We start from the raw sequence: 112,613 nt of genomic DNA, 5'->3' as shown, positions 1-112,613 counted from the left end.
ACGGGCGATCCCCTGATGTCCCGGGAGCCCGCGCCTTCGCCCTGGTGGTCGCCGCAGCGGCACGCCGACATCAGGCCGTTCCTGCTCGCCCGGGCCGCCATCATCCGCGCGCTGCGGGCCTGGTTCGACGAGCAGGGCTTTATCGAGGTCGAGACCGGCATCCTGCAGGTGTCGCCGGGCAACGAGACCCATCTGCACGCGCCGGGCACCGACCTGACGAGGCCGGACGGAACCCGCCATCGGCGGTATTTCCGAACGTCGCCGGAATTCGCCTGCAAGAAGCTGCTGGCGGCCGGCGAGCGGCGGATCTTCGAATTTGCCCGCGTGTTCCGCGACCGCGAGCGCGGCGACCTGCATCTGCCGGAATTCACGATGCTGGAATGGTATCGGGCGGAGGCACCCTACGATGCGATCATGGCCGACACGGTCGTGGTGATCGCGCACGCGGCCCAGGCGACCGGAATCCGGCAGTTCGCCTTTCGCGGCCGCAGCGCCGATCCCTTCGCAGAGCCCGAGCTGCTGACGGTTGCCGGCGCGTTCGAGCGCCATGCAGGCATCGACCTGCTGGCGACCATCCGCGACGGCGCGGGCGACCGTGCGGCGCTGGCGCAGGCCGCCGCTGGCAAGATCCGAATCAGCGACGACGACACCTGGTCTGACCTGTTCAGCAAGGTACTGGTCGAGCATGTCGAGCCGCATCTCGGGCAGGGACGCCTCACCGTGCTATATGAATATCCGGCGCCGGAGGCCGCGCTGGCGCGGGTGGCGGCGGACCAGCGCGTAGCCGAACGGTTCGAGGTCTATGGCTGCGGCGTCGAGCTCGCCAATGGCTTTGGCGAGCTCACCGACGCCGCCGAGCAGCGGCGCCGCTTCGAGCAGGAGATGGCCGAGAAGGAGCGGCGCTATGGCGAGCGCTATCCGCTCGACGAGGACTTCCTCGCCGCCGTGGCCGCGATGCCGCAGGCGAGCGGCGTGGCGCTTGGCTTCGACCGCCTGGTGATGCTGGCGGCCGGCGCCACGAGGATCGACCAGGTGGTATGGACGCCGCCGGCAGGTGAGCGATGAACAGGGTCGAACGTCCGACGACATTGCGCAGCGCCGAGGATCTCGTCGCGCAGGGATTGGCTGACGCGGCGGACCAGCCGGCGCTGGCGCGCGTGGCGCAGCGCTATGCGGTGGCGGTGACGACGCATCTCGCCGACCTGATCGACGTTGACGATCCGAATGATCCGATCGCGCGCCAGTTCGTGCCCAGCATGGACGAGCTGAAGGCCGCGCCCGGCGAGCGCGGCGATCCGATCGGCGACGACGCGCATGCGCCGGTGCCCGGCATCGTGCACCGCTATCCCGATCGCGTGCTGCTCAAGCTCGTGCATGTCTGCGCGGTGTATTGCCGTTTCTGTTTCCGCCGCGAGATGGTCGGGCCCGGCAAGGACAACGCGCTGTCGGAGGAGGCCTATCGCGCGGCGCTGGACTACATCCGCGCACATGACGAGGTCTGGGAGGTGATCCTCACCGGCGGCGATCCGCTGATGCTGTCGCCGCGGCGGCTGAAGGAGATCATGGCCGATCTCGCCGGCATCGATCACGTCAGGATCATCCGTATCCACACCCGTTTGCCGGTCGCCGATCCCCAGCGCATCACGCCGGCGCTGGTCGAGGCGCTGAAAGTGCCGGGCGCCGCGACCTGGGTCGCGCTGCACGCCAATCATCCGCGCGAGCTCAGCCCTGCGGTTCAGGCGGCCTGCGCGCGGCTGATCGATGCCGGCATTCCCATGGTCAGCCAGTCGGTGCTGCTGCGCGGCGTCAATGACGATGCGGCGACCCTGGAGGCGCTGATGCGCGCCTTCGTCGAGATTCGCATCAAGCCGTATTACCTGCACCATGGCGACCTCGCGCCGGGCACGGCGCATCTGCGGACCACGCTGGCGCAAGGTCAGGCCCTGATCCGAACGCTGCGCGGCCGGGTGTCCGGCCTGTGCCAGCCCGACTACGTGCTCGACATTCCCGGCGGCTACGGCAAGGCGCCGGTGGGGCCGCAATACCTCACTGCCGATGAAACTGTTGAGCAGGATCATGCGGCAGGTGCGCAAACGCGCTATCGTGTGATTGACTATTGCGGCGAGGCGCACCTCTATCCGCCCGCCGCGGGATGAAGTGTCCTGCCGATTCCGCTGACACGGAGGAGCAACATGAAGAGACTTGCGATCGCGATGGGGCTCCTGATGGTCGTGACTGATGGCATCGCGCTGGCGCAGAGCGGCAGCGGCTCATCCGCCGGCACCGGATCGAAGAGCGGCATGCCGCCGCAGGCGCCGGTCGGTCACCGCCAGGTCCGCCCGAGCGATTTGCCCAAGGCCGAGCAGGCCGAAGAAAATTCATTCAGCGGCATGACCAAGGAAGACCGCGAACTCGATCGCAAGATCAAGGGCATCTGCCGCGGCTGCTGAGCGCAACCTGCGGCGCGCCCGACGCGCGCCGCTCATCGGTCGTGAGTGCTACGCCGAGCGCTCACGCGGGGAGTTGCGCTGCGCCGCACGCCGGGCGGCGACGGCTTCGGCGAGCTGCTCCAGCACCTCCACCGTCGTGTCCCAGCCGATACAGCCGTCGGTGATGCTCTGGCCGTAGGTCAGCGCCACGCCCGGCTTCACGTCCTGCCGACCCGCCACGAGATGGCTCTCGATCATCACGCCCATGATGCGCTGCTCGCCTGCGGCAAGCTGGCGTCCGACGTCGGCGGCGACCAGCGGCTGGTTCTCCGGCTTCTTGCTCGAATTGGCGTGGCTGGTGTCGATCATCAGCCGCGCCGGCAGTCCGGACTTGATCAGCTCGGCCGAGGCCTGCTCGACATGGGCGGCGTCGTAATTGGGGCCGCTGCCGCCGCGCAGGATGATGTGGCAGTCCTCGTTACCGGTGGTCGCCGCGATGCCCGAGCGGCCGCCCTTGGTCACCGCCATGAAATGATGCGGATGAGCGGCCGATTTCACCGCGTCGGCGGCGATGCGGATGTTGCCGTCGGTGCCGTTCTTGAAGCCGACCGGGCACGACAGGCCTGAGGCCAGCTCGCGGTGGATCTGGCTCTCGGTGGTGCGCGCGCCGATCGCGGCCCAGGCCACGAGGTCCGCGATGTATTGCGGCGTCGTCATGTCGAGGAATTCGCATCCCGCCGGCAGGCCGAGATTGTTGACGGCGGACAGCACGCTGCGCGCGAGCCGCAGGCCCTTGTTGATGTCGAAGGAATTGTCCAGGCCGGGATCGTTGATCAGGCCTTTCCAGCCAACGGTGGTGCGCGGCTTCTCGAAATAGACCCGCATCACGATTTCGAGGCGGTCGGCGAGGCGCTCGCGCAAGGTGGCGAGACGGCCGGCGTAGTCGATCGCCGCGTCGGGATCGTGGATGGAGCAGGGGCCGATGATGACCAGCAGGCGGTCGTCGCTGCCGGTCAGGATGGCGTGGATCGCGTTGCGCGCCGCCATCACCACTCGGGTCGCGGTCAGGGTGCGGGGGATTTCACCCATCACCTCCGCCGGCAGGCTCAATTCCTTGATTTCCTTGATACGAAGATCGTCTGTGGTGCTCAGCATGGCGGGCTCCTGGGTGTCTTGATGGGCACCTGCCGGCAATAAAAAAGCCGCCAGGTTCTGGCGGCTCGTTCGGATATCTTGCTGCAATGTGTCAGATTGAGCGCGATCCTCCCGCCGCCAGCGAGCTGTCGTAGCTAAAGTACCAATAGAAGCTGGTGGCGGCGTTGATCATGGCCATCCTATAGCGGCCGCGCGGCCGCTTGTCATCCCGAAAATCGAGCCCCCCGGCGTCAGCCGTTGCGCGCGGCGAGCGCCATGCCGATCATCGACAGCCCGCCGAACAGCAGGTTGATGCCGACCAGCAGACCGATGGCCCACATCGCCGTGCCCGGTAGCCCCGAAATGATGATGCCGGCGATCGCGATGTCGACCACGCCCGAGATTGCCAGCCACGACCAGCGCCCGGACAGCTCGCGGCGGTGCTCCAGCGCATACATGATGGTGGCGACGCCCTCGGCGAGGAAATAGACGCCGATCACGATGGTCAGCGTTACCGTCCCTTGAACCGGCTGCGCCACCAGAATGATTCCGGCGATGATGGCGAGAACCGCCGACAACAGCGACCACCAGAAGCCCGGCATGCCGCGGGCCCAGAAGGTGAGCGCGAGCCCCGTGATGCCCGAGATCAGGAACATCCAGCCGAGGAAGATCGTGACCGCAAGGCTTGCCAGCGGGGTGAGGATCATCGCAAGCAGGCCGAGCACGGCGAGCAGGATGCCCTCGATCAGGAAGGCCTTCCAATGCGTGCGCACGGCTGCGCCCATTTGCGACCTCATGCGCTCGAGCTCGGGCGGAATCGTATCCTGCGGAAGGGTCATGATCGTCACTCCGGGCAAGGTCACGGGCTGGATGCCGCGTCCGCCTTCCCACGCAGATGGTGAGGAACGACGGCCGGGACAAGCGCGTGATGCGCGTTTCGTTGCTCTGATGGCGCGGCGGGGCCGGGATTATGCCGTCGTCCGCATCCGGTTGCGGCCGAAAACATAGATCGTCGTCGTGACAATCAGAAGGGCCATCCCGACGATGATCGCGGTGAGGCCCAGCGGAACCAGAACGCCGGCGACGTTGCGGTCGGGGTTGAGCAGCCAATGCCGAATCGAGGTCAGCACGAATCCCAGCCCGACGAAGCCGGCGGCGCCGCCGAGCAGCAGCAGCGCCCACATCCTGCGCAGCTGGCTCAGTCTTGCTCGCGCCACCTCGGTGCGGGGCGTGTGGTGATGGGCGACCCGGCGCACCAGTCGAACGGCCAGGCCGATCGAGGAGAACCCGATCAGCACGCTGACGCCGCCGAGCCAGAGGCGCGCGGCGGTGTCGAGCGTCGACGCCCGCTGCAGCAACAGCAATGGATAGTCGAAGGCCGCATGCAGCATCACGGGAGCGGCCAGCACCAGCGCCCAGCTCGACAGCCGTGCCCCTTCGCGATTGTGGCGGTTGGCGCCGAGCGCCGTACTGGTGCGGGCGATCGCGAGATAGGCACCGGCAATGATGCCGAGCGCGCCGTGAAACGGCACGGTGAGCACGCTGCGCAGCACCGCCAGCGAGCGCCACATCTCGGCATGCTGGACGAGGTAAGCGAGATTTTCATAGGCAGCAAAGCCGAGGCCTACGGCCGCGCCATAGAACACCGTGTCCATGGCGTTGCCGACCTGCCGGCGCCGCGACCATAGCGCGGCGATCACCGCGACCTTGGCGAGCTCTTCCGGCAAGGCGACGCCGAACAGGGCCCGGACCGCCTGGGCGATCCAGGGATTCTCCAATGTCAGCCCGACATGCTGGAACGGCATCCTGACAATGCCGAGCAGCAGCACGCTGGCTGCCCCGAGCAGGAAGGCGGTCCAGATCTTGAGCGGGGGGCCTGAATTGTCACCGGCGGCGACCACCAGCCAGAGGATCAGCAGCGCGGGAGCGATCGCCGCGGTACCGATCACGGTCGCGAGGGCTTCGAGCAGGTTCATTTGCGATGGCAAGTAAGCCATGGTCTCCGATCATCCAATGCGGCGGAGCCGAACCGGCCCTCCACCGCCCGCGCGGGGGTGGATTTGACATCGGTCCGTGGCCGCACGGCAAGATCTACATGTCGGCAGAATGAGCCGCCCTTCAAGGGAAAGAACCGCGCGCCCTGGCGCTCGATTGGGGAGAGACCGCCGCAGGGCCGAGTGCAGCCGCGGTCGGCTGCCGCCCGGCTGGCCTCAACGGGGCCGGGAGGTTCTCGGCGCCGTCGCCTCGCCGCCGCGCACCGGGGCCTCCTGGCGCGGCTCGACCGGGGTCCAGGCGTCGGTGCGGGAGGTAGTTGGCGCCTGGGCGGTCGTCGGCGTTTCCACGCAGCTCAAGCGCGGCGTCGGGTCGGCCACACGCCGGCATTCCAGACCTTCAGCGAGAGCGGCCTGACTGATCGCACACGCAACCAGAACAATCGAAAGAACTCTCATGGTGCCCCTCGGAGCAGGCGTGGGTCGCCCGTGATGCAGGCTCGACTCGGTCGTGCCGTTCGATGATGCCCAGCTTGGTCGCAAAAGCGTGCAAATATTTGACCATTCCCGCCGTCATTCAAAAGATTCTTCCGAAATTCACGCGTGCATTCCATGAGTTGCAAGCGATGCGAGCGTTTTCCGCTGATGCAAATGCGAAGCCGTTCGCTCCGTTGCGGCGCCAAGGCTCGGCGGCTGGCGCCGAACCGCTATTTGCCCCCAGCTTGCTCGGCATGGGCGGCCGGGCGGGCTTGATGTGGCGAAGGGATCATGGTCGGTTGCCGCGATGAATTCGCCGCCTTGGTCAGCTTCCGACAGAGCCCGTGGTCCACGCTATCGCCGTGGCTGGGTCGACGACGCCGTGGCGGCCATCGAGGCCGACCAGTGCCGGACCGCCGACACGCACTTGATCCGGCTGATCGTGCCCGCGCTCGCGGGCATCGACATCTACCTGAAGGACGAGTCGACCCATCCGACCGGGAGCCTCAAGCATCGGCTGGCCCGATCGCTGTTTCTCTACGCGTTGTGCAACGGCCACATCCGCGAAGGCACGCCCGTGGTCGAGGCCTCCTCCGGGTCGACAGCGGTATCGGAAGCCTATTTCGCGCAGATGATCGGCGTGCCGTTCTACGCGGTAATGCCGCGCACCACCTCGGCGGAGAAGATCGCCGCGATCACGCATTACGGCGGCAACTGCCATCTCATCGATGACGGCCGGTTTCTCTATGCCGAGGCGGCTGCGCTCGCGAGCCGGCTCGGCGGCCATTACATGGACCAGTTCACGTTCGCCGAACGTGCCACCGATTGGCGTGGCAACAACAACATCGCCGAGTCGATCTTCAACCAGCTGCAGGGCGAGCGCTGCCCGCTGCCGGAATGGATCGTGATGGGCGCGGGCACCGGCGGCACGTCGGCGACGATCGGCCGCTATCTGTGCTACCGCCGCCACCCGACGCGGCTGTGCGTCGCCGATGTCGAGCATTCCGCGTTCTTTGACGCCTTCTGCAACGGCGACAGCGCCCGGACGTGCGAACGGCCGTCGCTGATCGAGGGCGTCGGCCGTCCGCGCTGCGAGCCATCCTTCGTGCCGGGGGTCGTGGATCGCATGATGAAGGTGCCGGATGCCGCCTCGGTCGCGGCGATGAACGTGCTGACGCGGCGGCTGCGCCGGCCGGTCGGCGGCTCGACCGGGACCAATTTCCTGGCGCTGTGCCGGCTGGCGGCCGAGATGCGGCAGGATGGACAGAGCGGCTCACTGGTCACGCTGATCTGCGATTCCGGGGAGCGCTATCGCCAAACCTATTACGAGCCGCAATGGCTCTCCGCGCGCGGTCTCGACCCCGCGCCGTACGAGGCAGCTCTGTCTGCCTTCCTCGACACCGGTGCGCCGCTGCGGCTCGAGGTTGCCGATGCGGAGAACCCGCTGCGCGCCTGAACGCCTCCCGGGGGGCGTCGCGGACCGCGGCGAGCGGCATCCGGAGGCCCGGCATCGTGCGCGATCCCTGATCTGGATCAACGAAGGACGCGCCGGATTGCGCTTTGGTCCGACCCCGAACAGGCCTCCAAGGGCGCGCCGGAACGCAGGTTCGGGACGCGGGCAGGGGAAGGACGGATCAGGTGATGAACTACGACAGCTATTTCGAGCGTGCCCTCGACCAGTTGCACCAGGAACGGCGCTATCGCGTCTTCGCCGATCTGGAGCGCCTCGCCGGCCGTTTCCCCCGCGCAATCTGGCATTCGCCGGAGGGGCCGAAGGACGTCGTGATCTGGTGCTCCAATGACTATCTCGGCATGGGCCAGCATCCGAAGGTGATCGGCGCCATGGTCGATGTCGCCGCGCGCATGGGCACCGGCGCCGGCGGCACCCGCAACATCGCCGGCACCAACCATCCGCTGATCGAGCTCGAGCGCGAGCTTGCCGATCTCCACGGCAAGGAAGCGGCGCTGGTGTTCACCTCGGGCTACGTCTCCAACGAGACGGGCATCTCGACCATCGCAAAACTGCTGCCGAACTGCCTGCTACTGTCGGACGCGCTCAACCACAATTCGATGATCGAGGGCGTCCGCAAGGCCGGGAGCGAGAAGCAGGTCTGGCGGCATAACGACCTCGCCCATCTCGAGGAGCTGCTGCGGGCGGCCGATCCCGACCGTCCCAAGCTGATCGTCTGCGAGAGCCTGTATTCGATGGATGGGGATGTCGCGCCCCTGCACCGGATCTGCGATCTCGCCGAGCGTTATGGCGCGCTCACTTACGTCGACGAGGTCCATGCGGTCGGCATGTACGGCCCGCGCGGCGGCGGCATCGCCGAGCGCGACGGCGCGATGGCCCGCATCGACATCCTCGAAGGCACGCTCGCCAAGGCCTATGGCTGCCTCGGTGGCTACATCGCCGCCAATGCCAATCTGATCGACGCCGTCCGCTCCTATGCGCCGGGCTTCATCTTCACCACCGCCTTGCCGCCGCCGGTCTGCGCCGCCGCGACCGCCGCGATCCGCCACCTCAAGACCTCGCAGTGGGAACGTGACCGGCACCAGGATCGGGCGGCCCGACTCAAGGCCGTGCTGAACGCCTCCGGGCTGCCGGTCATGCCGTCCGACACCCACATCGTGCCGGTGCATGTCGGCGATCCCGAGAAGTGCAAGACGGCGTCCGACCTGCTCTTGTCTGAGCACGGCATCTACATCCAGCCGATCAACTATCCGACCGTGCCGCGCGGCCTGGAGCGGCTGCGGATCACGCCATCGCCCTACCATGATGACGGCCTGATCGACGCCCTGGCCGAGGCGCTGGTCGACGTCTGGGACCGGCTCGGCCTTGCGCGGGCGCCGCAGGCGCTGGCCGCGGAGTGAGCCCGTCCCGCTGACCTGTCACATCGGCCAGTCAGTTTGATCTGCCGCAATGCCGCCCGCGCTCGCGCGGGCGTAGTCTTTTGTGTTCAGGGAAAATGCCGGTTCGGCAGGGCCCGGCCGGCGCACAGGCGAGGGCGGCCATGGCTAGGATCATCGAAGCGCTGCTGCAGGAGCACGAGAATCTCGAGAAGCTTCTGTCGGTGCTCGAGCACGAGTTGGAGCTGTTTGATCACAATCGGCGGCCGGACTACGACATCCTGCAAAGCATCATCGCCTATTTCGAGGACTATCCGCAGCGCTGTCATCATCCCAAGGAGGAGATGATCTTCGACAAGCTGCGCGAGCGCGACCCTGCCGCGGCCGCAGCCTATGGCGACGTCGACGACGAGCACGAGACCGAGGCGCGGCGGCTGCGCGGCTTTGCCGACGCCGTGAACGCGGTGCTGTCGGACCAGGAGATCCTGCGCGAAAGCTTTCATGCCGCCGTGCACCAGTTCATCGACAGCCAGCGCGAGCATCTGCGCAAGGAGGAGACCCTGCTGTTTCCCGCGGCGCTGCGCACCCTGAGCGCGGAGGACTGGGCCGATATCGATGCCCGCATGTCCGACCGCAAGGACCCGCTGTTCGACGGCGACGTCGCCGAGAAGTTCCACAATCTCGAGCGGACCATCCTGCGCTGGGAACAGGAGGCGGAGCAGGCGCGCGCCACCGCCGGCTGATGGCGTTTTGCCCAATTGCGCCCCGTGGCTGGTGGACTATAGTTCCAGCCGGGGCAGGCACTCTTTCGCGGAGCTGGCTATGGCCGCTTTGAACACTGGGCTCGATCCGGTCCGAGGTTCGTCGAATGCAGGGGGAGGGGCAGACGCGGCCCGGACGCCTGCGCAGGTCCCGATGGCGCAGCAGAGTGCCTTTGGCAGCCACGGCTACGACATGTATCCCCAGGAGCTCGTCCGGCTGTCGGGCTGCCAGGAGCAGGCGCTGCGCCGTGAGACGAAGCGCACCTTGCAACTGAGCTGACGGACTTGTCCGATCTCGCCGCTCGATGGTCCTCGCGCTGCTTCATGGCCGGAACGCAAACCCGGGATCATGGTTGTAGAGCTCAGGATCGTGGTTATTCCGGTATACGTGCGTTAACCTGTCATTAACCAGATCGCGCGACCCTGTTCGCATATTCCCCAGGAATGCGACGGAACCGGACGGCCGGAGCCGGCAGTCGCGACAAGAGGCCGGCGGCGTAACGCCCGCCGGCCTTTTTGCGTGGGCGGGTCAGCTGGAATTGACACCGCACCCTTGCGTCAGTTGCGCCGCGCCAGCGAGCGCAGGAACCCCTGATATTCCTCATTCAATTCCATATCGACCGCGGGCGCGAGCCTCAGCAGGACATTGGCGATGAACGCCTGGTCGTTTCGCGGCTCCTCCAGCACCTCGCGCAGCACCGGGACGTTGTCCTCGATGTGATGCAGAAAGGCGACGCCTTTCTCCGCCGTCTCGGTCCAGCGCGCCCGCGTCCATTTCGCCAGAGGATACATGATCTCGTGGACGAAGTTCGACTTGCGCGCCTTCTCGAAGAAGCGCAGTCCGGCGCTCCAATATTCCTTGGCGCGCAGTGGCGGTGGCGGCAGATCGCCCGTCAGCATCTTCTTGCCGGCCTGGCCGACGAAATCGTCGAGCGTGGTCGGTGCATCGATCGTGGCGCGAAAGTGCCACAGCGCGAACGAGCCGGGAAAATCCTTGCCCATGCCATCGAGCAAGGCGGTCTCGACCTTGTCGACCGCGGCCTTGTCGCCCTTCAGCGACGCCGTCATCGCGAAGGCGAACAGCGCGTCGTTGCCGACCTCGTGGACGCCGCCGTTCTGCAATTGCGCCGCCGACAATGCGGGTGTCTTGCCGTCTGCAGGCACCGTGGCCTCGCCGGCGCGCTGCGCCTTGATGAAGGCGGTGATCTCGAGCCAGCCCATGAGGTTGGCGATGAAGGCGTCGGGATCGACATGCACGATGGCGAGATTGAGCGGCTCCTTGCGTGTTCTCAGCTCGGTCATGTCGGTCATGTCGCACTCCGCCGCAACTCGCCGCCGAGCGGTCTGTCGCCTTTGCGACACGTCGGCTCGTTCGACCAGATCTGCAGGGCAGGCAGCAAGAAGGGTGCCACGGTCTTGTCGGGCTCGCGGGTACAGTGCGGTCCGCGGAACGAGTTTTGCTCGTGGTCCTTCGATTGCGATGGTCGCAATGGAGCACGAGGCCAGCGAATGTTCACCCGCGTCTGCAAGGCCGACACCATCGACGAAGGCGGCATGCGCCTCGTCATCGCCGACGCCCAGCTCATCATCCTTGCCTGGCCCGACGATGGCGAGCTCAAGGCGTTCCAGGGCGTCTGCCCGCACACGGCGGCGCCGATGGAGGAGGCCGGCTTCGACGGCCGCGTCCTCAGTTGCCCCGTGCACAATTGGACGTGGGATGCTTTCACCGGTACGCCGCTCCACCCGCCGGAGAGCGCGCTGGCGCAATATCCGGTCAAGGTCGAGGAGGGCGTGGTCTACATCGACACGGACGGCATCTCCCCGCTGTTTGCGGCGCGTTGAGCATGGCCGGAGGAGGCGCGGAAAGACCGCCGAGGGGTGGCTTGCCCGGCCGGCGAAACGCCTCTATACGTTCGGCGCGCGGCACGGAATCACCGTCGGTGGTTCAGCCGACCTCGCAGGTCACCGCCTCAAGCGACTGATTTGCTGAAGGTTTTACCGAAACGTGCAAGCGGCGATGGCACCGGGGCCTCGTGCCCTCTGGCATCGTGCGTATTGCTCCCTTCGTCTATCGGTTAGGACGCCACCCTTTCACGGTGGAGAGAGCGGTTCGATTCCGCTAGGGAGCGCCACTCCGCGCCGGCTTTCCTTACCCATCCCCCGATCTTGAAATCCACGGTCCGCGTCGAGATGCGGTCGGCGCGAGGTCTGCGCTCATGCACCGCAGGCGAGTACGTGGTCCGGTCAACCGTCCATTAGGGTCCTTGCCGTACTGCAGCGGGCGAAGCAGGAGCAGGATGATGGCCGCGCCCAAGAAGCGGGAAGCCCGCAAATCGATGAAGCAGCCGGCGTGGATCACGCTGGATGGCGGGTTCGCCGTGCGCCATTGCCTGGTTCAGGACATTTCCAGCGCCGGCGCCAAGCTGACCCTGCAGGACGCGGCGGCGCTGCCGGCGACCATCCGGCTCGCCTTCGCGCGCGACGCAAGAACGGGCCGCCAGTGCCAGGTGGTGTGGCGCCGCGGCGCCTCGGTCGGCGTCAAGTTCATCGGCAAGTAGACGTCGTTGTCGCATCCCTGCGGCAGACGCGCTAACAAGCGGCATGTGTCGATCTCTCATCCTGGGCGCCATCGCGGCGCTGGCCGCCGTGACCGTGGCAACCGCCGGCTCGCCGGGATCATCGCTTCTTGCGCCATCGCTTCCCGCGCCGAAGGCGGCTGGACCCAACAAGGCTGCACCCCGTTCAGGCGCCGCCAGCAACAATCCCTGCGCGTCCTACGGTGCCAACTTCGTACGCGTCGAGGGAACCGATACCTGCGTGAAGGTTGGCGGGGCCTTGCGCGTCGAGATGGGCACGTCGGCCAGCCGCTGAGGTGCTCACGACAGCGGCAGCGCGATGTGGCGGATGAAGGCCCGGCGTCGCGCGATCTCCCCGTACCAGCGCGCGAGACTCGGCAGCTCCGGCTTGACGACACCTTCAACTCCGAACCAGCGCCGGGCATAGGCGCCGAGCGCGATGTCGGCGAGCGTGAAGCGCTCGGCCTCGACATGGCTGCGCGTGGCCAGATGCGTGTCGAGGATGCGCCACATCGCCGCGGCGTCGTCGGCCGCCTTCTGCAAGGCGGCCATGTCGCGCTGCTCCGGCGGCGTTCGCACCAATCCCCAGAACAGCGGACGCTCGATCGGCTGCACCGTCGACAGCGTCCAGTCCAGCCAGCGCTCCACCGCGGCGCGGTGCCGCGGCGTCGTTGGATAAAGCGGCGTGCCATCGCCATGGGCGAGGCAGAGATAGCGCATGATCGCGTTGCTCTCCCACAGCACGAAATCGCCCTCGACCAGCGTCGGGATGCGGCCGTTCGGATTCATCGCGAGATAGTCCGCTTCGTTGTTGCGGCCGAACTGCATGCCCGCGTCGATACGGTCATAAGCGACATCGAGCTCGGCGAGACACCACAGCACCTTCTGCACGTTCACCGAATTGGGGCGGCCCCAGATCGTCAGTCTGTCGTCGGCGGACACGTCCGGCTCCTGTCTGGGCGAGCGGCATTGCTAGCGCATGTTACGCAAAAAGCCCCGCTCGAAGCGGGGCTTTTCCGTCGAACGCGTCGTTCGCGGCGATCAGTGGCCGAAGAACAGCCACAGCAGAATGATCACCGGAATCGGCACGCCCAACAACCACAGTAGAATTCCTCGACCCATCTCGGCCTCCTCGAATCCTCTCCATCAATCGGAGCGACAACGCGAGGATGGCCTCGATGTTCCGGCAGGTGGACGAGTGCGAACGGCTCACCAATGTCCGGTGTTCGGCATCGACAGCCAGGGCTCGGCCGGCGCCTTCGGCTCGCCCTTCTGCAACAGCTCGATCGAGTGCAGATCGGGCGAGCGGATGAAGGCCATGTTGCCGTCGCGCGGCGGCCGGTTGATGGTAATGCCGAGCTTCATCAGCCGGTCGCAGGTGGCGTAGATGTCGTCGACCTCATAGGCGAGATGGCCGAAGAAGCGGTCCTCGCCATAGCTCTCCTCGTCCCAATTGTAGGTGAGCTCGACCAGCGGGGCGCCGCGCGTCGACGGCAGGCTCTTCAGCAGGTGTTCATCTTCGGGTGCGCAGAGAAACATCAGTGTGAAGCGACCCTTGTCGTTGTCGATCCGGCGCACCTCCTTGAGGCCGAGCGCATCGGAATAGAATTTGAGCGCGGCGTCGAGATTGCGCACGCGCAGCATGGTGTGGAGATAACGCATCGTTTCTTCTCTCCCTGAACTCGAAGCGGGTGGTCAACGGCCGCCTGCTGACGCCGATCCATAGCAGCAATTCGTGCGCCCGTGTATCGAGCCTGATGCTGCGGCGATGCCGGCTCGCGCGGATGTGCAGTGCGCGCGGCGACGCATTCGACGGGGCTGCGCGGTGTTGCGAGAGCCTCTCCGTATGCCAGCGAATCGCTGTTTTGGCGGTGATTCGGGGCAGGGATGAACGGGCGCGATGCGACCGCATGCAGGGATTTCAGCGTGTTTCGCCTGCAATGTGAGGCCAAAATCACGCAGGACCATCGAAAATGCCTGGAAATATAGGGGAAAATGAATCGCATGCTCCGTTCGATCGCCATCGCAGCTTGACTTCTGCGCGCTCCGTTGGAATTTTGGCGCCGCTGTGGGTGCTTCGGGGCCCCTTGAAATGCAGGAGAATCCCGAAAAATCGCGGGGTGATACGCCACCAGACGACTGAAGTCCCGGCTGTGCAATGCAGCCAGAAAGCCCCGACCAGTCTGCGCAGCAATGCGCTGATAGCCGCGCAGTCGTCACGTCATTCACCGGTACCAATCACAAGGAGATACGATGGCTACCCAACTTTCCAAGTCGCAGCTGATCGAGAAGATTGCGACCTCGACCGAGCTGTCCAAGCGCGACGTCAAGAACGTCATGGAGACGCTCACCGACGTCGGCCACAAGGAGCTGAAGAAGAACGGCGTGTTCCTGGTGCCGGGCTTCGCCAAGTTCGTCGTGGTCAAGAAACCCGCCGTGAAGGCGCGCAAGGGCACCAACCCCTTCACCGGCGAAGAGATGATGTTCAAGGCCAAGCCGGCCCGCAAGATCGTGCGCGCGCGCCCGGTCAAGGCCGCCAAGGACGCGGTTGCCTGATCTGACCGTCAGTCACGGTCGTAATCACGTCAGAGGCCCCCTGAGAAGGGGGCCTCTTTCGTTGCGGAATGTGTAGGCTGCAGCGGGCCTGAGTGTTGCGTTCGCCGAAGCGCCGCCGGCGCGGATCGCGAAGTCTCGCGCGGGGAGAGCGGAAAACGACAGCAGCGCCAGCGCGACGGAATATCTTCGTCGCGTGGCGCCACCCTCGAACACTGGGCCCTGAAATCCCCAGTACTGATCTGTCTCGGTGTGCCGCAGGAAGGTTCAAGGGCTTTTCCGGGAAGTTTGACCGGCCAGTGCGGCCTCCGCCCGAGCGGGCAGCGTCGTCGCGCGCGCTGGGGACAAGCTGGTGGATATTGCGCAGCAAGCCGTTGATCCGGGAGCCAAAAGACACAGGCTGGGAGCTGTGGACAGGCGTTGGATCGATTGTGGATGAGCCTCCGGCGTGATCGCCACGCGGCTCGGCGTCAGTCGCGGTCCAGATCCGCTCCGTCTTCCGTACCGGCCGCCTCGGTCCCGGGATGAAGGAACGCAAGCACGACGAAGCCGCCATAGCCGATGATGTTGAATAGAAGTTCCAGCCAGGATGCCATCGCGGACTCCCCCTAGAGGGGTGAACGCATGACTAGCGTTACCGTTCCGCCGCGCGCGGGGGCGACTAGCCTGCAACCAATTCCCCCGCATCTGCGTTGTTTGGACGCATCGGAATTGGAGGACAACGATCATGAGAAAGGCATTGGCAGTTCTGGCGACCGCGGGTGCCGTCGCCGTCACCGCATTGGCGGCACCCGCGCCGGCACAGGCGCGCGGTCTTGGTCCGGGTCTCGCATTCGGCCTCGCGGCGGGCGCGCTGACCGCCGGCGCGATCGCGGCGTCGCATCCCTATTATTATGGTCCGGGCTACGACTACTATGACTACGGCCCGCGTTACGTCTACGCGCCCGGCCCGTATGCCTATTACGGCGGACCGTACTATCATCGCTACCACCACTGGCGTCATCACTGGTAGACGTCAGTCGTGAGAAGGAGAGCCCGGATGGCGAAAGCCTCCGGGCTCTCGTTTCATCCCTGCTATTCCGCGGCCTCGCCGCGCTGCGCCTTCTTCCACGCCGAGCGGGCATATTCCTCGCGTTCGCGCGCGAACTTCTCCTGGGTCGACTTGAACCGTGCAATCCTTGCGGTGATGTCGGCGCGCTCCTTCGCGCGGCGGTCGTCCTGCGTCTCGTTCTGCCTCACGGATCCTCTCTGCTCCGGTTGCTATCCGGCGAGCCTCGCCGTGAGACGCGTGACAAACTTCCTGGCGAATCGCTGGCGCGATGTGGATGTCCGATTGAGGCGTGATTGCGGACGCACGGTCCGGCTGCAGGCGGCCCGCGCGTTTTGCCGGGGACAGACCGCGGGAGGCGAGCGGCGCCAACGTCTTCAGGTAGACACGGAACAATCCGACTCGTTTTGCTTGTGGCCGCGTCGTTCACGGCCGGTTCCGGTGGATACGGAGTGGCACGACGACGCAGCCGGGCCGGACACGCTTGGAGGCGGGAGCCAGCTTGCCGTGCTATGAAGGGAGGACAATGATGATGCGAGGTCTCATGGTTCGGGGCAGCCGCTGATGATTGCATCCGATCTGCACGACGGGGTGAATCGCCTGGGAGACATGATCGCTGCGGCGCGTGCGATCGTGCCCTTCACCGGCGCTGGACTATCGACCGAGACGGGCATTCCGGATTTCCGTTCTCCCGGCGGTCTATGGACGCGCAACCGGCCGATCCATTTCGACGAATTCGTCGCTAGCCAGGAGGCGCGGGACGAGGCTTGGCGGCGGCGCTTCGCGATGCAGGAGACGTTTGCCGCGGCGCGGCCCGGCCGCGGCCACCTGGCGCTTTCGTCGCTCTACCGTGCGGGGAAAATTCCGGCCGTCATCACTCAGAACATCGACAACCTGCACCAGGACTCCGGTTTCGCCCCGGATCACGTCATCGAACTGCACGGCAACATCACCTACGCGCGATGCATCGGATGCGGGCAGCGCTATGAGCTCAACTGGGTACGCGAGCGCTTCGAGGCCGACGGTGCCGCGCCGGATTGTCCCGAATGCGCGGAGCCGGTGAAGACGGCGACGGTATCCTTTGGTCAGTCGATGCCCGAGCATGAAATGCAGCGTGCCACCGAACTCGCGCAGCACTGCGATCTGTTCGTCGCGATCGGCTCATCGCTGGTTGTGTGGCCGGCCGCGGGCTTTCCATTGATGGCAAAGCGGGCTGGCGCGCAACTCGTGATCATCAACCGGGAACCGACCGATCAGGACGACGTTGCAGACCTTGTTATCCACCACGACATCGGCGAAGTACTCGGATCGTTCGTCCGTAATTGAACGGAAATTGATGCATTTTTGTCGGCATCTCTGTTCATATGCCTCACTGAAACCGATTTTTATCTATGCGCGGCACGAGGGAATGTTATCTTTGATTCGAGAGATTCGCGTGACTCATCGTGGGTATAGGTGGTGAGCGCGTGTATGAGGGCGCCGTTGCAGGGGTGGCGGCTCACAATTCATATGTGAGGTCCGGGGTTATGGGGTCGGACGGATTTGAGTCCAAGAAGCTTGGGATGCCGGTCGTTGGTGTATCGACACCAACCCGGCTCGGGGCGGAATATCAAACCGGCGTCGCGCGCGACTCGGCAATCGATGCGATGACCGGTCTTGGCGAGAACCTCGTCGAAATCAGCGGTGTCATCAAATGGTTCGACGCCTCGAAGGGATACGGTTTCATCGTTCCCGACAATGGCTGGCCGGACGTGCTGCTGCACGTCACGGTGCTCAGGCGCGACGGCTACCAGACCGCCTATGAAGGTGCTCGCCTGGTGGTGGAGTGCGTGCAGCGCTCCAAGGGCTACCAGGCGTTCCGCATCGTCTCGATGGACGAGTCGACGGCGATCCATCCGGCGCAGATGCTGCCGCCGCGGACCCATGTGACGGTGACGCCGACCAGCGGGCTGGAGCGAGCCCAGGTCAAGTGGTTCAACCGGCTGCGCGGCTTTGGCTTCGTGACCTGCGGGGAAGGGAGCCCGGACATTTTCGTCCACATGGAGACCCTGCGCCGCTACGGCATGACCGAGCTGCGCCCCGGCCAATGGGTGCTGGTCCGCTACGGGCCCGGCTCCAAGGGCATGATGGCGGCCGAGATCCACCCCGAGACGGGCTCGCCGGCATTGTCCTCGCACTGAGCGGATGCTTCCTGCGACCACGGTATTTGACGGCCCCCGGAACGGCGCTTCCTGGGGCCGTTTTCATGTCGGCCCCTCTTCACGGACCGGGCCGCGGTCTTGCTGCGGAGGCCGCGACCGTGTAGTGACGGGTCCTCTAGGACAATGGTCCTTGAGAACATCGGGGTATAGCGCAGCCTGGTAGCGCGGCAGTTTTGGGTACTGCAGGTCGTTGGTTCGAATCCAGCTGCCCCGACCATCTCCGCAGCGGCGCGGCTTTCTCGGGCGAGGCCTGATAGCTGGCGCGATACTCACGATAGCGAGAAAGATTTCGGCCAGGCCGCCAGCGGTCAATCCGCCGAGCGAGCGCGGCTGGGCCGATAAAAAAATTCGGATGCTCCCGCAGCGGCAAAACCCGGGAGCATCCGAAGTGTGCGGGTGAATCCGGGGAAGGAACATCCGCTGGTCGTCAGCATCCTCTGAATCGAAATCTCGCGTCTTTGCGCTAAATCAAATCAGGCGCAGGAGGCCCTCGGCCGTGCCCGAGGTCGCGGCGGGCGGATCAGCGCGCCAGCTCGTCCTGCGCCAGCCGGCCGTCGATGATGTGCACGCGCCGGTGCATCTGAGCGGCGAGGTTGAGATCGTGCGTGACCGCGACGACGGTCTTGCCGCGCAGCGTGACGAGATCGCGCAGGATGCCGAACACCTGCGCGGTCGCGGCGGTGTCGAGGCTGCCGGTCGGCTCATCGGCGAGGATCACCGGCGGATCGTTGGCGAGCGCGCGCGCCACCGCCACGCGCTGCCGCTGGCCGCCGGACAATTTGTCCGGCGTCTTGCGCAGATGATCGGCGAGGCCGAGCGACGCCAGCAGCTCCTCGGCGCGCTGGGTGACGGCGCGCGGCGACAGCCGGGCCAGCGCGCGCATCGGCAGCGCGACGTTCTCGGTGATCGAGAATTCCGGCAGCAGGAAATGAAACTGGAAGACGAAGCCGAGCCGCGACAGCCGCACCTCGGCGCGCTCATCCTCGTTCATGCCCGTCGTCGAGCGGCCGTCGATCAGCACGTCCCCCTGGCTCGGCAGGTCGAGCAGGCCAAGCAGATAGAGCAGGGAGGATTTTCCCGAGCCCGACGGTCCGGTGATGGCGATGAGCTCGCGCGGATGGATCACGAGATCGATGTCGGCGACCAGCGTCACCGGCACCTCGCCGGGCAGCACCTTGGTCACTTGCCGCGCCTCGATCAGGGGCGGGCTCACGTCGCGCCCCGGATGATGTCGACCGGATGCAACCGCGCCGCGGCCCGGGCCGGAAAGTAGCCGGCGACGGCGCTGGAGACCAGCGCGACCGCGCCCGCCAGCAGATAGTGCTTCAGCGAATACAGCACGGGCAGATGATTGTAGTCGGAGAACGGCGTCTTGAACTCGAGCGAGGCGAGCCCGCGGGTAAGCAGGTAGCCGAGCGCCCAGCCGAGGGCGGCACCGGTGAGGCCGATGAACAGCGCCTCGACGATGAAGATGGCGCGGACCGTGCGGTCGCGGAAGCCGAGCGACTTGAGGATGGCGATGTCGCGGGTCTTCTCGTGGGTGATGGTCGAGATGATGTTGTAGGTGCCGAAGCTCGCGACCAGCAGGATGGCGCCGACGATGGTGTACATCAGCACGTTGCGCAGCGTGATCGCCGCCAGCAGATCCTCCTGCGCCTCCTGCCAGGAGACCGCCTTGTAGCCGGTCTGCTCGCCGATGCGCTCGCTGATCAGGCGCGCCTGCATCGGATCGTTGGTGCGGACGCGGATCTCGTTGATGATCCCGGTCTGGCGCTCCAGGATCTGCGCGGTGCGCAGCAGCACGTAGCCGGTGGTCTCGTCGGTGCCGCGGAAGCCGGAATGGAAGGTGCCGGCGACGGTCGCGTTCATGCTGATGCCCTGGGCCGAGGCGAGCGTGATGTTGGAGTTCACTCGCGCGCCGATCTTGGCCGCGAGCCGGTCGCCGAGCAGGATCGCGTGCGAGGACCGGTACAGCGAATTGAGATTGCCCTGCCGCATGTGGCTCGGCAGCGTCGAGACTTGGCCCTCCGTGCGCGGATCGATGCCGATGATCGCGACCGTCAGGTTGCGGCCGGCGAAGCGCAGCACGGCCTTTGACTGCACCGACGCCGTCAGCGCGCCCGGCACCCAGCCCTGCAGCGAGGCAATGGTGGCCATCGGGTTCTTGATGCCGGGGCGGCGGACGTTCGGGGTCAACCGGTGGAATTCGGCCGCCGCATAGACCTGGTCGGCCGGCTGGCGGGTCGGCTGGCGCAGCTCGTCGGTGATCGAAATGTGCGGCAGCGCGTCGACCAGCGTGCGGATGAAGTCGTCCTGGGAGCCCTCCATCATCGCCGCCATCATCACCGAAAACGCCACGCCGGTCATGACGCCGGCGATCGCGACCAGCGTCTGCCGGGCGCGATGGCGCACATGGGTCCAGGCGATGGTCAGGACGAGGCTCATGGCGCGGACGTCTCGGGCTCGATCACGCGGATCCGCTCGCCGTCCTTGATGTCGGCGGTCGCGGGCGCCGCGACCAGCTCGCCTTCGCGGGCGCCGTCGAGGATCTCGACCGCCGCGGAGCCGCGGATGCCGATCCGCACCGCGCGCCGATGCACACGGCCGCCTTCGATCACCATGAGGCTGTTGTTGACGACGGCATTGGCCGGCGCGAGCAGCGTGTCGGCCGTCTCGCGGCTGACGATGTTGGCCTCGACGCTCATGCCGACGCGCAGCGGCGTGTTGTCGGGCAAGCCGATCCGCACGCGGAACGTCTTCGCCACGGGATCGCCCGCCGGCGTGATCTGCTTCACCGTCCCGGGCAGCGCCTGGTTGCCGAACGCATCGGCGCGCAGCAGCGCCTTCTGGCCGACCTGGACACGGGGGATGTCCTCTTCGTTGACGTCGGCGACGACCCAGAGCGGCTTCTCCAGGCCGACGCGGTAGAGGATGGTGCCGGGATCGACCATGTCGCCGACCTCGCCGTCCTCCTTGAGGACGACGCCGTCCATCGGCGCCACCAGCTTGAAGTAGTCGAGGCGCTGGGTCTGGGCCGCGATCTGGGCGCGGATGCGGGCGAGATCGCTTTCGGAGCGCTGGTACGCTTGCGAGGTGGCCGCGCCGCGCGCCAGTAGCTGCGTCTGCCGCTCGAATTCGAGGCGCTGGAATTCCTCCTGTGCGCGCAGATCGTTCAAGGTGGCCAGCGCCTCCTTGTCGTCGAGCCGCGCCAGCACGTCGCCGGCCTTGACCAGCTTGCCCTCGCAGCGGCAGCGCTCGACGATGCGGCCGCGAACCAGCGGCGTGCTCCGCGACCACGTCTCCGGCTCCACCGCGCCGGTTGCATAGACGATCTCGGCCGCCGTGCCGCGAGTGATGCGGGCGGTCGCGATGAGCGGTCCACGCATCCACCATACGGCAAACCCAGCCAGTGCGCCGAACAGCAGGATGATCGAGAGCAGGCCGCGCCACGGAAAACGACGCCGGCCGCGATCGATGGCCGGCGTGGCAGCAATGGCATTGGATTGGTCCGGCGTCAGCATGTCCATGATCGAACGGACCCTGCGACGGGAGAAAGGCTATACTTAGCCCGCAGTGCCAGTCGCCACGCGGGGCGGAGCCATCTTGAAGTGCTGTTTGGCATAGGCGACGATCTGGCGATCGGTCGGGTGATCGGCAACCTCGACGCCGACGATGCGCTTTCCGACCGCAGGATGCTTCTCGTGCAGGTACTTGGCAAGCTCGGTCTTGGCGCTGGCCGGACCGATGATCAGGATCTCGCCGGCGTCATCGAGCGCGTGCGCGACCTCCTCGAGGAAATTCTTGTCGGGCGCCGCGTGGCCGCTGCCGATCTCGTTGGCCTTGTGGTGCAGATGCTTGGTCTGCAGGTGTGGATGCAGCGTCAGCTCGTCGGCACCGGTCAGTCCGATATGGAACACCTTGGCCTCGCTGTGATCGAGCCACACGACGGCATGGAAATGAGTCGGCATGTTCTGGTCCTTGTCAGCAAATCGCCGCGTGGCGGCCTTGTGCGTTCGCCAGGGAACGCGCGCCGCGGAAGGCGGCACCCTTTGTGATGCAAACCTTAGCGAGCCCGATCGTGGCCGGCTTGATGCAGGTCAACGGACGCGGGAACCCACCCCCGCGCCCCTGATGTGCGGGGTTTACTTCGGCGCAGGCGGCTTCGGCAGCGGCTTGTCCTGCCGCTTCGACCAGGAGATGTAGTAGGCCACGGTGGTCATGATCGCGATGCCTGCCGCGCTGACGAGGATCTGCGCCAGCAGCGAACCTGAGCTCAGCATCAGGGTGAAGTGGCCGATGAAGGACAGGAACACGCCGACGCAGAACACCGCCAGCGACTGTTGGCCGCAGACGACGAGGGGATCGAGCGCCTTCCACTCCAGGCCCGGCCATTCCTTCGGCACGAAACGGATGACCAAAATGACGATCACCACGAAATGCAGGAAGCGGTACGGCGCGAGATTGGTCTTGTCGTTGGGATTGAAGGCCGAATAGAGCCAGTTCGGAAACATCGATCCGAGCTCAGGGAAGCGGCCGGCCATCGTCATGACCAGTGCGAGCACCATGTAGGCGATGCAGAAATAGAGCGTGGCCGGCGCCATGATGATGCCCATCGAGCGGCGGGCGCCGCCGAGCGCGCACCATGAGCCGAACACGAACAGCACCTGCCAGCAATACGGATTGAAGTACCAGGTGCCGGCCGGGTAGGCCGCAAAATTCCAACCCATCTGCCGCGCCACGAGCCAGAGCACGATCGAGGCGATCATGGTCAGGTCGGGCTGGCGCAGCATCATCCACAGCACCGGCGGGAAGAAGCCCATCAGCACGATGTAGAGCGGCAGCACGTCGAGATTGACCGGCTTGAACTTCAGGATCAGCCCCTGGGCCAGCGTATCGCTGGCGTGGTCGACGAGGCCCGCGACGTTGAACTCGTCGATGATCTCGGAGACGCCGAAGCGCGTCGCCAGATAGCTGATGGCCACAATATAAATCACGAACAGCACGATGTGGGCGACGTAGAGCTGCCACACCCGCTTGAACAGCCGGGTGGCGCCGACGATGAAGCCGCGGTCGATCATCATGCGCGCATAGACGAACGAGGCGGTATAGCCGGAGATGAAGACGAACAGGTCGGCGGCGTCGCTGAAGCCGTAATTCCGCGTGGTGATCCAGTTCACCACATTGTCCGGGATGTGATCGAGAAAGATCGCCCAGTTGGCGATTCCGCGAAACAGGTCGAGCCGAAGGTCGCGCCCTCGCTCGGGCAGCGTGGCATTGATTTTCATGGCCGCTTCAACGCACTGTTTTGAATGGAAAACGTCGGGGGGCAGAGGCGCCGTGGCAGTCGACCGAGATTGTCACGGGACGGCAGAATGACTATACGGAGCACGATAAACGGTCATGTCCAGGATGGGAATCACCGTTCCGTGCTGAAGCTTGCCTGTAACCCATCCCGGCCGTTTCCGCCAAACGCATGACGACCGCAGCTTCCAGGGGCTCTACCAGCCATGACCGCACGCATTTTCAAGCCCGCCAAGAACGCGATGCAATCGGGCAAGGCCAAGACCCGGGACTGGCAGTTGGATTATGAGCCGGAGCAGCCGCGTTCGGTCGAGCCGCTGATGGGCTGGACATCCTCTTCGGACATGAAGCAGCAGGTCACCTTGCGCTTCGACACCAAGGACGAGGCGATCGCCTATTGCGAACGCAAGGGCATTCCCTATGAGGTGATCGAGCCGAAGGAGCCGGTGAAGCGGCAGATCGCCTATGCCGACAATTTCTCGTTCCGCCGCGGCGAGCCCTGGACGCATTGAGGGGCCGACACGGCCATCATCCGTTCAGCAGCCCGCCGGGGATGGGCAGCGGCGCGTCCTTGGACAGGCCAAGCACCGGGAAGCTCCTGATGGCCCGGACGCCGGGCAGGGCGGCGAACTGGCGGAGCTGGCGGCTCATGCCTTCGACCCCGGTCGACACGCATTTCAGCAGAAAATCCGCATCTCCCGACAGCCGCCAGCATTGCTGGACCCAGGGCAACGGTACGATCGCGGCCTCGAACGCCTCCAGCGCCGTCTGGTGCTGGCTGTCGAGCTGAATCGACACGAACGCTACCACCTCATAGCCCAGCGACCGCTCGTCGATGCTGGCGCGGATGGACTTGATCACGCCGCTATTGCGCAGCGTCCGCACGCGGCGCAGGCAGTTCGGATGCGAGATCCCCACCCGGCCGGCGAGCTCGTTGATGCGGATCCGGCCATCGGCCTGGAGCTCCGCCAGGATCCTGCGATCGATCGCGTCGAGCTCCGGGCTGCCAGCCATCGGCGCGGCCCGTTCAGCCGGTTGGGTGATCAGGCCGGCCGCCGCCGGCCTGCGCAGGCCCGGCGGTGCGCGGCATGACGCCGGAGAGGACGAGCTTCTCATGGGCCGCGATGATCGTCTCCTTGCTGAGCCGGCCGCCCGGACGGTACCAGCTGCACAGCCCGGTCAAGAGCGCGATGATGGCAAAGGTCGCGACCTGGATGTCGTCGACGTCGAACACGCCTTGCGCCACACCGTCGCTGAGGATGTCGGCCAGCCGGCGCTCATAGGCGCCGCGCAGCGCTACCACCGCCTCATAGTTGCGGGGCTCGAGACTGCGCAGCTCCGAGTTGGCGATGAAGACCTCGCGCTTTCGGGTCATGTGATAGCCGACGTGGAAGGCGACGAACGCCCTGAGACGTTCGACCGGACCCTGGGTGTCGCGCAGCGCCTGTTCGAGCTCGCGCAGGAGGTCGTTGATGTGGTCCTGGATCAGCTCCGCCAGCAGCTCCTGTTTGGTGCTGATGTGATTGTAGAGCGAGCCTGGCTGGATGCCGACCTCGGCGGCGAGCTGGCGCAGGCTCATGGCCTCATAGCCATGCTGGAAGATCAGCCGCAGGCCGGCCTTGCGGATCGCCTCCATCGTCGTCGGACCATGTGACCCGATCGTGCGCGCCATCTCGTCCTCGCTGGACCGTCCCGGTGCCGATCGCGGCGGATCCGCCACGGTAGGGGGTCCCGTAGTGAAGTCTGAAAATTCCGTGGTCTCAAGCAAATGCTGCTCGCCCCGGACCCTACAACAATCCGCTTGAGAATAGAATTTAAAAACGTATGATCGTTTAATTCGAGAAGGACGGATGGCCGCAAACCGGGCCGCCGGCGGGCAGGGAGGACAGCATGCGGGCAAAGATGGTACACCCGGGCTCGCAGCGGCCTGGACGGCCGCGACCGCTCTGACGCGTGCTCCCACGGCTTCCCCCTCCAGCCTCGCAACGAAGACGCCGGTCATGACGCTTCATTCCACGATCGATCCATCGTCCTCCGATTTCGCCCGTAATGCCGACGCCATGCGCGGGCTGGTCGCCGACCTCAGAACAAAGCTGGCGCAGGTCGCCGAGGGCGGCGGCGAAGCCTCGCGCAACCGGCACCTGTCGCGCGGCAAGATGCTGGCGCGCCAGCGCGTCGACCTGCTGCTCGACCCCGGAACGGCGTTCCTCGAACTGTCGCCATTGGCCGCACATGGGCTCTATGGCGGCGACGTCCACTCGGCCAGCATCGTCACCGGCATCGGCCGCATTGCCGGCCGTGAATGCGTCGTCGTCGCCAACGACGCCACCATCAAGGGCGGCACCTACTACCCGATGACGGTGAAGAAGCATCTGCGTGCCCAGGACATCGCCCGGCAGAACAATCTACCCTGCGTCTACATGGTCGACTCGGGTGGTGCGTTCCTGCCGCTGCAGGACGAGATCTTCCCCGACGAGCGGCATTTCGGCCGCATCTTCTACAACCAGGCGCAGATGTCGGCGGCCGGCATTCCGCAGATCGCGATCGTGATGGGCTCGTGCACGGCGGGCGGCGCCTATGTGCCGGCGATGTCGGACGAGAGCATCATCGTGCGCAACCAGGGCACAATTTTTCTGGGCGGCCCGCCGCTGGTGAAGGCGGCAACCGGCGAGGTCGTCAGCGCCGAGGAGCTGGGCGGCGCCGACGTGCATTCGCGGCAGTCGGGCGTCACCGACCACTATGCGCAGAACGACGCGCACGCGATCGGCATCGCACGGCGCATCGTCGGCACGCTGAAGCCGCCGGGCGCACGCAGCGCGCTGAACATGCGCGAGGTGCGCGAGCCGCGCTATGCGGCGGAAGAGATCTACGGCGTCGTGCCGGTCGACGGCCGTAAGCCGTTCGACGTGCGCGACATCATCGCGCGGGTGGTCGACGGCTCGGAGTTCGACGAGTTCAAGAAGCTCTACGGCCAGACGCTGGTGTGCGGCTTCGCGCATATCTGGGGCCATCCGGTCGGCATCATCGCCAACAACGGCATCCTGTTCAGCGAGAGCTCGCTGAAGGGGGCGCACTTCATCGAGCTGTGCTGCCAGCGCAACATCCCGCTGGTGTTCCTGCAGAACATCACCGGCTTCATGGTCGGCAAGAAATACGAGGCCGGGGGCATCGCACGCGACGGCGCCAAGCTGGTCACGGCGGTCGCGACCGCCGCGGTGCCGAAGTTTACCGTCGTGATCGGCGGCTCCTATGGCGCCGGAAACTACGGCATGTGCGGCCGCGCCTATGCGCCGCGCTTCCTCTGGATGTGGCCGAATGCGCGCATCTCGGTAATGGGCGGCGAGCAGGCGGCGATGGTGCTGAGCCAGGTCCGCCGCGATGGCATCGAGGCCAAGGGCGAGAGCTGGCCCACGGAGGAGGAAGAGAAATTCCGTAGCCCCATCCGTGCGCAATACGAGGCCCAGGGCAATCCCTACTACGCGACGGCGCGGCTGTGGGACGACGGGGTGATCGATCCCGCCGATACCCGCCTCGTGCTTGGCCTCGGATTGTCTGCCGCCGCCAATGCCCCGGTCGAGCCGACCAAATTCGGCCTGTTCAGGATGTGATCATGGTTCGTCCCGGATTGTATCGTCGTTTCCGCAAGCTCCTGATCGCCAACCGCGGCGAGATCGCCGTGCGCGTCATCCGCACGGCACGCGCGATGGGATTGAAGACTGTCGCGGTCTACTCTGAGGCGGATCGAAACGCGCTGCATGTCGCGCTCGCCGACGAGGCGGTGCTGCTCGGCCCCGCACGCGCCCGCGATTCCTATCTCAACATCGAGCGCTTGATCGAGGCTGCAAGGCAGACAGGCGCCGAGGCGGTTCATCCCGGCTATGGCTTCCTGTCCGAGAGCGCCGAATTCGCGCAGACCTGTCTCGACGCGGGCCTGGTGTTCATCGGGCCGACGGCCGCGATGATCACCGCGATGGGCTCCAAGTCCGGCTCCAAATTCCTGATGGAGCAGGCCGGCGTGCCGCTGGTGCCCGGCTATCACGGCGAGGCGCAGGACGAGGCGACGCTCGCCAATGAAGCCGCGCGGATCGGCTTTCCCGTTCTGATCAAGGCCTCCGCCGGTGGCGGCGGCCGCGGCATGCGCGTGGTCAATGCAGCCGGCGATCTCGCTGATGCCGTCACCAGCGCCAAGCGCGAGGCCAAGGCGGCGTTTGGCGACGACCGTGTGCTGATCGAGAAATTCGTCCAGAACCCGCGCCACATCGAGGTGCAGATCATCGGCGACAGCCACGGCAATCTGGTGTCGCTGTTCGAGCGCGAATGCACCTTGCAGCGTCGGCACCAGAAGGTGGTCGAGGAGGCGCCGTCGCCGACGCTGACGCCGGAGCAGCGGGAGACGGTTTGCGCGGCGGCGAGGCGCGCGGCGGGCGCGGTGAACTATGTCGGCGCCGGCACCATCGAGTTCGTCTCCGACGGCCGCGACGTGTTCTTCATCGAGATGAATACACGCCTGCAGGTCGAGCATCCCGTCACCGAGTTGATCACCGGCGTCGATCTCGTCGAATGGCAGTTGCGCGTCGCCTTCGGCGAAGAGCTGCCGCTGACGCAGGACCAGATCCGGTTGCATGGTCATGCCATTGAGGCCCGCGTCTACGCGGAAAATCCCGCCAAGAACTTCATGCCCTCAGTCGGCACGATCAAGACCTGGCGGCTTCCTGCTGAAACCGGCGGCCTGCGCATCGATGCCGGCTATCGCGAGGGCGATGCGGTCTCGCCCTATTACGACGCGATGCTCGCCAAGATGATTGCCTGGGCGCCGACCCGCGAGGTCGCGATCGAGCGGCTCAACCGCGGCCTGGAGGACACCGACGTCCGCGGCATCGTCAGCAACATCCCGTTCCTGTCGGCGCTGCTGACGCATCCCGACGTCGTGGCGAACGCGATCGACACCGGTTTCATCGAGCGCCATCTGACGCATCTGACCCAGTCAGGGGCGGTGGCCGGCGACGTCGAGCTCTGTGCCGCCGTCGCGGCCATTCTCATCGACGAGCAGACCGTGGCCGTGAAGGAGCAGGGATCGCCGTGGCGCGCATCCGGTTGGATGCCGGTGGGACTGCGGCAGCGCATGTTCTCGTTCCGCCAGGGCGCCGGAGCGGAGTCGCGGACGGTGACGCTGGCCTATGGTCCGGGCGTGCAGCGCCTGTCGATCGAGGGCCGCGAGAGCTCGTTCTCGGTCACTCCGACCGACGACGGCGGCTTCGACCTTGTGCGCGACGGCGTCAAATCCCATGTGGTGGCCGTCATCGAGGGCCACGAGCTGTACCTGCGAACCCGCAACGGCCGTTTCGATCTGCATTGGATCGATCCGTTCGGCGGTGACGACGAGGAGCAGGCCGGCGAGGACAAGATCGTGGCGCCGTTGCCGGGGACCGTGGTGGCGCTGCTCGCGCAGGAAGGTGCGGTCCTGGAGAAGGGCGCGGCGATCCTGACGCTCGAAGTCATGAAGATGGAGCAGACCCTGCGGGCGCCGTTCGCAGGCCGGCTCAAGGCGATCAAGTGCAAGGTCGGCGACATCGTGCAGGAAGGCGTCGAACTGGCGGACCTCGAACCGTCCGCCTGATCCTCGAACCCGAAGAGGTCGGCATGAGCGAAAGCGTGCGCATCATCGAAATGGGCCCGCGGGACGGCCTGCAGAACGAGAAGATGCCGATCAGCGTGGCCGATCGCATCGCCTTTGTCCGTGCGCTGGTGGACGCAGGGCTGACCATGGTCGAGGTCGGCGCCTTCGTCTCGCCCAAGGCAATCCCGCAGATGGTGGGATCGGACGAGGTGATGCGCAGCGTCGCCGCGTTGCCCGGCGAATTCCACGTGCTGGTGCCGAACGTGAAGGGCTATGAGGCGGCGCGCGCCGCGGGCGCCAAGGTGATCTCGGTCTTCACCGCGGCCTCCGAGAGCTTCTCCCGCGCCAACATCAATTGCTCGATCGAAGAGTCGCTGGAGCGCTTCAAGCCGGTGATCGCCCACGCCAAGGCCGACGGCATCCGGGTGCGCGGCTACGTCTCCTGCGCGCTGGGTTGCCCCTATGAAGGCGAGATCAGGCCGCAGGCCGTCGCCAATGTCGCCAAGGCGCTGTGGGACCTCGGCTGCTACGAGATATCGCTGGGCGATACGATCGGCGTCGGCACGCCGCTCAAGGCCAGGCAGATGCTGCGCGCTGTCTGCGACGACGTGCCGGTGACGCATCTGGCGATGCATTTCCACGACACCTACGGCCAGGCGCTGGCCAATCTCTATGCGGGCATGGAGGAGGGCGTCCGCGTCATCGATGCCGCGGCCGGCGGCCTCGGCGGCTGCCCATTCGCGCCGGGCGCGACCGGCAACGTCGCGACCGAGGACGTCGTCTACATGCTCGAAGGCATGGGCATCCGCACCGGCGTCGACATGACGAAACTGCTGGCCGCCACCAACGAAATCAGCCGGCTGCTCGGCCGGCCACCGGTCAGCCGTGTTGCAGCGGCACTGAATGCGAAGATGAGGCGAGTAGCGAATGGCGAATAGGGAAGGCCCATTCGCTATATCCCCTATTCGCCACTCCCCATTCGCCATTCGCCGCCGCGTCAGCGGCTCAGATCCGGCCCCATCACGAGATCCGGCAGCGCCGTCGAGATCTGCGGCACGAAGCAGAGCAGCAGCACGGCGGCCATCATCAGCAGCACGAACGGCAGCGTGCCCCAGATCACCTCCCGCAGCGGGATGTCCGGCGCGACGTTTCTGATGACGAAGATGTTGAGACCCACCGGCGGATGGATCAGGCCCATCTCCATGACGATCGTCATCACCACGCCGAACCAGATGATGTCGAAGTTCGCCGCGCGCAGCGGCGGCAGGATGATCGGCGCCGTCATCAGGATGATCGACACCGGCGGCAGGAAGAAGCCGAGCACGACCACCATCAGCAGGATCGCGGCGAGCAGCTCCCAGCGCGGCAGATGCATCGCGACGATGTATTCCGCCACCGACTGCGAGATGTGCAGGTAGCTCATCACGTAGGAGTACAAGAGCGACATGCCGATGATCAGCATCAGCATGGTCGACTCGCGCAGCGTCGCCTTCATGATCGGCGCGAGGTCGGTCGGGCTCCAGACCCGGTAGATGATCGCAATCAGCACCAGCGCCAGGATGCCGCCGAGACCTGCCGTCTCCGACGGCGTGGCCAGCCCGCCATAGAGCGCAACCATGACGCCGGTCAGCAGCAGCACGAACGGGATCACGCGGGGCAGCACGGAGAAGCGCTGCGCCATCGTGTATTCGTCCTTGATCAGGATGTCCGACCAGGTGCCCGACTTCTCATAGACCGTTTTTGCGCGCGCGTATTCCTGGCGGAAGCGCACGACGGCATAGACGCCGAACAGCGTGACCAGCAGCAATCCGGGGCCGATGCCGGCCAGGAACAGCCGTCCCAGCGATTTCTCCGCGGCGATCGCGAACAGGATCATCGTGATCGACGGCGGCAGCAGGATGCCGAGCGTGCCGCCGGCGGCGATGATGCCGGCTGCGAAGCCGCCGGAATAGCCGCGCTTGCGCATCTCGGGAATGCCGGCCGAGCCGATCGCCGAGCAGGTCGCGGGCGACGATCCCGCCATTGCCGCGAACAGCGCGCAGGCGAACACGTTGGCGACGCCCAATCCGCCGGGCACGCGATGCAGCCAGGCATGCAGAGCAGAATAGAGATCCTGTCCGGCGCGGGAACGGCCGATCGCGGCACCCTTGAGGATGAACAGCGGGATCGACAGCAGCGTGATCGACGCCATCTCCTCGTAGACGTTCTGCGTGACGGTATCGAGCGACGCGGCCGGCATGTAGATGGCCATGAATACGACGGCGACGGCGCCGAGCGCGAACGCGATCGGCATGCCCGCGAACATCGCAAACAGGGTCGAGAGTCCGTAGGCAACCCCAATTCCGAACACGCTCATCGACGCGCTCCGGTCAGCGGGGCCACGATCTGCAGCAGCATCTGCAGGCACAGCAGGGTCATCCCGGCGGCCATCAGGCCGTAAGGAATCGCCAGCGGCGGCGACCACATCGAATTCGAGACCTGGCCATCGACCCAGGCCTCGTGTGTCAGGGTCCAGGATTTCCAGGTGAAGAAGGCACAAAACAAGAAGCTCGCGACGTCGACCAGCCAGAGCCTGATCTTGTTGGCGAGCGGAGACATCAACCCAACGAAGGCTTCGATGCTGACGTGGCCGCGATGCTCCTGCACATAGGCCGCAGTCATGAAGGTGGCGCCGACGAGCAAGAATACGGCGGCTTCGTCCTGCCAGTAGTTGGCGGCCTTGAACAGTGCACGGCCCGCCACGCTGTAGCTCAGGATGACGCAGGCCGCGACCAGTGCAAACGCGGCCAGAACGACGATGATGCGATTGAGTAGCGAGACAACACGCTGGAGCGGCGCCAGCGGTCCGCTGGCGCCGATGGCTGTCGTGGCCTCGGTATCGATAACGGGCGCGTGCATCAATCAGGCCGCGACGTCGGAGGCGAGCTTGAGGAGCTTGGCGCAGTTCGCAGACTTGCCGCCATAGTCCTTCCAGGCCGTGTCACGGGCAATGTCGCGCCATTTGTTGACGGTCCCGACATCGAGTTCCACAACCTTGGCGCCCGCCTTTTCGTAGACTTTTGCAACTTCGATGTCGTCGTCCTGCGCGCCCTTGCGCCCGAACGCCTCCATCTCAGCGCCAACCGCGAGGAGGATGTCCTGCTGGTTCTTCGGCAGCTTGTCGAACGAGGCCTTGGACATCATCAGCGGCTCGAGCATGAACCAGTACGACGCCTTGGCTCCGGAGGTGAGGGCCTTCGACACCTCTTCCAGGCGGAACGAGATCAGGCTGGTCGACGAGGTGATGCCGGCATCGCAGGCACCGGTCTGCATCGCGGTGTAGATTTCGTTCGATGGAACCGACAGCACCGAGGCGCCGGCCGTCTGCAGCACCATGTCCATCTCGCGCGAGCCGCCGCGCACCTTCATGCCCTTGGCATCGTCGGGTGTCACCAGCGGCCGCGATCGGCTGGCGACCCCGCCCGCCTGCCAGACCCAGGTCAGCAGGATGATGCCCTTGTCGGCCAGGAAATCGCTCAGCGTCTTGCCGACCGGCTCGTTCTTCCAGCGCATGCCCTGGTCGTAGGTCGTAACGAGCCCGGGCATCAGCGCGATGTTGGTCTCGGGAACTTCGCCGCCGGCATAGGGCATCGGATAGAGGCTGATGTCGAGCGCGCCCTTCCGCATGGCCGAGAACTGCGCGACGGTCTTGATCAGCGAGGAGTTCGGATAGATCTCGGTCGCGATCTCGCCGCCGGAGCGCTTCGCAACCTCCTCCGAGAACACCCGGCAGAGCCGGTCGCGGAAATCGCCCTTGTCGATGGTGCCGCCGGGAAACTGGTGGGAGATCTTCAGCGTCGTTGCCGCGTGGGCCGTACCGGTTCCAAAACGCAGAATGGCCGGCGCAGCGAGCGCGGATGCGATGACATGACGGCGTGATAGCATGAGATTTCCCCTGGACAACTTTTGGTTGGGTTCCCGACCCCGGTTCGTTGGCGTGACTTATACCAGCCAATTTGCCGGACTTACCTCTAGCCGAACTAGACAGTTCGTTCGAGGCCAAATGCATGGGAAGCGACATAATGCTGCGGCGCACGTGCCGGCCTGTGAATCCCTTGCGCGGGTTGTACTAACATGGCTTTGCCGGGCAAAATTGTGTCGTTGATTCCAGAAGAGGGCGCATTCGAGTCAAATTTGATCGAACAATGATTCTCGTCCGCGCTCGTAACAATCGCCTTCATCGGAACGTCGATGTCCAAGAACGGCGCGTCCGTCGCCGTCGAACCCGTCATACGAAGGAGCGATCATCATGACCAATCGTAGCCGCCTCATCCTCGGAATCTCCGCTGCCGCACTCGCGTTCAACGTGGCCGTCGCGCCGACGGCATTCGCGGAGGACAAGATGAGCAAGGACGATGGGATGAAAAAGGGCGCGATGTCCCACGACGGCATGAAGAAGGACTCGATGGCGAAGGACGCCATGAAGAAGGACGATGCCATGTCCAAGGACGGGATGAAGAAGGACGACGGCATGATGAAGAAGAACTGACGCGTCTCGCACGTCATCGTGCGATGGGACGACCGTATCAGTCCCATCGCCGATGAATGAGGAATCGCAGCGATGCCGGCTGCGACGACACGCAGGTCTCGTGGTGGCAGCGTCGCTGCTTACTTCTTCTTTCCACGGGCCTTGCGCGCGGCATAGCGCGCATCGCGCTTCGCCTTCTGCTCGGCTTCCATCTCGGCCAGGCGGGCGGCTTGTTCTTCCGCCTCGCGCGCAAGCCGGGCACTCTCGGCGGCCTTGGCCTCTTCCTCGAGACGCTTCTGCTCGGCCTTGGCGGCCTCGCGCTCCAATCGCTGCTGCTCGCGGCGGGCGGCGGCGGCTTCGCGCTCCTGCCGTCGCTTCACGACTTCGGGATCGTCCGGTCCCGGCTGCGATTTGAACTTCTGCACGATGCTCTGGCGGGCCTGCTGTGCGGCCTTCTGCCGATCGGCAAATCCAGGTTCCTTGAATCCTCTCATGGAGACGTCGTCACTTCGCTAGTTGGGTGTTCGGTCAGGGGCTGCACGCGCCGCCAGGCAATTCTTCCACGATGTCGTGAACACGAGCGGAGGCCGACGCGAGCCCGTGTGTATAGGATCGCATGCGTCGATGACAAATGCTTTATCGCCGCTCCTCCACATCCGACCTGCCCGGCGCTTGCATGGCGTTCGCCGGAGGCTATGTAAGCAGCCCCGTCGCTGACGCAGGTCGGCGGGCTGTGAGTCGCTTCACGCCTCGCGGCACCAGCGCACCGCCCGGGTGCGACATCCAACGGAGTTGACCGGCATGACCTCTGTTCGCCGTGGGCGCATGGCGCTCGGCCTCGCGCTCGTCGCTCTCGTGGTCAGCGCATGCGTGATGACCGCGGTCCTCGCCCGCCCGAGGCCCGTTTCGGCCGGTGTGCTGGGTTCCGAATGGGAATGCGGGCAGCTGTTCTGGGTGACGAGCTGCACGCGGATCGAGTCGATCTCGCCGGCATCGCGCCAGCAGCAGCAGCAACCGCACGGTGAGGCCGCTGGCCTGCGGGCCGCCTAGGGCACCGATGAGTACGCAGGGGCCGGATAACGGGCGACGCGGCGCCGTGGCGGGACTCGTGTTCGCGGCGGTCGTGGTGGCCTTCGGCTTGTGGTTGGCCCGCAGCCTGACCTCCGCAAGCCGGATGCAGGATTGTCTGATGTCGGGACGAACCAACTGCAACGTGATCGTGCCCGACCGGTGACCGCCGATCAGCTCGAACCGGACCGGCAAGACCGCGCAAGCGAGGTTGCACGATCGGAGCGGCGAATCAGCGTGCGTCTCGGTTAACCTGACGCGGCAGGCTGACTTGGCCGCAAAATAGTCGGGATTTTACCCGTTTGTCGCGCAAATTATGGTGTGTCCGGACCGTACACGCGGAAGCCGGCGAGCCGGAGTCATCAGTCCGCATCGCACCCCGCCCTGTGCGGCAACCAACGCAGACGGCGGGCGATCAAAGGGGTAGGGGAGAATGACGTTGTCCAACCAGAGCACACGGTGGCTGCCCGCGATCGCAATCCTGACCGCGGTCGCGATCCCCGCCCAAGCCGGGGCGCAAACCCAGGACCAGGCTGGTCCTGGCGCCGGGCATTCGCCCCAGGCCCGCTCGCCGGGTGTCATCCGCCAAGCGCCAGCCCAGGGTGGGCAACCGGGCGGCCAGCCCCATGTCCCGATTCCGCGGCAAGCCGGCCCCATGGCCGGCCAGCCGCAGGGAGCACAGCCGGCCGCACCGCCGCGGGCTGCCGTTGCCCCCCAGGGACGTCCGCCGGGAGCCAGCCATGGCTACGCCGCAGGCCCGGGTCCGGCGGCGATCGGGCCGGGACCGGATGCGCGTTATGCGCACGGCAGGGTCGCCGTGCGCGACTATGGTGGGCAGCCTTATCGCGGCCGGATCGGCTGGGAAGGTGGCCGCTGGCGGCACGAGGTTCACAACGGCCGTCCGGGCTGGTGGTGGGACGTCGGTGGCGTCTGGTACTATTATCCCGAGCCCATGGAAGGGCCGCCGACCTACGTGTCGGAGGACTATGCTGACGATGTGGTCTATGCACCGTCGGCGGCCTACGAGGCGCCCCCGCCGGTCGCCTACGAACCGGCGCCGCCGCCTCCGGCCGAAGTCGATCCGGGCGCCAGCGCGCTCGGGGGCGCGATCATCGGCGGGGTGCTCGGCGGCATCCTCACCGGCAAGGCGGGCGGTGCCGCGGCGGGCGCCGTGCTCGGTGGTGCCACCGGCGCTATCGCCGGCGCAACGGCTGCGGCGCGACCGGGCTATTATCTGTCGCAGGGCAATTGCTACTATCGCTATCCGTCGGGAGAGTATGTCGCGGTCGATCCGCGCTCCTGCTACTGAGCCACTGCTGACGGGGCGGAGCGCTGCGGTTGAGCCTGCTCGGCGGACGCGCGGGTCCTGGCCGAATCTCCGCAAAGCTCCGGAGCAGGAGTGGGAGCGAATCTTGATAGACTCCACTTCATTGTTCGAGAGGTGAGAGCTTCGGGGCCATGACCAAGGCGTCCAAGCTGGTTGCCGCCAAGGGCGGAAGGGTTCTCCTGGTCCGACGCCGGGCCGACGGACGCTGGATGTTTCCGGGCGGCCGCAAACGCGCGCAGGAAACGGCGAAGGATTGCCTGAAGCGCGAGATCAAGGAGGAGCTTCCGAAGCTCAAGCTCGGCCGCCTGCGGCTGTGGAAGGAAGTCACCGCCAAGAATAAGCGGTCGGGCCGCAAGATGAGCGACGCCATCTTCATCGCCAAGCATGCCAAAGGGCGCCTGGAGATCGGAGACAAGAAGGAGATCGACCGCGCGGTGTGGCAGAAGCCCTACGGACTCAGCCTGACGCCGACGTCGCGCTACATCCGCGACCAGCTGTTTCCACGAAAGTCGGACTGAACCATCGTATGCTGGGAACATCCCGGCCGCTTGGGCGTTATCTGCCCATGCCTTACGATAGCACAGACAGACAGCCTCGCGTCCTCACGCCGGAGGAGCGTCGGGCGCGTGACGCCACCCGCAGGGCTGATGCCGAGCAGGCCATGCGCGATCACGAGGCGGCCCAGCGGGCCTTTTACGCCAACCGCGAGCGGCTCAGGGCCGAGCGTCTCGCGCGGGAGGCCGCAACCAAGTCGGACTGATGGGAGCTCCGGTCAGCTCGCCTGGCGGCTCCGGAATGCGTTCGCCATCCGCAGGAATGCTTGATCAAGCAGTGCATACATGTCGCCGGTGATGTCGCAATCGAACATCGCGCGGCGCATGCATGTCATCCACTCGTCGCGCTCGGCGTCGCCGATCGGATACGGACGGTGCGCCGACATGATGCAGCGATGCTCGGCCCGCTCGAAATAGAGCGCCGGCCCGCCGAGCCATCCGCTGAGAAATTCGAACAGCAACTGCTTGATCGGACCAAGATCGGCGTCGTGCATCGCCCGGATGCGGCTGGCGCCGGGCTCTTGGTCCATGATGGTGTAAAAGCGCTCCGCCAGACGGCGCACGCCAGCCTCGCCGCCCACGAGCTCGTAGGGCGTCGCTTCGATCACAACTGCTTCTGCTTCGTTGGCTGAATTCGCTGCCGTCATCGCATCTCGTTTCCGCTCGTCCCTCTGCAGCCAACAAGCGGCAGAGGTATGGCGCCTTGATCTGGATCAAGCGGGAAAACGAGCGAGCGTTCGGGCTAGCGAATGCTGGCTTTGACGCGGCGCTGCCGGTCGGTGTCGGCGGCGATCTGGCGCAGCGTCTGTCGGAGCAAAGCGAGGTCGACCGGCTTGGAGAACGGCGGATAGACGTTGAGGCCGAGGATCTTGCCGGCGCGGACCGTGACGTCCCGGGTCTGATCGTCGGAGCCGCTGATGATCAGCACCGGCGTGCGGGATTTGATGTCCGCCAACAGCTGCAACACCTCCGTGCCGGAGCGCTCGCCCAGATTCAGGTCGAGCGTGATGCATTCGAAGCTGCGCCGGCGCAGCACGTTCATCGCGCCGTCGACCGAGTTCACGCCGGTCGTCGCAAAGCCCGCCTGCACGGCGATCTTGCGCAGGATCGACAGATGAACGTCGGCATCTTCGATCACGAGAAGTTCGTTGAGCATGGTCCCCGCGCGGCTGTGTGTCGGCTTCTGATGGACCGGCGGAGCTTAAGAGGGGGTTTCTGATTTCCTCGTAAACATCCAGTCCCGTAGAACAACGGGAGGATCAGCTGCACGCTATCCACCATTGCCGGCGCGGCTCAGAACGGCCGCCGGCCCGGCATCGCGTTGGAGGAGCCCGGCAGATTGGTCGTCGGCGCCGAAGCGGGCGGTGGCGAGCGGCCGCTCGATTGGCGCCAGTGCTGGACGTGCAGGAGGATCCCGGCCACCAACAGCGGCGCGACGGCGGCCACCGCCAGCAGCGGCGACAGCGGCTTGGGGGTGATCATCTCCATCGTCATCTCGCAGACCATCCAGATGGCTGCGGACGCCAGCACGAAGTCGCGGGAGGGGATGCGAAGCCAGTACAGGAAGCCGGTGATGATCGCGGCCGGCGCAATGATCGGTCCGATCATGTAGAAGTTCAGCTCGGGCGGCGTCACGGCGTCGAGGACCATCGATGCCAGCAGCCACAGACTGAGGAACATCACAGCGCCGTCGACGTATCTCATGGCCAATCTCCGCCGCGACATTTTGGCGCAATCTTTGTCCGGTTTATGGCTGTTCCGTCAAGGGCCATGGCGTCCCAGCCGATTTGCAGCCCGTTTTGGCGGATTTTCGCCCGCCATCCCGGCCGCCGACCAGCTCCTTGTTCCATTGCCGGCCCATGCTCAATCCGCCGAGAAGCCGAACGGAACCGACGACGTCCGGAAATCGTCCGGCAGGATCTCGCGCCCGATCGGCGGCGCCGAGCGTGCCGCGCATTTCGGCCGGTGGCAGACTCGGCAGGCGACGCCGATCGGCGTCGGCGCGTTGGCATCAGGCCCGTGGCCGTCGCGGGTGTAGATCAACTGGCCCGCATGCTCGGCGGCGCAGCCGACCGCAATCGCCCGCTCGACGCGGACGGCGCCGTAGGAGCCGCCGCCGGCGGTCACCGTGCGCGCGATCGAGAAGAAGCGGCGGCCGTCCGGCAGCTCCAGCCATTGCGTCACGATCTGGCGCGGCGTCTTGAAGATGCCGTGCACCGACCACAGCGGGCAGGCGCCGCCGTGGCGCGCGAACGGGAAGCCGGCGCCGTCGAGCAGCTTCGAGACGTTGCCGGCGGGATCGACGCGGATCAGGAAGAACGGAATCCGCTCGGCGCCCGGCTTCTGCAGGGTCGTGACGCGATGCGCCGTCTGCTCGAAGCTGGTGCCGAACTGCCGCGCCAGCGCCTCGAGATCATAGGCCCTCGCATCGACGGCCTTCGCGAAGATCGAATAGGGCATGATGATCGCAGCCGCCGCGTAGGCCGCGAGCGCGCGCCGCGCCAAGAGCTCGGCGGTCTTGCTCGCGAACTTGCCGTCCTCCAGCGCTGCGCCGATCTCGGTATCGAGCTCGAGATAAGCGAGCTGCCGGGCGAGCTCGAATTTCAGGCTCGCGCTGTCCAGCGAGTCCTCGATCAGCAATTGCCGCCGGTGCAGGTCGAGCCGCCGCAGCGAGCCGAGCATGACGTTCGGCGGCATGTAGCGGACCTGGAGATTGTGCCGCGCGCGAAAGCGCTCGATGAAGCCGGCCGGCCCCGCCGAGACCTGCGGGGACCCGGTCGGCGGCCCCTGGAAGATGGCCTGGGCGAGGCGCTCGGCGGCATCGTCGAGCTGGGCAAAGTTGTTGCGGCGGGCGGCGAGGAAGCGGCGGACGTCGGCAACAGGATCGTTGGCATCGAAACCGTCATTTCCCGGCCGCGGCGCTGTGCCGGCCAGCGCCGGCGCGCGCTGCTCGGCCAGCGCGAGCTGCTCCTCGCGATACGCCGTGTAGAGGCGCAGGAAGGCTTCGGTCATGCCGGGATAGCTGACCGCGAGGTCGGAAATCTCCAGCGCGGGGATGTCGATGTCGGAGAACATCGGGTCCTTCAGGACCGACTGCATCCGCGCGGTGTGATCGGCACCGCCGTCGCCGGCCAGATCGGCCAGGTCGATCTTGTAGGTCCGGGCGAGGCGCAGCAGCATGTCGGCCGTCACCGGCCTCTGGTTCCGCTCCAAAAGCGCCACGTAAGGCGCTGAGATTTCGAGGTCCGCGGCCATGTCGGCCTGGGTCAGGCCGAGCTCGCGCCTGAGGCGGCGCAGGCGCGGGCCCATGAAGATCGATCGTGCCGTGGCGGTGGTCATGGCCAAATCCCGGTCTTGTAATCTCCTTACAGCTATACACGAGATGTTTGTAAAGTGTGACAAGTTTTCCGCGCAATGTCTGGTCCGCCGTCCCAGCGTGCTTACAACAGGTCCCAGGTTGTCCTTAACCAAGGGATCACGGACATGAATTTCCAACCGCGTGGATTGAGCGATCAGGCCATCCAGGGGCCGGCGTCCTATCAGGCCGAAGTCGAGGCGGCGCGTGCGCTGCTCGAGACCCAGCCGACCTGGAACGGCGTCACCGCCGAGGCCGTGGCGCGCATGCGCCTGCAGAACCGCTTCCGGACCGGCCTCGACGTCGCCCGCTACACCGCCGCGGTGATGCGCGCCGACATGGCCGCCTATGATGAGGACAGCACCAAGTACACGCAGTCGCTGGGCTGCTGGCACGGCTTCATCGCGCAGCAGAAGCTGATCTCGATCAAGAAGCATTTCGGCAAGACCGATCGCCGCTACCTCTATCTCTCGGGCTGGATGATCGCGGCGCTGCGCTCCGAGTTCGGCCCGCTGCCGGACCAGTCGATGCACGAGAAGACCTCGGTGCCCGCGCTGATCGAGGAGCTCTACACCTTCCTGCGCCAGGCCGACTCGCGCGAGCTCAATGATCTGTTCCGCACGCTGGACGCAGCCCGCAAGGCCGGCGACAAGGCGAAGGAGACCGAGATCATCGCCAAGATCGACGGCTTCCAGACCCACGTCGTCCCTGTCATCGCCGACATCGATGCCGGCTTCGGCAATGCGGAAGCGACCTATCTGCTCGCCAAGAAGATGATCGAGGCGGGCGCCTGCGCGCTGCAGATCGAGAACCAAGTCTCCGACGAGAAGCAGTGCGGCCACCAGGACGGCAAGGTCACCGTGCCGCATGACGTCTTCCTGGCCAAGATCCGCGCCTGCCGCCACGCCTTCCTGGAGCTCGGCGTCGAGGACGGCATCATCGTCACCCGCACCGACTCGCTCGGCGCCGGCCTGACGCAGCAGATCGCCTTCTCTAGCCAGCCCGGCGATCTCGGCGACCAGTATAACAGCTTCCTCGACTGCGAGGAGGTGACGCCTGCGAACGCCCGCAACGGCGACGTCATCATCAACCGCGACGGCAAGATGCTGCGGCCGAAGCGGCTGCCCTCCAACCTCTACCAGTTCCGTCCCGGCACCGGTGAGGACCGCTGCGTGCTCGACTGCATCACCTCGCTGCAGAACGGCGCCGACCTCCTGTGGATCGAGACCGAGAAGCCGCATATCGAGCAGATCGCCAAGATGGTCGACCGCATCCGCAAGGTGATCCCGAACGCCAAACTCGCCTACAACAACTCGCCGTCGTTCAACTGGACCCTCAACTTCCGTTGGCAGGTCTATGACGCGATGAAGGAGGCGGGCCAGGACGTCAGCAGGTACAACCGCGCCGAGCTGATGAAGGCGGAGTACGACGACACTCCGCTGGCGAAGGAAGCCGACGAGCGCATCCGCACCTTCCAGGCGGATTCGGCCAAGCGCGCCGGCATCTTCCACCACCTCATCACGCTGCCGACCTACCACACGGCCGCGCTCTCGACCGACAACCTCGCCCGCGAGTACTTTGGCGAGCAGGGCATGCTGGGCTACGTCAAGAACGTCCAGCGCGCCGAGATCCGCCAGGGCATCGCCTGCGTCAAGCACCAGAACATGGCCGGCTCCGACATCGGCGACGACCACAAGGAGTACTTTGCTGGCGACAAGGCGCTGAAGGCCGGCGGCGCGCACAACACGATGAACCAGTTCGGCTGATACAGTCCTGCTGAATTGTTGAACTAACACGACCCGTCTGGAGTGGCACCGCTCCGGGCGGGTTTTGTTTTTGCGCAGGCTTTCCAAGGCGCAACTCGATACTCCCATCATAAGCGCGCTACTCGTGGTCAACGTGCAGCGGCGGCCTCGGACCCCCACCCCTCATGGTGAGGAGCGCCGCCCTTGCGGCGCGTCTCGAACCATGAGGCCACAGCGCGGGCCTCGCCCTTCGAGACGCCCGCCTGCGGCGGGCTCCTCAGGGTGAGGAGCGAAGGTCGTATTCCCGTCGCCATGAGCCGTCAGCCCCCCTTGATCGGCCGCCCTCACCGCTCGCTCAGCGCCAGCCGCGCGCCGAGCAAGGCGAAGCCGCCGGCGAACGCCCGGCGCAGCCACGCCATCACCCGGGGGCGGCTGACGACGCGATCGCGCACCGCTGAGGCGAACAGCCCGTAGACAACGAACACCGCGAACGTCATCGCCATGAACGTGGCCGACAGCTCGAGCATGGCGGCGAGCGGATGCACTTCGTCCGCGGCGATGAACTGCGGCAGGAAGGCGAGGAAGAAGATCGACAGCTTGGGATTGAGGATGTTGATCAGAAACCCGGTCAGCACCACTCGCCCGGCCGAGCGCGCTGCGTCCTTCGCGTCATCCTTGGCCTCCACCGAGAGCGCGCCACGCTCCCCGAGCGTCTGCCAGGCCATGTACAAGAGATACACAACGCCACACCATTTCAGCGCGGCGAAGGCCAGCGCGCTGGTGTGCAGCACGGCGGCAAGGCCAACGATCGCGGCGAGCATCGCCGGGATGATGCCGAGCGTGCAGCCGAACGCCGCGGCGACGCTCATCCGCGACCCCTTCGTCAGCGCCACCGCCAGCGTGTAGAGCACGCCGGTGCCGGGCGAGGCCACCACGATCAGCGAGGTCAAGAGGAAGGCGTAGGACATCGGGAAAGCTCCTTGGGCGAGACGAGGCGCATCAGCCCGCAAGGCGCGGCAGCAGCCTCAGCGCGTCGCCGCGCTCGATCTCGGCGGGCTGCTGATCGCTGAACACGGGTGACGCCACGATGTCAGGGAGCCTTCGCCATTTCAACCGGCTCGGGCGCCCGATGCGGCCGCCGCATCGCCTCGAGGTGAGGACCAGCGGCGTCGGCCTCGCCGCAGCCGGCGAGCATGACCGCGCCGATCGTGAGCCGTGGGCTCGTGCCGCAATGCGACGGCCAGGCGATGATGGCGGCGATGTTGCCGAGGAGGAGAACGGCGAGCAGGACGAGCATGGCCCGCCGTCCTGTTGGCGTGGGTGACGACATCGGGGCTTCCTCACGATACGGTTGACGCGATCGCGGCTGCACCGCGAGGAGCGCCATCGGTTCGATCGCGTGCGGCCACAGATGCGAACACACGCCGCGTCAGCGGCGCTTTTGCGCAGGTCTGATGTCGTCATGTAAGATCTTGTTGCTGTTCGTGCGCGCGCTCCCGGCAGCCGGTGATTGAAAGCCGCGTGCGTCCGCACCGCGGGGATGCAACGGGCGACGGCGCTCAGTCCCGCCGCATGACGACCGATCGGCCTGATCATCTGAACCTCATCACGTTGCAGGGGGGCGGGGCAGGGGACGTGTTCGACCGTCATCGCGACGCCTTGCGCGCCCGAGCTGTGCCGGTCGTCTCGCCCCCATGAAACAGAGGGCGCGGGGAATGCCGGGTGAGGGCCTCACCCATGGCCCGCCTGCAGAAGAAAAAGCAGGCGGCAGTCACCACAGGTTCAGCCGGATCAACCCGGCATTCCCCGCGCGATGGTCTTCACGGTAGAGTCGAGGAAGGGCGCGGTGGCTTGGGCCATTCGGCAACGCCCCGTTTCCCTTCCCCGCTCATCGAACCGGACGTGCGCGTTTCGCGCATCCGGCTCCCGGGCAAGCTCTCATGCCTTCGCCCACGGCAGGTTACGCGTCGACTTCGGCAGCCGTACCAGCCCCAACGTCTCGTAGAGGTACCGGTCGGGGAAGCGATTGTACCCCTGGCCTTGAACCCGATGCTTTTCGCATAACCACTGGCGCAGCCGATGGATGGCATGGGCATCGACCGCCCTGTAGGCCGGTGAGACCGGCCCGAGACGGAAGTAGTTCGCCCATCCGGTGAGCTTGGCATTGAGCCGCTTCACCACCTTCTCGGTTGATAACAACGTCCTGTGCCGGCCCGTCTCGTTCCTGATCGCATCGCAGATTCGCTTGATGCTCTTCTTCGATGGCTTCGAGTTGAGGTGGGCCTTCCCGGTCTTGTGGGAGTAGCACCGTCCGAACGTGTAGCCCAGGAAGTCGAACCGCTCTTCCGGCAGGTGGCAGATTCGTGTCTTGTCCTCGTTGACCGCCAGTTGCAGTTTCTTGATGACCTCTCGCATCGTCTGCATGGCGATGTCGGCCGTACCCTTGCAGCAGATCACCAAGTCGTCGGCATAGTTGACCATGACGGCCTTCAGCCGCCGCCGCGCGCCCGATTGTCTCCACCACAACACCAGCCGTCGCATGTACAGGTTCGCCAGCAGCGGGGAGATCGGAGAGCCCTGCGGGATGCCGCGGTGCTCGTCCCGATTCCACGTGGTCCGACGCTTGCGCCCGCGATCGTCCGTCTCCTCGACCGGCGCCTCGATCCACATCTTGATCAGATGCAGCATGTGCCGGTCGGAGATCCGGCGCGCCACTGATTTCATCAGCGGTCCGTGCGGTATCTCGTCGAAGTAGCCACGCAGGTCCGCGTCGACGACGGCCGTGTACCCCAGATTGAGCAGGCGGTTCACGGTCTCCACCGCGTCCAGCGCAGTCTTGCCGGCGCGGTACGCATATTGCTCGGGCTCCAGATCGGCTTCGAAGATGGGCTCGAGCACCAGCATCGCCGCCGTCTGAACCACCCGGTCGCGTATCGTCGCGATCCCCAGAGGTCGCATTTTCTTGCTGTTCGGCTTCGGAATGTAGACCCGTCTGACCGCTTGCGGCCGATACGTCTTGTTCCTGAGCTCTTCCGCCAGTTCTCCGAGCCACGGATTCCAGCCATTGTCGACATCCGGGTTCTTGTGATCCGCGGACGACGCACCTTGGCCTCCATACGCCTCGATGGCCTCGAACGTCTGACCGTCCACACCAGCCGCGCCGCCATTGGCTTTGCATCTGGCATAGGCGAAGCTCAGAACATCCGCCCGAGACACCTTGTCGTACAGAAGATAGAACCTGAACCCGGGTTCTGCCTTCGCTTTCGCATGTAACGCAGTCTGCAGCTTCCGGACACTTGGTGGAGTTTCGAGGTGACCCAATCTCCCCTCCCGCGCCACTTTCTACATTGGCCTGAACGAGGGCTCCTTCCCTCCACCGGCATTACCCGGCTTCCCCGGTACTACGAGCCCATCCGACTCCCCGCCGCGCCCGGCCTGACCTTCACAGGCCTCCGGTTGGTCTCTCGCTCGACCGCGCGATGGGGTCTCCCGTGTTGCTTCGGTTCTCGTTGTGGACGTGCCGTCGTCACTACCCCGGTGGAGCCGCTGGGTGCGCGTGTCGCTCTCTTCCCCAGCGATGTCAGCTTTCCCTGTAATAAGGCCAGGTCAGCCTCCACATCGAGCTTTTCGAGGCCTGCTCAACGTTCACTCGTGTTACAGCCCGCCCACTCGCCAAGTCACCTCGTGACCCTCTCCACCGGAGGCTTCAGCCGGGTCGTTACCTCGCCGACTGCTCCGATTGCTACCGGCTGGAACGACATTTGCCGGAAGGGACTTTCACCCTCTCAAGAACCGCGCCTTTCCACGGCGCACCTTATACGCGATCTCCCCGGTGTCCGGCTTGATAGCCACCGTCGCCCTCGGGGATCATCACCCCCAGGACTTGGCGCCAGCTTCGGGGCGCCAGGACCACGCGATTTCACGTCCGCAAGGAGTCGTTCGTCCGCGCGCCTCAAGCACGCTGCGACCCGCCTGCGGCCACCGCATCCCGCGCCCAACGTCCGTGACGATCGCGATCCGCCCCTCTCGAGGAGCACGGGATAGGGACAGTCAATCATGAATTTCGGAAAAATGGAAGATGAATATTTTTCAGAAGCGGACTGGACAGGGGTGATCGTGTTGAGCGGCCTGATGAAATAAGTTTGTCCGCGCATCCTCACAGCACATGTTGCTGGAAAGCGCAGCGCCGTCGCGCCATGATCCCGAAATGCCCACCGGTCACTGCAACCTGCGCGGGTGCTGAACGCGTCGCCCTGGCATTGATCGCGAGGAAGGTTGTGGCGGAGCAACCGCGTCATGTTGATGACCCTGAATTCCCGCCGCTGGCGATCGTCTGACACATGACCACCGACGCATTTGATGCTGGGGGACGACAGCGACTGTGTCCTGTCCGCAACGTCATCGGTTTTTGATAGTCGCTCTATTCCCCCTAAGGTTGCGGCTATTGTTCCCCAGATCGGCCCCTGCTACCGCTAGTCAACAACAGTAGGGGTGCTGTGGGGGCTCAAATGGACTATTTGCGTTGGATGGCCACCTGGCTGGCCATCCTTGGAGGGGCGTGTCTTGGCGGGTGTGCTGCGCCGCTTGCGGTCAACAATGTGACCGACATCAGGTCCAGCACGGGCAGCCGAGGAATCGACGTCTACGAGCCGAAGCGCCGAACCGACGCAAGCGTGCCCGAGTTCGCGGGTGACCAGCTTGTGGAAGTGCGGACGTTTCACAATCCCGGCGGAGGAGGCGAGGTCGAGATGGCCGGGGCCTCCTGCTCACTGGAAGCCACCGGTTTCACCGCAACCATGACGAGCCCCGCAAAGGTGCGCGTGCCGCTCTATCGCGGACAGTCGAGCACGCTTGCCGTGACCTGCCAAAAGCCAGGCTATCAGAAGCGGATGATCACGGTCGCGCCCTTCGATGCGACGCGCCAGGCTCGTCTGGCGAGCGGCGTCAATGGCGGGATCCTTGGTGCGGTGATCGTGGCAGGCATCGATGCCGCCGCCGACAACACGAAGAACGACTGGCGTTATCCCGTCGCGAAGGTCGTGCTGGAGGCCGATCCCTCCGGCAGGTGAGGGACGGTTCTTTCGTTATTGGCGGTTACGGCAGTTGCGGTGACGCGCATGAAACTGGCTGCGCGGGAACCCTGCACGGCGCTGTGTGCATCTCCCGCCACGATCGATGGAGCAGGCTTCCGTGCAGATCCTCTCGGACGCATTGGGCTTTGATGTAGGAGAAGCTCGGGAGCTTCTTAGACAAGGTGAAGAGGAAACGGCTGTCTCCTATCTAGAGCAGTTCATAGCAAAGGGCTCTATTTTGGCCATGATCGAGATGGCGGAGTATCTGCAAGACAAGGGAGACAACTCTTCCAGTTTGCACTGGATGGAAAAGGCCGAACGGGCAATCGGACCCGGGGACTTCGATTCGCTTCTCTATCTTTCGGGAGCTCTTCGGCGCGGACTTGGAGCCGGGACTGCCAAGGAGCGCTATTTTCGAGCCTTCGACTTGAAGGAGCGAGTGGCAGAAGCGGGTCATCTGGCGGCCATTCGGGAAATGATAGTAAACTACGCTCATGGCCTAAATGGTGCTGCAAAGGATCCAGAACGGGCTATCTATTGGGTGAGGAAAGCTGCTGCGCTCAATGACGAAAAGGCGAAGCAAATTCTTCGAGACGAAGGGCTCTGATAGCGCGTAACCCGGAAAAGGTCCGTAGGGCGGATCGTGATCCGCCGTGAGCTATCGCCAAATTTTGGTGACGGACGGGCCGGTCAGGCGGCGGCGGTTACGAGCTGACGGTCAGTCGGTTTGGCGATGACCTCGATCCCGTCGTTGAATGTCACACCGAGAACGAGTTTTGGCAACTGGTTGTAGCCATCGAGGCGGCGCCAGCTTTTCTGCGCGCCCTCAGCTGCAACAGGGCTTGTTCGTTGCCGCTGATGTTCTTGTCAGATGCTGTTCCTGTGACATGATCGGTGCGTGGCTGGGAGGATCAGACAATGACACTTGCTGATGCCCAACAATGGGCCAAAGTGGCACCGCTTGCCACGACGTTCATCGCGTTCGTTGGTGTCGCCATCGCGTGGCGGCAGTTCCACCTCAACCGGAAGAACCAACGCGAGACCACGGCCAAAGCTACGTTCCGCGAGTTCTTGAAGCTTTGTGTCCAGCATCCAAAGTTGGCCTATGGAAAGCCGCCCGATCGCGAGACGGAAGAATACGAGTGGTTTGTTGCGAGCTTTCTTTACGCCGCAGAGGAGCTCCTCGAATATGATGGTGAAGAATGGGGCACGAACCTTAGGCTTCATCTCTCGTATCACGCGGAATTCTTGCGAACGGACAAGCGATTCCGGGAAGAGGACTTTCCGGCTTATAGTCCCGCCCTGCAGCAGTTCATCCGGGACAACATCGACGGATTCTGAAAGCGGCATCGTTGGGGGCTCGCGTTGTACGCCAACATCGCTCTGTACCACCGGGCTGAAATACGCCGATCGCAGTCTTGGGCCCTTCGTGAGGGCTATCGACATTCAACTAAAGGCGACGTCATGCGCGGCATCAACGATGAGCACATAATTCGGATCAGGATTACGGTGACGCTGCATAAAATATGATGCGTAAGAAGCTTCCTCCGCTTCGTAGTGCTTCAGCACGCTTGATGATCGAGCTCACTGCGCTTCCCGAGAGGTTACCGTCAGGCGTGGATGCCCTCTCGAGGGGGGCAAATTTACGAGTGGACAATTTACGAGTGGATAATGCATAGTTATCCTTCCTGACTCAAAGAGCGGGGGATGCCAATGTATGATCTCAACCACAAGCGATCTGAGGTCAGGTTCGCTGGCGTTCTGCGCATCTTGGCGGTATAGGCTATTATAGAAATGGCCCGCTCGAAGTGGATGCCCGGCCATTGTTTGCAACAGTGCGCTCAATGCAGGCGATCGAAATTACGATCAATTAAGGCGCCGTGATCCAAGCGCCGCCACGGTGATTTGACTTTAGCCTCGGGCGAATGCGCTCAAGCTTTCCGTCATCTGCATTCCACCTCTGAGGTTGTAGGAATCTCCGCCGGTGAGTTGAGGTGCGGCCATCTCAACATTCCATACAAATGAGAATGAGCCATCTTCTCTCTCTTCTCTCAAAAAGAAAATTGCACGAGGCCAATGTTTGTATTTGTAGCCGTTCCAAGCTGAAAGCATGCGCGCCACGATCGCCTCTGCTTCCTTAGCCTTTGCAGGCAGCCGGATTGGTCGATCTAACAGGTCTTCTAATAACAGCGACACAAACACATTCCAATTCGTGAAGGAATCCGCCACGTCGGTTACAGCGCCGCACGTAATCAGAAATATGATCATCTCGTGCCTCAGCTCTGCTAAGCTGAGACAACGGCTGATACCGGTCACTAATCCGTCCGAGTTCTCCCAATGTTTGCGAATAGCATCGTTCACCAGTTCGAGGATCTTCGAGCCGAGCGGTTTTCGATCAATTGCTCCATGAACGAACCAGTCGCAATAAAGGGAAAGATGCGGAAATTGGAGCGCCGATCTATCATGCTCAAGAACCAAGCGTGAGAGGCGAAGGACTTCTAAAACCTCCGATCTGTGACAGTTTCGATTCGCCATACTGCGTGTATGGTCCTTGAGACGAGTTGCAGGGTTGTAACCGTTCATTGCCGACCTCCTGCAAGATTAGAACTGTTACGGCATCACGTGGACAGCTCTCAATTGGCCGGTGCGACGATCGCGATGAACCGTAGAACGCTCCTGATCAACTTGACGATCCAATGATGCCCTTGCGCTGCAAGTCGTCAAAGATGGCCGCGACGGAACTTGACGCGTTTGCGCCATCGCCGACGAACAGAAGGCCGCCGGCGTTGACCTGACCATTTCCAACCCAGAGGTTTCGTCCGGTGCTTGCCTCAAGAAGCCGCGCCGTGAACGTGGTCTGACGCTTGTAGCGGTAGGTCGGCGTCGCGGTGGCAACCACCGTGCCTGATGACGTCCCATTCATGGATATGGTCGACGTGTTGCCGAAAGTGTTGACGGTACCGATCGAGCTCGATGTTCCGGTGTATTGGCCCGACAAGATCGTCCCGGCGTATTGTTGCTGCACACCGCTATCGCCCACGCTGATGACGAGGACGCCTTCAATCGCGTCACGCGCGAGTCCCTGCTGAACCTCGGCATTGGTGTAGGTCCGTGTCGGTGGGAACAGCATCAGCGCGTCGTCAGCGACGACGCCGCGTTTCCGCGCCTCCTCGGCGATGTTGGTTTGAATGCTCGTGACGAGCGGACCGGGTCCAGAGACGTAAGCGACCATGCGGCCGATCGGCTTCGCCGGCAATTGTCGGTCGGCATATCCCTGCATCGATGTCGTGATGCAGCCCGACAAGGCAATGGCCGCCAATGGAATCGCGACGACTGTTCTTGCCCAATTCATCGAAGCGCCCCGGCAATAAATCAAAGACTGCAACGCTCGATTGTGCCTTGGATTGGCCGAACAAGCCAGTCGGCATGTGGACAACCTTACGCCGTCGTCATCCCAAAAAACCGCATCACGGTGGCGGTGCACAAAAATGGAGCTATGCGGCGCCACTTCCGACGCACAGCCCCTGACGCCGATGGTGGCTTGATGATCAGGCCTTGTCCTGTGGGAAGCGCGAGAATAGTGACGCCATGCTGAGAGGCCCAAGCGTCGAATGCACGCTTCTGGGCCTCGTAGCGAACGAAACCATAATCGTCGAGCAGAACCGGGGCGCCTGGCTGCAGCTTGCTCCAGAAGTGGTCGATGGCCGCGATCTCGGGCGTGACATTGTTCATGTCGATCGACAGATATGCGACGGCATTGATGTCGACGGTCGACAGGCTCGATGGGACACTGCCACGAATGATTTCGACGTTCTTGTATTCGGAGAAGTTGCGAACGGCATCCTCATAGATGTCGGTCTTGTACATCTCTCTGAAGTAGCCGAGGTTGCCGCTTGCGACCTCATCATCGGTGACGAGGCGCTCGTCGACACCGGTAAACGTATCAAATAGAAAAAATTGACGTTGGAGGTTGTTCCAGTCGAGATAGTGCATGATTGAAGAGCTGAGCATGCCGCGACATACGCCGCATTCGACGAAATCGCCGCCAAGGCTGACGCCGATGCTGGCGCACCAGAGCGCAACATGCGTCCGCCAGAAATAGCGAGGCTCATAGCCCTCGGCGGCGGCGCCACGTTCGTAGGCGGCGACGAAGCGGGGATCCCGCATGAAGTCATGGTTGTGCACGATCGCGGGATCGGTTCGCAATCCCGCGTAGTCGTATACGGGTGTGTAGAGCCGGGGGCCGGCAACGTCCGGAGTCGAGGGCTCGCTCGTGTTGGTGCCGTCGTTCGCTCCGGCCAGTTGCAGCTTGAGCTTGATGAGCTCGGTCGACATCTCACGAAGCGCCAAACTCTCGCGCTGCAGGTTCTGGAGATAGCTGGCCGATACCGTCTCCGTCGGTTCGCTGGCTTGCGAATCCGTTCGGACTTGATCCTCACCTTCGTTGCCCAATCGCGTGGGATCGAGTTCGACGGCGTCGTTCGGTCCTGCCTCGTTGTCCTGCTCGCTTGCATGTCCATTGCGGGCCGACGAGACCAGCTGATGGAGCGTCGATTGGCGAATGAGTTGGAAGCCGACGCCGTTGAGCAACCGGTTGATCACGGCGCCATAGCTTGCAGACATGCTGGCTCCACTGGCGCGAACGCCTTGCCAAAAAGGCCTTACCGGAATTCGATAAAAATGACTTGCGATACCGTTGGTTGTCGACCTTAGCACCCTGGTTGCGCAGACTGCAATTCTGGCAGACGTGGAGGTGCGGACATGATCGAGCTGACGCGCGAGAGCGGACGCGCGGCGCGTCTGACCGCGTGATTCGGCAGCTTCTTCGTTACATCGCCTGGATGGAAGAGAACATGGAGACGTCTCGCCAGGTTCGTACGAGCATCGTAGCCAAGGAAATGACTGAGGATCCAAAGCCGCGTGAGGATCGAGGGCGTTCGACTCATCGAATATGAAATCGAGTTCCGATCGAGACCCATTCAGGCCGCCGCTTACGGGCGATCTAGAGCGTGATGTTTTTTGCCGGAATCAGGATTCCCGAGTCGGTGAACTTCTGATTCAGATTCCATGCTGGAGCCGGAGGCCAGCACGGATGACACGGCCCTATTCGGAAGACATTCGCGAACGCGCTCTGGCGCGCGCGGATGCAGGCGAGACGGTCCGCTCGATAGCGCAGGCGCTTCGGATCAGCCCGTCCTGCATCAGCAAGTGGAAGAACCTCAGACAGCAGACTGGAGGCGTCGCGCCGGGAAAAATCGGTGGCCACAAGAAGCGGACATTATCCGGGGCCCATGCCGAATGGCTTCGCAAACGTATCCGTTCCGGTCCATTCACCTTGCGCAAGTTAACAGCTGAGCTGGCCGAGCGTGGCATCAGGACTGATGTGCGGGCCGTGTGGACCTTCGTCCACGCCGAAGGCCTGAGCTTCAAAAAAAACGATGCGGGCGGCGGAGCAGGATCGTCCTGATATCGCTCGTAAACGAGCGCGCTGGAAAGCTCACCAAGGCAAGATCGATGTGTCTCGCCTGGTCTTTATCGATGAGACCTGGATCAAGACCAATATGGCCCCGCTGCGTGGTTGGGGACCATGCGGGCAGCGGCTTGAGGCATCTGTGCCGTTTGGTCACTGGAAGACGATGACATTTATCGCAGCACTGCGCTGCGATCGGATCTCGGCACCCTGGGTCATCGATGGCCCGATCAACGGCGAACTCTTCGCCCTCTATGTCGAGAAGGAGCTGGCTCCAACCTTGGTCAAGGGAGATGCCGTGATCCTCGACAATCTCGGAAGCCACAAAGGAAGAAGAGCTCGCGACCTCATCCGTGCAAGAGGAGCGCACCTGCTCTTCTTGCCTCCCTACAGTCCCGACCTCAATCCGATCGAGCAGGTCTTCGCCAAACTCAAGCACCTGATGCGAGATGCAGAACCTCGCACCATCGAAGCGACTTGGCGAAAAGCTGGAGATCTCCTCGATCTCTTCTCGGAAAAGGAGTGCGCCAACTATCTCAGAAACTCAGGATATGTTTCCGTATAAAAACAGCATGCTCTAGGCCACGCATCGTCTTACCGATGTTCCGACGTGGCCAAGGGAGGCGTCTGCCAGGCTGACTATTCGATCGTTCGGGATCTTGGTGAGCGCGCCGGGACTCGAACCCGGGACCCCATGATTAAAAGTCACGTGCTCTACCGGCTGAGCTACGCGCTCGCTTCCAAGAAGCGGTGCGACGGCAGGGCCGTCACTGTCCGGATCGTCGGCAGGTACCCATCGGAACGCTTGCGGCGTGGCCGTGGTTCACTGCGGCATGAGATCGGGGCGGCAAAAAACCCCGACCTTGGGCCGCATGCTGTCGTGGGCGCTGTGTAGGGGGTGGGTCCGTTCCGGTCAATAGGGCGGGCGGGGGAAACCACGGGAGATCGACGATCGTTTCGGGCGCGGCGATGACGGGGCCGTCGCCCGCCATGAGCCGCCGTGATGAGCCGCCGCCGGCGCTCGACAGAGCGACGGCGACATGCGGGGTCTCACGGGCCGTCGCGATGACCCCGGATGTCGCTGCCGCCTGCGCCCTTCGGGCCCAGGCGTCCGCTCATCCGGGCTACGCGGCCTACGCTTCTGCAGGCCTCGCTCGGCGTTACACCTTATCTGCCGCCTTCGTTGCCGCCGCGCTCAGCGGCGCCGGTTGCATCCCGGGCCCCGCCAGCTCTGGCACCCAGACCGGGCGCAGGCCGATCAGCTCGGCGGTGCGGACGGTGGCGTGGCGCCAGAACTCGAAGGAGTTGATGCGGGACATCTCCAGCAGCGCGATGGCGACCGCTGAGAGGAACGGCAGGCTCTCCAGGATCAGGACGGCGGCGAAGATGTAGAGCTCGGTGATGGCGAGCGTGTTGGTCACGATCAGGATGGTGGCGCCGATCAGGAGCAGGGCGCCGATCACGGCCTCCCAGAACGCCTGGAACTCGATCGACATCCGCGACAGGCCGCCCTTGGAGGTGCGGGCGAACGCCAGGTGCTCGGTGATCAGGCCCTGCGCCACGGCGCGGCTGACCGTCCACTGCACGCTCATAGCCGCGACCATCGCGCCCAGCATCTGCCACGGCTTCACCGCCACCCGCAGCCGGTAGAGGATCAGGAAGTGAGCGAGCGAGACCACGAAGGCGGCGAGGATCGGGATGGTCAGGATCTTGTCGGGAATGGCGATGCCGGCGAAGGCAACGATCGGCGTCCAGATCAGGTTGAGGATCGCGACCACGACGCCGAGGCTCTCGGCACCGAGCCAGTTGAGCCAGCCGAGCGAGAACTCGCGCTTCTGGTCCGAGGTCAGCCGGCTGTGGCCGGGCAGGAAGCGGCGCCAGTGCTTCTTGACGATCTGGAAGCCGCCATAGGCCCAGCGATGGCGCTGCTTCTTGAACGCCTCGTAGGTGTCGGGCAGGAGGCCCTGGCCGTAGCGGGTGTTGGTGTAGTGGGTCTGCCAGCCGAGCTCCTGGATCGCGAGGCCGAGATCGGTGTCCTCGCAGATCGTATCGCTCGACCAGCCGCCGGCCATGTCCATCGCCGCGCGCCGGATCAGGCACATCGTGCCGTGCACGATGATCGCGTTCTCCTCGTTGCGCTGGACCATGCCGATGTCGAAGAACCCGGCATATTCGCCATTCATGATGTAGTGCATCAGCGACAGATCCTCGTCGCGATGCTCCTGCGGCGCCTGCACCAGGCCGACGGCGGGGTCGGCGAAGGCCGGCACGAGGTCGGAGAGCCAGTCCGGCGTCACGACATAGTCGGCGTCGATGATGCCGATGATCTCGGCGTCGACGGCGGTGCGCTCCATCGCGATGCGCAAGGCGCCGGCCTTGAAGCCCTTGACCTTCTCGGCGTTGATGAACTTGAAGCGCTCGCCGAGCATGCGGCAGTGATCCTGGATCGGCTGCCAGAACGCCGGGTCGGGCGTGTTGTTGATGATGCAGACGACCTCGTAGTTCGGGTAGTCGAGCCGCGCCAGCGCATCCAGCGTCTGCTTCATCATGTCGACCGGCTCGAAATAGGCCGGCACGTGGATCGAGACCTTCGGGCAATAGCCCTCCGGCATGGCGGCGCGGTCGCGCGCGGCCTTGTCGCGGGTCAGCAGACGGCGCGGCTCGCGGCCGAAGGCGATCGCGGCGATCTCCTCGATGCGGGCCATCGCAATGAGGATCAAAGGAACCAAGAGGATCAGGCCGAGGGTCAGCGCGAAGGTCGAGCCCCAGACGAAATAATGCACGTTCCAATAGGCGAAGACGTTGGAGACCCAGGCACCGACGCCATGTGCCGTGATGGCGAGCATCATGGCCTGCAGCACGGTCGGCTGGCGCAGCCGCACGATCGGCAGCGACAGCAGCACGCCGACCAGCAGCGCGATGGCCGCGAGCTGCCAATAGTCGGGATTCACGATCGGGCCGGTCCAGGCGAATTTCGCCTCGCGCGCGGCATTCAGGACGCCCCAATACGGGCCGACGCCGCCTTCGAAATATTTCCAGGGCTGATCGATGGCCTCGACGATGTTGTATTCCATGCCGATCGAGGCGGCCTGGGCGAGAAAATTGCGCAGCACCTTCGCCTGCCGGAGCGGGCCCGGCACGGCGGGGCCGCGGTTGTCGCCGCTGCGGCTGTAGCCCTGGCTCGGCCAGCCGAACTCGGCGATCATGATGCGCTTGCCGGGGAACTGCTTCTTTAGAAGCTGATAGCGATCCACCGCCTGATCGACCGCCTGGTCGTCGGTGAAGAATTCCCAATAGGGCAGCACGTGCGCGGCGATGAAGTCGACATTGGCCGCGAGCTCGGGGTTGTCGCGCCAACTGTTCCAGACGTCGCCGGTGGTAACGGGCACGTTGACCGACTTCTTCACGCGCTTGATCTTCTCGATCAGCTCATCGACCTTCTGGGTCGCCGTGAGGATGGTCTCGTTGCCGACCACGATGCCGATGACGTTGCTGTTGCGGCGGGCGAGGGTGATGGCCGACTGGATCTCGCGCTCGTTGCGGTCCGGATCCTTGTCGATCCAGGCGCCGAGCATCACCTTCAGTCCGGCCTCCGCGGCCAGCGGCGGCACGATCTCGAGGCCGCCGGTAGAAGAGTAAAGCCGGATGGCCCGCGTCATCGTGGCGAGCTTCTTCATGTCGGCGCGGATGCGTTCCGGCGAGGCCACGGTGTTGGCGCCGGGGGCTCCGGTTCCTTCATGCGGATCGTAGGAAACGCTCTGCAGCAGGCCGGTGAAATTGGGGGCCTCCTGCTTGTCCTGCAGCAGTCCCCAGAGGGCGGCGTGCACAGCGGTGACGAGGAGCAGGACGGCGACGACGGCACGCATTGGAGGGGCAACCATTCCTAGGATCAAGTCAGCGGCGAAGCGGAGCGGTCGATCGCCGTTCCATCTCGGGTATGCGATGCTACCGGGAGCACGTTCACGCGTGACGTTTGACGACGAACGACGAAGGCGGTCATTCTCACGCCGTCACAGCCGAAGGCCGCGACATCATATGCCATCCCAACAGAGCCCAATGATGCTGAACGGTGCCTGAACCGGGGCGAGGCTCAAGCGCGCGTCGACGACCTCGATCGTATCCTGCCACGTGATCGGAGCGCTGTCATGCGCACGCCACGCATGGGGGGCGGTCGCCGGGATCGTGCGTCCTGCCTGCCTCAGGCGCCGGTCACTTCGCCGGAGGCTGCGCGGGCGAGGGCGAAGCCTGGGGGGCGGGCTGCTGCGTCGGCGCTGGAGACGCCTGCGCGGCCGGCGTCGCTGCCGGGCTCGAGGCTGGGCCCGGCGCAGGCGCCGCAGCCACCTGCGGCTTCGCGTCCGGATTGATCCAGCAGGTATGGACGTGGTTGTTCAGCGAGTTCGGCACCTTCGGATCGATCTGCGGGATGAATCGCGTCAGGCAGCGGAAGGCGGCCTGAACGTGGCCACCGGGGCAGCCGAACCGGTCATAGAGATCGAGGTGGCGGAACGCGGTATCGAGGTCGTCGTTGTACATCAGCTGGACGACGCGGCGGCCGAGCCAGACGCATTCGGGATTGCCGGCCGGGCCGCCACTGAGCGCCTGGGACGCTTCGGTGAATTCGTCGGCCTTGCGCTGGTTGTCCCTCGACACGTCGGCCGGATTGGCCGCCTGCGGCTTTTGGTCCTGGGGATGGTCGCTGCCGCTCTGGGCGAGCGCGCCGGGCGCGCCGATGAGGAGCATGAGGCCCAGAGCCGCGGACAGGCGCGAAACCGAAAACTTGGACTTGAGCACGCGTCGACCCATAAATTCCCCGATTGTTGCCTTCGTGCCGTCCCCTGACGGACGCAGTGGTGATGCCGATCAAATCGGCCCCGATTGCGGCGGGAGATTGATTCCGACTGTCGCGGAGCGTTCCTGACGGGCGCTTGCGCAGGGCCGAGAAACCTGGTTGCGACGGCCGGGGTCAACCGGGATTCCCAATGACCGGAATCTCGGAATTTGTCCAGCAACGTACCAACTTTCTCGCGTCATCGTAAAAGGGTGATTTGGAGCGGGTCCGCCAAGAGTGCCGGAGGGCTCGGCCGATCGCCTACTTGGCAGATCGCCGCCGACCGGGTAATCGACACCACCCTGCCTGGAGACACGGAACTGAAATCCCTTCCTACGCCGCTGGCGCTTCTGCTCATATCCTTGGGTGTCATCGCCGCCGCGTGGTGGTGGCTGGCCCAGCCGATCACGCTCGCGCGCGCGCCGATCGAGCTCGATTCGAAGCTGCAGTGCGTGTCCTATGCGCCGTTCCGCGGCCAGCAGAGCCCGCTGGATCCGACCACCCATATCGACGCCGAGCAGATCGAGCAGGACCTGGTGCAGCTCGCCAAGATCTCCGAATGCGTGCGCACCTATTCGATCGAGAACGGCCTCGACCAGGTGCCGGGAATCGCATCCCGGGTCGGCATCAAGGTGATCCAGGGCATCTGGCTCGGCTCCAACAAGCTGAAGAACGAGCAGCAGATCGCGATCGCGGTCGACCTGATCAAGCGCTATCCGAAGGTGATCACGGCGGTCGTGGTCGGCAACGAGGTGCTGCTGCGCGGTGAGATGACGACCGCCGATCTCGCTGCGACCATCCGCAGCGTCAAGGCCCAGGTCCAGGTCCCCGTGACCTATGCCGACGTCTGGGAGTTCTGGCTGCGCAACCGCGAGCTCTACGACATCGTCGACTTCGTCACGGTTCATATCCTTCCGTATTGGGAGGACATGCCGGTGCGCGCGAAATTCGCCGCCTCCCATGTCGACGCCATCCGCCAGCAGGTCGGCATCGCCTTTCCGGGCAAGGAGATTCTGATCGGCGAGACCGGCTGGCCGAGCGAGGGGCGGATGCGCGAGGGCGCGCTGCCGTCGCGCGCCAACCAGGCGCGGGTGGTATCGGAGATCCTCAGCCTCGCCAAGCGCGAGAACTTCCGCGTCAACCTGATCGAGGCTTATGACCAGCCGTGGAAGCGCAAGCTCGAAGGCACGGTCGGCGGCTATTGGGGCCTGATCAGCGATGACCAGCGCGCGCTGAAATATCCGCCGGGCGAGCCCGTCAGCAACTATCCGCTGTGGAAGCTGCAGATGGGCGGCGGCATGATCCTGTCGTTCGTGGTGTTCCTGGCCGGGTGGCTGACGGTGCGGCGCCGGCCCTGGCCGCCGCACGTTTCGGCCTGGATCGGGGTCGGGTTCTCCGCGACGACAGCGGGCGTGCTGTTCGGCATGGCCGCGGACAAGATGTTCTATGAGAGCCTCGGTGTCGGCGGCTGGCTGCATTGGGGGGCGCTGCTCGCTGCCGGCGTCCTGGCGCCCATCCTCAGCGCCAACGCGGCGATGGCCGGGCGGCCGTTGCCGACCTTTCTCGACCTGCTCGGACCGAATGACGGCCGCAAGCAGTTGAAGATCACCTACCTGCTGGGTCTGGTCCTGGTCGTGACGGTGCTGATCGCGGCCGAGACGGCGCTCGGCTTCGTATTCGACCCGCGCTACCGCGATTTCCCGTTCGCGAGCCTGACCATGGCGGTGGTGCCGTTCGCGATGCTGCTCGGCAATCGTCCGGCGCAGGGCGCGCGCCCGATCGCCGAGGCCAGCTTCGCCGGCCTGCTCGCGATCTCCTCGGTCTACGTGATCTACAACGAGGGCCGCGACAACTGGCAGGCGATGTGGACCTGCGCGATGTATCTGCTGCTGGCGTTCACGCTGTGGCGGGCGCGGGCCGCGCAAAGCCGAGGATGAGCAGGCCGATCGCCAGCCCCGACAGCACGATGTTGTAGAGCACGATGCCGAGGCCGGCGGCGATCAGCCCGCCGGTCAACAGCACGATCGACGGCCGCATCACGTGCAGCACTGCAATCACCAGCGCGGTGGCGCCGAATACCGAATTCTTGAACAGCGTGGTCGCGACCGCCCGGCTCTTGCAGGCCAGCGTCTGCAGGCCCGCATCGCAGGCCAGCGCGACGCTCGACAGCTCGATCGCGAGATAGCGCAGATAGAGGGCATAGCCGACGGTGACGAAGCCTATGATCAGGAGCCATTGCACCTGATAGGGCGAGAGGCGGAACGGGGTCTTTTTCATGCGCGGGACTATGCTGCGGAAAGGATCGTCGGACAAGCCGCAAAGCCGGTTCGCGGACTGCTTTCACAATCCGTCCCAACCGGCTTTGGCCGCACGATGATTTGAGGCTCAGGAGCGGCGGAAGAACGACGACAGCGCCGACGGTTGCTCGGGCTTGGGCGCCTCTGCCGGCGGCGGCGCCGGTGCTGCTGTTGTGGGCGGCGGCTCCTCGCGCTTGCCGTGGCGCTGCTGCTGGGCCTGCGGCTGAAACGTGCGCCGGCGCTGCACCGGCTTCTGGGCGGTAGCCGCGGGAGCGCCCGGCTTGGCCGCCTCGGCCCCCTCCGGCTCCTCGCGGACTGCGAGGCGCTGGCCGTCATAGACGGTGGTCTCGCAAGCGCGCCGGCTCTCGGCGAGCACCGCGCAGATCTTCGCCGCCGTGGCCGCGTCGCCCAATGGGCCGGCGCCGAGTCGCAGCTGCATGCCCGGACCGCTCCGGCCTTCCTTCAGGATGATGATCGGCCTGAGCGAGGCGAGGTCGGCATGGGTCTTCACGAGATCCCGCCACAGCGCCCGCAATCCTCCGAGCGAGCTGGCCGCGCCGAGATCGACTGCGAATTCGGTCTTCTGGACCGCCGTGACCGTGACGTCCGTGCTGTCATTGCCCTTGGCGGCGGCCTCTGCGGGCTCAGCCTTTGCGAGCTTGTCGGTCTCGGCCGGCTTGCCGGCCGGGTCCGGTGCGCCACCAGGCGGCTGGGAACCGGTCGCCGCGACGGCGGGTGCAGGCGGGGTCGGCGACAGAGCGGCGGAGACGGACGATGACGAAGCACCCGACAGCCCGGCCGACATCGGCCTGGACTGCTCCTGTTTCGTCTTGTCGGCGCTCGCGGCAGCCGCTGGGGAACCGGGCTGAGCCGGATTGATTCCGGCGGCCCCGTTGGGAATCGGCATGAACGGCGACGCGTTCGCGTAGGCCGGCAAGGGGCTGGACGCCGCGGAACTCGACGGGGCCGCCACCGGGGCCTGGGACTCCACGGCCGCGATCTGCGGCGCGGGTGCGGCCTTGCTGCCGGGAGCGGGATTGGCGGTCGCCTGGGCGCTCTGCTTGGCCAGCGCGCCGGTCACCGAGTCCAATCCCTGCTCGAGCACGGTCACGCGCGCGTACAGCCGGTCGCGATCGGTGTTGAGCGTCTCGATGGCCGCGCCGAGCTGGCGCGCCTCGCCTTGCGTCTCGCGGGCCAGCGACTGCAGCAATTGTGCCTGGCGCGACAGATCGGCCGCGGAAACACGGTCCTGCCGCCATCCCTGTGCGGCCTGATTGGTGAAAACGGCCAGGCCGACGGCGCCGACGGCGCCAGCCCCCCACCAGCCGAGCCGCCACAGCGCGCGGCGATCGAGCTCGTTCTCGTCGGCAAACAGTCCGGACAGAGTCGCCCCCGTCTTCTCAGCTCCGTTCGTGCCGGCGGATTTGCGGGAGTCCTTAGCCATGAACCTGCCTTAATCGAATCACGAAGCGAACATTAACAGGAAAACCACCAGGGGCTTCAGCGGGTGCGGTTTGCCCCGCGCAGAAAACGCATTATGACAGCGCGACCTATGCGCTCCCTTCATCCCAGGTGTTTCATGACCGCTCGATCCAGTCTGACCATCGTGCTTGCGGCAGGCGAGGGCACGCGGATGCGCACGAGCGTCCCCAAGGTGCTGCATCCCATCGCCGGCGAATCATTGCTCGCGCACGTCCTGGCGGCGGCGCCGCAAGGCGATGGCGCCAGCATCGCCGTGGTGGTGGGGCCAGGGCACGAAGCGGTCGAGAAGGAAGCCAAGCGCCTGCGGCCCGACGCGGATATCTTCGTTCAGCGCGAGCGGCTGGGGACGGCGCATGCGGTGCTGGCGGCGCGGCAGGCGATCGCGCGCGGCGCAGACGATCTGCTGGTCGCATTCGGCGACACGCCGCTGATCACGGCCGAGACGTTCGCGCGCCTGCGGTCAGCGCTCGCGGAAGGCGCAGCGCTCGCCGTGCTCGGCTTCCGCGCCGCCGATCCGACCGGCTATGGACGCCTTCTGCTCGACGGATCGAAGCTGGTCGCGATCCGCGAGCAGGCCGATGCAAGCGAAGCGGAGCGGGCGATCACGCTGTGCAATGCCGGGGTGATGGCGATGGACGGCCGTCGCGCGCTCGCGATCCTCGACAGGATCGGCAATGCCAACAGCAAGGGCGAGTACTATCTGGTCGATGCGGTGGCGATCGCGCGCGAGCAGCGGCTCGAGGCGGTCGTGATCGAGACCTCCGAGGACGAGGTGCGCGGCGTCAATACCAAGGCGCAGCTCGCCGAAGCCGAGGCGGTGATGCAGAACCGGCTGCGCCGCGCGGCGATGGATGCAGGCGTGACGCTGGTCGCGCCGGAGACCGTCTACCTCGCTGCGGATACCACGTTCGGCAAGGACGTGACCATCGAGCCGTTCGTCGTGATCGGCCCCGGCGTGTCGATCGGCGACGGCGCGGTGGTGCATTCGTTTTCGCACATCGTGCAGTCCAAGCTCGGCCGGAACAGCCTGCTCGGGCCGTTCGCGCGGCTGCGGCCCGGTACGACACTCGGAGACGGCGCCAAGATCGGCAATTTCGTCGAGGCCAAGGCCGCGGTGCTGGAGGCGGGCGTGAAGGTCAATCACCTGTCCTATATCGGCGACGCCCATGTTGGGGCCAATGCCAATATCGGTGCCGGCACCATCACCTGCAACTATGACGGCTTCAACAAGCACAAGACCAATATCGGCGAGGGCGCTTTCATCGGCACCAACACCTCGCTGGTGGCGCCGATCACCATCGGCGCCCGCGCCTATATCGGCTCTGGCTCGGTGATCACGCGCGACGTTCCCGATGATGCGCTGGCGCTCGAGCGGAGCCCGCAGACGACGCGTGAGGGCGCCGCGGCGCGCTTCCGGAATGCCAAGCAACGCCACAAGAAGTGAGCTGAGAAATCAGCTTTCGTCGTCCTGGAACTCAGCGAACATCGCACGTGTCAAACGCCACCCGCGGCGGGTGGCGTGCTTGACGGGCTCGTTGGCGCGATGTTTGATCGGCATCGGCTTGAGCTCGTTGCTCAAGGCCGGCGGCGGCCAGTGCGCCAGATGGCTTCCGGAGGTCGGATGCGACAGGCTCAGCGGGCTGGCGCCTTTGGGATCAGTTGGGCGGCGGCTATAGGTCATGGCGTCCTCTCCGACGCGACAGTCTCTGCGCGAAAGCGTTGACCGGGCGTTAAGTGCGCTCCGAACCGGACCTCCGCATCAAACCGGAGTTGCATGCAGGCCCTCGGTTAGGGCTCCCACTTAACCCTGTCGCAATCCGCAATAATTATTGAATCCTGAAAGCGCGCGGTTTTCGTTAAGACAATGCCACGCTTTTGAATCTTTCTCGACGATTTGGGGACTAGCGCTGATGTGCGGAATCATCGGGATCCTGGGACGCGGGCCGGTTGCCGAGCATCTCGTCGATTCCTTGAAACGTCTCGAATATCGCGGCTACGATTCCGCGGGCGTTGCCACGCTCGAGGGCGATCATTTGGACCGGCGGCGCGCCGAGGGCAAGCTCAAGAACCTGCAGAAGCGGCTCGAGCAGCATCCGCTGAAGGGGCACGCCGGCATCGGTCACACGCGCTGGGCGACCCACGGCAAGCCGACCGAGAGCAACGCGCATCCGCATGCGACTGACAACGTTGCCGTGGTACATAACGGCATCATCGAGAATTTTCGCGAACTACGGGCCGAGCTCGAAAAGCAGGGCGCCAGGTTCGCGTCGGAAACGGACACCGAGACCGTCGTCCATCTGGTCAACTCCTATTTGCTGAAAGGCCATTCGCCGCAGCAGGCCGTGGCTGCGTCGCTGCCGCAATTGAAGGGCGCGTTCGCGCTGGCCTTCCTGTTCAAGGGTCATGGCAACCTCCTGATCGGTGCGCGCAAGGGCTCGCCGCTCGCGATGGGCTACGGCGACGGTGAAATGTTCCTCGGCTCGGATGCGATCGCGCTGGCGCCGTTCACCGACACGATCAGCTATCTCGATGACGGCGACTGGGTCGAGATCACTCGCGACTCCGGCATCATCCACGACGCCTCGGGCGCGGTGGTGAAGCGCGACGTGTTGAAATCCGGCGCGTCGTCGTTCCTGGTCGACAAGGCCAACTATCGCCACTTCATGGCCAAGGAGATCCACGAGCAGCCGGAGGTCGTCGGCCATACGCTGGCGCGCTATGTCGACATGGGCACCGAGCGCGTAGTGCTGCCGGCGCGGCTGCCGTTCGACTTCAAGGACATTCAGCGCATCTCGATCACCGCCTGCGGCACCGCGAGCTACGCCGGCTTCGTCGCCAAGTACTGGTTCGAGCGCTTCGCGCGCGTGCCGGTCGAACTCGACGTCGCCTCGGAGTTCCGCTATCGCGAGGCGCCGCTGCGCCAGGGCGATCTCGCCATCTTCATCTCGCAATCCGGCGAGACTGCCGACACCCTGGCGGCGCTGCGCTATGCGAAGTCGCAAGGCGTGCACACGCTCTCCGTCGTCAACGTGCCGACCTCGACGATTGCGCGCGAGAGCGAGATCGTGATGCCGACGCTCGCCGGCCCGGAGATCGGCGTTGCCTCGACCAAGGCCTTCACCTGCCAGTTGATGGTGCTCGCGGCGCTCGCGATCGCGGCAGGTCGCGGCCGCGGCGAGCTCTCCGAAGCCGACGAGACCAAGCTGGTGCATGGCCTGGTCGAGGTGCCTCGCCTGATCGCGGCGGCGTTGACGACCGAGCCGCAGATCGAGAAGCTCGCCCGCGAGATCGCGAAGTCGAAGGACGTGCTCTATCTCGGCCGCGGCACCTCCTATCCGCTGGCGCTGGAAGGCGCGCTGAAGCTGAAGGAGATCTCCTACATCCACGCCGAGGGGTACGCCGCCGGCGAGCTCAAGCATGGGCCGATCGCGCTGATCGACGAGACCATGCCGGTCGTCGTCATCGCGCCCTATGATCGCGTGTTCGAGAAGACGGTGTCGAACATGCAGGAGGTCGCCGCGCGCGGCGGCAAGATCATCCTGATGACCGACGCCAAGGGAGCCGAGGAGGCGACCGTGGACTCGCTGGTGACGATCACCATGCCGGATATGGCCGCGACGTTCACGCCGATCGTCTACGCCATCCCGGTGCAGCTGTTGGCCTACCACACCGCCGTGGTGATGGGGACCGACGTCGACCAGCCGCGCAACCTCGCCAAGTCGGTCACGGTGGAATAGGCAAACGTCCGGCCCGGCGGATCGGTCGGTTCGCTTGATCACGGGGATCGGGATGACCCTCAACACCTGGCTGCTGTTCTTCGTCACGTCCGTGGGGATCTCCCTGACGCCAGGCCCGAACGGCCTGCTCGCCTTGACGCACGGGGCGCTGCACGGCGGACGCAGGACGCTGTTCACGATCGCGGGCGGCCTGATCGGCTTCATCCTCGTCATCGCGCTGTGCATGTTCGGCATCGGTGCGCTGGTGCAGTCGTCGATCACCTGGCTCGTGGTCCTAAAATGGGTGGGCGGGCTCTATCTCGCATGGCTCGGGGTCAAGTTGTGGCTCGCGCCGCCGGTGGGCGTCGATCTGGCCGACCAAGCCGTGACGGCCAGAGGACACGCGCTGTTCCGCCAGGGTTTCCTGACCGCGGCGACCAACCCGAAATGCCTGCTGTTCTTCAGCGCGCTGCTGCCGCAGTTCATCGATCCCGATCGCAGCCTGGCGGTGCAGTTCGCCGTCGTGGCCGTCACCTATACGGTGACCGAGTTCGTCACCGAATACGCCATCGCCAGCGCGGCGGCCCAGGTTCGCCCCTGGCTCGCGCGGGTTGGGCGGCGCTTCAACCAGGTCTGCGGCGGCATCTTCGTGGCGGTCGGGCTGGCCTTGCCGCTGCGCAGCGCCTAGGGCGCCGCGTTCGGCCGTCCGCGTCGCAACTCGCCGCCACGGACCTGAAGCACCTTCCGCCTGAAATGGGTGTCCGGCTGCCGGGCCACAGGTCAGCGGCAAAGCGCGCATGTGTCGGAAAGAGGGCCTTTGCCCTTCAAAAATCTGCTAAGACCCTTAGCTGAGATTTGATCCGACCCGGAAGTTCGCATGAGTTCCCGCGACGACCTGCCGCCAGAGACCGATCCCTTGGCCGATGCTCCGGCCGAGACGCCCCACCATGGGCTGATGTTCCGGTTTCGCAACTATTTCCTGACCGGCCTCGTCGTAGCCGGACCCGTCGCCATCACGCTCTACATCACGTGGTGGTTCGTGACCTGGGTGGACGGGCTGGTCCGGCCGTTCGTGCCTCTGGTCTATCGTCCGGAAACCTATCTGCCGTTCGGCGTGCCCGGCTCCGGCCTGATCGTGGCCGTGATCGGACTGACGCTGCTCGGCTTCCTGACGGCCAACCTGATCGGCCGCACCCTGGTCGACCTCGGCGAGCGGCTGCTCGGCCGCATCCCGGCGGTGCGGGCGATCTATCGCGGCCTCAAGCAGGTGTTCGAGACGCTGTTCTCGGGCAAGGGCTCGAGCCTGCGCCGTGTCGGCCTGGTCGAGTTTCCGTCGCCGGGCATGTGGTCGATCGTCCTGATCTCGCAGCCGCCGAGCACGGAGATTGCGAGCCGCCTGCCCGGTGACGACGAGCAGATCTCGGTGTTCTTGCCGTGCGCGCCGAACCCCACCACGGGCTTCTTCTTCTATTTGCCGCGGAGCAAGATCATCGAGGTCGACATGAGCGCCGAGGACGCTGCGACGTTGATCATGTCATGCGGCGTGGTGCAGCCGGGATCCGACCAGCAGAAAAAGGTCGCGGCGCTGGCCAACATGGCCAACACCGCGCGCCTCGCCAACGCACCCGCGCAGCCATCGCCGCATCGCGAGCCGGAGCCGGCCAAGGCGGACTAGGCTGAAAGGCCGACTGGCGCGAAAGGCTAGCCACTGCGGAAGAGCTAGGCCGCATCCTGCGGAACGAACACGCGCAGGCGATGCCCGTCCGGATCGAGCGCGACGAACGTCGTTCCGAAATCCATCCGCGTCGGCGCCTGCGCGATCGAGAGTCCGCGCGCCTTCCAGTCGTCGTGCAGCCTCTGGACCTCGCCGGCATCGCCGACCGCGAACGCGACCTCGGCGAAGCCTGCTGCGCCCGTCGCTGTCGGCTCGACCGTGTGCCGCGACCACAAGCCCAGCATGACCCCCTCGCGCAGCGCCAGCATGGCGAACGTCGGCGATTGTTCGATCACGGGCCGGCCGAGCAGATCCGCATAGAAGGCCGCGCTCCTCGGCGGGTTGTCGACGTAGAGGATCAGAAAATTGAAGTCGGGCATCGTCGTTTCTCCGGTGGCGGCGCCGTCTGCAGCGCTTCAGCCACACGACTAGCCGAGCCCTCTGCCAGATTCTGTCAGCAGCCTTCGTGAGCATGGTCGCTGGCGGTCCGGTCCGCCCAGCGGGCAAACGTGCGCATCGCGGCGCTTTGCACTGCATGATGATGCGGGGAAAGCACAGCCACGGATGTCGTCGTTCCTACAACCAGCGGGCGGTGGTGTTTCGAATGGTCACCATGGAAACATCGGGCAAACAAAAGTAAGGCGTTGGGGAGGCGCGTAGGATGCCTGTGAGTAGGACGACATTGTTGTGCGCGGTCGCGCTGTCCGCGGCGTCCCTGCAACTGACGGGGCCGGCAGCAGCCCAGACCACCTATACGCGCATTCAGGCATTTGGCGACAGCTACGCCGACACGGGCAATCTCTGGACCTTCACCGGCGGCGCCGGCAAGCTGCCGCTCTATCCCACCGGCCGCTTCAGCGGCGGCACGAATTTCGTCGACACGACCTCGGCGCTGCTCGGCATTCCCCAGCTCAACTACGCGATCGGCGGCGCCATGGCCGGCAACACCAACGTGGTGGCGCCCGGCATTCCCGGCTTCTTCCAGGAATGGAGCGGACTGACGGGCTTCTCCGGCAGGATCTCGTCGACCGACCTGGTCGAAATCTCGGTCGGCGGCAACGATGCGCGGGCCTATTACCGCGCCGGCGGCTCGCTCGCTGGAGCGCCGACGGCCGCGGCCGTCACGGCCCAGCAGGCCATGGCCGGCATCAACGCGCTGGTCGGGGACGGCGCGCGCAGCATCGTGTTCACGGCCGGCGATGTCAGCACCTTGCCGGAGGCCGTTGGCAACGCCAATGCTCCGGCCGGCAAGGCCTACAGCACGACCTATAACAGCCTGATGCAGCAGTCGCTCGCTGGCGTCGCGCGTTCGGGCGTACGTGTCGAGTATGTCGACACCGGACTGGTGGGGACGCTGATCCAGGCCAATCCACAGCGCTATGGCTTCACCAATGTCGGCGCCTGTCCGGTGGCGTGCATCGGCAATCCGGCGCTGCAGAACCAGTATCTGTTCTATGTCGACGGCGTGCACCTGACCTCGCACGGCTTCGAGGTGCTGGGCCAGTACATCGTCAACCGCCTCAACGCGCCGCTGACCTTCGCGCCGCAGGGCGAGGTGGCCTCGATCACGGCGATGGGGTTTGCCTCGACGCTGTTCGGCAAGCTGGATCAGTTCCGCGAGACCACCGGCTTCGCGCCGTCGACGATGAATTCCTTTGCCGCCGTGACGAAGGCGCCTTACGCCAAGTCCCCTTACGCCAAGTCCCCTTACGCCAAGTCCCCTTACACCAAGGCGCCGCCGCTGGCGCCGGTCAGCCCATGGTCGTTCTACATGCAGGGCAATGGCGGCGTGAGCGACCGCCAGGGCAGCGCCGCCTCGAACGGCTTCAATCTCGACAGCATCGGCGGCACAATTGGCGTCGAGTACCGGCTGTCGGCGAACGCCATGATCGGTACCGCCTTCGACTATTCCAATCCGAAGGCGAGGCTGTTCAACAGCGCCGGCACCACGGATGCCAACTCCTATCAGTTCGGCCTCTACGGCGCCTGGGCCAGCAGCAACCTGTTTGCCGAGGGCCTGGCGACGATCGGCCGTCAGGACTATCACAACACGCGGCCGGGCGTGGTCGACACCATCACCTCCAGTCCCGGCGGCACCACCTTCGTCGCGGCCGGCAAGGCCGGTTACCTGTTCGATGCAGGCACGGCGAAGCTCGGACCGATCGGCGGGCTGACCTATGCCCGCGCCCGTGTCGACGGCTACACCGAGACCGGCGATCCTGCGCTGACGCTCGCGGTCGGCTCGCAGACCGCCGAGACCCTGATCGGCAGCGTCGGCGTGCAGCTGCGCACGCCGTTCCAGGTGCAGGGCAACGTCATCAATCCGTACCTGAACCTGACCCTCGATGACGACATCATCGGCAACGGCCGCCTGATTCAGTACAACGCGACCTCGGCGCCCGTCATCGTCAACAACTGGACGGTTCCGAACGGCACCTCGCACAACGTCTACGGCCGGGTGAGCGCCGGCGTCGTGGCGCCGTTCTGGAGCAATGTGGCGCTGACGGTGAATGTGTCGCGCACGATCGGACGCACGGGGGGAGACGATTTCTTCGGCAGCGGAGGCTTGAAGATCGCGTTCTGAGGGTCTGCCGCGGCAGCCAGCGTTCTCGGGGGCTCTGAGGGGGCGCTGGCGTTGCGGCCAAGGCGAGGGCAGCCCGGAAGGGCTGCCCTTCGTTTTCGTGCCTTCAGTTTTGTCATGGGGTGGGCATAGTTTTAGAGACCATCGTTGGAATCGGAGCGTCATCATGCCTCCCAGCATTGCCGTCATCGCGCCCGGCGCCATGGGCAGCGCCATCGCCGCCCGTCTCGTGGAGCACGGCTGCAAGGTTCTGACTTCGCTCGAGGAGCGCAGCGCGGCGACGCGGGCGAGGGCGGCCGCATCCGGCATGGTCGGCGCCAGCGACGCCGAGATCGCCAATGCCGACATTATCCTGTCGATCGTGCCGCCGGGCGAAGCTGTGGCGCTGGCGGAGCAACTCGCGACGGTCATCAACCGGAATTCGAAGAAGCCCATCATCGTCGACTGCAACGCCGTCAACGTCGACACCATCCGGACCATCGAGGACATCGTGCTGTCCTCGGGCGCGCGCCTGGTCGATGCCGCCATCATCGGTCTGCCGCCGAAGCCGGGCACGAAGGGACCGGCGTTGTATGTGAGCGGCGAGGCGGCCGTTGATGTCGCCGCGCTGGGCCAACTCGGGCTCGATCTGCGCCGGATCGAAGGGCCGATCGGCGCGGCTTCGGCGCTGAAGATGTCCTATGCGGGCATCAACAAGGGCCTGACGGGGCTCGGCGCCGCGATGGTGCTGGCCGCCACCCGCGCCGGCGCCGCCGACGCGCTGCGCGACGAGTTGGCGCTGAGCCTGCCGCACGTCCAGGCTCGGCTTGCCAATGCGCTGCCGGACATGCTGCCGAAGGCCTATCGCTGGGTCGCCGAAATGCGCGAGATCGCGGGCTTCCTGGGTGATGACCATCCGGCCGCGCTGATCTACGAAGGCTTCGCCCGTCTGTTCGAGCACATCGCGACGGACGTGCAGGGCGAGGGCACCGATGCGGCGCAGCTGGTGGCGTTCGCCGAGAGCTGCAAGGTGAATAAGCCGGCGTCATAGACTCGTAGGGCGGGCAAAGGCGCACCGCGCAACGCGCGGTGTGACGTGCCCACCGTTGTTCTTTACGACCATCGACATGGTGGGCACGCGCCGCCTTTGGCGTCGCTTTGCCCACCCTACGACATGTCAGCCCGCCGTCAGCAGCGGGATCGCCTCGTCGCGTTCGTAGAGATAGAGCAGGCAGCGCAGCGCGTCGCTGCGCGGGCCCTTCAGCTTCGGGTCTTCCTTGAGGATCCGCAGCGCCTCGTCGCGCGCCTGGGTGATCAGTTGGGCATGCACCTCGGGACGGGCGATGCGATAGCCGGGCAGGCCACTCTGGCGGATGCCGAGCACGTCGCCTTCGCCGCGCAGCTTGAGGTCCTCCTCGGCGATCCGAAAACCGTCGGTGGTCTCGCGGATCACGGCGAGCCGCGCCTTCGACATCTGCCCCAGCGGCTCGTGATAGAGCAGGATGCAGGTCGAGGCCTCCGAGCCGCGGCCGATGCGGCCGCGCAACTGGTGCAGCTGGGCGAGGCCGAAGCGCTCGGCATTCTCGATCACCATGATGCTGGCGGCCGGCACGTCGACGCCGACCTCGACCACGGTGGTCGCAACCAGCAGCCGCAGCTCATGGGCCGCGAACCGGCCCATGACGTCGTCCTTCTCGCTGCCCTTCATCTTGCCGTGGACGAGGCCGACCTTGGCACCGAAGCGCTCGCGCAGGCTCTCGAAGCGATCCGTCGCATTGGTGAGATGATCGATGCCCTCGGCCTCGGATTCCTCGACCAGCGGGCAGATCCAGTACACCAGCTTGCCGGCATCGAGCGCGCGCCCCACCGCGTCGATGACCTCGCCGAGCCTGGTGTCGGCGACCGCACGGGTGTCGATCGGCTGCCGGCCGGCCGGCTTCTCGCGCAGCTCGGAGATGTCCATGTCGCCGAAATAGGTCAGCACGAGGGTGCGCGGGATTGGCGTCGCCGACAGCACGAGCACGTCGACGGCCTCGCCCTTCGAGGTCAGCGCCAGCCGCTCGCGCACACCGAAGCGATGCTGCTCGTCGACGATGGCGAGCGCCAGCGACTTGAAGACCACGTCGTCCTGGATCAGCGCGTGGGTGCCGACCAGCAGGTCGATTTCGCCGGCCTCCAGACGTGCAAGAATGTCGCGACGCTCCTTGCCTTTCTCGCGCCCCGTGAGAATTGCCACGTTCATCCCAGCGCGCTCGGCGAGCGGCGTGATGGTCTTGGCATGCTGGCGCGCCAGAATCTCGGTCGGCGCCATCAGCGCCGCCTGCTTGCCGGCCTCGGCGACGGCGGCCGCCGCCAGCAGCGCCACCACCGTCTTGCCGGAACCGACATCGCCCTGCAGCAGCCGCAGCATCCGTACCGGCTTTTCGAGATCGGCGGCGATCGCTTCGATCGCCCGGGCTTGCGAGTTCGTCAGCGCGTACGGCAGGGCATCGATGATCTTGCGGCGCAGACGACCGTCGCCGGCATGACGGTTGCCCGCAGGACGGCGCAGTTGCGCCCGCACCAGCGCCAGCGCCAATTGGCCGGCCAGCAATTCGTCGAACGCGAGCCGCGACCAGAACCGGTTTTCCGGCAGGATGTCCGTCAGCTCCTGCGGCACATGCACCCGCGTCAGCGCCTCCTTCAAGGGCGGGAAGCCGCAGCGGCTGAGCACCTCCGGACTGATCCATTCCGGCAGCTCGGGCAGCTTGGTCAGCGCCGCGGCGATCGCGCGCCGCAACGATCCGAGTGCGAGGCCTTCCGTCAGCGGATAGACCGGATCGATGCCGGAGAGTTTTGCAAACCCCGCTTCATCCAGGATGCGGTCGGGGTGCACGATCTGCGGCACGCCGTCATACATCTGCACGGTGCCGGAGACGTAGCGCTTGGCGCCAACCGGCAGCACCTTCTCGATGTAGTCGCCCTTGGGACGGAAGAAGGTCAGCACGACGTCGCCAGTCTCGTCGCTGGCGTAAACGAGGTACGGCGCGCGGGCGTTGCGCGAGGGGCGGTGGCGATCGACCGTGACTTCGAGCGTCACCATGGTTCCGGCCTCGGCGTCGCGCACCTTGGGCCGGTTGCGGCGGTCGATCACACTGGCCGGCAGATGCAGGAGCAGGTCGACCAGGCGAGGCGTCTCGCTGCAGCCGAGCAGGTAGCGCAGCAGCTTGTCCTGCTTCGGCCCGACACCCGACAGGGTGGTGACCGGCGCGAACAGGGGATTGAGAACGCTTGGGCGCATGGACCGAACACTTAAAGCGGTTTGAGAGCCGGAATAGCCGCGAATGCCAAGACATCCACGTCTTTTTCTCAGGTTTCAGGTGCCGGGCATGCCGGTTCTGCAGCCTGGGAGGGCTGACAGGAGCGCTGCGTGCCGCTATATCGAACCGCGCCCGGCACCGTCCGGGCTTTTGGCGTTGTCCTGCAGGAATATCGCGATGACCGGAACGACCCGATCGAGCCAAGGCCTAGACGACCGTCGCAAGCGGCTCCTGTTCCGCTGCTGGCATCGCGGCACCCGTGAGATGGACCTGATCCTCGGCCGCTTCGCCGATGCCGAGATCGGGAGCCTCTCCGAGAGCGAGCTGGCCGAGCTCGAACAGCTTCTGGAAGTTCCGGACCCGGATTTCTATGCCGCGGTGACCGGCGCCCGGCCGCTGCCGCCGGAGCAGACACCGGCATTGTTCGAGCGCATCAAGGCGTTCCGCGCGGTGGACGCCGATTGATGAAGAGCCCGGTCAAGTCGCCAGCCGAGCATCTCGCGCCGGGGCGCGCGCTGACGCTCGCCAATGTCGCCGAGGGCGCCGAAGGCCTGGTCGTCTCCGATCTCGCGCGGGCGGTCGCGGCCAAGCCGAAGCCGCCGGCGGTCAGCCTCGCCGTGGTCTGTCGCGACGGCAATCGGATGCAGCAGCTGGCGCGGGCGCTCGACTTCTTCGCGCCGGACCTGCCGGTGATGCAGTTCCCGGCCTGGGACTGCCAGCCTTACGATCGCGTCTCGCCGCATGGCGGTATCCTGGCCCAGCGCGTCACCACTCTGGCGCGGTTGTCGCGCCTCGCCGGCAGCGACAAGCCGCTGATCGTGCTGACCACCGTCAACGCCATCGTGCAGCGCGTGCCGGCGCGCGACACCATGGCCGGGCAGGCGCTGTCGGTCGCGCCCGGCCATGTCGTGCCGATGGACTCCGTCGTCGCCTGGCTCGAGCATAACGGCTATCACCGCTCGTCGACCGTGCGCGAGAGCGGCGAATATGCCGTGCGCGGCGGCATTCTCGACCTGTTTCCCGCCGGCCTCGACCAGCCGGTGCGCTTCGACTTTTTCGGCGACAGCCTGGAATCGATCCGCACCTTCGACGCCGAGACGCAGCGCACCTTGCTCGACATGCGCTCGCTCGACCTTGTGCCGGTGTCGGAATTCCAGCTCGTCACCGACACCATCCGCCGCTTCCGCATGGGCTATGTCGCCGAGTTCGGCGCGCCGGAGCGCGATGACGCGCTGTACGAGGCCGTCAGCGAAGGCCGCCGCTATCCCGGCATGGAGCACTGGCTGCCGCTGTTCCACGACAAGATGGAGACATTGTTCGACTATCTGCCGAACACGCCCATCGTGATCGAGCCGCAGGGCGAGGATGCCGCGCGCGAGCGCTTCAAGCAGATTATCGACTATTACGACGCGCGCCGCGAGGCGATGGAGCATCCCGGCGGCGGTGCGATCTACAAGCCTTTGACGGTTGACCGGCTGTATCTGACGTCGTCGGAGTGGGCTGAACGGCTCGCCGCCGTCCCGCTGGCGCGGGTGACGCCATTCGCGGTGCCGGAGAGCACCGGCGTCGTCGACATCGGCGCGCGGCAGGGCCGCAATTTCGCGCCCGAGCGCAACGATTCCGCCGTCAACGTGTTCGAGGCAGTTGTCGCCCACGTGCAGGCATTACAATCGGTGCGCAAGAAGGTCGTGATCGCGCTGTGGAGCGAAGGCTCGCGCGACCGCATGGCCAGCATGCTGAAGGACCACAAGCTGATCCACGTCACCAGCGTCAACACCTGGCGCGTGGTGCAGGCGACGCCGCGCAACGAGACCATGCTCGCGGTGCTCGGCCTGGAGACCGGCTTCGAGACCGACCAGATCGCCGTCATCTCCGAGCAGGACATTCTCGGCGACCGCCTGGTGCGGCCGCGCCGGGCGAGCCGCAAGCTCGACAACTTCATCTCGGAGGTGACGAGCCTCGCGATCGGCGACATCGTGGTCCATGTCGATCACGGCATCGGCCGTTTCGTCGGGCTGCAGACGCTCGAGGTCGCCGGCGCGCCGCATGATTGTCTCGAACTGCGCTATGCCGGCGAGACCAAGCTGTATCTGCCGGTCGAGAACATCGAGCTGTTGTCGCGCTACGGCTCCGACCAGACCAATGTCGAGCTCGACAAGCTCGGCGGCTCCGGCTGGCAGACGCGCAAGGCCAAGCTGAAGAACCGCATCCGCGAGATGGCCGGCGAGCTGATCAAGATCGCCGCCGAGCGCATGCTGCACGAGGCACCGAAGCTGCCGGTGCAGGCTGGCCTCTATGACGAGTTCTGCGCCCGCTTCCCCTATGACGAGACCGAGGACCAGCTCGCCGCGATCCAGGCGACGCTCGCCGATCTCGAAGCGGGACGTCCGATGGACCGGCTGGTCTGCGGCGACGTCGGCTTCGGCAAGACCGAGGTGGCGCTACGCGCCGCCTTTGCCGTCGCGCTCGACGGCAAGCAGGTCGCAGTCGTCGTGCCGACCACGCTGCTCGCGCGCCAGCATGCAAAGACTTTCGCTGAGCGCTTCAAGGGCTTTCCGGTCAACGTCGCGCAGGCCTCGCGTCTCGTCTCGACCAAGGAACTCAATCAGGTCAAGAAGGGCCTCGCCGACGGCTCGGTCGACATCGTCGTCGGCACCCACGCGCTGCTCGGCAAGGCGATCAAGTTCCGCGATCTCGGCCTCGTCATCGTCGACGAGGAGCAGCATTTCGGCGTCAGCCACAAGGAGCGGCTGAAGCAGCTGCGCGCCGAGGTGCATGTGCTGACCCTGTCGGCGACGCCGATCCCGCGCACCTTGCAGCTCGCACTCACCGGCGTGCGCGAGCTGTCGATCATCGCCTCGCCGCCAGTCGATCGTCTCGCCGTTCGCACCTTCGTCGCGCCGCACGACCCCGTGATGATCCGCGAGGCCCTGCTGCGTGAGCGCTATCGCGGCGGTCAGGCGTTCTACGTCGTGCCGCGCATCGACGATCTCGCCGAGGTCAAGGAGTTCCTCGACAAGACCGTGCCGGAGATGAAGGTCGCCGTCGCGCACGGCCAGATGGCGCCGACCGTGATCGAGGACATCATCGGGGCGTTCTACGACGGCAAGTTCGACATCCTGCTGTCGACCACGATCGTCGAATCCGGCCTCGACATTCCCCGCGCCAACACGCTGATCGTGCACCGTGCCGACATGTTCGGCCTTGCCCAGCTCTATCAGCTGCGCGGCCGCGTCGGCCGCTCCAAGCTGCGCGCTTATGCGCTGTTCACCCTGCCGTCGACGCACAAGATCAGCCCACTGGCCGAAAAGCGCCTGGGCGTGCTGCAGTCGCTGGAGACGCTGGGGGCCGGCTTCCAGCTCGCCAGCCACGACCTCGACATCCGAGGCGCCGGCAACCTCCTCGGCGACGAGCAGTCCGGCCACATCAGGGAGGTCGGCTTCGAGCTCTATCAGTCGATGCTGGAGGAGGCGATCGAGAACCTCAAGGCGGGCATCACCGAGCCGACCGTCGACCGCTGGTCGCCCCAGATCACCATCGGCATGCCCGTGCTGATCCCCGAGGACTACGTCTCCGACCTCTCGGTGCGACTGTCGCTGTACCGTCGGCTCGCCGATCTCGAGACCGACGACGAGATCGACAACTTCGCGGCCGAGCTGCGCGACCGCTTCGGCAAGCTGCCGGACGAGACGCGCTATCTGTTCAAGGTCGCCGCGATCAAGAACTACTGTCGCAGGGCCAATGTCGAGAAGGTCGATGCCGGCCCGAAGGGCGCGGTCATCGCCTTCCGCGACAACAGCTTCGCCTATCCCGATCGTCTCGTCGCCTTCATCAAGCGCCACGGCCAGGCCGCCAAGGTGCGCCCCGACATGAAGGTCGTGTTCCTGCAGGTCTGGGAGACGCCCGAGGAGCGGCTCGCCGGCACCACCGATATCCTGAAGGAACTCGCCGACCTCGCGGAGAAGAAGAAAGCGGCGTAGCAGAATGGAGCGTTAGCGAAGCATCCAGCCGAAATGCAACGCAAGGCTGGCGATCGTGAAGACTGAGACGATCGCGATCACGCTGATCCAGTCGGTCTGATCGCGAGATTGTCTGTTCTGCATCGCAACGCTCCGCTTCACAAGACGCCACACGCCCCGTCCGATGATCAGATCAGACGAGTGAGGCGAATGCGCGATCTGAAGATGTACGTGTTTGGTTGAGATCGTGGCCAAGCCGACGTTCCGTCATTGCGAGCGAAGCGGAGCAATCCAGAAGCCACGCCAGAATTCTGGATTGCTTCGTCGCTTTGCTCCTCGTGACCTGCCCCTAAGAATTTCCTCCAGAAGGATTTAGAGTCCGGCCTGACGACGGACGGACAGATGAAGCGTAAACGGTTCACGGAAGAGCAGACCATCGCGGTTTTGAAAGAGCACGAGGCCGGCGCGAAGACGGCTGATCTTGCCCGCAAGCACGGGATCTCGGAGGCGACGTTCTACAATTGGAAGACCAAGTTTGGCGGCATGGACGTGTCCAGTTCGCCCCAGGACAGCGCTTCCGTATCCTCAACATCGTCGACGACGTCACCAAGGAGAGCCTGGGAGCGATCGCTGACACCTCGATCTCGGGCCGGCGGGTGGCGCGGGAGCTGACCACTATCGTCGCCCGACGCGGCAAGCCGGGTTCGATCGTCTCGGACAACGGCACCGAGTTCACCTGCAATGCGATGCTGGCCTGGTGCAAGGACAACGCCATCGACTGGCACTTCATCGCGCCCGGCAAGCCGATCCAGAACGCCTTTGTCGAGAGCTTCAACGGCCGGATGCGCGACGAGTTCTTGAACGAAACGCTGTTCTTCGGCCTCGACGACACGCGGCGCAAGCTCGCCGCCTGGGTCACGGACTACAACGGCGAGCGGCCGCACTCTTCACTGAAATACCAGACCCCTGCGGCCTATGCCGCCAACCTCCCCGCAACGGGCGATCGGCGGCGCAACCCCGACCAGCTCCGCCAATCGCCGTTGCTGCACCCGCGCCACTCGGCTTAAAACCCAACAGGACTCTAAATGCTCCTGGATGAAACTTCGGTGGCAGGTCAGTTGCAGAACACGGCGGGCCTGCGATGCTCGCCCGTATCGGCCTCATGCGAGCGCTAGCTAAGTCCGGCTCGAACGCGTGTGCAACCTTGAGATGGTCGCACGAGTCCCTAAAGAGGATTAATGTTTCGCAGATCTTCATTAAGAAGATCAAAGGTCAGTTGTGGGGGGCGATCCAACTGCCTGGTCCAGGCATCGACGATGTCCGATCCACGATCACTATCGCCGGAGATAAATTTCCGCCGAGGCATTAGCTATGCCAGCGGTCTGGTCGCAATTGGACTGATCTATTTCGCCCTGGCAAAAGGTGGCCTTGCTCTCGCCTCTATTCATCCCAGTGCAACGCCAATTTGGCCACCGACAGGTGTCGCGCTGGCGGCGGTGCTGTTGTGGGGATATCGGACTTGGCCCGCAATTTTCACGGCGGCGGTGATCGCCAATGCGGCGACCGCCGGCTCGGTTGCCACCGCAATTGCGATTGCGACCGGTAACTCTCTTGAAGCCGTTGTTGGCGTTTACCTCATCAATCGATGGTCGAGCGGATGTAATACGTTTTCGACACCAAATTCTGTCGCGAAGTTTACCCTGATTTGCCTCGTGATCGCGACACCGATCAGCGCCACCATTGGACTGTCCAGCCTGGCAACCGCCGGGTACATCGAACGGACGAATTTCGCAAACGCCTGGGTCACATGGTGGCTGGGAGATGTGACCGGCGCGCTGGTCATTGCCCCCGTTATCGTGCTTTGGGCATCAAGCCCCTACCATGCTTTCAACCGCAAGGAATTTTTGGAGACGGTCGGCGTCCTCGCAACAGCGGCGGCTGTTGGACTCATTGCTTTCAGCCCCCTGATCGAGCAAACGCCGAGCCGAAATCCACTGGGTTTTCTTGCGATCCTGCCAATGTTGTGGGCGGCGCTGCGCCGCGGTCCACGTGACACCGCAACGGTTGCGCTGGTGCTTGCGGGGATCACGATTTGGGGGACGCTCACGGGCGGCGGCCCCTTCACGACCGTGGATCTCAACGTTTCATTCCTGCTGGTGTTGATGTTCTTGATCAGTATTACCGTTCCAAGCTTGTTACTGAGCGCCGACGTCGAGGTGCGCAAGAAAGCGGAGGAAAGTCTGCGCCACTCGCAGATGGAACTCGAACGGAAGGTTGCAGAGCGTACGCAAGAGCTGGAGCTCGCCAATGCAGCAAAATCGCGCTTTCTTGCCATGGCAAGCCATGATTTGCGGCAGCCATTACATGCACTAGGCCTGTTCGTTGCCCAGCTGCGCACGCCGCTCAAATCGGGGGAAAGGACAAAGACGATCGAGCGGATCGATGCAACGCGCAAAGAAATGGATGAAATGTTCAACTCGCTCCTGGATATTTCCAGGCTCGATGCTGGAATCCTTACACCCAAAATTACTGAATTCCCAATCGCGCGCCTGTTGCAAACAATTGAGACTACGTTTGATCAGGCAACGCGAGAAAAAGGCTTGCGTCTACGCGTTCGGCGAAGTGATGCCTGGGTGCGGAGCGACGCCATGCTGCTCGAACGCATACTGCTCAATCTGGTATCCAATGCTGTGCGCTATACGTTACGAGGCGGGATCATCGTCGGATGTCGTCGGCGCGGTGAAATGTTGCGTATCGAAGTATGGGATAGCGGTCCCGGCATTCCTGAGGATCAGAAGCAGAATATCTTTGGCGAGTTTTTTCAACTACCCGGCCCAGAACGGAACCGGTACGGCGGCCTGGGGCTCGGCCTGGCTATTGTCGACAGGCTTCGCGTACTTCTCAACCATCAAGTCGACTTAGCTTCGACCGTGGGCCGAGGTTCGCGATTCGCAATCTTGATTCCGATGGCCGATAAATGCGTCACGTCCACTGAGCCCGTCGACACACCTCGCCCCGCAGTCGTTGCGGTCGAAGGCAAGGTAATTCTTGTTATTGCCGATGCTCCAATTGTGCGAGAGGAGACGGGCGGATTGCTTGGCAAATGGGGATACTCCGTCCTTACCGCCGGATCCGACGAAGCTGCGCTTATCCGACTGGCTGAGCGCCAGCAACGCCTCGATCTTATAATCTCGGATTATCATCTTGCGAGCGGAAAGACCGGGATCCGAGCAGTTGAACAAATTAGTGCGGCGTTTGGCTCATCAATTCCAGCTATCCTCACCAGCGGCGATACGGCACCCGAACCATTACGTGACGCTAAGGATAGAGGGTACATTTTGCTGCACAAACCTGTCGACCCAATGCGGCTCCGCGCTGTCATGCAAGAGTTCTTGAGGGATCAAGACGATAGGAGAGACACCGGGGCGGCGTTATGAATCAGATTTCGGCGACAATTCCCAGCCCATTTTTCCGACTTTTATTACTGCCTCGGTGCGACTCGTTACATTGAGTGCCTTGAGAACGACCGTGATGTGGTTCTTCACTGTCGGCACGGCCATATCGAGGGTCTTGGCAATGATCTTGTTGCTTTTTCCCTTCATCAGGAGCGCAAGCACTTCAATCTGCCGATCGGTCAACCCGAGACCCTTGGGAGAGTCGCGCGCCGCTAGCTTATTTGTAAGCCGCGGAGACGTTGGTTCCTCAAGAATCTCCGAGGGAATGTAAATGCCGCCAGAAAACACCAACTTGATGGCGTTGAGCATGACCTCACGTTCGGTCGTTTTCGGGATGAAACCCAGAGCGCCAAGTTTGAAAGCGCGCTTGACTGTATCTTGTTCATCCGAGGACGAGAGCATGACGATAGCAATGGTCGCATAGCGGTCACGCAGTTCGCGGAGGACAGAGAAGCCATCTCGATCAGGCAAATTGATATCAAGCAAAATGAGGCTGATGTCAGGATGTTCCTCGACTATGTGCACTGCCTCACGGCCGTTCGAAGCTTCAAAAATGACGGAGTCTCGCTTCAGTTGTTTCACGACAGCGTGCAACGCCTCGCGGATTAACGCATGATCGTCGACAATAAGAACTTTCATAAAAGCTCTCCGTCATCTCATTGCACGGAGATCCAACTTAAAAAATATACACCCACCTTCGGGTCTTTGGCGAGGAAGAAGCTGGCGGAAGACTGGCTCCCGATACCGTCCATCCACCATCATCCTTGGCCCAACCAGCGGTTCGCCGCCGGGCACTCAAGGCAGGAGCCGAATGCCGTTGTGTGGTGTAATTGTAATCAACTCACGGTAGGAGCGCGAGTACGGACCACGAAAGTCGTGGGACTCAGAGTCTCCTTCGCCTGTAGGCAAAGGTGATTGATGCCGAGATCTGTACGGTACCTTGATCATAGGACCTAGGAACCTCTCTCTGTGGACCTCCGGCTGATTTACGCGCTGTGCCGTTTGAACGATGATCGTCAAACTCACGCGCCAGCAGGTTCTACCAAGCGCCGCCATATGATCGTTATCGTAATAGCGTTCGTGGCGGGGTCGGCGTGAAGCAGATCTAGATTGCGGCGTTGTCACGATCCGGCAGCGCGGCGGTGCAAATTCGGTCCCTCTTGAAGCGTACTCGTACGCCGGACGGGCAATCAGATGCATGATCGAACTGCCGACCTGAAGCCATCGGTAGGCGCGTTGCCGGAGCTGAAAGGCTACGGCCGCGATTTGCGCATTGATGCCTGCCGCGGCATCGCGCTCTGGTGCATCTTTCTTGATCATGTCCCCAACAACATCGGGAGCTGGCTGACGCTGCGGAACTACGGCTTCAGCGATGCCGCGGAAGTGTTCATGTTCGTGTCGGGCGTAACCTGCACGTTGGCCTACGGCAAGGCATGGCGCTGCGGGGGCTGGACCGGCGTGATCGGCCGGACGCTGTGGCGAAGCTGGGATATTTATGTCGCATTTCTGCTGCTCACGCTCGCCTGCGCCATCATGGTTCACCTCGCAGGCGGCGGCCATCTTGCCGACGAGAGCAATACGCGCATTCTGTTGGAACAGCCGGGCGTGACGCTCGCGCACGCGGCGATCCTGCAATACTGCCCCGTCAACACCGACGTCTTGCCGCTCTTCGTGCTTTATCACCTTTTGTTCGCGCCGCTGCTGTGGCTGCTGCTGCGAGCGCCGAACACAACGCTCGGCGCGTCGCTGTTGCTTTACGCACTGGTGCACGTCTTCGGCTGGAGCATCCCGGCATGGCCGAACGGCCACTGGGCCTTCAATCCGCTGGCGTGGCAGCTGCTGGTCGTGCTTGGCGTGTGGTGGATGATCGAAGACAAGAGAGCCCGGCCATGGGTGACCTCACGCACCGCGCTTGTGGCTGCCGCTCTCTATCTGGTGTTCAGCCTCATCATCGCATTGAGCTGGAGCATCAAACCGCTGGAAGCGCTGGTCCCGCAGGCGCTGCTGACGCTGCTTTACCCGATGGACAAATCGAATCTCGATCCATTGCGACTGCTGCATTTCTTGGCCCTTGCGGTTTTGGTGGTATGGTTAGTGCCTCGCAATTGGCGGGGGCTGACGACGGCGATGATGCGCGGCGCCATTCTCTGTGGCCAGAATTCGCTGCCAATCTACTGCCTCGGCGTTCTGCTGACGTTCGCCAGCCGCCTGGCGCTGCTCGGCAGCTCGGAGGGGCTGACGATGCAGATCGCGCTCAGTGTTGGTGGCGTCCTGGTGATGATCGTGGCGGCGACGCTGCTGAACTTGATCAAGATCAAGCCGAGGCAGCAGCCGGACGCGAAGCCCGTCGAGCAGACAACCAGGTCTGAGCTGGTCGTCAATCTCAAGCCAGCCAAGGCGCTCGGCGTTGACATTCCGCCCACGTCGCCCGCCTCGGGCCGACGAGGTGGCCGAATAAGGATGCTGTTTGCTCCGGTGCGCGAGTCCGGCTGCGGCGCTGGTCCAGTGCCAGCAATGAGCACGCCTTCGGGCCACCAGCGAAAACTGTGGGTCAGGTCGTGAATTAGATCACAAGGACCGTGGAGCCTGCCCTTTATTCTTCCGGCCATCGTACAGAGGAGCCAAGGCCATGATTTCCCACCCAAGGACCCACAAGGGAGCGGTGCTGATCGCGGCGTGTGTGATGTTTGCCTGCGTAGCGGCATTATTGTCGGTCAACCTGACGTCACCCACTAGCGCCGCGCTCGGCGCTGACTGGCAGTGCAGCCGGCTTGCGCTCGTTATCACGACCTGCACCCATGTGCGTGCACACGAGACCGTTTCAACTGGCGTGCGCAAGCGGACCTGGTACCCGGAATCATAGCTCGGTGATACGGCGGTCTTTGAAGCGGCGTTGCCGGGCCTTTTTCTTGGTCCAGACGTTTCTTGGTCCAGACGAAGGGCTCAGATCTGACGTTATATGCTTTGATGTAGTGACCTGCCCCTAAGAATTTGCGGCCTATGCCGCCAACCTCACCGCAACGGGCGATCGGCTGCGCAACCCCGACCAGCTCCGCCAATCGCCCGTTGCTGCACCCGCGCCACTCGGCGTAAAATTCAACAGGACTCTAAATGCTCCTGGATGAAAGTTCGGTGGCAGGTCACTCGCAATGACGCCCGTGACGCAGGCAACATCGTTCTATGAAGCCGCGCGTTGCGCCTCGCCGTAGACGCGGGCCAGCAGGCTTCGGGCGGTATCGCCGGCCTGCAGCGCGGCGACGGTGACCGAAGGCTCCGTGCGCGTATCGCGCTTGCCGTGGGAGGTGTGGCGCATCACGCTGGAGAGGCGGCGCGCGATGGCGTGAGCCGAGCGCAGATCGGTCTCGGCGAACACGACGACGACCGAGCCGTTGTCCTCGTGGGTGCCGAAATCCATCCGCCGCATCAGGCGGCTGATGATGCGCGCGCCGTCATACTGCGCGCGCGGATTGACCGGATCGAACGCGAAGCGGGCGACGGCAAGGCTGCCGCCGTTCTTCTGGGTCTGGCTGACGGCGCTGGCGAAGTCGCGGGCGAACGCGTTGCGGGTGAGCAGGCCGGTCTGCGGATCGAGCATGCCGCCGGCTTCGATGGCGCGCAGCGTGCGGTTGAGGCGGGCCTCGAAGGCGTGCTGGCGGATCAAGGGCAGCGCGCTGGCCGCGATGTGCGCGGGAGCGCCGGCGATGATCTCGAGATTGGCGAGTTCCTGCAGCGGTGCCGGCTGGTTGGCGGTGACGACCACGGCGAGGTTGCGGAAGCGAGTGTCCTCGGCAAGGACGGCGAGGAACGCATCGACCACGCGCGGCGAAAAACCTTCGCCGAGCACGATCCCGTCGATGTCGCGGCTCGACAGATGCTTCGCGGCGGCTTCGATGCTCAGCGCGCCGACCACGGCCATGCGCTCGCCGAGCGCAACCGAGAGGCCGGGCAGAGAGGTGCCGCGGCCGAGCAGTAGCACGGTCGCATCATCGAGCGGATCTGTTTCCGGCAGCGCGGCGTCGGGCGTCTTCTTCTCGTCGAGACGGCGCAATACGGTGGTGTGCAGAGTGCGGACACGCAGGGCGGCGCGCAGTCGCGCCAGTAGCCGTTCGTGGTTGTCGCTGTCCTGCAGGGGAAGAGCGTGATCGGGCAGGGTTGCGTCACCCGGCGTGATTGCGATCAGCGGCACGTAGGGCTTTCGCGCGCCGATATGACGCGAGAGCGCCGCAAGCTCGGCCGCATCAGCGCCCTCCATCACGGCCACCACTGCGGCCGGCTGCACCTTGGACATCGCGCTCAGCGCATCGGTCCAGCGCGTTTCGACGGAGGGGAGAATCTGCGCCGCCGCGAGGGCAGCCGTCAGCGAAGGCCGCGTGGAAGGAGAGACGATGAGAAGCGGGCCTTGTTGGGACATCCAGGGAACTCAGGATACGCTGATGACAACGTGCGATCCTAGGTCGCTCCCGTTAACGCGGCGTCAACACTGTTCCGAACGCACCGGTTCCCCTGTCAGAGCGCGCGCCCTTCTCGCGGGCGCACCGGATCGACGACCTGGCCAACGCGGCAATATCAACCGCCCGAGCTGGCGCGATCGCGGAAGGCCTCGACCATCAGCGGATTGAGTCCGAGTTCGGCGAGCGCTTCCCGTGCGCGCGCATTGTCCATCGCGCGGCCCGCGAGGCGGTGACCGCTGAGACGGTCGGGCAGAGCGGTGAGCAGCGCGCCTTGGCCGAGCCGCCGTGACCATTCGTGCAGATCTTGCGCGAGGAAGCGGTAGCCGCCCACGGCCATCACGCCTGCCGGCGGCGCCGTGATCGAGATCGTGTCCTGGGCGCGGTCGAAACGCACGGCGTATTCGGTGTCGACGTAGTCGCGCGGCGCTGCCGGCAGCAGCGAGTCGCTTGGCGGCGGCGGTGGCGCGTAGGCGGCCAGCACGACCATGGGCCCACGCAGTCCGAGCGTGCCCTTCGGCGTCACCAGGATCTCGCCGGCGATCGACGAGCCCGGCTGTTCGCGCGGCGCGCCCTGGCGTCCCGGTTTGACCGGGCCCGGGCTGCCGTCGGCCGCGGTGCGGCGCACCGCGAACAGGCCGGCTTCGCCGAACAGATAGACATCGGTGAGCTCGATGTCGCGCGTCTTCCACGATGCGCTCGACGCGACCTGCTCGGGCGCGCGCCACAGGCCGAGCACATAGCGCAGGTTCGGCAGCCGCGCGGCGAGGTCGCCCTCGTCGAGACGCAAGGCGAGTTGGGCCGGGGCGATCAGCGTATCGCAGGCCAGCTCCGCGAGCTGCTGTTCCAGCGCATCGGCGTCGAACGGGTGATGTAGCGCAAGGGTGCCGCCGGACAACAGCCATGTCACGACCGAAGCGGCGAGACCGGCGAATGACGACGGCAGGAAGGCCGACATCATGTTCACGCCCTGCGGCAGATCGCTCTCGAGCGAGACGGCGAGCCCGCCGGCGATCAGGCTCAAATGGGTGCGCGGGACGGCGCGGAAGCCGTCGGCGGTCACGTCGAACGAGACGATCGCGGCCTTGCGGCCGTCCGGCATCATCCCGCGCGTCGAACGCGAGGGTTTTGCGATCGACTGGTCCAGCGAATACATGCCCTCCGGCAGGTCGGAGCCGAAGCCGCAGACGTGGCGGATCGAGAACGCCTCCGCCGCCGCGTTCATCGCGAGATCGGAGTGGATCACGCCGTCGATCTTCGACATCGTGACGATGGCGCGCGCGCTGGTGCGGTTCAGCGCCGCCACGAGCTCCGACTGACGCCACAGCAGCGGGAACACGGCGACCACGAGGCCGGCGCGATGCGCGGCCAGCACCGTCAGCACGAACTCGATGGTGTTGGGCAGTTGGACCGCGATCACCGAATGAGCGGGCAGGCCGGCGTCGATGAAATGCGCCGCCAGCGCAGAGATCACGCGATCGGCTTCGGCATAGGTCAGGCGCATCGGCGGCCGCCCGGCGACGCGCTGCTTGTTGATCGGATCGACCAGCGCAACCGCATCCGGCTTGCGCGCCAGGATGCGTTGAAACAACGCGTCGAGCGTCGGCGACGTATTGGCCTGATTCACCTGTTGCCCCGTACTTTCACGGACCCGGCCACGACCAATTGCCCCGATTGGTCACTTCTGTGCCGGCTCCGGCCGCTGCCACCAGCTCTCCGGGAGCGCTCCCGTCAAAGCCGTCCTCTTTGGCCGTTCTATACGATTCCACCGAGCAATCCATTCCTCGGCGGCATTGAGCACTGGAATAGCGTAGAACCCCGCCATCAGGGTACGGTCCAATGCGCGAACCGTCGAGATAAATTCCGGCCTGTCGCGGGCGCGCAACAGCGCCGCGATCATGGCGTCGATCGCAGGATCCTTGGCGCCCATGTAGTTGCGGGTTCCGGTGCGGTCGGCGGCCTCGCTGCCCCAATAGAACGCCTGCTCGTTGCCGGGAGACAGCGACTGGTCCCAGCGGTTCTGGATCATGTCGAACTCGAAGCTCAGGCGGCGCTGGTCGAACTGCACGGGATCGACGACCCTGATCGAAGCATTGATGCCGGCCCGCTTGAGACTGCCGGCGTAAGCCAGTGCAAGACGCTCCTGATCGCGCGTCGTGACCAGGATCTCGAAGGCGAGGGGGGCCCGCGTCGTCCGATGCCGCAAGACCGTCCCGTCGAAGCCATAGCCAGCCTCGTTCAGCAGATCGAGCGCCGCCTTCAGCGTTGCGCGGTCGCGGCCGGACCCGTTGGTGATCGGCAGGCGGTAGCTGCCGTCCAGGATGTCGGCGGGGATCTGCGCGGCGTACGGCTTCAACAGCTCGAGTTCGGCCGCATCGGCTGGACGTCCATAGGCCGAAAGCTCGGATCCGGCGAAATAGCCACCGCTGCGGCGGTACAGCCCGAAGAAGTAGTTGCGGTTGATCCATTCGAAATCGAACAGCAGCGTCAGCGCACGGCGCACCTTCACGTCGGCGAACACCGGCCGCCGCGTGTTGAACACCAGGAACTGCGAGGGCTGCGGCATCCCCGAGGTGAAGCTGTCGCGGATGACCTCGCCATTGCGCGCGGCCGGGAAATCGTACCCGTCGTGCCAGCGCAGCGGCTCGGTCTCGACGCGGAAGTCGTACAGCCCGCGTTTGAAGGCTTCGAACTGTCCATTGGACTCGCGGTAGTAATCGAGCCTGATCTCGTCGAAGTTCCACAATCCGCGGTTGACCGGCAGGTCGCGTCCCCAATAGTCCGGATTGCGGGTGAGGGTGACGCTGGATCCCGGCTGTACCGCCGTGACACGATACGGGCCTGACCCGAGCGGCGCGGTCATCGTCGTGTCCTCGAAGCTCGCCACGTCCGTCGCGCGCTTCGCCAGAATGGGCATCAGGCCGAGGATCAGCGGCAGCTCGCGGTCCTCGGCGCCGCCGAAATCGAACCGGATGGTCAGCGGGTCGAGCACGTCGGTCCTGGCGACCTTGCCGTAGAACTGCCGGTGGTTGGGGCGGCCGTGATCGCGCAGCAGCGCAAAGGAGAACGCGACGTCCTCGGCAAGCACCGGGCTGCCGTCGGAGAAGCGGGCACGCGGGTCGAGCCGGAAGGTGACATAGGTCCTGTTCTCGTCGGTCTCGACGGTTTTCGCCAGCAGGCCATACAGCGTGAACGGCTCGTCATTGCCGCGAGTGAGCAGGCTCTCGACCACATAGCTGCGGATTTGCTGCACCGCGATGCCGCGGACGATGAACGGGTTGAGGCTATCGAAGGTGCCGAGCAGTCCCCAGACCAGACGACCGCCCTTGGGCGCGTCGGGATTCGCGTACGCCATGTGGTCGAAGTCGGCGGGCAAGGCTGGGTGACCATGCATGGCGATCGCCGCAGTTTCTGCCGCGTTCGCCGTGGGAGTGTAGACCGCGGGCAACAATGCCAGAATCACGGCGGCCCATCTCGCGGCCGCGCTGAACATGCGCTGCAGCATCAGGATCGGGGCGCAAGCATTTGATTCGGAACAGGTCACAAGGGGCTTTTACCACAGGCTCGCCAGCGCTAGACCGCGGCTTCGACATGGTCTCGCGGCATTGATTCTTCCGCGCACCGCGTTAAGAAGGCGGGCGATTGAGTGAGGGCGGCAACGCCTGTCACTTAACCGCCTCATTTCCTGAGGAGACAGCCGCTTCAACGGCTTGGTGTGGCGCCTTTGGCGGTCTCGGGCGCTGCCGTTCAGAAAGGGTTTTCCGCAATGAATTTCCGTGACTTGGCCTCGTCGGTTGGGCCGCGTGGGCGGCTCGTCGCGCTGCTCGCGGTCACCGCGCTGGCCGTTTCCTTCGCTCCTTCGGTTGCGCAGGCTCAAGCGCCGAAGGCGAAGGCTCCGGCTGCCGCTCCCAAGGCTCCCGCTCCGGCCGCTCAGGCCCCTGCAACTCCTCCCGCCGGCGGCCAGCCTCAGGCCCAGGCTCAGCAGGAGATGCCGCAGCTGATCTACGCGCCGTGGACCAAGTTCTGCCTGAAGGGGCAGGATGCCAACGCCAAGCAGGTCTGCTTCATCGGCAAGGACGGCCGCATCGAATCCGGTCAGCCTGTGGTTGCAGCCGTCATCATCGAGCCTGAAGGCGAGCCGAAGAAGATCCTGCGCGTGACGCTGCCGCTCGGCATGCAGCTCCAGCCCGGAACCCGCATCGTCATCGACAACAACCAGTTCATGGAAGGCAAATACGTCATCTGCTTCCAGAACGGCTGCATGTCGGACTACGAAGCCACGCCTGAGTTCGTGAACAACCTGAAGAAGGGCCAGACCCTGTTTGTCCAGGCGATCAACTCGAACGGCACCGCGCTGACGCTGCCGCTGCCGCTGCAGGAAGGCAACAGCAGCTTCGCCAAAGCCTATGATGGCCCGCCGACCGACCCGAAGCAGTTCGAGGAGACCCAGAAGAAGCTGCAGGAAGAGCTGCAGAAGCGCGCCGAGGAGCAGCGCAAGAAGCTCGAGCAGACCCAGCCAGGCCAGCCGCAGGCGAAGCAGTAACGCCGGTCGGGTCCATTCCGCAAAATCAAGGGCGCTCCACTCGGAGCGCCTTTTTCGTTCTGCGAACGGATGTGAGGGGAACTTGCGCGCCGGGACCAAAGATCAAGCCTGCGCCGACGGCGCTGGGTTGAAACCCTCCGGTCGACAGGTCAGTTCATCAGCGGATTGCGCGGACGATAGCCGCCCGACTTGTCCTTGATGAAGATCTCCGCAACCTGGGAATGGCGGATCGGCTCGCCGGACTCGTCGGGAACCAGGTTCTGCTCGGAGACATAGGCGACGTATTCGGATTCCGCGTTCTCGGCCAGCAGGTGATAAAATGGCTGGTCCTTGTGCGGACGGACCTCCTCGGGAATCGACAACCACCATTCCTCAGTGTTGTTGAACTCCGGATCGATGTCAAAAATCACGCCCCGGAACGAGAACACCCGATGCCGGACGATCTGGCCGATCTGAAACTTGGCAGTTCGCGCTTTGATCATCCCAGTCGAATAGACCAGGATGGGGAGCGATGCTAGTGCCCCGCGGGCGGATTTGATCTAGACCAATCCGATTCGCGTCAAGCCGCGACGCCCCCGCATTCCAGGCCCTTCCCAGGCCCCCCAGTGGTCATCCTCCGAGCCCATGTTCGACATTCTCAACCTGGCCCTGCCTTATTTCGGCGTCGTTTTCATAGGCTTCGCCTGCGGTAAGTGGAGGAGGCTGCCCGAAGCCGGGCTCGCCTGGATGAACTTCTTCCTGCTCTACGTCTCGCTGCCCGCCTTGATGTTCAACCTCATCGCGCGCACACCGTTCACGGAGTTGAGCAACCCTCCCTTCCTGGTTGCAACGACGCTCGCCACCATGCTCACCTTCGCCCTGGCGCTCGTGCTCGGCAAGGCCATCGGGCGGCTGTCGCTGCGCGAGGCGACCATGGCCGGGCTCGCGGGTGGCTACGGCAATATCGGCTATATGGGGCCGGGGCTGGCGCTGGCCGTGCTCGGGACCAAGGCGGCGGCGCCGACCGCGCTGATCTTCTGCTGCGACAGCATCTTCCTGTTCTCGATCGTGCCGCTGCTCGTCGAACTGACCGAGCGCGACCACGCCTCGGTGGCGCACGCGCTGCGCACCGTGCTGCGCCAGATTCTGCAGAACCCGCTGATCATGGCGACGGCAGCCGGCATCCTGGCGGCCGCGTTTCAGCTGCATCCGCCGACCGTGCTCGATCGCACCCTGCAGTTCCTGCAGAACGCCGCTGCGCCGACGGCGCTGTTCGCGCTCGGCGTGACCGTGGCGCTGCGCCCGTTCGAGCGGCTGCCCTGGGAGGTGCCGGTCCTGACCGTGGTGAAGCTCGTCGTCCACCCGCTGCTGTCGTTCGGGCTGATGCTGCTGTTCGGGCCGTTCGCGCAGCCCTGGGCCGCGACTGCGGTGCTGATGGCGGCGCTGCCGCCGGCGCTCAACGTGTTCGTGATCGCGCGCCAGAATGACAGCTGGATCGAGCCGGCCTCGTCGGCGGTGCTGATCGGTACCTTCGCCTCGGTGATCACCCTGACCAGCGTGATGTGGCTGATCCAGAGTGGCCGGCTGGTGTTTCCCTGACGGTGCTCAACCGGCCCTGCGCGTGGCTCTCCATGACGGCGCCAGGCCCTCGCGCATCGCGAGCCGCCGCAGCGGGCCGATGCCGCCGATCAGGTGCATGCCGACGGCGCGCAGCGACTGCATCGGCAGGAGATCGCTGAGCAGCGAGCGGTTGGCGACGTCGATGGCGAAGGTGCGGCTCAGGATGTCGGCGCGGCGCGCCGCACCATAGCGCGCGAGCACCTGCGGCGCACCGATATCCTCGCCGGCCGCATTGGCCTTGCGCACGACATCGGCGATGTCGATGCCGTCGCGCAGGCCGAGGTTCAGTCCCTGGGCACCGATCGGCGGCACCACATGCGCGGCCTCGCCGACCAGGACGATGCGGTTTTGCGCGTAGCGCAGGGGCCGCTCGATCGCGAGCGGAAACACATGGCGGCCCGGCTCGACGCGAACGCGGCCGAAGATCGAATGCGACTGCCGCTCGGCCGCTGCCGACAGGGCATCGTCGTCGAGCGCGAACAGCCGGTCGGCCTCCTTCGGGGCTGCGACCCAGACGACGCTGGAGCGGTCGCCCGGCAGCGGCACGAACACACAAGGTCCCTGCGGCGTGTGGAATTCCGTCGACACGTTGTGATGCGGCCGCGCATGGGTGATGTTGAAGGTCAGCGCCGACTGTTGCAGCGTGCGCCGGCTCACGCCGATACCGGCGGCCTCGCGGCACAGCGAATGCCGGCCATCGGCGCCGATCACGAGCCGCGCCGTCAGCACGCGGCCCGATGCGCTGGTGACGGTCACCGCATCGGCATCGCTGCGGACGCTTTCCGCATCCTCGGCGATCCGCACCAGGCCGTCGATCTCGCCGGCGCGTTGTTCCAGCGCCTCGACCAGGACGGCATTGGCGATGTTGTAGCCGAACACGTCGAGACCGATCTCGTCGGCGACGAAGCGCACCTCCGGGGCCCGGATCAGCCGGCCGGTATCGTCGACCAGCCGCATCGCCTTCAGGCCGGCGGCGCGGTCACGGCACGATGACCAGACGCCGATCTCGTCGAGGAAATCGACCGAGCCGCCGAGCAGGGCGGTGGTGCGGTTGTCTGCATACGGGGCCTTGCGGGCCACGAGCGCCGTCCGCGCCCCGGTCTGCGACAAGGCAACGGCGGCGGCGAGCCCGGCGGGCCCGCCGCCGACGACGATGACGTCAAAGCTGGCGTCTGTGTTGCTCATGCGGGAACATTTGACGTTCCTGCGGGGCTTTTTCAAGAGTATTGCGTGAGCCTGCGCGGCGCATCGCCGCAACGGCGGATATGCAATTGGCTCCGATTCCTGATAGCACTGGCGCCGCATGGATCAGTTGAGACCAGAGAGCAGGGTGGCCGCAACGCCCGCCCATCGCGCCGCGGCGTTCTCGGTGCACGTCTTCACCGCGCTCGGTGCGGGCGTCGCGCTCCTCGCGCTGCTCGAGGCCGTGCGCGAGCATTGGACAGCGATGTTCTGGTGGCTCGGCGTCGCGCTCGTCATCGACGGCATCGACGGGCCGCTGGCGCGTCGGCTCGACGTCGTCCATGTGCAGCCGGACTGGTCGGGCGACGTGCTCGATCTGGTAGTGGATTTCACGACCTATGTGTTCGTGCCGGCCTACGCCATCACCGCCAGCGGGATGCTGCTGCCGCTCGCCGCGCCGGTCATCGGCGTCGGCATCGCCGTCACCGGCGCGCTGTATTTCGCCGATCGCCGCATGAAGAGCGACGACAATCATTTTCGCGGCTTTCCGGGACTCTGGAATATCGCGGCATTCTACCTGTTCCTGCTGCATCCCTCGCCATCGTTGGCGACCTTGGGGCTCGCGGTCCTGATCGCGCTGACCTTCGTCCCATTCCATGTCATCCACCCGGTGCGCGTCGAACGGCTGCGCTGGCTGACGCTGCCGCTGGTCGCGCTCTGGGGCGTCCTGGTCATCGATGTGCTGGGAAACAACTTCGCCGTGGACCCGATCGTGACGACGCTGTTGTGCGCGATCGCCCTCTACATCGTCGCGAGCGACTCCGCGATCCGCCTGTTGAGATCCTTGAAAGCATGATCGACCTTCTGACCAGTCCCGAAGCGTGGGCGGCGCTGCTCACCCTGACCGCCCTCGAGATCGTTCTCGGCATCGACAACGTCATCTTCCTGTCGGTGATCACCTCGCGCATCCCGCAGCCGCAGGCGACACGCGCCCGGCAGGTCGGGCTGGCGCTGGCCTTGATCTTCCGCATCGTGCTGCTCAGCGTGCTGGTCTGGCTGATCGGGCTGACGCAGCCGGTGCTCACGATCGGCGGCGTCGGCTTCTCCTGGCGCGACATCATCCTGATCGCCGGCGGCTTGTTCCTGATCGCCAAGGCCACGCATGAGATCCATGCCGAGGTCGAGGCGCGTGAGGACGGCGGGTCGCAGGGCGGCGGCACCAACAAGTTCTTCTGGGTGATCGTACAGATCATCGTCATCGATCTCGTGTTCTCGCTGGACTCGATCATCACGGCGATCGGCATGGCCCAGGATCTCGAGATCATGATCGCCGCCGTCATCATCGCCATGGTCATCATGTACGTGTCCTCCGGACCGGTCGCTCGCTTCGTGGCGAACCATCCGACCACCAAGATGCTGGCGCTCGCTTTCCTGCTCCTGATCGGCGTCGCGCTGGTCGCCGACGGCTTCAAGTTCCACATCCCGCGCGGCTACATCTACTTCGCGATTGTCTTTGCGCTGGCGGTCGAAGCCTTCAACGTGATGGCCTCGCGCAACCGCAGGAAGCGCAACGCCTGACAGGTGCCGAGTTGACAAGGCCGTCGCGATCGACTTCGCTTTTGCCGCCGGCAGCGCCCGATGCGCGGCCGGAGTCCGGCTCCTTCAACGGAGCCGGATGTCCGATGAGAATCAGGTAACTGTCGGAAGTTCTTTCGCCGGATTCTCGGACGCGGCGATGGAGAGTCCGAAGGGAGATGGCGGGATGACCAAGGCGGTGCGCGTGCACAAGGTGGGAGGCCCCGAGGTGCTCGTCTATGAGCCGGTCGACGTCGCCGCGCCCGGCCCCGGCGAGGTCCGCATCCGCCAGCACGCGATCGGCCTGAACTTCATCGACGTGTACTACCGCACCGGACTGTACAAGGCGCCCGGCCTGCCGTTCATCACCGGCAACGAGGCGGCAGGCGAGGTGATCGCCGTAGGGCCGGGCGTCACGAATTTTCATCCCGGCGACCGCGTCGCCTACTACGAAAATCTGGGCGGCTACGCGACCGAGCGCAATATCGCTTGGCAGCGCCTGGTCAAGCTGCCCGACCACATCACCTATGAGCAGGGCGCGGTGCTGATGCTCAAGGGACTGACGGTCTGGTATCTGCTGCACAAGACGTTCAAGGTCGAGCCGCACCATCGCGTGCTGATCCACGCTGCCGCCGGCGGCATCGGCCTGCTGGCCTGCCAGTGGGCGCGCGCGCTCGGCGCGCACGTCATCGGCACCGTCGGCTCCAAGGCGAAGGCCGATCTCGCCCTGGCCAATGGCTGCGACCACGTCATCCTCTACAACGAGGAGGACTTCGTCGCACGGGTCAAGCAGATCAGCCGCGGTGAATTGTGCGACGTGGTCTATGACGGGGTCGGCAAGTCGACCTTCCCCGGCTCGTTGTCCTGCTTGAAGCCGCGCGGTCTGTTCGTCAGCTTCGGCAATGCCTCGGGTCCGGTGCCGCCATTCTCGATCGCGGAGCTCAACAGCCATGGCTCTTTGTTCGCGACCCGGCCGAAGCTCAACGACTACATCGGCAAACGGTCCGAGTTGCTGGAGGGCGCCGACACGCTGTTCTCGGCGGTGATCAGCGGCAAGCTGCACGTGCAGATCAATCACGCCTATGCGCTGAAGGATGCGGGCCGGGCGCACGCCGATCTCGAAAGCCGCGCCACGACCGGGGCCTCGATCCTCAAGCCATAGGCGCTTGGCGATCGGGATCTGCCGCTAGAATTCGTCCCGGATCGAAGCGCCACCAGCCGAAGCCCGGCTCCAGAGCACCGCGTCCGTCTGCGCTGCCGTCGTCGACGCCCCGATCCGCGCCGGCGCGAGGCTGTCTTGTCCGTCGCGCCAGGCGCGCTCGCGCTCGGGGTCGTCGAGCGCCAGAACGAGACCCTGATTGAGCTCATAGAGGCCAGCGGCGAGTCCTGCGCTGTCGAGCGCTTCCCTGAGCGAATCCTGCACCAGGGCGCGCAGAGCGACGTGTGGCGCCGAGACCGGCACGTCCACCTCGCGGCCGGCCATGGCCTGCGCGCAGGCGCGCCGGTCGAACGAGGCATGGCCGCGGCAGGCGAGCGGACGCGCGGGATGGATGATGCAGCCGCCGCGCACGACGAATGGGCAAGGCTGGCGCAGCTTCATTCGCTCGGTCTCGCCCAAGCCGCGCGTCGCGCGGTTGGCGAGCTTGATCCGTCGTGACAGCGAGCCGAGCGCGGTTGCCGGCATGCGCTGATCGATCTGCCGGGCGTAGCGCGCGAGCAGGAAGATCTCCGGTGCCGTCGCCGTCACGCGCAGCGCGCAACAGGAGGGGCAGCCTTTGGCGCAGGCGAGGGCGGGCAGATGCGCCGTCTGGGCATGGATGTTGGCTTCGAACAGATCGAAGGCGCGGTCGGCGAGCATGTTCGCCAGGTTCTGCGAGGCCTGCCCGGACGCCAGCAGCGCGCTGAAGACCCGTCGCAGTTCGCTGAAAGCTGCTTCGCTCAATGTTGTCCTCCGACGCCCGCACGAACCAAAACGTCAGCGACCGCGGCGCACCCGGCGCACCGCGGTCGACATGGATGAGGCAGAGAGGACGCCCGCTGCCTCATCCGGAGAGAGCCGACGTCAGGCAGCAACGCCTTTCAGGATCGCGTCGAAGCAGGGGCGGGGGATGCGGAAGAATCCGCGGCCGCCGGCGAACGTCCGATAGTGCGGACGTGCCATCTCGAGCAGGCGCTCGTACCATTCGTTCGCGGTGAGCCCGGCCGGCTTCTCGCCGATCGAGTTGATGTCCGAGTTCGGAAAGAAGCGGACGTGAATCAAAACCTCTTCGGTGGCGGCAGCGGGGGCGATGTGGCTCGCGGCGTCCGTGACGGGTAGTGCCCGAGCCAGATTGTCTCTCGCCATTCTCGTATCTCCTTGTGTCGTACCGACGTCGTTGTCGGCGGAATGATCATCAGCTTGGTCCGGCAAGCCTCGTCCCTCCGAGCTGATCACATCCCGTACAACGCTATATCCACAAGGATATAACGTATGTCATCGGACCGCAGGTATTTGGCTCCGCAAAGATCGTTGGTCAGGCGGCGCGCTGTCTTTGATCTAGGTCAATCGACGTCCGGGAACCTCCGTCGCGACGCGATAGACCTGACGCTGTGGCTCCTCGTCTTCGCGCCGGCATTCTTCCGCTCCTCCGACAATCATGTTCTCGGCGATCGCGCGCCCCTCCGGACGCGCATCCCGCAAGGCCGGCTCGACTGATGAATGCCGCGCCGGTCCTCCCGCGATCTCGGCCGCTACGCCACGCACCGGGCAGCGCCGACCTTGGTCAGGATGCCATCCAGCGTGTCGATCATCGCCGCGATTTCGTCCCGGGTCACGTTGAGCGCCGGCATGAAGCGCAACGCATCCGGACGCGGCGCGTTCAGCAGCAGGCCGAGCTCGAAGGCATGTGCGACGATCGCCGGCGCGATCGGCCTGATCACGTCGAGCGCGAGCAACAGACCGCGGCCGCGCACTTCGCCCAAGCCGTGCCTTGCCGACATGCGCTGCAGTTCACTCTCGAGATAGATCCCGTTGTCCGCGACAGCCTTGAGAAACTCCGGCTTCTCGATGACGTCGAGCACAGCAAGCCCCGCCGCGCACATGAGCGGATTGCCGTTGAAGGTGCCGCCCTGATCGCCATGCTCGAAACAAGACGCCGCGTCGGTCGCCAGCAGGGCGGCGAGCGGGACACCACCGCCGATGCCCTTGCCCAAGGTCATGATGTCCGGGAGGACGTCGGCGTGCTCATAGCCGAACAGTTTTCCGGTGCGGCCCATTCCGGTCTGGATCTCGTCGACGATCAGCAGCAGCCCGTGCTCGGCGGTCAGCGCCCGCAAATGCTGCAGGAACTTGTCCGTCGCGGGCCACACGCCGGCCTCACCCTGGATCGGCTCCAGCATGATCGCGACCGTCTGGTCGGAGATCAGCGCCTCGACCGAGCCGATGTCGTTCAGGCGCGCCTTGGGAAAGCCAGGCACCTTCGGCTCGAACAGCGGCTCGAACGCCTTCTTGCCAGAAGCCGACATCGTCGCCAGGGTGCGGCCGTGGAAGCCGCCCTCGAAGGTGATGATCTCATACGCGCCGTTCTTGCGCAGGGCGCCGTATTTGCGCGCGAGCTTGATGGCGCCTTCATTGGCTTCGGCGCCCGAATTTGTGAAGAATACCTGGTCGAAGCACGAGCGGTCGACCAGTGCTTTGGCGAGTTGCAGGCTGGTATCGTTGAAATAGGCTGGGCTCGGCGTGATCAGGCGCGCCGCCTGGTTGGTGAGCGCGCTGGCAAGCTCCGGCGGCGCATGGCCGAGCGCGTTCACGGCCCAGCCCTGGATGAAGTCCAGATAGCGCTTGCCATCGTCGTCCCATAGCCAGGAGCCCTTGCCCTGAACGAAGACGGTGCGCGGACGCGCCGTGATCTCCATCAGAGCGTCGTAGGGATGGGAGGCGGTCAGCATGTGCAATCTCCTGTGCTCAGGGGGAAACGGTGGGCCAAAAAGCGAGAAGGCCGCTCCTTTGCGGGAGCGGCCTTCTCGAAAACCTGGAGCTGATGAGCTAGCTGATCAGCAACGTCTTCGGACATGGCGCGCCCCGGCATCGTCACGGCGGTGACGACGGCAAACGGCGGCGCGGCGGTTGGTCCGGTTGAAGATCATGCGGCGGCCATACAGGCAAATCGCAACCGGTGTCAAGATGCCGGCCTGCAGGCTGCAATACGGGCCGCTGCTCCGGGAAGCGGCGAGGGAAGCGCCGGCCGGTGCGAAGGCCGCACGATCCAATCTCGGGTCTCGCGCTTTAGTGACAACTTTACCAAACATTTAGCGGCTGCGTTTACTTTGCCGGGCAGCTTGAAAATGCAAGCGCTCAGGACGAGCGATGTCGAACCCCCATCTCACGATCGCCGAAGAAGTGCAGGCGGCCATAGCCACCGGCTCAGCCGACCGCTGCTCCGGCGTGGCCGAGCGGGTGGCCGCCCTGTTCGTCGCCTCGGCCGGCAGCCTGGATATCGAGCAGCACGCGCTGTTTGCCGACGTCTTCGAGCGTCTCGTCAACACCATCGAGCTGCGCGCGCTGGCCGACGTCGGTGCCCGGATCGCACTCGCCGAACTCAGCGCCCAGCTTGCCCCGATCCCGCAGGCGCCGGCCGGCGTGATCCGGCGGCTGGCCTATCATGACGACATCGCCGTCGCGGGGCCGGTGCTTTCGGAATCGCCGCGGCTGAGCAGCGAGGATCTCGTCGAGATCGCGCAGACGCGCGGCGAGAAGCACCTGATTGCGATCGCCGGGCGCTGGTGGCTGCAGGAGATCGTTACCGATGCGCTGCTCGCGCGACGCTATCCGAGCGTGAGCCGCCAACTGATGAGGAATCCCGGGGCGCGGGTGTCTCCCGCCGGATTCGCCGCCATCGTGGCGCAGGCGGCTGGAGATGCAGAGCTCACGGTCGCGGCCGGCATCCGCGCCGATCTGCCGGCGGCCTTGCGCAGGACCCTGTTGCAGCGCGCGACGGAGGCGGTGAGGGCGCGGCTGCTCGCGTCGGCGCCGCCGCATCTCTACGAAGAAATCCGCAGCGCCATTTCAGCGGCCACGGTCGACGCCGAGCGCGACATGTCGCGAAACCGCGATGGTGGCAGCTCCAAGGTGGCGGTTGGCCAGCTGAAGCAGGGCGGAAAGCTGACCGAGGCCGCGCTGCTGGAATTTGCCCGTCAGCGGCGCTACGGCGAGACGATCGCGGCCATCGCGGAGCTCGCGAAATGCAGCATCGAGCTGGTGCGGCCGCTGATGCAGAGCCTGCGCAGCGACGGCATTCTCGTGCCGTGCAAGGCCGCCGGGCTGAGCTGGATCACGGTTGCCGCGATCCTCGATAGCCGGTTCGTTTCAGGTGCAACGCCCCCCGATGAGATGACCAAGCTCAAGAACAAATATCTCGAACTGAAGCAGGACGAGGCGCTTCGCCTGCTAAAGCTCTGGTCGGTTCGCACCACGGGCTCCTCGCACTGAGGGGCAGTCCGCAGGTCCAGGACGCATCTCCTCGCCCGTCTGTAATTCCCCCGAGTTCCCGGCGGCTGGCCCGAGACGCGACAGAGCCGCGCTAGAAACCCGCGACCGTCCCGTGCAGGTCGTATTCGTCGGCACGCTCGATCTTGACCGTGACGATCTCGCCGACACGCAGCGGCCGGCGGCTGGACAGATAGACGGCGCCATCGATGTCAGGGGCATCAGCCTTGGTGCGGCCCTTGGCGACGCTCGGCCCGACCTCGTCGATGATCACCTGCTGACGCGTTCCAACCTTGCGCTTGAGCCGGCGTGCCGAGATCTTCTGCTGGCGGGCCATCAGGGCGTCCCAGCGCTCCTGCTTGACCGCGTCCGGGACTTGGTCGGGCAGGGCGTTGGAGGTCGCGCCGGCCACCGGCTCGTATTTGAAGCATCCGAGCCGATCGATCTCGGCCTCATCCAGCCAGTCCAGCAGATAGGCGAAATCCGCGTCCGTCTCGCCGGGGAATCCGACGATGAAGGTCGAGCGCAGCGCAAGGTCGGGGCAGGCTGTCCGCCAGGCTTTGATCCGGTCCAGCGTCTTGTCCTGCGCCGCCGGGCGGCGCATCGCCTTCAGGACGTTCGGGCTGGCATGCTGGAATGGGATGTCGAGATAAGGCAATATCTTACCGTCTGTCATGAGGCCAATCACCTCGTCGACATGCGGGTAGGGGTAGACGTAATGCAGCCGGACCCAGGCGCCGAGCTCACCGAGCTCGCGCGCCAGATCGAGGAAGCGCGCCCGGACGCTGCGGTCCTTCCAGGCGCTTTCGGCATATTTCAGGTCCAGCCCATAGGCCGAGGTGTCCTGCGAAATGACCAGCAGCTCCTTGACCCCGGCTGCGACCAGCCGCTCGGCCTCGCGCAGCACGTCGGCCGCGGGGCGCGACACCAGATCGCCACGCAGCTTCGGGATGATGCAGAAGGTGCAGCGGTTGTTGCAACCTTCGGAGATCTTCAGATAGGCGTAGTGCCGGGGCGTAAGCTTGATGCCCTGCGGAGGAACCAGATCGAGATGAGGGTTGTGCGCAGGCGGCGACGCGCGGTGTACGGCGTCCAGCACACTCTCATACTGCTGCGGGCCGGTGATCGACAGTACGCCGGGATAGGCCTGCTCGATCTGCTCCGGCTCGGCGCCCATGCAGCCGGTGACGATGACCTTGCCGTTCTCGGCCATGGCCGAGCCGATCGCCGACAGCGATTCCTGCTTGGCACTGTCCAGGAACCCGCAGGTGTTGACGATGACGACGTCGGCGCCGTCATGCTTCCGGGCAAGCTCGTAGCCCTCGGCGCGGAGACGCGTGATGATGCGCTCGGAATCGACCAAGGCCTTGGGACATCCGAGCGAAACAAAGCTGATCTTGGGCGCCGAACCCTGCTGCATCTTGGAACTGCCTGATGAGATAGGCGTCAGCTAGTCCGAATTGTCCAGAAAGACAAGGCTTTGAGGCGGCCACGTCCATGCTATGGGTGAGGGCCCGGACAACCTGGTGATCGATGAGCGCCGAGCAATCGCCTAAAATCGTGATCGTCGACGAAAGCCCGATCCGCGCGGCCATCCTGGAGGAGGGCTTGCGGGAAGCGGGCTTTACCGGCGTCGTGCATGTCAGCGAGATGCAGGGTCTTCTGGCGCGCATCTATGCCCTAGATCCGGACGTCATCGTCATCGACCTGGAGAACCCGAGCCGCGACGTGCTGGAGCAGATGTTCCAGGTCAGCCGCGCCGTCCGCCGGCCGATCGCGATGTTCGTGGACCAGAGCGACGCCGCCTCGATCCAGGCCTCGGTGGAGGCGGGCGTCTCCGCCTACATCGTTGATGGCCTGAAGAAGGAGCGGATCAAGCCGATCCTCGACCTCTGCATCTCCCGCTTCAATGCGTTCTCCAAGCTTCAGGACGAGCTGGAGCGCGCCAAGTCCGCGCTCGAGGACCGCAAGGTGATCGACCGCGCCAAGGGCATTCTGATGAAGATGAAGGGCTTCACCGAAGAGGAAGCCTACGTGCTGTTGCGCTCCACAGCCATGCGCGAAAAGAAGAAGATCGGCGAGATCGCACAATCGATCCTGACCGCCTCGGAGATGTTGAAATGACTGGCCCGCTTCGCATTGGCTTCATTCCGCTGGTCGATGCCGCGGCGCTGATCGTCGCCGTCGATAAGGGCTTCACGGCCGCGGAGGGGCTCGACGTCACCCTCGTCCGCGAGGTCTCCTGGTCGAACGTCCGCGACAAGCTCAACATTGGCCTGTTCGATGCCGCGCATCTGCTGGCACCGGTGGCCATTGCGTCCAGTCTTGGTATCGGCCACGTCAAGGTTCCGATCGTCGCGCCGTTCAATCTCGGCGTGAACGGCAACGCGATCACCGTGACGCCGGCGCTGCATGCGGCAATCATGGCCCACCTCGAGGGTGATCGTTTCGACCCGATGGCGACGGCGCTGGCCCTGGCGCGCGTCGTCGCTGAACGGCGCAAGGTCGGCGCCGAGCCGCTGACTTTCGGCATGACGTTTCCGTTCTCGACCCACAACTATCAGTTGCGGTTCTGGATGGCCGCAGGCGGCGTTGACCCCGATGAGGACGTCCGCCTCGTGGTGCTGCCGCCGCCCTACATGGTGGAGAGCATCGCCAACGGTCACGTCGATGCGTTCTGCGTCGGAGCACCGTGGAACTCGATCGCGGTCGATCTCGGCATCGGCCATATTCTCCACTTCGTGTCTGACGTGCTGGTGCGCGCGGCCGAAAAGGTGCTGGCGGTCAGGCAGAGCTGGGCTGACAAAAATCCCGGCGCCCTCGCCGGCCTGGTCCGCGCCTGCGCGAAGGCCGCCGATTTCATCGAGCAGAACCATGGGGAGGCCGCGCGTATCCTGGCCCAGCCGGAGCGGATCGGCGTCGATGCGGAGGTGCTCCAGCGTACGCTGGACGGCCGCCTCAAGATCTCGCCGGATGGCACCTTCCGCGAAAGCTCGCGCTATCTGCTGGTGGGCCGGGAAGAAGCGGGACGGCCCGAGAAGATCCAGGCGGCATGGCTGTATGCCCAGATGGTGCGGTGGGGCCAGACTCCCCTCAGCAATGAAGCCCTGGGCACCGCCATGGGCGTGTTCCGGCCGGATATCTACGACGCGGCGATGGGCACGGCCGCGGTCGGCACGGATGCCGCCATCGGCGCGTTCGCTGGTCCGCCTTTTGCGGTGGACGACGTGATCGGCCATCTCAAGGCATTCAAGATCGGCCGCTGGACGGCCTGATCCACCGCTCCGATCAGGGTCTGGGCACCGGGCGCCGCCGACCAATTTTTGGGCGGCGTGCCCGTATTTCGGGGCTTGAGCCTGACAACGCGCCTTCATCGATTCGGGCAGCGACCTGATTCTTCGCGCTTTTCCTTGATTTGTCCCGCTGGCACGCAACTTGAATGTTGCGGTGCAGTCGGCCGCCGCAGACGCCGCTGACTGCAATCCATGTCGGATTTCCGCAGCAACGAAGCTGGTCGGATCGCTCACCTGAAGCAGGCCATACCGGCCGGTCGGACGATGCGATCCTCATCCCATTCCCGAACGCCAATCGCCCTGGCCGCTGGAGCTTCGTCCGCCATCATGAAAATCGAATCGTTGTCAGTCGACTTCAACGACGAGCAGAAGCGCTACCTCGAAGGGTTGGCCGCGGGCCTCAAGGTCACGCTCGCAGGACGCGGCCAGGGTGGCGCGCCGACAGCAAGCGAGCCGACCGGTCCGGACGCCATCCACATCAAGGCGCAGGACAAGGTGATCGCGTCGGGACGGAAGCTCGCCGACCAGGAAAAGGTCAAGCGCGAAGGACATCCGTTCGATGCCTACGAACGGCTGAAGGAGCAGGCGCGCAACGATGCCGCGCCATCCACGGCCGACAATTTCCGTTGGCGCTACTACGGCCTGTTTCACGTCGCTCCGGCGCAGGACTCCTACATGTGCCGTCTGCGCATCCCCAACGGCATCCTGAAGCATTGGCAGTTGACCGGCCTCGCCGATCTCGCCGACGAGCTTTGCGGTCCCTACAGCCACGTCACCACGCGGGCAAACCTGCAACTGCGCGAAATCCCACCCAGGCACGCGGTCATGCTGCTGGAGGGACTTTCGGATCTCGGTCTGACCGCGCGCGGCTCCGGCGCCGACAACATCCGCAACGTAACGGGAACGCCAACCGCGGGGATCGATCCGCAGGAATTGCTGGATACGCGGCCCTATGCGCGCGAATGGCATTTCCACATCCTCAACGACCGCTCGCTGTACGGCCTGCCACGCAAGTTCAACGTCGCTTTCGATGGTGCCGGGCAGATCGCGGCGCTCGAGGACACCAACGACATTGCGTTCTCGGCGGTCGAGGTGAAGGACGGTTTTGGGGTTGCGCCCGGCGTGTGGTTCAGACTCGGCCTCGGCGGCATTACGGGACACAAGGATTTTGCCAAGCCGACCGGAATCATCGTCGAGCCGGAGCGGGCGACCGAGGTGGCTGACGCCATCGTGCGGCTCTTTATCGAGACCGGCGACCGCACCAATCGTCTCAAGGCGCGGCTCAAATATGTGCTCGACAACATGGGGCACGACAAGTTCATGGAAGCCGTCGAGACGAGGCTTGGCCGCAAGTTTGCGCGCGTGCCGGACGAGGCGCTCGAGCCGCGGCCCGACTCCGACCGCATGGCCCATGTCGGCGTGCACCAGCAGAAGCAGCAAGGGTTGAACTGGATCGGCGTCGTGCTGCCGCTGGGCAAGCTGACCACGGATCAGATGCGCGCGCTTGCCAGAATCGCAGCGGATCTTGGCGACGGCGAGATCCGGCTCACGGTGTGGCAGAACCTGCTGTTATCGGGCGTCCGCGACGACAAGGTCGCGCTGGCCTGCGCCGCGGTCGAGCAGATCGGACTGTCGGTCAAGGCCTCGCACATCCGCGCCGGACTGATCGCCTGCACAGGCAACGCCGGCTGCAAGTTCGCAGCATCCAACACCAAGAAACATGCGGCCGAGATCGGCGACTGGTGCGAGAGCAGGGTGGACGTCGACACGCCGCTGAACATTCATCTCACCGGCTGTCATCACTCCTGCGCCCAGCACTACATCAGCGACATCGGCTTGATCGCGGCAAAGGTGCCGGTTGGTGACGGCGACGACACGGTCGAAGGCTATCATCTGTTCGCCGGGGGTGGTTTCGGCCCTCAGGCCGATATCGGCCGCGAGGTCTATCGCGACCTCAAGGCGGCGGATGCGCCTGTAACCGTCGAGAAGCTGCTCAAGGCCTATCTCGCCCATCGCGCCTCGCCCGAAGAGACCTTCCTGTCGTTCGCACGCCGTCACGACGGCGAAGCGCTGCGCAATCTCGCCGAAGCCCAGACCTCGTCGCAGGTGTCAGCATGAACCAGATCACGCCCATGCCCAACATCGATATCATTCCTCCGACGGCGCCATTTTCCGAGGCGCAGCGCTCGTGGCTCAACGGCTTCCTGGCCGGAGCGCTCGGTCTAGACGGCTCGACAGCATTGTCGCCGACGCAGAACGGCGCTGTGCTCGCGCCCGCAGGCGACGGTGATGACGGCGAGGCGCCATGGCACGATCAGACCATGCCGATCGGCGAGCGCATGAAGCTCGCCGAGGGCCGTCCGCTGCGCCGGCGCATGATGGCGGCCATGGCGCAGCAGGACTGCGGCCAATGTGGCTACAATTGCAACGACTATTCGGATGCGATCGCCGGTCGCAGCGAGGCGCGGCTGAATCTGTGCGTCCCCGGTGGCAAAGAAACCGCGCGGATGCTGAAGGCTCTTTACGAGGAGATCGACACGGCTCCGGCGGCCGCCAAGCCCGCTGCTGCTGCGCCGGCCACCGTCTCCGTCGTCGTCAGCGAGCCCGGCCGCTCGCGCGACAATCCGGTCGAGGCGACGTTCCTGTCGCGGCGCCTGCTCAACAAGCCGGGCTCGGAGAAAGAGACCTGGCACATCGAGTTTGATCTGGGAGAGAGCGGGCTCGACTACGTCGTCGGCGATTCCTTCGGCATCTTCGCCAAGAATGATCTCGGCCTGGTCGACCAGATCATCGCGCTGCTCGGCGCCTCGCACATGACCGAGGTGAAGGGAAAGCCGCTGCGGCAGTGCCTCTTGGAGGATGTCTCGCTGTCGCCGGCACCGGATTCGCTGTTCGAGCTGATCTCCTTCATCACCGGCGGCGCGACCCGCGAGAAGGCGCGGCAGCTGGCGCAGGGCGAGGATCCCGATGGCGATGCGGCGACGCTCGATGTGATGGCGGTGCTGCAGAAGTTCTCCGGTGTCCGGCCGCATCCCGAAGCCTTCGTCGAGGCACTGGAGCCGCTGCAGCCGCGGCTCTACTCGATCTCGTCGTCGCACAATGCCACGCCCGGCAAGTTGTCGCTGACGGTCGACTGCGTCCGCTACGTCGTTGGCAAGCGCAAGCGGCTGGGCCTCGCCTCGACGTTCCTGGCCGAGAGGATCAATCCCGGCGACAAGCTGCGCGTCTATGTGCAGAAGGCGCATGGCTTCGCGCTGCCGGCCGATCCCAAGACGCCGATCATCATGGTCGGCCCCGGCACCGGCGTTGCGCCGTTCCGTGCCTTCCTGCTCGATCGCAGGGCGACCGGCGCGCCGGGCAAGAACTGGCTGTTCTTCGGCCATCAGCGCAGCGACTGCGACTTCTTCTACGCCGACGAGCTCAACGCCATGAAGACCGCGGGCCTCTTGACGCGGCTGTCGCTGGCGTGGTCGCGCGACGGCGACAAGAAGTTCTACGTCCAGGACCGCATGCGCGAGGTCGGCCGCGAGGTGTGGACCTGGCTCGCCGACGGCGCCCACCTCTACATCTGCGGCGACGCCAAGCGCATGGCCAAGGACGTCGAGCGCGCCCTGGTCGACATCGTCGCCCAGTTTGGTGCCCGGTCCACGGATGAGGCCGTCAGCTTCGTTGCGGACCTCAAGAAGAAGGGCCGGTTCCAACTCGACGTCTACTGAGCCGGAACCCGATGGAGAATATTTCTCGGTCGGAACACCGATCGAGAATTTTTTGGTTCCAAGCGGACCCGAAACAGGGGGCTTGTCGTTATTTCGCCGGTTGCCTTGCACCCGGCCGCGGGAACGCTTTTCTCATGGCCGGAACTTCAGGAGACCGGCCATGCGGACGATATCGACGCCCCTGCGACAGATGCCCCAGGCCCGCGCCATTCGCGAGCGCGGCGCAACCGTCGCGCTGGTTGCCTTCTACAGCGCGATGGCGCTGATTGCCGCGATCACCCTGGGCACGTCTTTCACGCATCCGTTCTGATTCTCATCACCTCTTGAACGGCGCGACCGTGATGGCGGCCGCGTCGAGTGCCTTGCGGACCTCGCGTGCGATCTCGACGGCGCCGGCGGTGTCGCCATGGATGCAGACGGTGTCGGTCCGCATCTTCATCACCTTGCCAGTCACCGAAATCACCGCGCCGTCCAGAACCATGCGCACGACGCGATCGGCGATGACCTTGGGCTCGTGCAGCACCGCGCCGGGCTTGCTGCGCGACACCAACAGTCCATCGTCGCCATAGGCGCGGTCGGCAAACACCTCGTGAGCCATCCTCAGATTGGCCTTCTCGCCCGCGGTCACCAGCTTGGAGTTGGCGAGCACGACGAAGATCAGGCTGGGATCGACGGCCTTGATCGCCTTGGCGATGGCGTTCGCCGTCATCTCGTCCTCGCAGGCGACATTGGACAGCGCGCCGTGTGCCTTCACATGCGTGACCTTGTGACCGGCCGCGGTGGCGATCGCCTGCAGGGCGCCGATCTGATAGGCGACGAGGTTCTCGATCTCCGAGGATTTCAACCCCGGCATCGGACGCCGGCCGAAACCGTGCAAATCGCGATAGCCGGGATGCGCGCCGACGCTGACGCCTTTGGCCTTCGCCATCTCGACCGTCCGCCGCATGATGTCGGCGTCACCGGCATGAAAGCCGCAGGCGACGTTGACCGATGTCGCCAGCTCGATCATCGCGACGTCATTGCCCATTTCCCACGGGCCGAAGCCTTCTCCGAGGTCGCAGTTCAGATCGACGGTGCTGGTCATGTCAGGGTCCGCTCGTTGATGGGTCCGAAGCAACGTGAGATGTGATCAAACTAATCGGGAGTGACTCCGGGCCAGGTGGTGGCGTCGGTTGCGCTGACGGCATGACCGGCCACATTGGCCGTGAACAGCGCATCGACGTTGAAGTCGCTGCTCGCGATCGCGGTGACGCGGCCGGGCAGGCTGCGCAACAGGCCCATATAGCGGCGCAGCTCGGTCTGTGCCTCGACCATGCTCACCGCCTTGAAGCGGAACGGCGTGCCGGCGGGCGTCTGCGCCAGGCGGCCGAAATCGGCTGTGATGACGGTCGCGATCTTCGGATAGCCGCCGCTGGTGCCGCGGTCCGACATCAGCACGATCGGCGAACCATTGCCGGGCACCTGGATGCTGCCGTCCACGGTGCCGTCCGAGACGATGTTGTGACCGTGCAGGTGGCGGATCTGCGGCCCCTCGAGCCGATAGCCCATGCGGTCGCTGGTCGCCGAGACCATCCAGTCGCTGCCGAGGAACAGCGCTTTCATCTCGTCGCTGAACTCGTCGTCCTGCGGCCCCATGACGACTCGAATCGCGCCGCTAATTTTCGGCAGATCGATCCGCAGTTCCGGCGCGTCGCCGGCGGGTGCGACCTCGAACACGTCGCCGGCCTGGAGCGGCCGCGGGTAGGGACTGCCAAGTCCAGCGCGTGCATTCACCGAGAGACTGTTGAACATCGGTTCGCCGGCGATGCCGCCTTCGACGGCGAGATAGGTGAAGGAGCCGCCGCGAGCAAAGCCGAGCGTGAGTTCCTCTCCATCGTTCAGCGTCACCGACGTGCTGATCTCGACCTGCCGCTTGGCAACATCCGCCGGTCGTTGCGCGCCCGCGAGCGCCACGCGCACCGCGCCGCCCTTCGCCGTGAAGGTCGCGCCGAACGGGCCGATCTCGATCGCAGCCGCCATCGGCTCATTGCCGACGAGGCTGTTAGCTGCGGCCAGCGCCAGCTTGTCCATTGCACCGGACGGCGTCAGCCCGTAGCGCTGCGCGCCGAAACGCCCGCCATCCTGGACCGAGCTTGCCGGGCCGATCTGTGAGACGACGAGCGTGCTCATGCGGCGATCCGCTCGGCAATGAGCTCGCCGCCCTCGGCGGCGCGCTCCTGCTCGGTGAAGGTCTTCACGTCAACGGCGTAGAAGCTGACCTCGTCGCCGGGCTCGAGCAGGAAGGTCGGGTCGCGATGCAGTTGAAACGTCCGCATCGCGGTGCGGCCGAGCAGGTGCCAGCCGCAGGGGCCTGCAAGGCATTGGATGCCGGTCTGGATGCCGCCGATGGCGATGATGCCTGCCGGCGTCGAGAGCCGCGGATTCTGGCGGCGCGACATCTGCAGCGTGGGATCGAGACCGGACAAATAGGACCAGCCGGGGGTAAAGCCGATCATTGCGACGCGATAAGTTCTGGCGATATGGCGCGCAACGACTTCGTCCGGCGTGAGACTCAACGCCTTCGCGACATCCTCGAGGTCGATGCCATTCTCTCCGCCATAGCAGACAGGAACCCGCCAGCGCCTGACCTCACTGTCCGGCGCGAGCGACCCGGCCGACAGCGCCAACAGCCTTGCCCCGAGCGTGTCGTGGTCGATGACGTCAGCATCATAATGCACGAGCAGCGAACGATAGGTCGGCACCGTCTCCGTGATGCCCTCGATCCCGGCCGCTGCCACTGCATGGTCGAGCGCCAGGACGCGGCGGTTGGCGATCTCGTCGATGGTCCGGCTGAACTCGACGGTGACGGCGCTGTCGCCGCTGGGCAGCAGGCGGGGAGGTGGAAAGGGATCGGCCATGAGTCCGAAGTGATCCGCGTTGATGGTCCCTGATCTAGCTCGTTTCGATCGCAAGTGGAATTGGGTCAAAGGCAAAAAGTCTCGAAAATTCAATAAATTAATCGGATGCTCGGCGATAAGAAGACTTTATCGGATGGGCGCAAGCCCTGCATGCGCTGGACGCACCGAGCATGCCCTTGACGCCGCCTTCGTCGCTCGCAAGATGCGCCTGCTTTTTTCCGCCAGCCTGTTTGGAGCGCCAGTCTCAAGATGTCCCTCACCCCCGAAGCCATCGCCACCCTGTCTCAAGTCACAACCGCGACCATCACGACGGTCTTGCTGAAGAAGGGGTTGCGCAATGTCTGGCTGCGCGGCGCCAAGCCGCTGCGCCCGGGACAGAAGCGGCTGGTCGGTCCCGCCTTCACGCTCCGCTTCGTGCCGGCGCGCGAGGATCTGGCGACGCCGGAATCCTGGTCGTCGCCGATCTCCACCCGCACCGCGATCGAGGCCATGCCCGAAGGCTGCATCGCCGTGGTCGATGCGATGGGCGTCAAGGACGCCGGCATCTTCGGCGACATCCTCTGTGCCCGCATGGTCAAGCGCGGCGTCACCGCGCTGATCACCGACGGCGTGGTGCGTGACCTCGAAGGCGTGCTCGGCACCGGGCTTCCGGTATGGTGCGACGGCTACGCTGCTCCGCCCTCGGTCGCCGGCCTGACCTTCGTCGGTTGGGGCGAGGCGATCGGCTGCGGCGGTGTGGCCGTGTTCCCGAACGACGTCGTCGTGGCCGACCAGGACGGTGCGGTGCTGATCCCGCAGGCGATGCTCGATCACGTGCTCGCCGAGGGCCCCGAGCAGGAACGCATGGAGGCCTGGATCGTCGACGAGGTGAACAAGGGCGCGGTGCTGCCGGGTCTCTATCCGATGAACGCAGAGACCAAGGCGCGTTACTCCGCGTCGAAGAAGTAGTTCACGGCCCCGATCAATCGACGGCACAGATTCAGGAAAGGTAGAACAATGGTCGAAGTCTATCTCGCGGGCTCTCGCCCCACCCGCCGCGCGGCGGCGGAAAGCTTTACGGGCACGGTTTGGCAGGATCCGATCATCACGCCACAGGCTCCGGCTCGCGTCGCCTCGGCGCGTGTCGCGTTCGAGCCGGGTGCTCGCACGGCCTGGCACACCCATCCCCTCGGGCAGACGCTCTATGTCATCCAGGGCGTCGGCCGCGTGCAGGCCAAGGGCGGGCCGGTGCGCGAGATCAAGGCCGGCGACGTCGTCTGGATTCCGCCGGGCGAGAAGCATTGGCATGGCGCCGCGCCGACCACCGGCATGGTCCACGTCGCGATGCATGAATCGCTCAATGGCGAGCACGTGACGTGGATGGAGCACGTCACCGACGAGGAATATGCCGCCCCGGTCGGCTGAGGCTGAGCAGCACCCGAGATCAGTTCGAGCGCGCGGTCGCAGGGCCGCGCGCTTTTCATTTGAAAGAGCGTCGACCGCAGGCGCGGCGCTCAGTTCACCCGCGTCCAGGTCTGGCCACCGCAGAACATGCCGCCGAAGGCGCAGCCCTGCACGCGCAGACTGTCCATTCCCTTCAGCGCAATGGTCGAGTCGTAGGTGCTGCCGCTGTTCGGATCGAAGATGCGGCCGGTCCACTTCTTCTCCTGCGTCTTGTCGCTCGGACGCATGTTGATCAGGATCTGCTCGCCGTTCTGGTTGGTCTTTGCGTCCACGGCGTAGCCGCAGAGATTGGTGCCGCAGGGCTCGATGCGGATCTGGCCCTCCTTCTCCTCGGTCAACCAGATGCCGACCGGCGAGTTGGGATCGCGACCGGCGGTCTGCGCCGCAGCGGGCGGCGCGGCTGCGGTGGTCACGGCAGGCGTCTGGGCTGGGCGCGGTGGCGGCGGCGCGGCGGCAGGAGCCGGAGCCGCAGCAGGTGCCACAACGGCCGTCGCAGCGGCTGGCGGCGCAACCGGTGCCGCGGCGTTGGCGGCCGGGGCCGCTTGGACGGGAGCAGGCGCAACCGGCGGGGTCGCCGGTACGGCTGCCGTCGGAGCTGGTGCGGGAGGAACAGGGGCTGGGGCCGCGGCGGCCGGAACCTGCGGCTGCGGGGCCGGCGTAACGGCCGCCTCGGCTGGCGCCTGGGCCGGCTTGTCCGCGCCGGGCTGCGGCCTGGCCGCCGGATCCGGATCGCGCTTGGTGCGCTTGGTCTTCTTCTGCTCGGTATTGTCGTAGACCCCGGGGATCTGCACGGTGCCGCGGTCGGGATCGATGCGGATCGTCTTGCCGCCGTATTCGATGACGTACTGCGCCTCGGCGGCACTGCTGGCCAGAACCAAAGCCACAACAGCCAACAGCCTCTTCATCCGTGTCTCCGCGATGTCGGTTGCTGATGTGAGCGAGCTCACGCGCAGTTAAGTCGCTGATGCGGCGTCCCCGGTTCAATGCGCCACCTGCTCAGAAATCGAGCGGCGCATTGTCGACGACCTCCTTCATCACGAAGAACGTGCGCGTCTGGCGTACGCCGGGCAGCGAGATCAGTTGGTCGCCATGCATCCGATTGAAGTCGTGCATGTCGCGGACGCGGATCTTCAGGAAGAAGTCGAAATCGCCGGCCACGAGATGACAGTCGAGCACGAATTTCAGCTTTCGGATCGCGGCCTCGAAGGTGCGAAAGCTCTCCGGCGTTGAACGGTCGAGCACGACCCCGACCAGGACCAGCGCGCTGCGCTCGACCTTCTCGGGCGCGATCTGGGCGCGCACACCGGTGATGTAGCCGTCGTCGAATAGCCGCTGCGTGCGGCGATGGCAGGTGGCGGGGCTGACGTGGACGGCGGCGGCGAGCTCGGCATTGGTCATCCGGCCGTCCTTCTGCAGCAATTGCAGAATGCGCCGGTCGACACGGTCCAGGTCAGGGGCGGAAGCTTCTTTCGATTTTCGTGTCATTTGCGGATGTATCTATCGTCAAATCGCGATAATGCGGAGGTAAGCACGAAAACATGGGGCGATAAAGAGAGCACCTTTCTGAGGGCTTTTCGTATGGTGAGGCGACCCTTTTCATCCACCCACGGAGAGATCCCGTGCTTCGGCTCGACAAGTTCAAGAAGTATCCGCTCACCTTCGGCGCCACGCCCATCGAGCATCTGCCGCGCCTCACGGCGGCGCTCGGCAGCAAGGTGCAGATCTACGCCAAGCGCGACGACTGCAATTCCGGCCTCGCGATGGGCGGCAACAAGCTGCGCAAGCTCGAATACATCGTGCCGGACGCGATCGAGTCGAATGCCGACACGCTGGTCTCGATCGGCGGCGTGCAGTCGAACCACACCCGCATGGTCGCGGCGACTGCCGCCAAGATCGGCATGAAGTGCGTCGTGGTGCAGGAGAGCTGGGTGCCGCACGAGGACGCCGTCTATGACCGCGTCGGCAACATCCTGATGACGCGCCTGATGGGCGCTGACAGCCGCATCGTGCCGGATGGATTCGACATCGGCATCCGCAAGAGCTGGGAGGATGCGATCCAGTCGGTGAAGGACGCCGGCGGCAAGCCCTACGGCATTCCGGCCGGCGCCTCGGTGCACAAGTTCGGCGGCCTCGGCTATGTCGGCTTCGCCGAGGAGGTGAGGGCGCAGGAAGCCGAGATGGGCATCAAGTTCGACTACATCATCGTCTGCGTCGTCACCGGCTCGACCCAGGCCGGCATGATCGTCGGCTTCGCCGCCGACGGCCGCGCCGACCGCGTCATCGGCATCGACGCCTCCGGCACGCCGGAGCAGACCCGCACCCAGGTGCGTCAGATCGCCGACAACACCGCGGAGCTCGTCGAGCTCGGCCGCAAGGTGCGCGACGACGAGATCGTCATCCTCGAGGACTACGCCTATCCGGCCTATGGCGTGCCCAGCGCCGAGACCAACGAGGCCATCCGGCTGGCCGCCCGCACCGAGGCGATGATCACCGACCCGGTCTATGAGGGCAAGTCGATGCAGGGCATGATCGACCTGGTCAAGAAGGGCTACTTCCCGGAAGGCTCGAAGGTGCTCTATGCGCATCTCGGTGGTGCCCCGGCGATCAACGGCTACAGCTACACGTACCGGAACGGGTGAGGGCGGTTTCGTCTTCCGCCGCCGCGTAGCGGTGGTCCGAGGTCCAACACCACATTCCGCTGTCGTCCCGGCCTTCGAGCCGGGACCCATAGCCGCCGGCGGTGCTGTTGTCGTCCTCTGCATCTCCGGCTGTGCCTCAAACTACGGCCTGTGAGTATGGGTCCCGGCTCAAAGGCCGGGACGACACCGAATGTGTCGCGCGAGCGATCCACACATGACGTCGCCGTCTCGCGACGCACCAGCGTCCGAGGGATCCATCAGTTCGCCCCTCTGAATGAAGAGGGTGCAGGGAATGCCGGGTGAGGGCCTCACCCATGGCCCGCCTGCAACAAGAAAAGCAGGCGGCAGTTACCACAGGATCAGCCGAACATCCGGCATTCCCTGCGCGACGGTCTTAACGGTAGAGTCGAGGAAGGGCGCGGTGGCTTGGGCCATTCGGCAACGCCCCGTTTCCCTTCCCCGCTCATCGAA

Annotated in this window: 106 protein-coding genes, 3 tRNA genes and 3 pseudogenes; 58 read left to right on the top strand and 54 right to left on the bottom strand. The window is 65.0% G+C overall.

Annotated elements, in window-relative coordinates:
- Positions 1-15 precede the first annotated feature (15 nt).
- Genes epmA through QW868_RS14250 form a run of 3 tightly spaced genes read left to right on the top strand, consistent with a single transcriptional unit; the run spans position 16 to position 2,450 of the window.
- Positions 16-1,065 (top strand): EF-P lysine aminoacylase EpmA, encoded by a 1,050-nt coding sequence (gene epmA, locus QW868_RS14260; RefSeq protein WP_316230792.1) that lies wholly within the window; start codon positions 16-18, stop codon positions 1,063-1,065.
- Positions 1,062-2,156: a lysine-2,3-aminomutase-like protein gene (locus QW868_RS14255; protein ID WP_315737844.1), complete on the top strand. Its 1,095-nt coding sequence runs from the start codon at positions 1,062-1,064 to the stop codon at positions 2,154-2,156. Before epmA ends, QW868_RS14255 begins: the two co-directional genes overlap by 4 nt.
- A 36-nt stretch (positions 2,157-2,192) precedes the next feature.
- Positions 2,193-2,450, top strand: coding sequence for a hypothetical protein (locus tag QW868_RS14250; protein ID WP_315737845.1), 258 nt, complete (start codon positions 2,193-2,195; stop codon positions 2,448-2,450).
- A gap of 48 nt (positions 2,451-2,498) precedes the next feature.
- Here the strand turns inward: QW868_RS14250 and QW868_RS14245 are convergent, their stop codons facing one another.
- The 3 genes from QW868_RS14245 to QW868_RS14235 all read right to left on the bottom strand — a co-directional run bounded on the left by QW868_RS14245 (position 2,499) and on the right by QW868_RS14235 (position 5,560).
- A complete protein-coding gene (locus tag QW868_RS14245) occupies positions 2,499-3,584 on the bottom strand; it encodes a 3-deoxy-7-phosphoheptulonate synthase (RefSeq protein WP_316230791.1) in 1,086 nt (361 codons plus the stop codon).
- 230 nt (positions 3,585-3,814) lie between these two features.
- Positions 3,815-4,402: an HdeD family acid-resistance protein gene (locus QW868_RS14240; protein ID WP_315811086.1), complete on the bottom strand. Its 588-nt coding sequence runs from the start codon at positions 4,400-4,402 to the stop codon at positions 3,815-3,817.
- Positions 4,403-4,531: 129 nt separating this feature from the next.
- Positions 4,532-5,560, bottom strand: coding sequence for a PrsW family intramembrane metalloprotease (locus QW868_RS14235; RefSeq protein WP_315737848.1), 1,029 nt, complete (start codon positions 5,558-5,560; stop codon positions 4,532-4,534).
- A 778-nt stretch (positions 5,561-6,338) separates the two neighbouring features.
- Between QW868_RS14235 and QW868_RS14230 the strand changes: the two genes are divergently transcribed.
- The 4 genes from QW868_RS14230 (at position 6,339) to QW868_RS14215 (ending at position 9,919) form a co-directional block, all read left to right on the top strand.
- Positions 6,339-7,487: a PLP-dependent cysteine synthase family protein gene (locus QW868_RS14230; RefSeq protein WP_315797362.1), complete on the top strand. Its 1,149-nt coding sequence runs from the start codon at positions 6,339-6,341 to the stop codon at positions 7,485-7,487.
- Positions 7,488-7,672: 185 nt separating this feature from the next.
- The gene (gene hemA, locus QW868_RS14225) at positions 7,673-8,902 is read left to right on the top strand and encodes a 5-aminolevulinate synthase (protein ID WP_315772169.1); all 1,230 of its coding nucleotides are present in this window, start codon (positions 7,673-7,675) and stop codon (positions 8,900-8,902) included.
- A gap of 140 nt (positions 8,903-9,042) precedes the next feature.
- The gene (locus tag QW868_RS14220; protein WP_315774681.1) at positions 9,043-9,621 is read left to right on the top strand and encodes a hemerythrin domain-containing protein; all 579 of its coding nucleotides are present in this window, start codon (positions 9,043-9,045) and stop codon (positions 9,619-9,621) included.
- Between the two features lie 172 nt (positions 9,622-9,793).
- On the top strand, positions 9,794-9,919 hold the full coding sequence (locus QW868_RS14215; RefSeq protein WP_315737852.1) for a hypothetical protein: 126 nt from the start codon (positions 9,794-9,796) through the stop codon (positions 9,917-9,919).
- A 278-nt stretch (positions 9,920-10,197) separates the two neighbouring features.
- Here the strand turns inward: QW868_RS14215 and QW868_RS14210 are convergent, their stop codons facing one another.
- Positions 10,198-10,950 carry a hypothetical protein gene (locus tag QW868_RS14210; RefSeq protein ID WP_315737853.1) on the bottom strand — a complete coding sequence of 251 codons (753 nt, stop codon included), beginning with the start codon at positions 10,948-10,950 and terminating at the stop codon, positions 10,198-10,200.
- Positions 10,951-11,148: 198 nt separating this feature from the next.
- On the opposite strand from QW868_RS14210, the gene QW868_RS14205 reads away from it, so the two are divergent.
- The 4 genes from QW868_RS14205 (at position 11,149) to QW868_RS14190 (ending at position 12,510) form a co-directional block, all read left to right on the top strand.
- On the top strand, positions 11,149-11,481 hold the full coding sequence (locus tag QW868_RS14205) for a Rieske 2Fe-2S domain-containing protein (RefSeq protein WP_315772165.1): 333 nt from the start codon (positions 11,149-11,151) through the stop codon (positions 11,479-11,481).
- Positions 11,482-11,696: 215 nt separating this feature from the next.
- Positions 11,697-11,771 (top strand) — tRNA-Glu (locus QW868_RS14200).
- Positions 11,772-11,939: 168 nt separating this feature from the next.
- On the top strand, positions 11,940-12,197 hold the full coding sequence (locus tag QW868_RS14195; protein WP_315712079.1) for a PilZ domain-containing protein: 258 nt from the start codon (positions 11,940-11,942) through the stop codon (positions 12,195-12,197).
- Between the two features lie 43 nt (positions 12,198-12,240).
- Positions 12,241-12,510, top strand: a complete 270-nt coding sequence (locus tag QW868_RS14190) for a porin (protein WP_315785283.1) — start codon at positions 12,241-12,243, stop codon at positions 12,508-12,510.
- Between the two features lie 5 nt (positions 12,511-12,515).
- Here the strand turns inward: QW868_RS14190 and QW868_RS14185 are convergent, their stop codons facing one another.
- Together QW868_RS14185 and QW868_RS14180 are read right to left on the bottom strand one after the other, a co-directional pair.
- On the bottom strand, positions 12,516-13,157 hold the full coding sequence (locus QW868_RS14185) for a glutathione S-transferase family protein (protein WP_316230790.1): 642 nt from the start codon (positions 13,155-13,157) through the stop codon (positions 12,516-12,518).
- Positions 13,158-13,424: 267 nt separating this feature from the next.
- Positions 13,425-13,877, bottom strand: coding sequence for a VOC family protein (locus QW868_RS14180; RefSeq protein ID WP_316230789.1), 453 nt, complete (start codon positions 13,875-13,877; stop codon positions 13,425-13,427).
- Positions 13,878-14,468: 591 nt separating this feature from the next.
- Here QW868_RS14180 and QW868_RS14175 point away from each other — a divergent pair.
- Positions 14,469-14,771, top strand: coding sequence for an HU family DNA-binding protein (locus QW868_RS14175; RefSeq protein WP_172109121.1), 303 nt, complete (start codon positions 14,469-14,471; stop codon positions 14,769-14,771).
- Between the two features lie 467 nt (positions 14,772-15,238).
- On the opposite strand, the gene QW868_RS14170 is transcribed toward QW868_RS14175, so the two are convergent.
- Positions 15,239-15,364, bottom strand: coding sequence for a hypothetical protein (locus tag QW868_RS14170; protein ID WP_315737858.1), 126 nt, complete (start codon positions 15,362-15,364; stop codon positions 15,239-15,241).
- 131 nt (positions 15,365-15,495) lie between these two features.
- On the opposite strand from QW868_RS14170, the gene QW868_RS14165 reads away from it, so the two are divergent.
- Positions 15,496-15,780 (top strand): hypothetical protein, encoded by a 285-nt coding sequence (locus QW868_RS14165; protein WP_315737859.1) that lies wholly within the window; start codon positions 15,496-15,498, stop codon positions 15,778-15,780.
- Positions 15,781-15,842: 62 nt separating this feature from the next.
- On the opposite strand, the gene QW868_RS14160 is transcribed toward QW868_RS14165, so the two are convergent.
- Positions 15,843-16,007, bottom strand: coding sequence for a hypothetical protein (locus QW868_RS14160; RefSeq protein ID WP_315737860.1), 165 nt, complete (start codon positions 16,005-16,007; stop codon positions 15,843-15,845).
- Positions 16,008-16,380: 373 nt separating this feature from the next.
- Here QW868_RS14160 and QW868_RS14155 point away from each other — a divergent pair, with 373 nt between their 5' ends.
- The 3 genes from QW868_RS14155 (at position 16,381) to QW868_RS14145 (ending at position 18,234) form a co-directional block, all read left to right on the top strand.
- Positions 16,381-17,142 (top strand): SIR2 family NAD-dependent protein deacylase, encoded by a 762-nt coding sequence (locus tag QW868_RS14155; protein ID WP_316230788.1) that lies wholly within the window; start codon positions 16,381-16,383, stop codon positions 17,140-17,142.
- 200 nt (positions 17,143-17,342) lie between these two features.
- Positions 17,343-17,996, top strand: coding sequence for a cold-shock protein (locus QW868_RS14150; protein WP_315737862.1), 654 nt, complete (start codon positions 17,343-17,345; stop codon positions 17,994-17,996).
- A gap of 161 nt (positions 17,997-18,157) precedes the next feature.
- Positions 18,158-18,234, top strand: a tRNA-Pro gene (locus tag QW868_RS14145).
- A gap of 303 nt (positions 18,235-18,537) precedes the next feature.
- Here the strand turns inward: QW868_RS14145 and QW868_RS14140 are convergent.
- From QW868_RS14140 to QW868_RS14120, 5 genes are all read right to left on the bottom strand, one after another.
- Entirely contained in the window at positions 18,538-19,230 is a 693-nt protein-coding gene (locus QW868_RS14140) for an ABC transporter ATP-binding protein (RefSeq protein ID WP_315785289.1), read from the bottom strand.
- Positions 19,227-20,462 (bottom strand): ABC transporter permease, encoded by a 1,236-nt coding sequence (locus QW868_RS14135; protein ID WP_316230787.1) that lies wholly within the window; start codon positions 20,460-20,462, stop codon positions 19,227-19,229. The genes QW868_RS14140 and QW868_RS14135 overlap by 4 nt, the downstream gene beginning before the upstream one ends.
- Positions 20,459-21,538 (bottom strand): efflux RND transporter periplasmic adaptor subunit, encoded by a 1,080-nt coding sequence (locus QW868_RS14130; RefSeq protein WP_315772151.1) that lies wholly within the window; start codon positions 21,536-21,538, stop codon positions 20,459-20,461. Before QW868_RS14130 ends, QW868_RS14135 begins: the two co-directional genes overlap by 4 nt.
- A gap of 42 nt (positions 21,539-21,580) precedes the next feature.
- Positions 21,581-21,985, bottom strand: coding sequence for a translational machinery protein (locus QW868_RS14125; protein ID WP_315772149.1), 405 nt, complete (start codon positions 21,983-21,985; stop codon positions 21,581-21,583).
- 174 nt (positions 21,986-22,159) lie between these two features.
- Positions 22,160-23,302, bottom strand: a complete 1,143-nt coding sequence (locus QW868_RS14120; RefSeq protein WP_315737867.1) for an OpgC domain-containing protein — start codon at positions 23,300-23,302, stop codon at positions 22,160-22,162.
- Positions 23,303-23,524: 222 nt separating this feature from the next.
- Between QW868_RS14120 and QW868_RS14115 the strand changes: the two genes are divergently transcribed.
- A complete protein-coding gene (locus tag QW868_RS14115) occupies positions 23,525-23,830 on the top strand; it encodes an ETC complex I subunit (protein WP_315737868.1) in 306 nt (101 codons plus the stop codon).
- 16 nt (positions 23,831-23,846) lie between these two features.
- Here QW868_RS14115 and QW868_RS14110 read toward each other — a convergent pair whose 3' ends face one another.
- Together QW868_RS14110 and QW868_RS14105 are read right to left on the bottom strand one after the other, a co-directional pair.
- The gene (locus tag QW868_RS14110; RefSeq protein ID WP_315737869.1) at positions 23,847-24,332 is read right to left on the bottom strand and encodes an Lrp/AsnC family transcriptional regulator; all 486 of its coding nucleotides are present in this window, start codon (positions 24,330-24,332) and stop codon (positions 23,847-23,849) included.
- 13 nt (positions 24,333-24,345) lie between these two features.
- The gene (locus QW868_RS14105; protein ID WP_315797367.1) at positions 24,346-24,990 is read right to left on the bottom strand and encodes a TetR/AcrR family transcriptional regulator; all 645 of its coding nucleotides are present in this window, start codon (positions 24,988-24,990) and stop codon (positions 24,346-24,348) included.
- Between the two features lie 328 nt (positions 24,991-25,318).
- On the opposite strand from QW868_RS14105, the gene QW868_RS14100 reads away from it, so the two are divergent.
- The 3 genes from QW868_RS14100 to QW868_RS14090 are packed head-to-tail and all read left to right on the top strand — an operon-like array spanning position 25,319 to position 29,873.
- A complete protein-coding gene (locus tag QW868_RS14100; protein ID WP_316230786.1) occupies positions 25,319-26,926 on the top strand; it encodes a carboxyl transferase domain-containing protein in 1,608 nt (535 codons plus the stop codon).
- A 2-nt stretch (positions 26,927-26,928) separates the two neighbouring features.
- Positions 26,929-28,935, top strand: coding sequence for an acetyl/propionyl/methylcrotonyl-CoA carboxylase subunit alpha (locus QW868_RS14095; protein ID WP_316230785.1), 2,007 nt, complete (start codon positions 26,929-26,931; stop codon positions 28,933-28,935).
- Positions 28,936-28,958: 23 nt separating this feature from the next.
- Positions 28,959-29,873: a hydroxymethylglutaryl-CoA lyase gene (locus QW868_RS14090; RefSeq protein WP_315797369.1), complete on the top strand. Its 915-nt coding sequence runs from the start codon at positions 28,959-28,961 to the stop codon at positions 29,871-29,873.
- 59 nt (positions 29,874-29,932) lie between these two features.
- On the opposite strand, the gene QW868_RS14085 is transcribed toward QW868_RS14090, so the two are convergent.
- Genes QW868_RS14085 through dctP form a run of 3 tightly spaced genes read right to left on the bottom strand, consistent with a single transcriptional unit; the run spans position 29,933 to position 32,859 of the window.
- Entirely contained in the window at positions 29,933-31,291 is a 1,359-nt protein-coding gene (locus QW868_RS14085) for a TRAP transporter large permease (protein ID WP_315755523.1), read from the bottom strand.
- Positions 31,288-31,833 (bottom strand): TRAP transporter small permease, encoded by a 546-nt coding sequence (locus QW868_RS14080; RefSeq protein WP_315737875.1) that lies wholly within the window; start codon positions 31,831-31,833, stop codon positions 31,288-31,290. The genes QW868_RS14085 and QW868_RS14080 overlap by 4 nt, the downstream gene beginning before the upstream one ends.
- A gap of 3 nt (positions 31,834-31,836) precedes the next feature.
- The gene (gene dctP, locus QW868_RS14075; RefSeq protein ID WP_315785311.1) at positions 31,837-32,859 is read right to left on the bottom strand and encodes a TRAP transporter substrate-binding protein DctP; all 1,023 of its coding nucleotides are present in this window, start codon (positions 32,857-32,859) and stop codon (positions 31,837-31,839) included.
- 364 nt (positions 32,860-33,223) lie between these two features.
- Between dctP and QW868_RS14070 the strand changes: the two genes are divergently transcribed.
- Positions 33,224-33,463 (top strand): pentapeptide MXKDX repeat protein, encoded by a 240-nt coding sequence (locus tag QW868_RS14070; protein WP_315797370.1) that lies wholly within the window; start codon positions 33,224-33,226, stop codon positions 33,461-33,463.
- A gap of 119 nt (positions 33,464-33,582) precedes the next feature.
- On the opposite strand, the gene QW868_RS14065 is transcribed toward QW868_RS14070, so the two are convergent.
- Positions 33,583-33,936, bottom strand: a complete 354-nt coding sequence (locus tag QW868_RS14065) for a DUF6481 family protein (RefSeq protein WP_315737878.1) — start codon at positions 33,934-33,936, stop codon at positions 33,583-33,585.
- A 307-nt stretch (positions 33,937-34,243) separates the two neighbouring features.
- Between QW868_RS14065 and QW868_RS14060 the strand changes: the two genes are divergently transcribed.
- From QW868_RS14060 to QW868_RS14040, 5 genes are all read left to right on the top strand, one after another.
- Positions 34,244-34,492: a hypothetical protein gene (locus tag QW868_RS14060; RefSeq protein ID WP_315755520.1), complete on the top strand. Its 249-nt coding sequence runs from the start codon at positions 34,244-34,246 to the stop codon at positions 34,490-34,492.
- A gap of 46 nt (positions 34,493-34,538) precedes the next feature.
- Positions 34,539-34,676 carry a hypothetical protein gene (locus tag QW868_RS14055; RefSeq protein ID WP_315755519.1) on the top strand — a complete coding sequence of 46 codons (138 nt, stop codon included), beginning with the start codon at positions 34,539-34,541 and terminating at the stop codon, positions 34,674-34,676.
- Positions 34,677-34,943: 267 nt separating this feature from the next.
- Complete coding sequence (locus QW868_RS14050) at positions 34,944-35,819, top strand: hypothetical protein (protein WP_315797371.1); 876 nt, start codon at positions 34,944-34,946, stop codon at positions 35,817-35,819.
- Between the two features lie 149 nt (positions 35,820-35,968).
- Complete coding sequence (locus tag QW868_RS14045; RefSeq protein WP_315712048.1) at positions 35,969-36,355, top strand: NUDIX hydrolase; 387 nt, start codon at positions 35,969-35,971, stop codon at positions 36,353-36,355.
- A gap of 47 nt (positions 36,356-36,402) precedes the next feature.
- Positions 36,403-36,597 carry a hypothetical protein gene (locus QW868_RS14040; RefSeq protein WP_315737880.1) on the top strand — a complete coding sequence of 65 codons (195 nt, stop codon included), beginning with the start codon at positions 36,403-36,405 and terminating at the stop codon, positions 36,595-36,597.
- Between the two features lie 12 nt (positions 36,598-36,609).
- Here QW868_RS14040 and QW868_RS14035 read toward each other — a convergent pair whose 3' ends face one another.
- From QW868_RS14035 to QW868_RS14020, 4 genes are all read right to left on the bottom strand, one after another.
- Positions 36,610-37,038, bottom strand: coding sequence for a group II truncated hemoglobin (locus tag QW868_RS14035; RefSeq protein ID WP_315737881.1), 429 nt, complete (start codon positions 37,036-37,038; stop codon positions 36,610-36,612).
- Between the two features lie 95 nt (positions 37,039-37,133).
- On the bottom strand, positions 37,134-37,547 hold the full coding sequence (locus QW868_RS14030; RefSeq protein WP_315737882.1) for a response regulator: 414 nt from the start codon (positions 37,545-37,547) through the stop codon (positions 37,134-37,136).
- 137 nt (positions 37,548-37,684) lie between these two features.
- Positions 37,685-38,095 carry a hypothetical protein gene (locus QW868_RS14025; RefSeq protein WP_315737883.1) on the bottom strand — a complete coding sequence of 137 codons (411 nt, stop codon included), beginning with the start codon at positions 38,093-38,095 and terminating at the stop codon, positions 37,685-37,687.
- Positions 38,096-38,254: 159 nt separating this feature from the next.
- Positions 38,255-39,730, bottom strand: a complete 1,476-nt coding sequence (locus QW868_RS14020) for a short-chain fatty acyl-CoA regulator family protein (RefSeq protein WP_315774705.1) — start codon at positions 39,728-39,730, stop codon at positions 38,255-38,257.
- A 144-nt stretch (positions 39,731-39,874) separates the two neighbouring features.
- On the opposite strand from QW868_RS14020, the gene QW868_RS14015 reads away from it, so the two are divergent.
- A complete protein-coding gene (locus QW868_RS14015) occupies positions 39,875-41,512 on the top strand; it encodes an isocitrate lyase (protein WP_316180017.1) in 1,638 nt (545 codons plus the stop codon).
- A gap of 323 nt (positions 41,513-41,835) precedes the next feature.
- Here QW868_RS14015 and QW868_RS14010 read toward each other — a convergent pair whose 3' ends face one another.
- From QW868_RS14010 to ltrA, 3 genes are all read right to left on the bottom strand, one after another.
- Positions 41,836-42,459, bottom strand: a complete 624-nt coding sequence (locus QW868_RS14010; protein ID WP_316230784.1) for a LysE family translocator — start codon at positions 42,457-42,459, stop codon at positions 41,836-41,838.
- A 122-nt stretch (positions 42,460-42,581) separates the two neighbouring features.
- The gene (locus QW868_RS14005) at positions 42,582-42,788 is read right to left on the bottom strand and encodes a hypothetical protein (protein WP_315774708.1); all 207 of its coding nucleotides are present in this window, start codon (positions 42,786-42,788) and stop codon (positions 42,582-42,584) included.
- A gap of 641 nt (positions 42,789-43,429) precedes the next feature.
- Positions 43,430-44,707 (bottom strand): group II intron reverse transcriptase/maturase, encoded by a 1,278-nt coding sequence (ltrA, locus tag QW868_RS14000; protein WP_316229723.1) that lies wholly within the window; start codon positions 44,705-44,707, stop codon positions 43,430-43,432.
- A 1,310-nt stretch (positions 44,708-46,017) separates the two neighbouring features.
- On the opposite strand from ltrA, the gene QW868_RS13995 reads away from it, so the two are divergent.
- Together QW868_RS13995 and QW868_RS13990 are read left to right on the top strand one after the other, a co-directional pair.
- Entirely contained in the window at positions 46,018-46,560 is a 543-nt protein-coding gene (locus tag QW868_RS13995; protein WP_316230783.1) for a hypothetical protein, read from the top strand.
- Positions 46,561-46,681: 121 nt separating this feature from the next.
- Positions 46,682-47,170: a hypothetical protein gene (locus QW868_RS13990; protein ID WP_315774712.1), complete on the top strand. Its 489-nt coding sequence runs from the start codon at positions 46,682-46,684 to the stop codon at positions 47,168-47,170.
- A gap of 83 nt (positions 47,171-47,253) precedes the next feature.
- Here the strand turns inward: QW868_RS13990 and QW868_RS13985 are convergent.
- Positions 47,254-47,391: pseudogene (locus tag QW868_RS13985) on the bottom strand (IS256 family transposase); the annotation flags it as partial.
- 90 nt (positions 47,392-47,481) lie between these two features.
- Between QW868_RS13985 and QW868_RS13980 the strand changes: the two are divergent.
- Entirely contained in the window at positions 47,482-47,904 is a 423-nt protein-coding gene (locus QW868_RS13980) for a hypothetical protein (protein ID WP_316230782.1), read from the top strand.
- Between the two features lie 570 nt (positions 47,905-48,474).
- Here the strand turns inward: QW868_RS13980 and QW868_RS13975 are convergent.
- From QW868_RS13975 to QW868_RS13965, 3 genes are all read right to left on the bottom strand, one after another.
- On the bottom strand, positions 48,475-49,146 hold the full coding sequence (locus tag QW868_RS13975; protein WP_316230781.1) for a hypothetical protein: 672 nt from the start codon (positions 49,144-49,146) through the stop codon (positions 48,475-48,477).
- 97 nt (positions 49,147-49,243) lie between these two features.
- Positions 49,244-49,915, bottom strand: a complete 672-nt coding sequence (locus QW868_RS13970; RefSeq protein ID WP_316230780.1) for a hypothetical protein — start codon at positions 49,913-49,915, stop codon at positions 49,244-49,246.
- 86 nt (positions 49,916-50,001) lie between these two features.
- The gene (locus QW868_RS13965) at positions 50,002-51,186 is read right to left on the bottom strand and encodes a TylF/MycF/NovP-related O-methyltransferase (RefSeq protein ID WP_316230779.1); all 1,185 of its coding nucleotides are present in this window, start codon (positions 51,184-51,186) and stop codon (positions 50,002-50,004) included.
- Between the two features lie 469 nt (positions 51,187-51,655).
- Here QW868_RS13965 and QW868_RS13960 point away from each other — a divergent pair.
- Positions 51,656-52,598 (top strand): IS630 family transposase gene (locus QW868_RS13960; protein ID WP_316230128.1). Its coding sequence is split into 2 segments (ribosomal slippage): positions 51,656-51,991 and positions 51,993-52,598, totalling 942 coding nucleotides; the frame shifts between segments, so codons are not numbered across the junction.
- Positions 52,599-52,693: 95 nt separating this feature from the next.
- On the opposite strand, the gene QW868_RS13955 is transcribed toward QW868_RS13960, so the two are convergent.
- From QW868_RS13955 to QW868_RS13945, 3 genes are all read right to left on the bottom strand, one after another.
- A tRNA-Lys gene (locus QW868_RS13955) sits at positions 52,694-52,769 on the bottom strand.
- A 424-nt stretch (positions 52,770-53,193) separates the two neighbouring features.
- A complete protein-coding gene (locus QW868_RS13950; protein ID WP_316230778.1) occupies positions 53,194-55,899 on the bottom strand; it encodes a glycosyltransferase in 2,706 nt (901 codons plus the stop codon).
- Between the two features lie 343 nt (positions 55,900-56,242).
- Complete coding sequence (locus QW868_RS13945; RefSeq protein ID WP_316230777.1) at positions 56,243-56,836, bottom strand: beta-1-3, beta-1-6-glucan biosynthesis protein; 594 nt, start codon at positions 56,834-56,836, stop codon at positions 56,243-56,245.
- A gap of 381 nt (positions 56,837-57,217) precedes the next feature.
- Between QW868_RS13945 and QW868_RS13940 the strand changes: the two genes are divergently transcribed.
- On the top strand, positions 57,218-58,798 hold the full coding sequence (locus QW868_RS13940; protein WP_316230835.1) for a beta-(1-6) glucans synthase: 1,581 nt from the start codon (positions 57,218-57,220) through the stop codon (positions 58,796-58,798).
- On the opposite strand, the gene QW868_RS13935 is transcribed toward QW868_RS13940, so the two are convergent.
- Together QW868_RS13935 and QW868_RS13930 are read right to left on the bottom strand one after the other, a co-directional pair.
- The gene (locus tag QW868_RS13935) at positions 58,758-59,138 is read right to left on the bottom strand and encodes a hypothetical protein (protein ID WP_284416120.1); all 381 of its coding nucleotides are present in this window, start codon (positions 59,136-59,138) and stop codon (positions 58,758-58,760) included. The two genes, QW868_RS13940 and QW868_RS13935, sit on opposite strands and share 41 nt — an antisense overlap.
- A gap of 108 nt (positions 59,139-59,246) precedes the next feature.
- A complete protein-coding gene (locus QW868_RS13930; RefSeq protein WP_316230776.1) occupies positions 59,247-60,602 on the bottom strand; it encodes a hypothetical protein in 1,356 nt (451 codons plus the stop codon).
- Positions 60,603-60,737: 135 nt separating this feature from the next.
- Here QW868_RS13930 and glmU point away from each other — a divergent pair, with 135 nt between their 5' ends.
- Positions 60,738-62,084: a bifunctional UDP-N-acetylglucosamine diphosphorylase/glucosamine-1-phosphate N-acetyltransferase GlmU gene (glmU, locus tag QW868_RS13925; RefSeq protein WP_316178331.1), complete on the top strand. Its 1,347-nt coding sequence runs from the start codon at positions 60,738-60,740 to the stop codon at positions 62,082-62,084.
- Between the two features lie 9 nt (positions 62,085-62,093).
- Here glmU and QW868_RS13920 read toward each other — a convergent pair whose 3' ends face one another.
- Complete coding sequence (locus QW868_RS13920) at positions 62,094-62,321, bottom strand: hypothetical protein (protein ID WP_316230775.1); 228 nt, start codon at positions 62,319-62,321, stop codon at positions 62,094-62,096.
- 229 nt (positions 62,322-62,550) lie between these two features.
- On the opposite strand from QW868_RS13920, the gene glmS reads away from it, so the two are divergent.
- From glmS to QW868_RS13905, 3 genes are all read left to right on the top strand, one after another.
- The gene (gene glmS, locus QW868_RS13915) at positions 62,551-64,377 is read left to right on the top strand and encodes a glutamine--fructose-6-phosphate transaminase (isomerizing) (RefSeq protein ID WP_315797383.1); all 1,827 of its coding nucleotides are present in this window, start codon (positions 62,551-62,553) and stop codon (positions 64,375-64,377) included.
- 52 nt (positions 64,378-64,429) lie between these two features.
- Positions 64,430-65,044, top strand: a complete 615-nt coding sequence (locus QW868_RS13910) for a LysE family translocator (protein ID WP_315785352.1) — start codon at positions 64,430-64,432, stop codon at positions 65,042-65,044.
- Between the two features lie 189 nt (positions 65,045-65,233).
- Entirely contained in the window at positions 65,234-66,031 is a 798-nt protein-coding gene (locus QW868_RS13905) for a DUF502 domain-containing protein (protein WP_315737899.1), read from the top strand.
- Between the two features lie 44 nt (positions 66,032-66,075).
- On the opposite strand, the gene QW868_RS13900 is transcribed toward QW868_RS13905, so the two are convergent.
- The gene (locus QW868_RS13900; protein ID WP_316230774.1) at positions 66,076-66,450 is read right to left on the bottom strand and encodes a VOC family protein; all 375 of its coding nucleotides are present in this window, start codon (positions 66,448-66,450) and stop codon (positions 66,076-66,078) included.
- Between the two features lie 281 nt (positions 66,451-66,731).
- Between QW868_RS13900 and QW868_RS13895 the strand changes: the two genes are divergently transcribed.
- Both QW868_RS13895 and QW868_RS13890 read left to right on the top strand, forming a co-directional pair.
- Entirely contained in the window at positions 66,732-68,654 is a 1,923-nt protein-coding gene (locus QW868_RS13895; protein ID WP_316230773.1) for an autotransporter domain-containing protein, read from the top strand.
- Between the two features lie 163 nt (positions 68,655-68,817).
- Positions 68,818-69,681, top strand: coding sequence for an NAD(P)-dependent oxidoreductase (locus QW868_RS13890; RefSeq protein ID WP_316230772.1), 864 nt, complete (start codon positions 68,818-68,820; stop codon positions 69,679-69,681).
- Between the two features lie 126 nt (positions 69,682-69,807).
- Here the strand turns inward: QW868_RS13890 and recG are convergent, their stop codons facing one another.
- Positions 69,808-71,910: an ATP-dependent DNA helicase RecG gene (gene recG / locus QW868_RS13885; RefSeq protein WP_316230771.1), complete on the bottom strand. Its 2,103-nt coding sequence runs from the start codon at positions 71,908-71,910 to the stop codon at positions 69,808-69,810.
- Between the two features lie 196 nt (positions 71,911-72,106).
- Between recG and QW868_RS13880 the strand changes: the two genes are divergently transcribed.
- Entirely contained in the window at positions 72,107-72,394 is a 288-nt protein-coding gene (locus QW868_RS13880) for a succinate dehydrogenase assembly factor 2 (protein ID WP_315737904.1), read from the top strand.
- On the top strand, positions 72,394-75,909 hold the full coding sequence (mfd, locus tag QW868_RS13875) for a transcription-repair coupling factor (protein WP_315811054.1): 3,516 nt from the start codon (positions 72,394-72,396) through the stop codon (positions 75,907-75,909). The genes QW868_RS13880 and mfd overlap by 1 nt, the downstream gene beginning before the upstream one ends.
- A 12-nt stretch (positions 75,910-75,921) precedes the next feature.
- Here mfd and QW868_RS13870 read toward each other — a convergent pair whose 3' ends face one another.
- The gene (locus QW868_RS13870) at positions 75,922-76,143 is read right to left on the bottom strand and encodes a hypothetical protein (protein WP_315785366.1); all 222 of its coding nucleotides are present in this window, start codon (positions 76,141-76,143) and stop codon (positions 75,922-75,924) included.
- A 147-nt stretch (positions 76,144-76,290) separates the two neighbouring features.
- On the opposite strand from QW868_RS13870, the pseudogene QW868_RS13865 reads away from it, so the two are divergent.
- Positions 76,291-76,955 (top strand): annotated as a pseudogene (locus QW868_RS13865) (integrase core domain-containing protein).
- 249 nt (positions 76,956-77,204) lie between these two features.
- The gene (locus QW868_RS13860; protein WP_316230770.1) at positions 77,205-79,325 is read left to right on the top strand and encodes an MASE1 domain-containing protein; all 2,121 of its coding nucleotides are present in this window, start codon (positions 77,205-77,207) and stop codon (positions 79,323-79,325) included.
- Here the strand turns inward: QW868_RS13860 and QW868_RS13855 are convergent.
- Positions 79,320-79,982 (bottom strand): response regulator transcription factor, encoded by a 663-nt coding sequence (locus QW868_RS13855; RefSeq protein ID WP_316230769.1) that lies wholly within the window; start codon positions 79,980-79,982, stop codon positions 79,320-79,322. The genes QW868_RS13860 and QW868_RS13855 overlap by 6 nt on opposite strands.
- 555 nt (positions 79,983-80,537) lie before the next feature.
- Between QW868_RS13855 and opgC the strand changes: the two genes are divergently transcribed.
- Both opgC and QW868_RS13845 read left to right on the top strand, forming a co-directional pair.
- Positions 80,538-81,905, top strand: coding sequence for an OpgC domain-containing protein (gene opgC / locus QW868_RS13850; RefSeq protein ID WP_316230768.1), 1,368 nt, complete (start codon positions 80,538-80,540; stop codon positions 81,903-81,905).
- Between the two features lie 431 nt (positions 81,906-82,336).
- Positions 82,337-82,468, top strand: a pseudogene (locus QW868_RS13845) (IS3 family transposase); the annotation flags it as partial.
- Between the two features lie 53 nt (positions 82,469-82,521).
- Here the strand turns inward: QW868_RS13845 and QW868_RS13840 are convergent.
- From QW868_RS13840 to QW868_RS13830, 3 genes are all read right to left on the bottom strand, one after another.
- Positions 82,522-83,754, bottom strand: coding sequence for a GGDEF domain-containing protein (locus QW868_RS13840; protein ID WP_315797391.1), 1,233 nt, complete (start codon positions 83,752-83,754; stop codon positions 82,522-82,524).
- Positions 83,755-83,909: 155 nt separating this feature from the next.
- A complete protein-coding gene (locus QW868_RS13835; protein ID WP_315737910.1) occupies positions 83,910-85,418 on the bottom strand; it encodes a class I adenylate-forming enzyme family protein in 1,509 nt (502 codons plus the stop codon).
- Positions 85,419-85,469: 51 nt separating this feature from the next.
- Positions 85,470-87,296 carry an extracellular solute-binding protein gene (locus QW868_RS13830; RefSeq protein WP_316230767.1) on the bottom strand — a complete coding sequence of 609 codons (1,827 nt, stop codon included), beginning with the start codon at positions 87,294-87,296 and terminating at the stop codon, positions 85,470-85,472.
- 261 nt (positions 87,297-87,557) lie between these two features.
- On the opposite strand from QW868_RS13830, the gene QW868_RS13825 reads away from it, so the two are divergent.
- Entirely contained in the window at positions 87,558-88,334 is a 777-nt protein-coding gene (locus QW868_RS13825) for an invasion associated locus B family protein (protein WP_315757443.1), read from the top strand.
- Between the two features lie 149 nt (positions 88,335-88,483).
- Here QW868_RS13825 and hspQ read toward each other — a convergent pair whose 3' ends face one another.
- Positions 88,484-88,816: a heat shock protein HspQ gene (gene hspQ / locus QW868_RS13820; RefSeq protein ID WP_315711998.1), complete on the bottom strand. Its 333-nt coding sequence runs from the start codon at positions 88,814-88,816 to the stop codon at positions 88,484-88,486.
- A 142-nt stretch (positions 88,817-88,958) separates the two neighbouring features.
- Between hspQ and QW868_RS13815 the strand changes: the two genes are divergently transcribed.
- Entirely contained in the window at positions 88,959-89,912 is a 954-nt protein-coding gene (locus QW868_RS13815; protein ID WP_316178310.1) for an AEC family transporter, read from the top strand.
- A 6-nt stretch (positions 89,913-89,918) separates the two neighbouring features.
- On the opposite strand, the gene QW868_RS13810 is transcribed toward QW868_RS13815, so the two are convergent.
- Positions 89,919-91,118 (bottom strand): UbiH/UbiF family hydroxylase, encoded by a 1,200-nt coding sequence (locus tag QW868_RS13810; RefSeq protein ID WP_315811047.1) that lies wholly within the window; start codon positions 91,116-91,118, stop codon positions 89,919-89,921.
- 118 nt (positions 91,119-91,236) lie between these two features.
- Here QW868_RS13810 and pcsA point away from each other — a divergent pair, with 118 nt between their 5' ends.
- From pcsA to QW868_RS13795, 3 genes are all read left to right on the top strand, one after another.
- A complete protein-coding gene (gene pcsA, locus QW868_RS13805; RefSeq protein ID WP_316230766.1) occupies positions 91,237-91,971 on the top strand; it encodes a phosphatidylcholine synthase in 735 nt (244 codons plus the stop codon).
- On the top strand, positions 91,968-92,693 hold the full coding sequence (locus QW868_RS13800) for a TerC family protein (RefSeq protein ID WP_315737916.1): 726 nt from the start codon (positions 91,968-91,970) through the stop codon (positions 92,691-92,693). Before pcsA ends, QW868_RS13800 begins: the two co-directional genes overlap by 4 nt.
- Before the next feature lie 184 nt (positions 92,694-92,877).
- Positions 92,878-93,852 (top strand): quinone oxidoreductase, encoded by a 975-nt coding sequence (locus tag QW868_RS13795; RefSeq protein WP_315772107.1) that lies wholly within the window; start codon positions 92,878-92,880, stop codon positions 93,850-93,852.
- A 24-nt stretch (positions 93,853-93,876) separates the two neighbouring features.
- On the opposite strand, the gene QW868_RS13790 is transcribed toward QW868_RS13795, so the two are convergent.
- From QW868_RS13790 to QW868_RS13780, 3 genes are all read right to left on the bottom strand, one after another.
- The gene (locus tag QW868_RS13790; protein ID WP_316230765.1) at positions 93,877-94,632 is read right to left on the bottom strand and encodes a hypothetical protein; all 756 of its coding nucleotides are present in this window, start codon (positions 94,630-94,632) and stop codon (positions 93,877-93,879) included.
- Between the two features lie 120 nt (positions 94,633-94,752).
- A complete protein-coding gene (locus QW868_RS13785; protein WP_315737919.1) occupies positions 94,753-95,034 on the bottom strand; it encodes a hypothetical protein in 282 nt (93 codons plus the stop codon).
- Positions 95,035-95,420: 386 nt separating this feature from the next.
- Entirely contained in the window at positions 95,421-96,617 is a 1,197-nt protein-coding gene (locus tag QW868_RS13780; protein ID WP_316230764.1) for an acetylornithine transaminase, read from the bottom strand.
- A 418-nt stretch (positions 96,618-97,035) separates the two neighbouring features.
- Here QW868_RS13780 and QW868_RS13775 point away from each other — a divergent pair, with 418 nt between their 5' ends.
- On the top strand, positions 97,036-98,157 hold the full coding sequence (locus QW868_RS13775; protein ID WP_316230763.1) for a DUF2336 domain-containing protein: 1,122 nt from the start codon (positions 97,036-97,038) through the stop codon (positions 98,155-98,157).
- A gap of 91 nt (positions 98,158-98,248) precedes the next feature.
- Here the strand turns inward: QW868_RS13775 and rimO are convergent, their stop codons facing one another.
- On the bottom strand, positions 98,249-99,574 hold the full coding sequence (gene rimO / locus QW868_RS13770; protein ID WP_315785398.1) for a 30S ribosomal protein S12 methylthiotransferase RimO: 1,326 nt from the start codon (positions 99,572-99,574) through the stop codon (positions 98,249-98,251).
- 113 nt (positions 99,575-99,687) lie between these two features.
- On the opposite strand from rimO, the gene QW868_RS13765 reads away from it, so the two are divergent.
- From QW868_RS13765 to QW868_RS13745, 5 genes are all read left to right on the top strand, one after another.
- Positions 99,688-100,278, top strand: a complete 591-nt coding sequence (locus QW868_RS13765; RefSeq protein ID WP_012044202.1) for an ANTAR domain-containing response regulator — start codon at positions 99,688-99,690, stop codon at positions 100,276-100,278.
- Positions 100,275-101,429, top strand: coding sequence for a CmpA/NrtA family ABC transporter substrate-binding protein (locus tag QW868_RS13760; RefSeq protein WP_316178299.1), 1,155 nt, complete (start codon positions 100,275-100,277; stop codon positions 101,427-101,429). Before QW868_RS13765 ends, QW868_RS13760 begins: the two co-directional genes overlap by 4 nt.
- Positions 101,430-101,774: 345 nt before the next feature.
- On the top strand, positions 101,775-103,565 hold the full coding sequence (locus tag QW868_RS13755) for a NirA family protein (RefSeq protein WP_316230762.1): 1,791 nt from the start codon (positions 101,775-101,777) through the stop codon (positions 103,563-103,565).
- Positions 103,562-105,163: a sulfite reductase subunit alpha gene (locus QW868_RS13750; protein WP_316230761.1), complete on the top strand. Its 1,602-nt coding sequence runs from the start codon at positions 103,562-103,564 to the stop codon at positions 105,161-105,163. Before QW868_RS13755 ends, QW868_RS13750 begins: the two co-directional genes overlap by 4 nt.
- 160 nt (positions 105,164-105,323) lie before the next feature.
- Complete coding sequence (locus QW868_RS13745; protein ID WP_315711980.1) at positions 105,324-105,473, top strand: hypothetical protein; 150 nt, start codon at positions 105,324-105,326, stop codon at positions 105,471-105,473.
- A gap of 6 nt (positions 105,474-105,479) precedes the next feature.
- Here the strand turns inward: QW868_RS13745 and QW868_RS13740 are convergent, their stop codons facing one another.
- The 3 genes from QW868_RS13740 to pxpB are packed head-to-tail and all read right to left on the bottom strand — an operon-like array spanning position 105,480 to position 108,060.
- Positions 105,480-106,247 carry a 5-oxoprolinase subunit PxpA gene (locus QW868_RS13740; protein ID WP_316230760.1) on the bottom strand — a complete coding sequence of 256 codons (768 nt, stop codon included), beginning with the start codon at positions 106,245-106,247 and terminating at the stop codon, positions 105,480-105,482.
- A gap of 50 nt (positions 106,248-106,297) precedes the next feature.
- A complete protein-coding gene (locus QW868_RS13735) occupies positions 106,298-107,332 on the bottom strand; it encodes a biotin-dependent carboxyltransferase family protein (protein WP_316230759.1) in 1,035 nt (344 codons plus the stop codon).
- Positions 107,329-108,060, bottom strand: a complete 732-nt coding sequence (gene pxpB / locus QW868_RS13730) for a 5-oxoprolinase subunit PxpB (protein WP_316230758.1) — start codon at positions 108,058-108,060, stop codon at positions 107,329-107,331. The genes QW868_RS13735 and pxpB overlap by 4 nt, the downstream gene beginning before the upstream one ends.
- Before the next feature lie 249 nt (positions 108,061-108,309).
- On the opposite strand from pxpB, the gene QW868_RS13725 reads away from it, so the two are divergent.
- Together QW868_RS13725 and QW868_RS13720 are read left to right on the top strand one after the other, a co-directional pair.
- Positions 108,310-109,008 (top strand): ribonuclease activity regulator RraA, encoded by a 699-nt coding sequence (locus QW868_RS13725; RefSeq protein WP_315737930.1) that lies wholly within the window; start codon positions 108,310-108,312, stop codon positions 109,006-109,008.
- Between the two features lie 48 nt (positions 109,009-109,056).
- Complete coding sequence (locus tag QW868_RS13720) at positions 109,057-109,464, top strand: cupin domain-containing protein (protein WP_315774747.1); 408 nt, start codon at positions 109,057-109,059, stop codon at positions 109,462-109,464.
- Positions 109,465-109,553: 89 nt separating this feature from the next.
- Here the strand turns inward: QW868_RS13720 and QW868_RS13715 are convergent, their stop codons facing one another.
- Together QW868_RS13715 and QW868_RS13710 are read right to left on the bottom strand one after the other, a co-directional pair.
- Entirely contained in the window at positions 109,554-110,408 is an 855-nt protein-coding gene (locus QW868_RS13715; protein WP_315785412.1) for a DUF2147 domain-containing protein, read from the bottom strand.
- 91 nt (positions 110,409-110,499) lie between these two features.
- Entirely contained in the window at positions 110,500-110,988 is a 489-nt protein-coding gene (locus tag QW868_RS13710) for an Lrp/AsnC family transcriptional regulator (protein WP_316230757.1), read from the bottom strand.
- Between the two features lie 134 nt (positions 110,989-111,122).
- Here QW868_RS13710 and QW868_RS13705 point away from each other — a divergent pair, with 134 nt between their 5' ends.
- Positions 111,123-112,142 carry a 1-aminocyclopropane-1-carboxylate deaminase gene (locus tag QW868_RS13705; RefSeq protein WP_316230756.1) on the top strand — a complete coding sequence of 340 codons (1,020 nt, stop codon included), beginning with the start codon at positions 111,123-111,125 and terminating at the stop codon, positions 112,140-112,142.
- Positions 112,143-112,613 lie beyond the last annotated feature (471 nt).

It is taken from the genome of Bradyrhizobium sp. SZCCHNR1051 (genome assembly GCF_032489615.1).
Lineage (GTDB): Bacteria > Pseudomonadota > Alphaproteobacteria > Rhizobiales > Xanthobacteraceae > Bradyrhizobium.
The sequence above is the reverse complement of the archived record's forward strand: the minus strand, read 5'-3'. Positions and strand labels throughout refer to the sequence as shown.

Coding starts and splice junctions, on each gene's coding strand:
- epmA (WP_316230792.1), top strand. CDS start 16: ATGTCCCGGGAGCCCGCGCCTTCGCCCTGGTGGTCGCCGCAGCGGCAC.
- QW868_RS14255 (WP_315737844.1), top strand. CDS start 1,062: ATGAACAGGGTCGAACGTCCGACGACATTGCGCAGCGCCGAGGATCTC.
- QW868_RS14250 (WP_315737845.1), top strand. CDS start 2,193: ATGAAGAGACTTGCGATCGCGATGGGGCTCCTGATGGTCGTGACTGAT.
- QW868_RS14245 (WP_316230791.1), bottom strand. CDS start 3,584: ATGCTGAGCACCACAGACGATCTTCGTATCAAGGAAATCAAGGAATTG.
- QW868_RS14240 (WP_315811086.1), bottom strand. CDS start 4,402: ATGACCCTTCCGCAGGATACGATTCCGCCCGAGCTCGAGCGCATGAGG.
- QW868_RS14235 (WP_315737848.1), bottom strand. CDS start 5,560: ATGGCTTACTTGCCATCGCAAATGAACCTGCTCGAAGCCCTCGCGACC.
- QW868_RS14230 (WP_315797362.1), top strand. CDS start 6,339: ATGAATTCGCCGCCTTGGTCAGCTTCCGACAGAGCCCGTGGTCCACGC.
- hemA (WP_315772169.1), top strand. CDS start 7,673: ATGAACTACGACAGCTATTTCGAGCGTGCCCTCGACCAGTTGCACCAG.
- QW868_RS14220 (WP_315774681.1), top strand. CDS start 9,043: ATGGCTAGGATCATCGAAGCGCTGCTGCAGGAGCACGAGAATCTCGAG.
- QW868_RS14215 (WP_315737852.1), top strand. CDS start 9,794: ATGGCGCAGCAGAGTGCCTTTGGCAGCCACGGCTACGACATGTATCCC.
- QW868_RS14210 (WP_315737853.1), bottom strand. CDS start 10,950: ATGACCGACATGACCGAGCTGAGAACACGCAAGGAGCCGCTCAATCTC.
- QW868_RS14205 (WP_315772165.1), top strand. CDS start 11,149: ATGTTCACCCGCGTCTGCAAGGCCGACACCATCGACGAAGGCGGCATG.
- QW868_RS14195 (WP_315712079.1), top strand. CDS start 11,940: ATGGCCGCGCCCAAGAAGCGGGAAGCCCGCAAATCGATGAAGCAGCCG.
- QW868_RS14190 (WP_315785283.1), top strand. CDS start 12,241: ATGTGTCGATCTCTCATCCTGGGCGCCATCGCGGCGCTGGCCGCCGTG.
- QW868_RS14180 (WP_316230789.1), bottom strand. CDS start 13,877: ATGCGTTATCTCCACACCATGCTGCGCGTGCGCAATCTCGACGCCGCG.
- QW868_RS14175 (WP_172109121.1), top strand. CDS start 14,469: ATGGCTACCCAACTTTCCAAGTCGCAGCTGATCGAGAAGATTGCGACC.
- QW868_RS14170 (WP_315737858.1), bottom strand. CDS start 15,364: ATGGCATCCTGGCTGGAACTTCTATTCAACATCATCGGCTATGGCGGC.
- QW868_RS14165 (WP_315737859.1), top strand. CDS start 15,496: ATGAGAAAGGCATTGGCAGTTCTGGCGACCGCGGGTGCCGTCGCCGTC.
- QW868_RS14155 (WP_316230788.1), top strand. CDS start 16,381: ATGATTGCATCCGATCTGCACGACGGGGTGAATCGCCTGGGAGACATG.
- QW868_RS14150 (WP_315737862.1), top strand. CDS start 17,343: ATGGGGTCGGACGGATTTGAGTCCAAGAAGCTTGGGATGCCGGTCGTT.
- QW868_RS14135 (WP_316230787.1), bottom strand. CDS start 20,462: ATGAGCCTCGTCCTGACCATCGCCTGGACCCATGTGCGCCATCGCGCC.
- QW868_RS14130 (WP_315772151.1), bottom strand. CDS start 21,538: ATGCTGACGCCGGACCAATCCAATGCCATTGCTGCCACGCCGGCCATC.
- QW868_RS14125 (WP_315772149.1), bottom strand. CDS start 21,985: ATGCCGACTCATTTCCATGCCGTCGTGTGGCTCGATCACAGCGAGGCC.
- QW868_RS14120 (WP_315737867.1), bottom strand. CDS start 23,302: ATGAAAATCAATGCCACGCTGCCCGAGCGAGGGCGCGACCTTCGGCTC.
- QW868_RS14115 (WP_315737868.1), top strand. CDS start 23,525: ATGACCGCACGCATTTTCAAGCCCGCCAAGAACGCGATGCAATCGGGC.
- QW868_RS14110 (WP_315737869.1), bottom strand. CDS start 24,332: ATGGCTGGCAGCCCGGAGCTCGACGCGATCGATCGCAGGATCCTGGCG.
- QW868_RS14105 (WP_315797367.1), bottom strand. CDS start 24,990: ATGGCGCGCACGATCGGGTCACATGGTCCGACGACGATGGAGGCGATC.
- QW868_RS14100 (WP_316230786.1), top strand. CDS start 25,319: ATGACGCTTCATTCCACGATCGATCCATCGTCCTCCGATTTCGCCCGT.
- QW868_RS14095 (WP_316230785.1), top strand. CDS start 26,929: ATGGTTCGTCCCGGATTGTATCGTCGTTTCCGCAAGCTCCTGATCGCC.
- QW868_RS14090 (WP_315797369.1), top strand. CDS start 28,959: ATGAGCGAAAGCGTGCGCATCATCGAAATGGGCCCGCGGGACGGCCTG.
- QW868_RS14085 (WP_315755523.1), bottom strand. CDS start 31,291: ATGAGCGTGTTCGGAATTGGGGTTGCCTACGGACTCTCGACCCTGTTT.
- QW868_RS14080 (WP_315737875.1), bottom strand. CDS start 31,833: ATGCACGCGCCCGTTATCGATACCGAGGCCACGACAGCCATCGGCGCC.
- dctP (WP_315785311.1), bottom strand. CDS start 32,859: ATGCTATCACGCCGTCATGTCATCGCATCCGCGCTCGCTGCGCCGGCC.
- QW868_RS14070 (WP_315797370.1), top strand. CDS start 33,224: ATGACCAATCGTAGCCGCCTCATCCTCGGAATCTCCGCTGCCGCACTC.
- QW868_RS14065 (WP_315737878.1), bottom strand. CDS start 33,936: ATGAGAGGATTCAAGGAACCTGGATTTGCCGATCGGCAGAAGGCCGCA.
- QW868_RS14060 (WP_315755520.1), top strand. CDS start 34,244: ATGACCTCTGTTCGCCGTGGGCGCATGGCGCTCGGCCTCGCGCTCGTC.
- QW868_RS14050 (WP_315797371.1), top strand. CDS start 34,944: ATGACGTTGTCCAACCAGAGCACACGGTGGCTGCCCGCGATCGCAATC.
- QW868_RS14045 (WP_315712048.1), top strand. CDS start 35,969: ATGACCAAGGCGTCCAAGCTGGTTGCCGCCAAGGGCGGAAGGGTTCTC.
- QW868_RS14040 (WP_315737880.1), top strand. CDS start 36,403: ATGCCTTACGATAGCACAGACAGACAGCCTCGCGTCCTCACGCCGGAG.
- QW868_RS14035 (WP_315737881.1), bottom strand. CDS start 37,038: ATGACGGCAGCGAATTCAGCCAACGAAGCAGAAGCAGTTGTGATCGAA.
- QW868_RS14030 (WP_315737882.1), bottom strand. CDS start 37,547: ATGCTCAACGAACTTCTCGTGATCGAAGATGCCGACGTTCATCTGTCG.
- QW868_RS14025 (WP_315737883.1), bottom strand. CDS start 38,095: ATGAGATACGTCGACGGCGCTGTGATGTTCCTCAGTCTGTGGCTGCTG.
- QW868_RS14020 (WP_315774705.1), bottom strand. CDS start 39,730: ATGACCACCGCCACGGCACGATCGATCTTCATGGGCCCGCGCCTGCGC.
- QW868_RS14015 (WP_316180017.1), top strand. CDS start 39,875: ATGAATTTCCAACCGCGTGGATTGAGCGATCAGGCCATCCAGGGGCCG.
- QW868_RS14010 (WP_316230784.1), bottom strand. CDS start 42,459: ATGTCCTACGCCTTCCTCTTGACCTCGCTGATCGTGGTGGCCTCGCCC.
- QW868_RS14005 (WP_315774708.1), bottom strand. CDS start 42,788: ATGCTCGTCCTGCTCGCCGTTCTCCTCCTCGGCAACATCGCCGCCATC.
- QW868_RS13995 (WP_316230783.1), top strand. CDS start 46,018: ATGGCCACCTGGCTGGCCATCCTTGGAGGGGCGTGTCTTGGCGGGTGT.
- QW868_RS13980 (WP_316230782.1), top strand. CDS start 47,482: ATGACACTTGCTGATGCCCAACAATGGGCCAAAGTGGCACCGCTTGCC.
- QW868_RS13975 (WP_316230781.1), bottom strand. CDS start 49,146: ATGAACGGTTACAACCCTGCAACTCGTCTCAAGGACCATACACGCAGT.
- QW868_RS13970 (WP_316230780.1), bottom strand. CDS start 49,915: ATGAATTGGGCAAGAACAGTCGTCGCGATTCCATTGGCGGCCATTGCC.
- QW868_RS13965 (WP_316230779.1), bottom strand. CDS start 51,186: ATGTCTGCAAGCTATGGCGCCGTGATCAACCGGTTGCTCAACGGCGTC.
- QW868_RS13950 (WP_316230778.1), bottom strand. CDS start 55,899: ATGCGTGCCGTCGTCGCCGTCCTGCTCCTCGTCACCGCTGTGCACGCC.
- QW868_RS13945 (WP_316230777.1), bottom strand. CDS start 56,836: ATGGGTCGACGCGTGCTCAAGTCCAAGTTTTCGGTTTCGCGCCTGTCC.
- QW868_RS13935 (WP_284416120.1), bottom strand. CDS start 59,138: ATGAAAAAGACCCCGTTCCGCCTCTCGCCCTATCAGGTGCAATGGCTC.
- QW868_RS13930 (WP_316230776.1), bottom strand. CDS start 60,602: ATGGCTAAGGACTCCCGCAAATCCGCCGGCACGAACGGAGCTGAGAAG.
- glmU (WP_316178331.1), top strand. CDS start 60,738: ATGACCGCTCGATCCAGTCTGACCATCGTGCTTGCGGCAGGCGAGGGC.
- QW868_RS13920 (WP_316230775.1), bottom strand. CDS start 62,321: ATGACCTATAGCCGCCGCCCAACTGATCCCAAAGGCGCCAGCCCGCTG.
- glmS (WP_315797383.1), top strand. CDS start 62,551: ATGTGCGGAATCATCGGGATCCTGGGACGCGGGCCGGTTGCCGAGCAT.
- QW868_RS13910 (WP_315785352.1), top strand. CDS start 64,430: ATGACCCTCAACACCTGGCTGCTGTTCTTCGTCACGTCCGTGGGGATC.
- QW868_RS13905 (WP_315737899.1), top strand. CDS start 65,234: ATGAGTTCCCGCGACGACCTGCCGCCAGAGACCGATCCCTTGGCCGAT.
- QW868_RS13900 (WP_316230774.1), bottom strand. CDS start 66,450: ATGCCCGACTTCAATTTTCTGATCCTCTACGTCGACAACCCGCCGAGG.
- QW868_RS13895 (WP_316230773.1), top strand. CDS start 66,732: ATGCCTGTGAGTAGGACGACATTGTTGTGCGCGGTCGCGCTGTCCGCG.
- QW868_RS13890 (WP_316230772.1), top strand. CDS start 68,818: ATGCCTCCCAGCATTGCCGTCATCGCGCCCGGCGCCATGGGCAGCGCC.
- recG (WP_316230771.1), bottom strand. CDS start 71,910: ATGCGCCCAAGCGTTCTCAATCCCCTGTTCGCGCCGGTCACCACCCTG.
- QW868_RS13880 (WP_315737904.1), top strand. CDS start 72,107: ATGACCGGAACGACCCGATCGAGCCAAGGCCTAGACGACCGTCGCAAG.
- mfd (WP_315811054.1), top strand. CDS start 72,394: ATGAAGAGCCCGGTCAAGTCGCCAGCCGAGCATCTCGCGCCGGGGCGC.
- QW868_RS13860 (WP_316230770.1), top strand. CDS start 77,205: ATGTCCGATCCACGATCACTATCGCCGGAGATAAATTTCCGCCGAGGC.
- QW868_RS13855 (WP_316230769.1), bottom strand. CDS start 79,982: ATGAAAGTTCTTATTGTCGACGATCATGCGTTAATCCGCGAGGCGTTG.
- opgC (WP_316230768.1), top strand. CDS start 80,538: ATGCATGATCGAACTGCCGACCTGAAGCCATCGGTAGGCGCGTTGCCG.
- QW868_RS13840 (WP_315797391.1), bottom strand. CDS start 83,754: ATGTCCCAACAAGGCCCGCTTCTCATCGTCTCTCCTTCCACGCGGCCT.
- QW868_RS13830 (WP_316230767.1), bottom strand. CDS start 87,296: ATGCTGCAGCGCATGTTCAGCGCGGCCGCGAGATGGGCCGCCGTGATT.
- QW868_RS13825 (WP_315757443.1), top strand. CDS start 87,558: ATGAATTTCCGTGACTTGGCCTCGTCGGTTGGGCCGCGTGGGCGGCTC.
- hspQ (WP_315711998.1), bottom strand. CDS start 88,816: ATGATCAAAGCGCGAACTGCCAAGTTTCAGATCGGCCAGATCGTCCGG.
- QW868_RS13815 (WP_316178310.1), top strand. CDS start 88,959: ATGTTCGACATTCTCAACCTGGCCCTGCCTTATTTCGGCGTCGTTTTC.
- QW868_RS13810 (WP_315811047.1), bottom strand. CDS start 91,118: ATGAGCAACACAGACGCCAGCTTTGACGTCATCGTCGTCGGCGGCGGG.
- pcsA (WP_316230766.1), top strand. CDS start 91,237: ATGGATCAGTTGAGACCAGAGAGCAGGGTGGCCGCAACGCCCGCCCAT.
- QW868_RS13800 (WP_315737916.1), top strand. CDS start 91,968: ATGATCGACCTTCTGACCAGTCCCGAAGCGTGGGCGGCGCTGCTCACC.
- QW868_RS13795 (WP_315772107.1), top strand. CDS start 92,878: ATGACCAAGGCGGTGCGCGTGCACAAGGTGGGAGGCCCCGAGGTGCTC.
- QW868_RS13785 (WP_315737919.1), bottom strand. CDS start 95,034: ATGGCGAGAGACAATCTGGCTCGGGCACTACCCGTCACGGACGCCGCG.
- QW868_RS13780 (WP_316230764.1), bottom strand. CDS start 96,617: ATGCTGACCGCCTCCCATCCCTACGACGCTCTGATGGAGATCACGGCG.
- QW868_RS13775 (WP_316230763.1), top strand. CDS start 97,036: ATGTCGAACCCCCATCTCACGATCGCCGAAGAAGTGCAGGCGGCCATA.
- rimO (WP_315785398.1), bottom strand. CDS start 99,574: ATGCAGCAGGGTTCGGCGCCCAAGATCAGCTTTGTTTCGCTCGGATGT.
- QW868_RS13765 (WP_012044202.1), top strand. CDS start 99,688: ATGAGCGCCGAGCAATCGCCTAAAATCGTGATCGTCGACGAAAGCCCG.
- QW868_RS13760 (WP_316178299.1), top strand. CDS start 100,275: ATGACTGGCCCGCTTCGCATTGGCTTCATTCCGCTGGTCGATGCCGCG.
- QW868_RS13755 (WP_316230762.1), top strand. CDS start 101,775: ATGAAAATCGAATCGTTGTCAGTCGACTTCAACGACGAGCAGAAGCGC.
- QW868_RS13750 (WP_316230761.1), top strand. CDS start 103,562: ATGAACCAGATCACGCCCATGCCCAACATCGATATCATTCCTCCGACG.
- QW868_RS13745 (WP_315711980.1), top strand. CDS start 105,324: ATGCGGACGATATCGACGCCCCTGCGACAGATGCCCCAGGCCCGCGCC.
- QW868_RS13740 (WP_316230760.1), bottom strand. CDS start 106,247: ATGACCAGCACCGTCGATCTGAACTGCGACCTCGGAGAAGGCTTCGGC.
- QW868_RS13735 (WP_316230759.1), bottom strand. CDS start 107,332: ATGAGCACGCTCGTCGTCTCACAGATCGGCCCGGCAAGCTCGGTCCAG.
- pxpB (WP_316230758.1), bottom strand. CDS start 108,060: ATGGCCGATCCCTTTCCACCTCCCCGCCTGCTGCCCAGCGGCGACAGC.
- QW868_RS13725 (WP_315737930.1), top strand. CDS start 108,310: ATGTCCCTCACCCCCGAAGCCATCGCCACCCTGTCTCAAGTCACAACC.
- QW868_RS13720 (WP_315774747.1), top strand. CDS start 109,057: ATGGTCGAAGTCTATCTCGCGGGCTCTCGCCCCACCCGCCGCGCGGCG.
- QW868_RS13715 (WP_315785412.1), bottom strand. CDS start 110,408: ATGAAGAGGCTGTTGGCTGTTGTGGCTTTGGTTCTGGCCAGCAGTGCC.
- QW868_RS13710 (WP_316230757.1), bottom strand. CDS start 110,988: ATGACACGAAAATCGAAAGAAGCTTCCGCCCCTGACCTGGACCGTGTC.